Genomic DNA, 111,794 nt, shown 5'->3' with positions numbered 1-111,794 from the left:
GCGTTTGGCGCTGAGGGTGCGCGAATTCACGCCCATCCAGGAGATCTCCGATGACAGCCGGCCGTATTCGATCTTCGGGCAGCGATCCATCACCACTTGGATGCCGGCGGCTCCGGCCTTTGCGGCGGCTTCGTCGTTGCGCACTCCGATCTGCATCCAGATCACTTTCGGCCGCGGGGACAACGACAGCACCTCGTCGACCACCGGCATCACATGCGCGGAGCCGCGGAACACGTCGACCATGTCGATCGGCCGGTCGATGTCCTTCAGCGACGCCACGAACGGCTTGCCGAGCAGGCTCTTGCCGACCTGTCCGGGATTGATCGGAATGACGTCGTAGCCGCGCTCGGTGAGATATTTGAACACGAAGTAGCTCGGCCGCACGTTGAGCGGCGACGCCCCGACCATCGCAATGGTCTTCACACCATTCAGGATCGCGCGGATGTAGCTGTCGGAGTAGCGGTCGTGGTTCATCTGCTCATTGCTTCCGAGATCCTCATGGTGAGGAGGCGCCGATAGGCGCCGTCTCGAACCATGAGTGCGTGAGACTCATCCTTCGAGACGCGGCCTGCGGCCGCTCCTCAGGATGAGGAGGCGGTGCATGTGGCTTACTTATCTTTCCATTCCGGCTGACGCTTTTCCAGGAATGCGCCGATGCCTTCCTCGGCATCGGCGGCCATCATGTTCTCGGCCATTACCTGCGAGGCGTAGTGATAGGCGTCGGCGAGGTTGAGCTCGGCTTGGCGGTAGAACGCTTCCTTGCCGATCTTGACGGTGTGGGCCGACTTGCCGGCAATCTGCTCGGCAAGCGTCACCGCCGCGGCGCGCTCGGTGCCGTGCGGCACCACGCGGTTGATCAGGCCGATCCGGCGAGCTTCCTCGGCGTCGACCGGCTCGCCGGTCAGCAGCATCTGCATCGCGTGCTTGCGCGGCACGTTGCGGCTCAGCGCCACCATCGGGGTCGAGCAGAACAGTCCGATATCGACGCCCGGCGTCGCGAAGGTCGCCTGCTCGGACGCGATCGCGAGATCGCAACTCGCGACCAGCTGACAGCCCGCCGCGGTGGCGACGCCTTGCACCGCCGCGATCACCGGCTTCGGGAGCTTGACGATCGCCTGCATCATCGCGCTGCAGGACGTCATGATCCGGCTGAAGCTGGCGCGACCGCGATCGGCGTCGTTGCGATGCGCGGTCAGCTCCTTGAGGTCGTGGCCGGCGCAGAAAGCCGGACCGTTGGCGGCGATCACCACCACGCGAACCCCATCATCGCGCCCGATCAGATCGAGCGCCGCGTGCAGATCGTCGATCATTTCCAGCGACAGGCTGTTTCGTGCGGCGGGGCGGTTCAGCGTCAGCACCGCAACACCGCCGTCGACGGTCTCCCGCAGCAGAATCGGCGAAGGCTGGGTCGCAGCGAAGGCGGGCAACACGGTCATGGCGACGTCCGGGAACAAAATGAAGCGCTGGGAACGAGCGTCACCTTATTGTAACAAGCCCGGCGAAGCGAGAGCAGGGGCGGAAACGACATGACACATGCGAGGATGAGCGTCAGCGAACTCGAGGATTTTCTGCAGCGCGAGTTCCCGCAGGCGTTCAGCCATGGTGACATTTCGATCGAGACCGCCGATGGTCGCACGTCTCTGTTACGGCAGCGCTACAGCGACCGGATGCTACGGCCGGGCGGAACCGTGTCGGGGCCGACCCTGATGGCTTTGGCGGATTTCGCCATGTACGTCGTGCTGCTGTCGGCGATCGGTCCCGTTGCGCTCGCGGTCACCACCAATCTCAACATCAACTTCCTGCGGAAGGGCCAGCCCGGCCAGGACGTGGTCGCGGTCGCCAAGCTGCTCAAGCTGGGCCGCCGGCTGGCGGTCGGGGAGGTGACGCTGCTGTCGGGCACGTCCCCGGACCCGATCGCCCATGTAACCTCGACCTATTCCATTCCAACCGCTTAGGGTTTTGAGTGGTATTATTGCACCGTAATTGTAAACCGCTGTAATCGCGGGAGAAAATTCGACGCAGAGGGATTGACGCGAAAGCGGTGCTTCTCTACAAGCGCCCGCAGTCCGGTGCTTCGCGCACCGAATTCCCCCTGTCATGGATCATTCTCATGAAGACGTTTTCGGCCAAGCCCGCCGAAGTCACGAAGAAGTGGGTCATTATCGACGCCACTGGTCTCGTGGTCGGCCGGCTCGCCACGCTGGTCGCGATGCGCCTGCGCGGCAAGCACCTCCCGACCTACACTCCGCACGTCGACTGCGGCGACAATGTCATCATCATCAACGCCGCGAAGGTGGTGCTGACCGGTCGCAAGCGCGACAACAAGGTTTACTACCATCACACCGGCTTCATCGGCGGCATCAAGGAGCGCTCTGCCAAGGCGATCCTCGAAGGTCGTTTCCCGGAGCGCGTGGTCGAGAAGGCGATCGAGCGCATGATTCCGCGCGGTCCGCTCGGACGTGTGCAGATGGGCAATTTGCGCGTCTATCCCGGCGCCGAACACCCGCACGAAGCTCAGCAGCCCGAAACGCTCGATATCGGTGCGATGAACCGCAAGAACATGAGGGCCGCATAAGATGTCCGAGACGATGCAGTCTCTCGATCAGCTCGCCGCACTTAAGGGCACCGTCACTGCCGCGGACGCCCCGACCTACACCAAGAAGGTCGACAAGTTCGGTCGCGCCTACGCCACCGGCAAGCGCAAGGACGCGGTCGCCCGCGTCTGGATCAAGCCGGGCGCCGGCAAGATCACCGTCAACGCCCGCGAGGTCGAAACCTATTTCGCCCGTCCGGTGCTGCGCATGATGATCCAGCAGCCGCTGGTCGCCGCGGCCCGTGCCGGCCAGTACGACGTGATCTGCACCGTCGCCGGCGGCGGCCTGTCCGGCCAGGCCGGTGCGGTTCGTCACGGCATCTCCAAGGCGCTCACCAATTTCGAGCCGGAGCTGCGCGGCGTGCTGAAGAAGGGCGGCTTCCTGACCCGCGACAGCCGCGTCGTCGAGCGTAAGAAGTACGGCAAGGCGAAGGCCCGCCGCTCCTTCCAGTTCTCCAAGCGCTGATCTTTTCCCGGTCTTCCGGGTACTCTCAAAGGGCGTCCTGCTGCTGCGGGGCGCCCTTTTTCGTTGCGTGCGGAGAGGGGCCGCCAGCGGCCCGGTCGGAGGTTACCGGCAGCGCGCGCATTGCATGCAAATTGTCTGAAATTTCCATCGACTTATTGGACAAATCGGAGCCGTTGCACAAACGCGATCTCAATTCACCAGGAGTCAAATCGGCAACATGAGGGGATCAGCGCCGCGCCCGCGGAGTTGAAGTGCCATCACCGGAAAGCCACCACCGAGTACCCCACCATGTCGCTCGACATTTCGACGCTGTTCCTGGTCGCGACGCTGATCTGCGCGCTGCTCGGGGTCATGCTGCACTACTTCGGCCGCCAGGAGAAAATCCCGGCCTTGAACTGGTGGGGCAACGCCTATCTGCTCGGGGCCATCACCGTGGCGTTGTGGAAAGTTCTCGGCCCCGCATTCGGCGAAACGGCCACCCTCGCGCTGGCCAGCATCGGATTCGTCGCCTGCGGCATGATGTGGAATGCGGCGCGGGTATTTCACGGGCTGAAGCCGAACTGGCCCGGCCTGTTCATCGGCGCATTGGTCTGGCTTGCCACCGTGGCTACTCTTCCGCCGGATCAGGAGGCGCTGCGGATGACGATCGGCGCCGCGATCGTGTCCGGCTACGCCGGCCTGACCGCTGCCCAGCTCTCGTCGGAGCGGCGCAAGGCGATGCAGCGGCGGTGGCCGACGATGCTGGTGCCGCTGCTGCACGGGGCGGTGCTGATGCTGCCGATCGTACTCGCCGATCTGTGGCCGTCACCGCAAGCCGGGATCGCCGGCAACGTCTGGGTGATGTTGTTCGCGGTGGAACTGGTGCTGTACGCGATCGGCACGGTTTTCGTGATCTTCATGTTGGTGTCCGAGCGCACTGTGACGATGCACAAGACCGCAGCATCGCTCGATCCGCTGACCGGGCTGCTCAACCGCCGCGGCTTCTCCGAAGCGTGCGCGCGGATGATCGAGCGTGAAGCCGATGCCGGCCGCCCGGTGTCGGCGCTGATCTTCGACATCGACCATTTCAAGTCGATCAACGACCGGTTCGGCCATCCTGCAGGCGACGAGGTGCTGAAGCTGTTCGCCATCATCGTGAGCAGTTCGCTGCGAATCTCCGATCTATGCGGCCGGATCGGCGGTGAGGAGTTCGCGGCGCTGCTGCCGTGCCCGATCGACGAGGCGGTGACCGCGGCGGATCGGGTCCGCGAGGCGTTCCAGAACTGCGGCATCGAGGTCGACGACGCTCCGGTGGCGACCACGGTGTCGATCGGCGTCTCGGGTGGACCGGCCGGTGTCGAGCTCGACGTGCTGCTCGCCGCTGCCGACACCGCGCTGTATCAAGCCAAACGCGGTGGCCGCAATCGAGTGGTGGCCACGGTCGAAGAGCCGGTGTCGCTGGAACAGAGCAGGCGCAAGGCGGCTCAGAGCCGCGACCATCGGCAGGTCGCGGTGCGAGGCGGTGCGGTCGGGCAGGCGGTGGCATAACCCACCGCCGCGACCGGCTTCATTTGCGCCAACCGGTGCGATAAGACGCTCGTCCCATCACCGACGAGGCGCACGCGCATGATCACCGAAATCGCACAGATCGACGTCAAACCCGGCAGCGAGGCGGAGTTCGAAGCCGCCGTCGCCAAGGCGCGCGAGGCGTTCGGCCGCTCCAAAGGATTCTGCGGCTTCGAGCTGCATCGCTCGATCGAGAAACCTCAGCGCTATCGTCTGATGGTGAAGTGGCAGACGCTGGAGAACCACACCGTCGACTTCCGCGGCTCGGAGAACTTCACCGAATGGCGCGGTCTGGTCGGCGGCTTCTTCGCGGCACCGCCCGAGGTCGAGCACACCGAGACGGTGCTCACGTCTCAGGCGTGACCGCGAGCGTCATCGGCAGATCGCCGGCGGGTGCGGGGCGGTCACCTGGTTCCTCGCCACGCAGATGGTCGATCACCACCCGGCCGATCGCCATCAGCGGCAGCGCCAGCGCCAGGCCCCACAGGCCGAACACGATGCCGAGCAGGATCTGGGTGGCGAACAGCGTCGCCGGCGGGATGTCGATCGCTTGGCGCTGGATCAGCGGCGTCAGGATGTAGCTCTCCAGCGCGTGCACGCCGAGGAACAGCACGAAAGCGCTGAGCACCGCGATCCAGCCCGAGCCGATCGCGGCGAGCACGATGATCAGGCCCCCGAGAATCGCCCCGACGGTCGGGATGAAGGCGAGCAGGCCGGCCTGGATGCCGAGGATGAAGGCGCCGGGAATCCCGATCAGCGACAGCCCGATCGCGGTCACCGCGAACACCGCGATCATGGTGATGAGCTGCGCCAGCAGCCAGCGCTTCAACATGTCACCGGTATCGCCGACGATCACCTCGGCCTGGGCTTGGTAGCGCCGCGGCACCATCCGGACCAGCCCGTTGCGATACACGCCGGGCTGCGCCGCGAAGGCGAGGCCGAGAAACAGCACGATGAAGAAGTTGCCGACCGCGCCGATGGTGCCAAGGATCAGCTTCAGCGTCTGGCTGACGATCGCGCCGCCGCCGGAGGCGAGTTCGCCGGCGCTCGGCAGGTTGCGCGGCTGCATCGGCGCCGTGTCGGGGTGCGCCAGGCCGGCGTTGCCCAGTTCAAGGAAGCTGGTGTCGACGCCGTTGCGCTCGAGGAAGCCCTTCACGTTGACGATCTGGGTCTTGATCGTGCCGGACAGCGCCTTGGCCTGCTGGCTGATGGTGTTGCCACCGAGAAACGCAATGCCGACGAACAGCCCGCCGAGCACCAGGCACACCAGCGCCAGACGGAGGCCATGCGGACCGCCGACCAGCCTGCCGGTGAGCTCGGTCAGGGCGTTGAGGAAGACGCCGAACAGAACTCCGGCGAAGATCAGGAACAGCGTGCCGGCAAAATGCCACGAGGCGTACAGCAGCGCCGCGAAGGTGACGGTCGCGATGCCGCCGACGCCGATCGCCCAGGCGAGGTCGGTGCGAGACGGGACGCGATCGGGAAGGGAAGCGGTCACGGGCGGTCCTTTCGATGACGGGCGTAATGTTCCGTGAATCGCCCGGGCGGAGCAAGCGCGGCAACGCACGGCCTGCGAACGCCTGTCGATCGCGTCGATCGGTAACCATACATTCACCACGCTGTCCCTGTCCCATTTTCGCCTTGTTCGCTCTGCGATATGGTCATGTTTCGATGCCGAAGTGGGGCGCATCGAAGCCGCGGCCGGGGAAGGTCCATCTTGGGTCGGAGTCGCGGGAATGGTATTCGGGGACACATGGGGATTCGCGAGCGAGATTCGTTGGGCCGCGCCGCGCGAGTGGCTGTCGCCGCAGGCGCTTGCCTCGCCCTCGCCAATTGTGCCCAGAACGGCAAGTTCAGCCGGATCGATCCGAAATACGGCGTATCGTCGAGCCCGAGGGTGGTCGCTCTCGGCGAGCCCGTGCCGAAGGGTGGCGGCACCTACCGGGTCGGCAAGCCTTACGTCGTCGCCGGCCGGACCTACGTTCCGGAAGACAATCCGAATTACCGGGCCGAGGGTCTGGCGTCGTGGTACGGCACAGACTTCCACGGCCGTCTCACTGCTAACGGCGAAGTGTTCGACATGGCGTCGCTGTCGGCGGCGCATCCGACCTTGCCGATCCCGAGCTACGCCCGCGTCACCAACTTGGCCAACGGCCGGTCGCTGATCGTGCGCATCAATGACCGCGGCCCGTATCACGGCAATCGGCTCATCGACGTTTCGAACAAAGCCGCCGAACTACTTGAATTCAAACACAGAGGGACCGCGCGGGTGCGGGTCGAGTATGTTGGCCGGGCACCACTCGAAGGCTCCGACGACCGTCAGTTGATTGCGACCCTGCGGCAGGGCGAACCGGCGCCGGCCCCGACCGGGGTACGGATCGCGTCGGCCAGGCCGTTCGTGCCGGACATGCAGGGGGGCGGAATGGCCACCCGAGCCGTTCGCGGTGACGTTCCGCTGCCGGAAGGGCGGCCATATTCACTCGGCAACACCGCGATGGACGTCGCCTCGGTCGGTGCGACCTCGGAGATTTCCGCCTCGCGCAGCAGTCGGTCCAGCCGTCAGGCGCTGGCGCCGAATCCGCGCGCGGTGTCGTACAACGCCGGCGCCGAAGAGGCGCGGGCTGAATACGAGCCTGCGAGCACCGCGCCGTCGCGAGGACGCGACGAGATCGGCAACCTGCTTTCGGCGCGCGGCCTGTACTGAGCCGCTGCACCGGGACGCGGCGAGGTCAGTAGTTCTCCTTTAGAAATCCGATCAGCGCCGCGTTGACCTCGGCCGGCTTCTCCTGCTGGATCCAGTGGCCGGCGCCGTCGATGATCAGCTTCTGCTTCAGGTTCGGCAGCACCCGCTCGATCGCGGCGAGGTGCTTGCCGCTCATCTTGTCGGAAATCACCGGATCGCTGCTGCCGGCGATGAACGCCGCCGGCTGGCGAATTTGGGCGCTTTGCCACGGCGCGGTCAGATCCCAATTGCGATTGATGTTGCGGTACCAGTTCAGCCCGCCGCGAAAGCCGCTCTTCTTGTACTGCTCGATGAAATAAGCGAGCTCATCCTCGCTCAGCCAGCCCGGCAGCGGCAGCGATCCTGCCGTTCGACCGATGAACCCGCGTCCCTCCGGAACGAACAGCGAGCGCGCCGGATCGGAAAATCCGCCGCACAGGATGCCGCGCATCGTCGCCGCGACGTCGCGCTCGAATTCGGCTTCGGCGACGCCGGGTTGCTGGAAATACTGCCAATAGAAATTGGTGACGCCGGCGGCGCGTAGCTGGTCGAGCGGCCGGCCCTTGCCGCGCCACGGCGGCGGCACGCTCAGGCCCGCCACGGCGGCGAACAGGTCGGGCCGGAACTGCGCGGCGTGCCAAGCGACGGGGGCGCCCCAATCGTGGCCGATGATCGCGGCGCGGGTCTCGCCCAACTCGGCCACCAGCGCCACCATGTCGCCGACCAGATCGAAGATGCTATAGGCCTCGACCGGCTGCGGCGCCGAGGAACGGCCGAAACCGCGCATGTCCGGTGCCACCACGCGATAACCGGCATCCGCCAGGGCGGCGATCTGGTGCCGCCACGAATAAGACAGTTCCGGCCAGCCATGACACAGGATCACCAGCGCGCCGTTGCCCTGTTCACGCAGAAACAGGTCGATGCCGTTCACCGCAACCGTGCGTGTCGACGCCATGGTGTGTCCCGCCCTGATTGTTTGGAGTTTATGTGGAAGCCGAGCTGCGCTCACGGTAGGATTGATCGTTCGTTACCACAATCGAAAACGGCCGCGCGGGTTGCTCGGCTGCAGCGATTGCAACGTTGCTTCGGAAACTCCATCGATGGCCGCCCTGACTTCGTCGCTTCACGCCCGCCGTCCGCTGTGGCGCGGCCTGCTGGCTGGCCTGATCGCGATTGCGGTCGGCGCCGGTCCGGTCACGGCCGCGAACCAGAGCGTGCAGGGCGCCAAAAAGGACGAGAGCGGCGGCTATGAATCGCAGGCGCCCAGTGCGATCCTGATCGACGCCGAGAGCGGCAGCGTGCTGTTTGAGAAGAATGCCGACGAGCTGCGCGCGCCGTCCAGCATGATGAAGCTGATGACCGTTGAGCTGGTCTTCCATCTTGTGAAGACCGGCGAGTTGCAGCTCACCCAGGAGTACCGCGTCAGCGAGAACTCCTGGCGCTACGGCGGCGCGCCAGCCGGCGGATCGACGATGTTCGCCGAGATCCACAGCAGCATCTCGGTCGAGAACCTGCTGCGCGGCGCCATCGTCCAGAGTGGCAACGATTCCTGCATGGTGCTGGCCGAAGGCATCGCCGGCAGTGAGGCCGCGTTCGTCGAGCGGATGACCAAGCGCGCCAGACAGATCGGCCTGACGCAATCGACCTTCGGTAATTCCACCGGACTGCCCAATCCCGACAACAAGATGAGCGTGCGTGAACTGGCCAAGCTCGCCCGGCACATCATCCTGACCTATCCGGAATTCTATCCGCTGTTCGGCGAGAAGGAGTTCACCTGGAACAAGATCCGCCAGACCAACCGCAACCCTCTGCTGAACACGCTGCCCGGTGCCGACGGCTTCAAGACCGGCTACACGAAGGAGGGCGGTTACGGCATGGTCGGCTCGGCCTTGCAGAATGGGATGCGACTGGTCGTGGTGGTGAACGGGGTCGAGGACGCCGACGACCGCGCCAGCGAGACCAAGAAGCTGCTGGAATGGGGTTTTCGCAACTTCGAATCGCGCGCACTGTTCGCAGCCGACGCCACGGTCGGCTACGCCCGGGTGTTCGGCGGCGAGAACCGTTACGTCCCGCTGACGCCCGCCGAGCCGGTGCGGGTCATGGTGCGCCGGAACGGTAGCGACAAGCTCCTGGCCCGCATTGTGTACCAAGGACCGGTCCCGGCGCCGATCGAGTCCGGTCAGCGGATCGGCGCGGTGCGGGTGTGGCGCGGCCCCAATGTCGCCGTCGAGGTGCCGCTGAAAGCCGCCGAGGCCAACCCGGTCGGCTCGACGATGCGGCGCGCGATAGACGGCGCCAGCGAGCTCGTGATCGGAGTGCTGCGGGCCGGCATGGCAAAGCTCTGATCATGGTTCAAAAGAAGCCGCTAACATCTTCAGTCCGCGGCCGGTTCATCACCTTTGAAGGTGGTGAGGGCGCCGGCAAGTCGACCCAGATCCGACTGCTGGCGAAGCGGCTGGAGAAGACGCGGCTGCGGACGCTGGTGACGCGGGAGCCGGGCGGCTCGCCAGGAGCCGAGGCGATCCGCAGCGCGCTGCTGGCCGGCATCGGAAAGCTAATCGGCGGCGCAGACGCCGAGGCGCTGCTGTTCGCCGCCGCTCGTGACGACCACGTCCGCACCTTGATAGAGCCGGCGCTGGCGCGCGGCGAGTGGGTGCTGTGCGACCGGTTCTACGATTCAACCCGGGCTTATCAGGGCAAGCTCGGCGCCGTCAGCCTGGATCTGCTCGACGCGCTGCAGCAGGTGACGATCGGGGACATGAAGCCGGACCTGACCGTGATCCTCGACATTCCGGTCGAGATCGGGCTGGCGCGCGCTGCGGTTCGCCGCGGCAACGATACGCCGGATCGGTTCGAATCCGAAGCGATCGACTTCCACCGCAACCTGCGCGAGGTGTTCCGCCAGATCGCCGTGCAGGAGCCGGAGCGCTGCGTGCTGATCGACGCCAATGCCGAGCCGGACGAGGTCGCCGACCGGGTCTGGCAGGCGGTGCGCCTGCGTCTGCTGGAACCGGCGCGCAAGGGAGCAAGATCGGCATGAGCGCCCGCAAGGCCGCGTCGAAAGCGTCGGCGCCGGAAAGCACCGTGCGGCACCCGCGCAAGACCACGGAGCTGTATGGCCACTCGGCTGCCGAGCAGGCCCTGCTCGACGCCTATCGCGGCGGCCGGATCGCCCATGCCTGGCTGATCGGCGGCGCCCAGGGAATCGGCAAGGCGACGCTGGCGTACCGGATGGCGCGGTTCGTGCTGGCGCATCGTGAGCCGCAATCGGACGCGGTGCAGGGCGCCGCCTCTCTGGCGATCGACCCCGATCATCCGGTGGCGCGCCACATCGCCGCCGAAGCGCATGGCGGCCTGCTGACGCTGGAGCGCCAGGTCAACGACAAGGGAGTGCTGCGCAACGTCATCACCGTCGATGAATCCCGCGAGACGATTTCGTTCTTCGGCGCCACCGCGGCGATCGAAGGCTGGCGGGTGTGCATCGTCGACACCGTCGACGACCTCAACGCCAATTCGGCCAACGCGCTGCTCAAGGTGATCGAGGAGCCGCCGCAGCGCTCGCTGTTTCTGCTGCTGTCGAACGCGCCGGCGCGCACGCTGCCGACCATCCAGTCGCGCTGCCGCAAGCTGATGCTGCGGCCGCTTGCCACCGCCGACGTGATCGCGGCCGCAGCGGATGCGGCCGGTCTCGACCGCGATGATCCGCAGCTCGGCGAGGCCGCCGCAGCGTCGGAAGGAAGCGTCGCCCGTGCGCTGATGTTGATGGGCGGCGGCGCATTGACGCTGCAGCAGACCACGACCGCGCTGCTCGACAGCCTGCCCAACGTCGACCCGCGCGCGCTGCATGCGCTCGGCGATGCGATCGGCGGCACCGACCGCGCCACGCTGCAGGCGTTCGTCGACGGCGTCGACCGCTGGGTCGCCGGCAAGCTGCGCACGCCCGATCCCAACGCGGAACTGCCGCGCCTTGCACGGCTGGCGGAGGTATGGGAAAAGATCGGCCGCGCCGCACGCGACACCGAAGCCTACAATCTCGAGCGGAAACCGCTGGTATTTTCGGTGTTCGGGCTTCTCGCGGAGGCGGTGCGCTGACGCCGATCCGGCGATCGATCGCCCGGCATGGTCAGCGCCGCCGCGCTCAACCGATCCAGATTTGAAAGGCGTCCGCGCAGATGGCGCAGCGAAATTCATTCTACATCACCACCGCGATCTCGTATCCGAACGGCGCGCCGCATATCGGCCACGCCTACGAGGCGATCGCGACCGACGCGCTGGCGCGTTTTCAACGGCTCGACGGCCGTGACGTGTTCTTCCTGACCGGCACCGACGAGCACGGCCTGAAGATGATCCAGACCGCGCAGCGGGAGGGCATGACGCCCGCCGAGCTCGCCGCCCGCAATGCCGGGCGCTTCCGCGACATGGACGACCGCTTCGGCATCTCCTACAACCGCTTCATCCGCACCTCCGAGGAGCAGCATCATGCGTCCGTCCAGGAGGTCTGGAAGCGGATGCAGGCCAACGGCGACATCTATCTCGACAGTTATTCCGGCTGGTACTCGGTCCGCGACGAAGCCTATTACGCCGAGGACGAGACCGTCGTCGGCGAGGATCAGGTGCGCCGCGGCCCGCAGGGCACGCCGGTCGAATGGGTCGAGGAGAAGAGCTATTTCTTCAAGCTGTCGGCCTATCAGGACAAGCTCCTCAAGCTCTACGAGGAGCAGCCGGACTTCATCGGCCCCGACGCGCGCCGCAACGAGGTGATCAGCTTCGTCAAGGGCGGGCTGAAGGATCTGTCGGTGTCGCGCACCACCTTCGACTGGGGCGTCAAGGTGCCGGGCGATCCCGAGCACGTGATGTATGTCTGGGTCGACGCGCTGACCAACTACATCACCGGCGTCGGCTTCCCCGACGAAAGCGACAAGAACTGGCACTATTGGCCGGCCGACGTCCACGTCATCGGCAAGGACATCATCCGCTTCCACGCGGTGTACTGGCCAGCGTTCCTGATGTCGGCGGGCATCCCGGTGCAGAAGCGCGTCTACGCCCACGGCTTCCTGTTCAACAAGGGCGAGAAGATGTCGAAGTCGGTCGGCAACATCGTCGACCCGTTCAATCTCGCCGACCAATACGGCGTCGACCAGGTACGCTACTTCTTCCTGCGCGAGGTGCCGTTCGGCTCCGACGGCAGCTACAATCACGAGGCGATCGTCAACCGCATCAATGCCGACCTCGCCAACGACCTCGGCAATCTGGCGCAGCGCTCGCTGACCATGGTGGCCAAGCAGTGCGACGGCAAGGTGCCGGGGCATGGCGCGTTCAGCGAGACCGACAGCACCATCCTGGCGATGGCCGACGGCATGATTGGGCAGGCGCGGACCGCGATGGCGAGCCAGCAGATCCATCAGGCGCTCAACGCGGTGTGGGCGGTGGTGGCGGAGGCCAATCGCTACTTCGCCGGCGAGGCGCCGTGGGCGCTGGCCAAGACCGATCCGGCACGGCAGAAGACGGTGCTGTACGTCACCGCCGAGGTGCTGCGGCAGATCGCGATTCTGGCGCAGCCGGCGATCCCGACCGCGGCCGCCAAGCTGCTCGACATCCTCGGCATCGCCGAGGATCAGCGCAACTTCGCGGCGCTACCGACGCGGATCGTGCCAGGCACGCCGCTGCCGGCTCCGGCGCCGATCTTCCCGCGCTATGTCGAACCGGCGACCGCGTAAGCCATGCTGGTCGACAGTCACTGCCATCTCGACTTCCCCGACTTTGCCGACGATCTCGCCGGCATCGTCGCCCGCGCCGAGGCGAGCGGGGTGGGGCGAATCGTCACGATCTCGACCCGGGTGCGGAAGCTGCCGGACCTGCTGGCGATCGCCGAGCGGTTCCCGAACGTGTACTGCTCGGTCGGCACCCATCCGCATCACGCCGACGAGGAAGACGGCATCACCACCGATGAGCTGGTGAAGCTGGCGCAGCACCCGAAGGTGGTGGCGTTCGGCGAGGCCGGGCTGGATTACTTCTATGAGATGGGTTCGCGCCCCGCGCAGGAGCGCGGCTTCCGCGCCCATATCGCAGCGGCGCGCCAAACCGGTCTGCCGCTGGTGATCCACACCCGCGAGGCGGACGCGGATTGCGGCAAGATCCTCGAAGACGAGATGGGGAAGGGAGCTTTTCGCGCGGTGCTGCATTGCTACACCGGCGGGCGCGACCTCGCGATGCAGGCGATCGATCTCGGCCTGATGATTTCCTTCACCGGCATTCTCACCTTCAAGAAGTCGCAGGCCTTGCGCGATCTCGCCGCCGAACTGCCGGCCGATCGCATCATGGTCGAAACCGACTCGCCGTATCTGGCGCCCGGCAAATATCGCGGCAAGCGCAACGAGCCGTCCTACGTGGTCGAGACCGCCAAGGTGATGGCCGAGGTCCGCGGCGTGTCGCTCGACGAGATCGCCCGCCAGACGACGGAAAACTTCTTCCGGCTGTTCGGCAAGGTGCCGGCGCCCGCCGCCGCATGACGCCTTTGACAATCGGGGTCGCCGCATGACGCTGACGCTCACCATCCTCGGCTCGGGCTCCTCCGCCGGCGTGCCGCGCCCGGCGCTCGGCTGGGGCGCCGCCGATCCGTCGAATCCGAAGAACCGGCGGCTGCGCTGCTCGCTGCTGGCCGAGCGCATCACGCCGGAGGGCGGCATCACCCGCGTGCTGATCGACACTTCGCCGGACCTGCGCGAGCAACTGATCAGCGCCGACGTCGATCATCTCGACGCTGTGTTCCTGACCCACGAGCACGCCGACCAGACCCACGGCATCGACGACCTGCGCTCGGTGGCGATGCACATGCGGAAGCGCATTCCGGTGTATCTTAACCAGTCGACCGCCGATCATGTCGTGTTTCGCTTCCACTACTGCTTCGCGACCCCTCCCGGCAGTTCCTATCCGCCGATCCTCGACGAACACCGCATCGAGGCTGGCGAAACCCGCAATATCGCCGGGGCGGGTGGCGACATCACGCTGGCGCCGTTCCTGGTGCAACACGGCGACATCCCGGCGCTCGGCTATCGCATTGGAGGCGCTGCCTATTCGCCGGACGTTCACGACATCCCCGAACAGAGCTTCGGCGCACTCGAAGGCCTCGACCTCTGGATCATCGACGGCCTGCGCTACAAGCACCACGCCAGCCACTTCAACATCGAGACCGCGCTGAAATGGATCGCCCGCTTCCAGCCGAAGCGCGCGGTGATCACCAACATGCACGCCGATCTCGACTACGAGACGCTGCGGAAAGAGCTGCCGGAGAGCGTGGTGCCGGGGTTCGACGGGATGCGACTGGAGATTGACGGCTGACGGCTGCGGCGCGAATAGCCGACAGCCTCTCGTTCGTCATACACTGTCCCTCGTCCGTCATTCCGGGGCGCGCCGCTAGGCGCGAACCCGGAATCTGAAACGCGCACGGCTTCGACGGCCCTTACTAATAACGTCACTAATAACCTCGAGATTCCGGGTTCGCGCTTCGCGCGCCCCGGAATGACGAAAACCAACTACTCCAGTATCGCCTTCGCCGACTTCACCTGATCGCGCAGCATGAATTTCTGGATCTTGCCGGTCGAGGTTTTCGGGATCGCCGAGAACACGATGCTCTTCGGAGTCTTAAAGCCGGGCAGGTGTTCGCGGCAGTAGGCGATGATCTCGGCTTCGGTGGCGGTGGCGCCGTCCTTCAGTTCGACGAAGGCGCAGGGGACTTCGCCCCATTTCGGATCCGGCTTGGCGACCACGGCGGCGAACAGGATCGCCGGGTGCTTGTACAGCACATCCTCGACCTCGACCGACGAGACGTTCTCGCCTCCCGAGATGATGATGTCCTTGGAACGGTCCTTGATGATGACGTAGCCGTCGGCGTCGAGCACGCCGAGATCGCCGGTGTGGAACCAGCCGCCGGCAAGCGCTTCCTTGGTGGCCTTCTCGTTCTTCAGGTAGCCCTTCATCACGATGTTGCCCCGGAACATGACCTCGCCGATGGTCTCGCCGTCGCGCGGCACCTCCTGCATCGTCTCCGGATCGAGCACGGTGACGGCTTCCTGCATCGGGTAGGGCACGCCCTGGCGCCGCTTCAGCTTGGCGCGCTCGGCGACCGGCAGATCGTCCCAACCGGGCTGCTCGGCGCAGACCGAGGCGGGGCCGTAGACTTCAGTGAGGCCGTAGACGTGCGTCAGCTTGATGCCGATGGTTTCGGCGCCGGACAGCACCGCCATCGGCGGCGCGGCGCCGGCGATCAGGCCGACCACGGGCTTCGCCGCCGCGCCCTTCGGCGCTTCCGGCGCGTTGATCAGCGCGTTGTAGACGATCGGTGCGCCGCACATGTGGGTGACGCCGTGCTTGGGGATCAGCTCGAAGATCTTGGCCGGATCGACCTTGCGCAGGCAGACGTTGATGCCGGCCGCGGCCGCGATCGTCCACGGGAAGCACCAGCCGTTGCAGTGGAACATCGGCAGCGTCCACAGATACACCGGATGCTGGCCGAGATTGCCGGCCAGGATGTTGCTGACGGCGTTGAGATAGGCGCCGCGGTGATGCGTCACCACGCCCTTCGGATTGCCGGTAGTGCCGGAGGTATAGCCGAGCGAGATCGCGTCCCACTCGTCCTCGGGACGATGGCCCGGATAGGTCGGATCGCCGGAGGCGACGGCGTATTCGTATTCCAGCTCGCCGATGCGGTGGCTTCCTGGATACATCTTGTCGTCGACGTCGATCACCAGCGGCTTCGGCTTGGTCATCAGCTTCAGCGCCTCGGCGACGACGCTGGAGAACTCCGGATCGACCAGGATGATCTTGGCGCCGCCGTGATCGAGCTGGAACGCGATCGCCGCGGCGTCGAGCCGGATGTTGAGCGCGTTCAGCACTGCGCCGGCCATCGGCACCGCGAAGTGCACTTCGACCATCGCCGGCACGTTCGGCAGCATCACCGCGACGGTATCGCCGCGGCCGATGCCGCTGCGCGCCAGCCAGGAGGCGAAGCGGCGGCAGCGCGCGCGGGTCTCTTTCCAGGTGTAGTGCCGGCCCTCGTACACCACGGAGGTCAGCTCCGGATAGACGTTGGCGGTGCGCTCCAGGAAGCTCAGCGGCGACAGCGGCACGAAGTTGGCCGGGGTCTTGTCCAGACCGACGCTGTATTGGCCTTGCGGGGTGCTCATGACGACCTGCCTCTCACTTCACCACGGCGCCGGCATGATCTGCCCGCAGCGCCTCTACAGGAAACCGATCGAGATCCACGGGATCGCCGCGACCACGATCAGGCCGATCAGCAACGCCAGCATATATCCCCAGATCGGGCGCATGCCTTCGGCGGGATCGACCCGGCCGATCGCGCAGGCCGCATAATAGCCGACGCCGAACGGCGGCGCGAACAATCCGATGCCCATCGCCAGGATCACCACCATGGCGTAGTGCACCTCGTGGATGCCGACGGCGCGGGCGATCGGAAACAGCAGCGGGCCGAACAGCACGATCGCCGGAATGCCCTCCAGCACGCTGCCGAGGATGATGAAGGCGACGATCGACACCGCGAGGAATGTGGCCGACCCGCCGGGCAGGCCGGTCATCGCCGCGGCCAGCGCCCGCGAGAAGCCGGACTGCGTCAGGCCCCAGGCCATGCCGGTCGCGGTGCCGATGATCAGCAGGATCGCGCCGGACAGCGCCGCGGTCTCGACCAGCATCGGCCGCAGCCGGCGCCAGTCGAACTTGCGGTACGCTAGGATGCCGACCACCACGGCATAGACGATGCCGATGGTCGAGACCTCGGTAGCGGTGGCGACACCTTCGACCACGGCGGCACGGATCACGAACGGCAGCGCCAGCGCGGGCAGGGCGACGATGAACGCCTTGCCGATCTCGCTGCCTTTGGCGCGGGTGACGTGGCTGAGATCCTCGCCGCGATAGCGCCACCACACCAGGCCGCACAGCATGATCGCCAGCACCACGCCCGGAAGCAGGCCGCCGGTGAACAGCGCCGAGATCGACACGCCGGTGACCGAGCCGATGGTGATCAGCACCAGGCTCGGCGGAATGGTTTCGGTCTGGGCGCCGGTGGCGGAGAGCAGGGCGACCAGATCGCCCGGCTTCGCCCCGCGTTCCTTCATCTCCGGAAACAGCACCGGTGCGACGGCGGCCATGTCGGCAGCCTTCGAGCCGGAGATGCCGGACACCAGATACATCGCGCCGACCAGCACGTAATGCAGGCCGCCGCGGACATGGCCGAGCAGGCTGGCGAGAAACGCCACCATCGCCCGCGCCATGCCGGTCATCTCGATTAACAGGCCGAGGAACACGAACAGCGGCACCGACAACAGGATCAGGTGGCTCATGCCCTCGTCCATCCGGCCGACCAGGATCAAGAGCGGGGTCGAGGTGGTCAGCGCCAGATAGCCGTAGATGGCGAGGCCAAATCCGAACGCAATCGGCACGCCGGCGAACACGCAACACGCGACCACGCCGACAAAGAAGATCACCAGATTGAGGTTGCCGAGCGGCTTGAACAGCGGCTGCGCCAGCCAGAACGCGCCGATCAGCAGCGCGACAGTCAGCGCAGCGCCAACGACCAGCTTGAGATCGCCGAACCGGATCAGCCGCAGCAATGCGAACAGCGCCATCAGTGCGATGCCGACCGGCAGCGCCGCGGCGCGCCAGCTGTTGGCGAGCGACAGCGCCGGGGTGGTGATGTAGCTCTCTTCGTAGGCGTATTCGAACGCGGGCGCGGCGATCAGCAACAGGAACGCCAGCGCCGCGCAGATCCCGACCAGATCGAGCCAGGCGCGCAGGCGCGGGGAGGCCCCCGCCACCATCGCGGTCATCCGCATGTGCTCGCCGCGGCGGAACGCCACTGCGGCACCGAACATCGCCAGCCACAGGAACAGGATCGATGCCAGTTCGTCGGACCAGATCAGCGGGCTGTGGAATACGTAGCGAGATACCACACCGGCGAACAGCACGACGATCTCGACCACCACCAGAATGGCGGCCGGAATCTCGACCAAGAGGCCGAGCCCGGCCTCCAGCGCACCGACCAGCGTCTTGCGCTGCGGCGCGTGGAGCCGTTCACCGGCGGTGAGCTGCGAAGCGTCGGCGCTCGCCATCGCGGCAGGCCGTTACGCCAGCTTACCGACGGACTTTTCGAGCAGCGACCACGCCTGATCGCCGTATTTGCCTTTCCACTCGGCGTAGAAGCCGGCGCTGCGCAGCTTGTCGCGGAACGGCATCACCGTCGGCTGATTGAAGATCAGGCCCTTGGCGGTCAGTTCTTCCTTGACGGTGGCGTTGAGCTTGGCAGTGTCTTCGCGTTCCTTCACCGCGGCGGCGTTGATGTTCTTGGCGACGATCGCGCGGACGTCCGGCGGCAGCTTCTCCCAGGCTCGGCGGTTCGCCAGGAACCAGAAGCCGTCCCACATGTGGTTGGTCAGCGAGCAGTACTTCTGCACTTCGTACAGCTTGGCGGTCGAGATCAGCGCCAGCGGGTTTTCCTGGCCTTCGACCACCTTGGTCTGCAGCGCCGAGTAGACTTCGCTGAAATTGATCGAGGCGGGCGCCGCATCGAACGCCTTGAACATCGAGGTCCACAGCGGCGACACCGGCACGCGGATCTTGAAGCCCTTGAAGTCGTCCGGGCCGTTGATCGGCTTGGTCGAGGAGGTGGTCTGGCGGAAGCCGTTGTCCCAGATCTTGTCCATCACCATCAGGCCGGCCTTCTGGATCTCGCCGCGGACATGGGCGCCGAGTTCGCCGTCCATCGCTTTCCACACCGTCTCATAGTCCGGGAACGCGAAGCCGATGCCGTTGATCGAGGCCGCCGGCACCAGGGTCGACAGGATCAGGCCAGACAGCGTGAAGAACTCGACGCCGCCGGCCCGAATCTGGCTCAGCATGTCGGTGTCGGAGCCGAGCTGGTTGTTCGGGAAAACGTCGATCTGGACCTTGCCGTCGGTCTCGGCCTTGATCGCCGCCGCCATCTCGCGGGCGCGAACGTTGAGCGGATGGGTGTCGGGCAGGTTGTTGGCGTATTTGTACTTGAACTCGGCCTCGGCGGCGCGCGCCACCCAAGGCGCACCGATGCCACCGATCGCGGCGGCCGCCGCTGATGCCTTCAACAAGCTCCTGCGTGAAAAACTCATCTCGCTTCCTCCTGCCCGCGTGGTCTTTTTGTGAGAACGCACCCGAAATGTCGACGCGCCCTTGGTCATCATTTCGGCTGGTCCGGTCAAGCGATTTTGAGCCACTGCTGGACGGCGGACAGGCCGTACGTGCCGTCCTGCGCTGGCACCGGCCGGTCTGCCGCGGGTCGTCGGCCCGGCGGCCGGGTCTGCTGAGACCTGGGCGACCGCCGACGCCTCGGCCACGGGCGATCTGGCGACGGCCAGCGGTCGAGGATGCCAGCGGCCGGGCCGTTGCCCGGAATGCTGGGCCGACGATGACGGCTCGCGCGCAAGCGACGCCCGGCGGTCTTCAGCCGCGGCGCGCGCTGCCGATGATGCGGCGGCAAGCCGCCAACGACCGCGATCGATACGGCCACATGACCGCGCGCGCGACTGCAGGCAGAGCCTGCAGTATGCCAGACAACCATCTGACAAAAATTGTCTATATAGATATTCCATAATATACCTTATGCGAATTACGGGTCAGGTGAAGCAGTCTGGCGGGCCAGCGTTGGTGTCGATGCTGCCGGCCCTTGGATCGCGTTTCATCCCCGATGATCGTCACGACGAAGCCCGTCGACTCGCGCTAAGGTCAGCGCCACATGACACCCACAAGATGCCTCGTCGTCGTCGCGCATCCGCTCGCAGACAGCCTGTGCGGGCAGCTCGGCCGCGATGCCCAGGCAGCGCTCGCGCGCGCCGGCCACGAGGTCCGGCTGCTCGATCTTCACGCTGCCGGCTTTGCGCCGGCGCTGACCGCGGCCGAGCGGTCGAGCTATTACGCGGCCTTTGACCGTTCGGAGCTGGCGGCCGAGATCGACGATTTGAGGTGGGCCGAAGCGCTGGTGCTGGTGTTTCCGACCTGGTGGTTCGGCATGCCGGCGCTCCTGAAAGGCTGGTTCGACAGGGTATGGGCGCCCGGCGTCGCCTATGACCATGCGTCCGACCTGGGGCGCATCCGTCCCCGCCTCGGCTCGCTCCGGCATGTCGTGGCGATCACCACGCTGGGGTCCCCGTGGTGGATTGACCGGCTGGTGCTGCGCCAGCCGGTCAAGCGCATCCTCAAGACCGCGATCCTCGGCACTTGCGCGCCGCAGGCCAAGCTGACGTTTCTGTCGTTCTATGGCTGCGAGCAGCTCGATGCGGCTACCGTGACGCGGATCCAGGCGCGAGTCGCCAATGCGCTGGCGGCGATCTGAAGCTCAACCCGGCCCGAGGCCAATGCGATCCCGGCCGTCCGATCCCAACTGTCCTGGCTTGCCAGGACCATTTCCACGACATCGTAATTCAGCGCGCCGAACGACGCGACCAGGTCCGGAAGCAGCAGGAAGTCCGAGATCGCATGGGCGCGACATCCCTGGGCGACCTCCTCGCTCGGCGGCAATTGCAGCCAGTAGGGCTCGCCGATCAGGATGATACCTCCGTGTTGGAGGCTCCTCGCCAGCAGCTCGATCGTGCCGCGGACGCCGCCGCCGATCCAGGTCGCGCCCACGCAGGCCGCCACGCCGACCTTCTCGTCGGCAACATAGCCGGCTGCGTCGCCGTGAACGAACGTGACCCGATCCGCGACGCCGAGCTCGCGCGCGCGAAGCTGTGCTTGCGCGGTGAACAACGGACTCATGTCGATTCCGGTTCCGCTGATCCCGTGGTCGCGCGCCCAAGTGCACAGCATCTCGCCCGACCCGCTGCCGAGATCGAGCACGCGCGTGCCCGGCGCCATCCGCAGCGCTGCGCCGAGTGTCGCGAGCTTTTGCGCCGAGAATGGATTGTGGATGCGATGGGCACTTTCGCTGACGGTGAAGATCCGCGGAATGTCCACTCGAAAAGCTCCTTCATTGATCCGGTCGTCGGTGCTGGCGCCCTCGCCGCGATCGACGTCACCGCACTGAACGCCAAGGTGCAACGATCGCGCGTGGGCGTCATTGCGCAGCGTCACCGACCAATTCTTCTATGGATCGCAACAAGCGAACCTTGGCTCGGCGCCTTCAGCAATGCATGGTTGCGACGCCGCCAGCGAGGCGCGATGGCGCACTTGATCGCAAGTGCAGATTGCATCTAAGACTTGATTGTCCCGCGCGGCCCGCCCTCACGTTCGGACTCCCGTCTCATCATGCGCTTCACCTTCATTCACGCCGCCGACCTTCACATCGACAGCCCGCTGGCCGGGCTGCGGACCAAGAACGAGGACGTCGCGCAGCGGTTCGCCGCGGCCGGACGCAAGGCTGTTCAGGCGCTGGTCGACGAGACCATCACCAGTGGCGCCGCGTTCCTGATCATCGCCGGCGACATTTTCGACGGCGACTGGAAGGACGTCACCACCGGGCTGTTCTTCGTCGGCGCGATCGGCGCGCTGCACCGCGCCGGAATTCCGGTGTTGATCGTGAAGGGCAATCACGACGCCGAAAGCCTGATGTCGCGCGGCCTGCCCTACCCTGATAGCGTCACGGTGTTTCCGACCAAGGCCGCGACCGTACAACTCGAACGCTATCGCGTGGTGCTGCACGGCCGCAGTTTCGCCGACCGGGTCAACGCCGATTTCGTCGCCGGCTATCCGGCGCGCCGCGAAGGCTGGCTCAATATCGGCGTGCTGCACACCTCGCTTGACGGTACCCGCGGCCACGAAGGCTACGCGCCGTGCAGCCTCGATGACCTCAAGCGGTTCGGCTACGACTACTGGGCACTCGGCCACGTCCATGCGGCCGAAATCGTCAGCCGCGATCCGTGGGTGGTATTTCCGGGCAATCTGCAGGGCCGCAGTGTCCGCGAAACCGGACCCAAGGGTGCGATGCGCGTCACCGTCGAGGACGGCCGCATCATCGAGGTGACGCCGCTGGCGCTCGACGGCGCGCGCTGGGCGCATCTGACGATCGACCTATCCGGCTGCGCCGACGAAGCGCAGGTTCCCGTGCTGGTCGGTGAACGGCTCGCCGAGCTGCATGCGGAGAGCGAAGGCCGAGCGCTGGCGGTCCGGGTCACGCTGACCGGGGCGACATCGCTGCACGACAAACTGCTGGTGCACCGTGAGACGCTGCAAGACGATCTGCGCGCCGAGGCGCTGCAGCTCGCCGCCGATTGCTGGATCGAGCAGCTCAAGATCAAGACCTCGCCGGTGCGCGCCGTGGCCACTGAAGCGAACGGCGACGACATCGATGTCGCCGCCCTGCTCGCCGAAGGCGCACAGGACCCCGGCTTCGCTGCGGCGCTGGCCGAACTGACCGAAACCATCAAGGCGAAGCTGCCGCGCGATCTGCACGAGGAGTTCGATGCGTCGGACGTCGTCCGTAGCCTGACCGACGACGCGCGCGCGCTGCTGAGCGGAGAGCTGTCGTGAGGATCGAGCAGCTGGCGCTGGAGCGCTACGGCATCTTCACCGACCGCGTGCTGTCGTTCGCGCCGCAGGCCTCGCTGCACGTCGTCCTCGGCGCCAACGAGGCCGGCAAGACCTCGGCGCTGACCGCAATCGGCGATCTGTTGTTCGGCTTCGGCGCCCGCACCGACTACGATTTCAAGCACGACAGCAAGCTGCTGCGGATCGGGGGCAGCTTTCGCCATTCCGATGGTCGGCTGATCGCGGCGCGCCGCCGCAAGGGCAACAAGAACACGCTGCTCGACGGCGACGATCGCGCCCTGCCCGACGATCACTTCGCCGCCCTGCTCGGCGACGTCTCGCGCGCTACCTTCGACCGTGAATTCGGCATGACCGCGCAGGCTCTGCGCGAAGGCGGCAGCAAGCTGCTCAGCGTCGGCGGCGATCTCGCCGAGACGCTGGCGGCGAGCTCGGCCGGCATGGCCGAGCTGTCGCGGATCAAGGATCGCCTGCAGCAGCAGGCCGACGAGCTGTTCACGCCGCGCAAATCCGCCAGCAAGCCGTTCTATCTCGCATCCGACCGCCGCGACGCCGCCGACAAGGAGCTGCGCGACGCCATCGTCACCCGCGAGGCGCTGCGGCAGCTCCAGGCCTCGGTGCAGGACGCCGAAGCAGAGCTGGAGCGGCTGAAGACCGAGCACGCCACCTGCGGCGGCAAGCTGGCGCGCTGGCAGCGGACCCAGCGGGTGCGCTCGCAGCTCGTCCGGCTCGACCGCATCGACACCGAGCTGTCCGCACTGGCGGATCTGCCGGCCGTGACCGAGCAGGCGCTTGCGGAATGGCGCGCCGCACTCGACAGCAAGGCTTCGCTCGAGGCGGAGCTTGCAGCGCTCGACGCTGCGGCCGCGGCCGATGCCGCCGAGCTCTCCACAATCGATGTCGACGAGGCGGTGCTGGCGGAAGCCGGCACCATCGATGCGCTGCGCGAGCGGCTCGGCGCAGTGCGCAAGGCCGCGGCGGATCTGCCGCGCCGTCGCCACGACCGCGAAGTCGCGGAAGCCGGGTTGGACGATTGCGCACGCCGGCTCGGGCTCGCCTCGCATGTCGAACTATTGACCGCGCTGCCGACCGAGCCGGCGCTCGCAGAGGCGCGCGATCGCCTCGAAAAAATGCGACGCACCACGCAGGAGCTGGCTGAACTCCAGGCCAGGAGTCAGCGAGCGAAACGCGAGCTCGACAGCGCTGCCGCAACGGGCGACGATCCTCACCTCGTCGATCTCGAACCGCTGCGCCAGCGCTTCGAGGCGCTCGGCGACGTTCCGGCGCAGGAGGAGCGTCTGCGTCGGGATCGTGCCGCCCATGCGGTCGAATGCGAGGCGATTGGCAATGCCCTCGCCGCGCTCGATCCGGCGCCGGGTCCGATCGACCGGGTGCGCGCGCTTCCGGTGCCCGACCGCGCCACCATCTCCAAATTCGCCAGCGCGTTCGAACTCAGCGAAACCGAGTTGAAGCGGCTCGATGCCGAGATCGCCAAGCTCGACGAGGCGATCGCCGCCTCCGAGGCGGAGCTGGCGAAGCTGTCGAGCGCCGGCGCGGTGCCGACCAAGGCCGATCTGATCGCGGCCCGGCTGTCTCGCGACGACCGCCTCGGCGCGCTCTACGATAGCCTCGATGGCGACCGTGACGAACGCCGGCTCCGGTTCGACCGCGTCGCCGAGGCATCGCGCACCATCGACGGCATCACCGACTCGCTGCTGACCGACACCGAACGCGCTGCTCTGCACGAAGACGCACAGCGGCGGCTCGAGGACACGCGCAGTAAGCGCGAGCGCGAAGCCGAAAAGCGCGCCGGCCTGCAGCAGGGACTGGCCGATATCACCGAGGGGTGGAGACGAGCCTGGGCAGCGTCCGGGCTGCAGCCGGCGGAAGCGGCCGAGATGCTGCGCTGGCGCGACCGGCTCGACGAACTCATCGTCAGGCTGGCGAAATGCGACCTGCAGCGCGCCGAGATCGATGCGCAAGAGATGGCGCTCAGTGACGGCAAGATCGCGATCATCGGCTTTCTCGCTCACGTCGGCCGCCAGCCCGATCGCAATGCGCCGGCGGGCGTGCTGTATCGCGAAGCCAAGGGGCGGTACGATCAATTGGTTGCGGCCTGGAGCGACGCCAAGGCGCGCGCCGCGACCCGCGACCGGATCGCCCGCGAACTCGCCGAAGCCGAAGCAGCGCGCGCAGCCTGCGAGAGCCACCTTACCGAGCTGCGGCAGCACTGGCCGCAGACCATGCGTGCGATCGGGCTGCCCGCCGATGCCTCGCCGGCTCAGGCCGATGCAGCGCTAGCGGTGTGGAGTTCGGTCGGCGTGCCGCGCGCCAGCTTCGAACGTGAAGGCCGCAGCGTCGATACCATCACGTCGGACCTGCAGGAGTTTGAACGCGACGTCGCCGACCTCGTCGGTCGCGTTGCGCCGGATCTCAGCAGCCTTGCGGCCCAGGACGCCGTTCCGCGCGCCGCCGAACGGCTTGTCGAGGCCCGCCGCGCCAACGAAGCCTGCCGTCGCCTGCACGACAACGCGGCCAAGCGGGCGATCAGCCGGGGCGCGCTGCTGGCCAAGCTCGCGGCCGGCGGAGAGACGCTGCAGCGCGCCGGCGAGACCTTGGGCGCCGAGATCGCCGCGGTGCCGGAACTGCTGTCGCGGCTCACCTTCCGGCTGCAGTTGCAGACCGAACAGGCCGAGCTGCGGAGGCACCTGCTCGAGATCGCCGACGGTCACGACGAGACCGCGCTTCGTCGAGAGCGCGAGGGAATCGACTTCGATCGGCTGCAGGCCGACATCGCCAGCGCGACCGAGCAACAGGAGCAGTTGCTCAAGGACATCTCGGACGCGTCCACGACGCTGTATCAGCTACAGCGTGAACTGGATGCGCTCACCAAAGGCCGCGACGCCGCGGGTGCCGCCAGTCGGCGCCGCGAGGCCGCCGCCGAGCTGCTGGCAATTTCCGAAGACTGGCTGCTGCGCTCCGCCGCGGCGCTGCTCGCCCGCCGCGTCGTCGAGCTGCATCGCGCCAAGGTGCAGGACCCGATGGTGGCGCGCGCCGGCGAGCTGTTTGCACTGGCGACGGCGGATGCCTTCGCCGGGCTCGGCATCGATTACGGCGATCAGGATGAACCGACCCTGGTGGCGCGCCGCGCTTCCGGCGAACGGGTACCGCTGTCCGGACTGAGCGAGGGCACCCGCGATCAGTTGTTCCTGGCGCTGCGGCTGGCGCTGCTCGAACGCCGCGCCTCCGAGCCGCTGCCGTTCATCGGCGACGATCTTTTGGCGAGCTTCGACGAGCGGCGGACTCTGGCGACGCTCCGCCTGCTCGCCGCCGCCGGCCGGCAGCGTCAGATGATCCTGTTCACCCATCACCGCCACGTCGCCGAGCTCGCGCAGTCCATGCCCGATCATCAGGTCGATCTCGTCGAACTGTAGACGGCACGGACCAACTGGTCACCGGGGCCGCGCCGACCTGCTACAGGCCCGGCGTGACCCACGCAGTCGCGATCGCGCCGGCGGCGTCCAGGCCGATCCGCCAATACAGCGGCCGCTGTTCGTGGTGGACGAGATAGACGTCGACACCGCCATTGCCGACGCCGACGAAGTCGATCGAGTGCACCGGTCCGGCGTCGCCGATCTCGGCGTGCAGCGTGGCGAGTTGCTGTCTGGTCGCCTCGGCGAGGGCTGGCGTCATTTCGTCGTAGCGCGGCTCGCCGGTGCGTAGCCCCTCGATCAGGCGGCGCAGCGCCGCCTCGGTCCCGGGGCTCGGCCGGCCGCTCTTCAGTCTCGCGGTGATCCGATCTTCGATCCGGCGCGCTTCGGCGGCGTCGATCCGCCGCATCGCGACGTCGAGGCCGTTCTGGTGCAGCACCAGCGATTGCGCCACGCCCGAGGCGTCGGTCACAAAATTGATCTGCGCATTCACGATCCTGGCGAAGAATTTAGTGCGGCTCTCGGCGAACAGCGGGACCGCGGGCTGACCGCTAAGGCGTGAAGTCAGGCGGCCGTCCTCGCGGCTGATCGTCATGACACCCTGCTCCGCGAGCTCGTAGAAGCCGACGTAGCGGTCGAGGATCGCGGCATCCAGCCGAACCTCCTCGGGCTCCGATGGTGCGCGACCGTGAGGCGCGCCGCCCTGCACCGGATCGCCGGCGGATTGCAGCGCCGCGGCCAGCACGTTCCAGTTCTGGCAGCCCAGAACCTTGGCGATCAGCTCCAGGCTTTCACTGTGGGTGAGCTCGGCTTTCGGCTTGATGACGTCGCGCAACGTCTGCGCCATAGCCTTTGCGTCGCGGAAATCGCGCATCATGACCCCTCTGCAGGGCGAACTGATCAGGTCAGATGCTTGCGTTACTGACTCCGTTCGCCTCGGCAAGAGGGAGACACGGATCGCTCTGATACGTTCACCATTCCCCGGAGGGGGCGCAAGCGGCGGGTCGTATCCACCCGATACGAATTCTGGCGTGCGCTGAACTCGATGTCAAACCTCAGCGCGGCCGCGAGCAATCGCGGCCACGCGGCGCGATGCCGCGGGCCGGATCGTGCACAAGACGATTAGTTCTTTGGAGCCGCTTCGCCGGCCTCGCCCTTCGGTCCGGCCGGACCGGTGGCACCTGCAGGACCGGCCGGGCCGGCGGGACCGGCTGGACCTGCCGGGCCAGCGTCACCCTTCGGACCGGCGGGGCCGGCAGGGCCCGCGGGACCGGCGGGGCCCTGCGGACCGGCGGGACCGGCGGGGCCCGCAGCGCCAGCGGGGCCGGCCTCACCCTTCGGGCCGCGCTGACCGCAATTGGCGACGATCAGATCTTTGGTGGTTTGGTCGCCGGCCTTCAGATCGAGCTTGCAGGTCTCGGGCAGGTAGCTGAGCGAGAACTTGAAGCGGCGCGACGATGAGCTCTTGACCTTGTCGCCGGTGGCGACGACTTCGACCTCCTGCCCGGCCTTGGCGGTCTTGCCGGTGATCACCAGCTTGCCACCTTCGATCGCCACGGTATTGAGATCGAGAGCCAGCGCGCTGGCTGAACTCATCACCACAATCGCCCCGACAAGAATGGATCCTCGCAGCATCCAGCTTCCCCCTCTGTCCTCACGACGCCGTCAAAGCGCCTCAGCACGGTGGCCGCGGACCATCCGCGACAGTGTGAATCATAACCCAACATCGGCGCGAGCATAGCGGGCGGCTCGTGACATTTTTTTCGCGAGGTCGAGCGCTGTGAATGGCGAGGTGGGACCGGCGAAACGTCGTTGCGAACAAAGCAGGAATCTGGGAGCGTCCGCCTTCACCGACAGGCGCCGATTCGTGTCCTTGCCCGCTCCGATCCTCGACGGACTCAATTCCGAGCAGCGCTGCGCCGTCGAGCACGGCGCGGGGGCTGCTCCCTGCCCGCCGCTGCTGGTGATCGCCGGCGCCGGCAGCGGCAAGACCAACACGCTGGCGCACCGGGTCGCGCATCTGGTGGTGGGCGGCGCCGATCCGCATCGCATTCTGCTGATGACGTTCTCGCGCCGCGCCGCCGCCGAGATGACCCGCCGGGTCGAGCGGATCGCCCGCAAAGTGCTCGGCGACCGCGCCTCGGCGCTGACCGGCGGGCTGCACTGGGCCGGCACGTTCCACGGCATCGGCGCCCGGCTGCTGCGCGACTATGCCGAGCGGATCGGGCTCGATCCCGGCTTTACCATCCACGACCGCGAAGATTCCGCCGACCTGATGAATCTGGTCCGCCACGATCTCGGCTTCTCCAAGACCGAAGCCCGGTTCCCGGCCAAGGCGACCTGCCTGTCGATCTACTCGCGCTGCGTCAATGCCGGCCAGCCGCTCGATGTCGTGCTCGGCGCCAACTACCCGTGGTGCGCCGGCTGGGCCGCCGAACTGAAGCAATTGTTCGCCGCTTATGTCGAGGCCAAGCAGCGCCACAACGTGCTCGATTACGACGACCTGTTGCTGTACTGGGCGCAGGTGATGGAGGAGCCTGCGTTCGCGCAGGAGATCGGCAGCCGGTTCGATCACGTGCTGGTCGACGAATATCAGGACACCAATGCGCTGCAGGCGCGGGTGCTGCTCGCGCTCAAGCCCGACGGCGCCGGCCTCACCGTGGTCGGCGACGACGCTCAGGCGATCTACTCGTTTCGCGCCGCCACGGTGCGCAACATTCTCGACTTCCCCAAGGCGTTCACTCCGCCCGCTCGAGTCATCACGCTGGATCGCAATTATCGCTCGACCCAGGCGATCCTGTCGGCCGCCAATGGCGTGATCGATCTGGCGCGGGAGCGCTTCACCAAGAATCTGTGGACCGACCGCGCCGAGGGGGCACGGCCGCTGCTGGCCTCCGTCCGCGACGAGGCCGACCAAGCGCGCTACATCGTCGAGCGCGTGCTCGACGCCCGCGAGGGCGGTGCAATGCTGAAACAGCAGGCGGTGCTGTTCCGCACCTCGTCGCATTCGGCGCCGCTCGAACTCGAACTGACCCGGCGCAACATCCCGTTCGTCAAATTCGGCGGGCTGAAGTTTCTCGATGCCGCGCACGTCAAGGACATGCTGGCGCTGCTGCGCTTCGTGCAGAACCCGCGCGACCGCGTCGCCGGCTTCCGGGTGATGCTGCTGATGCAGGGCGTCGGCCCGGCCTCGGCGCAGAAGGCACTGGATGCGATTACCGCCGCGGCCGATCCGCTCGGCACGCTCGTCGCCCTGCCCGCCCCGCCGCGCGCGGGTGGAGACTGGCGCGGCTTCGTCGCGGCGGTCCAGGAGCTGCGCAGCGGCGATGCCGGCTGGCCGGCCGAGATCGAACGCGCGCTGATCTGGTACGCGCCGCATCTCGATCGCATTCACGAGGATGCCGAAACCCGCCGCGCCGACCTGGTGCAGCTGGCGCAGATCGCCTCGGGCTATCCGTCGCGCGAACGCTTCCTCACCGAGCTGACGCTCGATCCGCCTGACGCGACATCGGACCAGGCCGGCGTGCCGACGCTCGACGACGACTATCTGATCCTGTCGACGATCCATTCCGCCAAGGGGCAGGAATGGAAGCAGGTGTTCGTGCTCAACGTCGTCGATGGCTGCATGCCGTCCGACCTCGGCACCGGTACCTCGGCCGAGATCGAGGAAGAGCGTCGCCTGCTCTACGTCGCGATGACACGGGCGAAGGACGATCTGCATTTGGTCGTGCCGCAGCGGTTCTTCACCCACAGCCAGAACGCCCAAGGCGACCGCCACGTCTATGCGGCGCGCACCCGCTTCATTCCCGACCGGCTGTTGCCGCTGTTCGAACGCACCAGCTGGCCCCGGGTCACCCCAGAGGCCGCCGCCGCAGCCCAGCGCGGCCCGCGCATCGACATCAACTCGCGGATGCGGCGGATGTGGACCTGATCGCGATCAGGCTGCCGCGCTGGTGGTAATCGTACCGCCGTCGGCGTTGTCGACGATCACCGGGCTGTCGAACCAGCTCATCACCGGCTCTGCGCCATACAATGCTGCGACGCGGGCGCGCCATTCGCCGGCATAGACGGCCTCGGCCGCTTCGCGGCTCTCCCAGAGGTAGATGCCGCCGGCGGTGGTACCGTCTTCGGAGCGGATGTAGTACTTGCGGATCAGGCCCGGCAGCTTCTGATATTTCGGCGCGCTGCTCTCGAACCGCTTCTTCGCCTCTTCCAGGCTAATCGGCGTCGCCATGTGAAACTGCACGACGGTGGTAATCATCGAAAGCCTCCTCGGTGTTTTGGCAAATGTAGCGCATCCGCGGCCCGGCGTCGCCTCACCGGCCGTGGAACCGCGGTTTGCGGCGTTGCAGGAAGGCGTCGACGCCTTCGCGGTGATCGTCGCTGAAGCCGGCGAGCGCGAACTGGTCGAGGTCCATGTGGCTGGCGAGGTCGTCGAGCGCATGGGTCAGCCGGTTGACCGTCAGCTTGGTCATCGCCACCGACATCGGCGGTTGCGCCGCGATCTTCTCGGCGAGCCGCATGGCACGGGCCAGCGCCTGACCCGGCTCGGCGATCTCCTCGACCAGCCCCCAGTCGTGCGCCTCGGTGGCGCTGATGCGGTCGTCGGCCAGGATCACCGCCTGCTTGGTGCGCGCCGGACCGATCAGATGCAGCATCCGCGGGACGCTCTGCCAGCTCATATTCATCCCGAGGCCGATTTCCGGCACCCGCAGATGGCTGTCGCTCGCCATCACCCGGAAATCCAGCGCAACAGCCAGCGCCACGCCGCCGCCGACGCAGAACCCTTCGATCGCCGCGATCGTGACCTGCTCCACCTCGTGCCAGGCCCGCGTCAGCCGCGGCCCGATCTTGAGATGCCGGCGCAGCGCGCCGAGATCCATTTCGGCCCGGCTGCGGCCCTCCGGGTCCTTCAGGTCGAAGCCGGCGCTGAACGCGGTTGCGCTGCCGCTCAGCACCACCACCGAAGTGTCCGCGTCATCCTCGAAACTGCGCGCAACGTCGGTCAGTTGCCGCATCGCATCCGGCGACAGCGCGTTGAGGCCGTCGCCGCGGTCGAACCTGACAATCGCCACCCGTCCTTCCGGCCCCCGCCCCCGTTCGATGGTCACGCACCCGCTCATCCTGTTCCTCCCCGGTCGTTGCTTTTGGTTGCGACAAGCCTAGCAGCCTCGCGGCTCGACAGCGCGGCAAAATCCAATCTATCCTGCGACGCATGAGCAGCGAGCATCATCATCACCATGATCACGACCATTCCGAATTGTCGGAGACCGAGCTGCGGGTCCGCGCGCTCGAAACCATCCTCACTGAAAAGGGCTATGTCGATCCCGCCGCGCTGGATGCGCTGATCGAGACCTACGAAACCAAGGTCGGCCCGCGCAACGGCGCTCGCGTGGTCGCCAAAGCGTGGAGCGATCCGGCGTATCGGAAGCGGCTGCTGCACGACGCCACGGCGGCGATCGCCGAACTCGGCTACACCGGCCGCCAGGGCGAGCACATCGTCGCGGTCGAGAATACCCCGACCACGCACAACATGGTCGTCTGCACGCTGTGCTCCTGCTACCCGTGGCCGGTGCTCGGCCTGCCGCCGGTGTGGTACAAATCGGCGCCGTACCGCTCGCGCGTGGTCAAGGAGCCGCGCACGGTGCTGGCCGAATTCGGCGTGACGCTGCCGCAGGACACCGCGATCCGGGTGTGGGATTCTACCGCCGAGATCCGCTATCTGGTGATCCCGATGCGGCCCGATGGCAGCGACGGCCTCAGCGAAGATCAACTCGCCGACCTCGTCACCCGCGACAGCATGATCGGCACCGGCCTCGCCCGCTCGCCTGCGGAGATCACGGCATGAATGGCGCGCACGACATGGGCGGCATGGACGGCTTCGGGCCCGTGGTGCCTGAACCGAATGAGCCGCTTTTTCATGCCGCCTGGGAGCGTCGTGCCTTCGCGCTGACGCTGGCGATGGCGCGGCCCGGCGGCTGGAACATCGACATGTCACGGTTCGCCCGCGAGAACCGCACACCGGTCGATTATCTGTCGAAGAGCTACTATCAACTGTGGCTCGCAGGCCTTGAAGTCCTGATGGCCGAACGTGGCCTTGTCACCGCCGATGAAATCGCGGCGGGCCGTCCGCTGCATCCGGCGAAGGATGTGCCGGTGCTTACCGCGCCTGACGTTGCACCGATGCTGGCGCGCGGCGCACCGACCGAACGTGATGCGGCGGTCCCTGGCCGGTTCGGGATCGGTGACCGCGTCCGCGCCAAGGAACTGCATCCGCGAACCCACATCCGCCTGCCGCGCTACGTCCGCGGCCGGATTGGCACGATCGAACTGGTGCACGGCGCGCACGTGTTTCCCGACAGTCATGCACACGGTGCCGGCGAGCAGCCGCAATGGCTTTACACCGTGACGTTCGAGGCGCGCGAATTGTGGGGGGACGGCGCCGATCCGGCCTCCCGGGTTTCTGTCGATGCCTGGGATTCCTATCTGGAGCCAGCGGCGTGAGCAGCCAATCCGAAGCCGCGACGATCGCCGCGCGCAGCGTGCCGGGCCTGCCCCGCGACGAGGACGGCCCGGTGTTCCGCGAGCCGTGGGAAGCCCACGCCTTCGCGATGGCGGTTACGCTGCATGGCTGCGGGCTGTTCACCTGGCCGGAATGGGCCACGGCGCTCGCGGCCCAGATCCGCCGTGCCCAGGCCGCCGGAGATCCGGACTGCGGCGACACCTACTATCGCCACTGGCTGGCGACGCTGGAACAGATGATCGCCGCCAAGGGCGTCGCCAGCCTCGACACCCAGCATCGCTACCGCGACGCCTGGGACCATGCCGCCGATCGCACCCCGCACGGCCGGCCCATCGAATTGGAGCCGGGCGATTTTGCGGATGCGAAGGCCGGTTCCGAGACGGAGTCATCGCGGCGTTAACGCTGATGCGACAAGTTTGGCCTGTACGCTGCCGAGGTCAACGAGAACCGGCCCGATCGGCGCTATTGTGCCTCCTGTCGACAGCCCGCGGATGGCGAGGCTGCGGCGGCAGCGAGTGGGTAATGGCGCAGATCGATTTTGATCGACCGATGCGGTGGACGGCAAACGCGGCCGGCCGCTACACCGCCGAGGCCACCCGCGACTCCGACCTGTTTCTGCAGCGCGCCGCCGCGCTCGGCCCCGCGGCTGCGATCACCCCGTTCCAATCCGCCGACTGGCTGAGCGCCTGGCTCAAGCTGCTCGGTCCGTCCGCAGCTGCCGAGCCGCTGCTGATCACCGTGCGCGACGGCCTCTGCGGCGAGATCGCGATGCTGCTGCCACTGGTGGTCCGCCGGGTGTGCGGCGTAGCGCTGGTCGAATTCGCCGACCTGTCGGTATCCGACTACAACGTGCCGTTGCTCGGGCCCGCCGCGCCATCGACGTCTGCTGCTGCGGCTGCCGCGTTCGAGGCCGTGCTAGCGGCACTTCCCGACGTCGACGTGATGAGGCTCTGCAACCTGCCGCTGACCGCGGGCGGCAAGGTCAATCCGCTGGCGCTGCTGGCGTCCTCGCCCTCCGCCTCGGTGCGCAACGTCACGACGCTGCCGCGCTCGTGGGACGACTATCTCGAGACCCGTCCGCGCAAGTTCCGCAAGGCGCTGCGCCAACATCACCGCGCGCTCGATGCGCTCGGTGGGGTGCGGGTGCGGATGGTCACTGCGCCGGTCGACGATGCCGCGCGCCTGCTCGGCAAACTCGATCAGTTTCAGCGGGCTCGGATCACCGCGCTCGGCAAGCGCTACGTGCTCGACCGGCCGCCTTATGCGCATTTCTACCGCGAGGTATTTTCGCGCGGCCAGGCGATGCTGTCGGTGATGGAGTCCGGCAACTCAGTCGTCGCGGTTGCCTATAGCCTGTTGCACCGGCAGAGCTGCACCACGGTACGGCTCGCACATGCCGGCGCGGAATGGAGCCGCGGTTCGCCCGGCATCGTGCTGGCGAGCGAGATCATCCGCTGGCTGATCGATAACGGCATCGAGCAGTTCGATCTCGGCGCCGGCGGCTACGACTACAAGAAACAGCTCGGTTGCGAAGCGCAGCCCCTGCTGGTGCTGGAGAAGGCGCTGACGCTGAAAGGGCGGATGGCGCTGTCGGCGTGGTCGACCTATTCGGGCGGCCGCTCGCTGGTTCAGTCGCTCACCGCAAAGGCGTCGTAGACCAGCTTCTTGAACATCGGCACCACGCGGCCGCGTTCAGTCTCGGTCTGCTGCATCAGGATGTAGATCATATCCAGCTTTGGATCGACGCCGAAATAGGTGCCGCTGCCGCTGTCCCATTTCAATTCGCCGATCGATCCCGGCGCCGGCGGCCTCGCCTCGCCCGGCTCGACCCGCACCGCCAGCCCGTAGCCATAGCCGAAGCCATCGCCCGGGAAATAGAAGTAATCGCGCTCGACGCCGGAGCCCGGGCCGATCTGGTCGGTGGTCATCGCCTTGAACGCGGCCGGGCTGAGATAGCGCCGGCCGTCGAGCTGGCCGCCTTCGAGCAGAATCTGCGCGAACCGCGCGTAGTCGGTAGCGGTCGAGAGCAGGCCGCCGCCACCGGACTGCCATTCCGGATGGGCGCGACGCCGTCGCTCGGCATCGGCCAGCACGGTATCGTTCGGGTACACGGCCGCCATCCGCGCCCGCTCCGCCTCGGCCCGCAGCACGAAGCTCGTGCTGGTCATGCCGAGCGGAGCGAACAGGCGTTGCTCGAGGAAGCTGAAGAGCGGCTCGCCCGCCACGACCTCGATGACGCGGCCGAGCACGTCGGTGGAATGGCCGTAGCGCCACAGCGTGCCGGGCTGTCGCGCCAGCGGCAAGCCGGCGATCCGCTCGGCAAACTCGGCATTGTCGAACCGGCCGGCGAACAGATCGGCCTGCCGATACGCCGCCTTGATCAGCTCGCCGCCGATGTACTCGTAAGTAATTCCGGACGTGTGACGCAGCAGGTCCTCGATCGTCACCGGCCGGTCGGGCGCGACCAGCGCCAGTGCCGGTTTGCGGCCTTCCACCGTTTCGATACCGACCTTCACGCGCGCGAACGCCGGAATGTACTTCGCCAGCGGGTCGTGCAGCGCCAGACGTCCGTCGTCGATCAGCATCATCGCCGCGACGCTGGTAATCGGCTTGGTCATCGAATGCAGCGCGAAGATGGTGTCCGGCGTCATCGGGTGCCGCCGCGCTGCCGTACGCCAGCCGAAGCAACGCAGATAAACCGGCTTGCCATGCTGCTGGATCAGCGCCACTGCGCCCGGCAGCTTGCCGGACGTCACCTCGCGATCGAAGAAGGCGGTGAGCCGCGCCAGCTTGTCGGCATCCGGCCCGGGCACTGCAGGCACTGCGCCCAACTTCAACGGCGCCATCGCCAATGCTGCGCCGATCCCTTGCAGCACAGTGCGGCGGCTGAGCGGCGCGAAGGATGACGGCATGGCGAAACGCTCCGTTGCAGCCGGACTGGAGGCCAGCCTTACCACGCGCAATCCGGCGACTCGATCATACCAAGGGGTGCGGTCGGTCAGACGCCTGCGGCGTATTCGCTCCAGCCCCTGGCGCGCAGCCGGCACGCCGGACACTCGCCGCAGCCATAGCCCCAATCGTGCCGCGCTCCGCGCTCGCCGAGATAACAGGTGTGCGAGTCCTCGCGGATCAGATCGACCAACGCGTCGCCGCCGAGATCCTTCGCCAGTTTCCAGGTCGCGGCCTTGTCGCGCCACATCAGCGGCGTGTGTAGCGTGATGTCGCGCGCCATGCCGAGCGTCAGCGCGGTCTGCAGCGCCTGGATGGTGTCGTTGCGACAGTCCGGATAGCCGGAGTAATCGGTCTCGCACATCCCACCGACGATGTCGGCGATGCCGCGCCGATACGCCAGCGCCGCCGCGAAGGTGAGGAAAATCAGATTGCGTCCGGGCACGAAGGTGTTCGGCAGGCCGTCGGCGCCCATCGCGATCGCGACGTCGCGGGTCAGCGCAGTGTCGGAGATTTCCGCCAGCGTCGGAATCGTCAGCGTGTGGCCGTCGCCCAGCTTCGCCGCCCAATCCGCGTTGATCGCACCGATGCCGTCGAGCAGCCGCGCCCGGCATTCCAGCTCGATCAGATGCCGCTGGCCGTAGTCGAACCCGATGGTCTCGACGCGGGAGAAGCGCGAGAGCGCCCAGGCCAGACAGGTCGCGGAGTCCTGCCCGCCGGAGAACAGCACCAGCGCGGTTTTGTCGGAAGCATGCTCGGTCATAGGGCATGGCTGTAGCACCACGCGCCGTGCAGGCCAATCCGGCGCGGTTTTCGCTGGGATGGCGGCGCCGGTTGCGGCATAGGAAACGGGACTTCCTCCTGCGCTGGATCCCGCTATGACCCCCTCCCGCGATATCGCCCGGCTGATCGAGATCATGGCCGCGCTCCGCACCCCGGTGACCGGCTGCCCGTGGGACCTCGAACAGGATTTCGCGACGATCGCGCCTTACACCATTGAGGAAGCATTCGAGGTCGCCGAGGCGATCGCCCGGCACGATCTCGACGACCTGCGCGAGGAGCTCGGCGACCTGTTGCTGCAGGTGGTGTTTCACGCCCGGATCGCCGAGGAGCGCGGCGCGTTCGCGTTCGGCGACGTGGTCGAGGGGATCACCCGCAAGATGATCCGCCGCCATCCCCATGTGTTTGCCGACGCCAATGGCAATCTGACGCCATCGCACGTCGAGGGTGTCTGGGACCGGATCAAGGCCGAGGAGAAGGCCGAGCGCGCCGCCCGCCGCGGCCTCACCGAACCGCCGTCGAGCTCGGTGCTGGCCGGTGTGAAGTCCGGTCAGCCGGCGCTGTCCCGAGCGATGGATCTGCAACGCAAGGCCGCCAAGGTCGGGTTCGACTGGAACGACCCGCGCGCCGTGCTGGCCAAGATTCGCGAGGAGACCGACGAGATCGAGGCCGCGCTCGACCGCGGCGATCAGGCGCACATCACCGAGGAGACCGGCGACCTACTGTTCGCGCTGGTCAACCTCGCCCGCCACGCCAATACCGACCCCGAGATCGCGCTGCGCGGCGCCAACACCAAATTCGAGCGCCGTTTCAGCTATATCGAGCGGGCGCTGGCCGCCCAGGGCCGTACGCCGGAGGACGCCACGCTCGCCGAGATGGACGCGCTGTGGAACGAAGCCAAGCGGACGGAAGCGACGAAATAGCGCCGCTCGGTTCCGACTCCGCGCCCGGCTTCCTATCTATACTGCACTTCAACAGATGCAGGGGGTCGCAGGAGCATCATGCTCTCGGTGGAATTGGCAATCGTTGTCGTCCTGATCGTCGCCAACGGTCTGCTGGCAATGTCCGAACTGGCGATCGTGTCGTCGCGGCCGGCGCGGCTGTCGATCCTGGCGCAGCGCGGCGTCCGGGGCGCCCGTCAGGCGCTGAAGCTGAGCGAAGACCCCGGCCGGTTCCTCTCCACCGTGCAGATCGGCATCACGCTGGTGGGCGTGCTGTCCGGTGCGTTTTCGGGCACCACCCTCGGCCAGCGTCTCAGCGACTGGCTGGCTGCGAACAGCGTGCCGTTTGCCGACATCCTCGGCGTCGGCGTGGTGGTGACGTTGATCACCTACGCGACGCTGATCGTCGGTGAATTGGTCCCTAAGCAATTGGCGTTGCGCGATCCGGAGGCGGTGGCCGCCAAGGTGGCTCCCGCGATGGCGCTGCTCGCCAGGATTTCTCTGCCGGTGGTGGTGGTCCTCGACCTGTCCGGCAAAGCGATCCTGACGCTGCTCGGCAAAAGCAGCGAACCGGAGGACAAGGTCTCCGAGGAGGAGATCCATAGCCTGGTGCTGGAGGCCGAAACCGCCGGCGTGCTCGAACCCGGCGAGCGGCAGATGATCGCCGGCGTGATGCGGCTCGGCGACCGGCCGGTGGGCGCGGTGATGACGCCGCGCCCGGAGGTCGACATGATCGACCTCACCGATCCGCCCGAGGACATCCGCGACGCCTTCCTGCAAAGCCGGCATTCACGGCTGCCGGCCTCCGACGGCAATCGCGACGATCCGATCGGCATCATCCAGGCCAAGGACGTGCTGGAGATCTACCTGCGCGGCGAGACGCCGGATTTCCGAGCGCTGGTGCGGGACGCACCGGTGATCCCGGCCTCGGCCGATGCTCGTGACGCGCTGCTGATGCTGCGCAGCTCTGCGGTGCACATGGGGCTGGTGTACGACGAGTTCGGCGGCTTCGAGGGCGTGGTGACCACCGCGGATATTCTGGAATCGATCGTCGGCGCGTTCGGCTCCGAACAGGGGCCGCCGGAACCCGCGGTGGTTCGCCGCGACGACGGCTCGTACCTGATTGCGGGGTGGATGCCGGTCGACGAGTTCGGCGATCTGCTCGGCATTCCGGTGCCGGCGCCGCGCGACTATCACACTGTCGCTGGCCTGGTCCTGTCGCATCTCGGCGCGCTGCCGAGCGTTGGCGACAAGTTCGACTTCGAAGGGTGGCGGTTCGAAATCCTCGACCTCGATCACCGCCGGATCGACAAGATCCTGGCCAGCCGGCTGCCCGACGACGAAGCCTCGCCATGACGCCGCTGGCCGCCCGCACTGCACGGCCCGCCCAGGCGCTGGTCGCGGTGCGGCTGCTGCACACCGCGATCTGGGCGTTCTTCGCCTCGTCGATCATCGCGATCCCGGTGACGATCGGGTTCGGGCAGCTCGTCGCCGCGCTCTGGCTCAGCGTGTTCGTCTGGGGCGAGGTCGTGGTGCTGCTGCTGAACCGGATGCGCTGCCCGCTGACCACGCTGGCGGCACGCTACACCGACGACCGCGCCGACAATTTCGACATCTACCTGCCGCGCTGGCTCGCCCGTCATAACCAGCGCCTGTTCGGCACGCTGTTCGCCCTGACCCAGCTCCAGCTCGGCTGGGCGCTGCTGGCGCGCTGAAGCATCCGCCCCGTTGCCGGACCGAGAGCGGCGCTGCCGGCCATCCCGGCCGGGTGCGGCCGGAATGGCTCAGATCCGTCGGCTCAGAACGGGATGTCGTCGTCCATGTCGCTGCCGCGACCGCCGCCGCTGCTGGCCGGCAGCGGCCGCCGCGCGCCGCCGCCCGACGGGCCGCTGGAGCCGAAATCGCCGCCGGAATTGTCGTCGCCGTAACCGCCGCCACCACCCCCACCGCCGCCACCGCTGCGGCCGTCGAGCATGGTCAGATTCGAGTTGAAGTTCTGCAGCACAACCTCGGTGCTGTAGCGCTCAGCGCCGCTCTGATCGGTCCATTTGCGCGTCTGCAACTGACCTTCGATGTAAACCTTCGCGCCTTTTCTCAGGTACTGCTCGGCGACCTTGCACAACCCTTCGTTGAAGATCACCACGCGGTGCCATTCGGTCTTTTCCTTGCGCTCGCCGGTGGCGCGGTCGCGCCAGGTCTCCGAGGTGGCAATCCGCAGGTTGGCGATCGGGCGACCGTCCTGGGTCCGCTTGATCTCCGGATCGGCGCCGAGGTTTCCGACCAGGATCACCTTGTTCACGCTGCCCGCCATCGACGTCTCCTCTCAAAGCTCACCATACTGTTCGGCCGCCGCGGCACGCCATCCGGCGCTGCGGTCCTCTGCCCAAGCGCTTACGCTGTCGGCGCCCCGCCGCCCATACGGCTGTGCCAGAAAACGCTCCCCTCGCCCCCGTTATCCACGACCGCGAGCGGCACGATTATGTTCTATTTTTGTTCCAAAGAGAAGGGTGAAGTCCACGGTCGCTCGCTGCCTCGTCGGGCCTGGGGCGGAAGTACCGTCCGATGACAACGGCGCGCCGCGCCGGTATCTCGCTGCAATTGCAGGCCGATTTCCTTCCTCAATGTCGGTTTTATGAAGGCGTCTTTGCTCGCGACTGTTGCATTTCGGAGACGGCGCATCGGCGAGCGCAGGCGTATAGTCGCAACCGGAATTTGAGATGGGCGCTCGCGCTTTCCTTGATCCGCAAGCGGGACAACTGGCGGACCAGGAACCGGTGCAGCAGACAACCGGAGAATTGCGATGAAGAAGTTTCTATTGGGGACTGTCGGTCTGATTGCGTTGGGTGGCCTGATTGCGACGAATGCGGCCCCCGCGATGGCCGCCGATCTCGCCGCCCGCCCCTACACCAAGGCGCCGCCGGTGATCCCGGTGATGTACAACTGGTCGGGCTTCTACGTCGGTGCCAACGGCGGCTGGGGCACCAGCCGCAACTGCTGGGACTTCGCCGGCACTGCCGCTGCGCCGCTCGCGGCCAACGTCTCGGAAGGCTGCCACGACGCCTCCGGCGGCACGGTTGGCGGTCAGGTCGGCTACAACTGGCAGATGGGCACCTGGGTGTTCGGCCTCGAAGCGCAGGGCAACTGGGCCGACTTCAAGGGCTCGAACATCAGCACCTCGTTCCCGGCCTTCACCAACGAGAGCAAGGTCGACGCCTTCGGCCTGTTCACCGCCCGCGTCGGCTATGCCTGGGACAACGCTCTGCTGTACGTCAAGGGCGGCGCCGCAGTGGTGAATTCCAAGTACAGCCGCTACATCACCGCCACCGGCGTGCTCAACGACGACTCGAATGAAGCCCGCTGGGGCGGCACCGTCGGCGCCGGCATGGAATACGGCTTCACCCCGAACTGGTCGTTCGGCGTCGAATACGATCACATCTTCCTCGACAGCCGCGACATGAACTTCTCGCCGACCACCAATGTCGACCGCATCAAGCAGGACGTCGACGTCGTCACCGCCCGCATCAACTATCGCTGGGGCGGCCCGGTGGTGGCGCGCTACTGAGAATCGCGTCGCTGCTTCAGCGTCGCAGCATTCAGTTTTGCTTCGGAAGGCCGGCCTCGCGCCGGCCTTCTGCATGTCCAGGCCCGGTTCCGGATCGCACCCGCGGGGGAGCGCATCGGCACGACGTCGCGCCTGTGAAGGGTTCAGCCCGAGAACCTCGCCAGTCGCATGCAACAATCCGGTTGATGGCGCACCGAGCCTCTGGCAATCGCCTCGCGTTCTTCCTATGTTCCAGGCTCAGCCCCATCCGGCGTCTGCCCCGGTCTCTCCGGCGCGCGCCCCAACCGGCGCGTTGTCGCGCGTCTGGACACCCGTATGGACGAAGTGATCAAGGCCAAGCGTCAGACCCCCGCGGCCTCGAGCCGGACCGCCATCACCATTCGCGGCGCCCGCGAACACAATCTCAAGAACGTCGACGTCACTATCCCGCGCGACAAGCTGGTGGTGTTCACCGGCCTGTCCGGCTCCGGCAAGTCGTCGCTGGCGTTCGACACCATCTACGCCGAGGGCCAGCGCCGCTACGTCGAGTCGCTGTCGGCCTATGCCCGGCAATTCCTCGAGATGATGCAGAAGCCGGACGTCGACCAGATCGACGGCCTATCGCCGGCGATCTCGATCGAGCAGAAGACCACCTCGAAGAACCCGCGTTCGACGGTCGGCACCGTCACCGAGATTTACGACTACATGCGCCTCTTGTGGGCGCGGGTCGGCGTGCCCTATTCGCCGGCGACCGGGCTGCCGATCGAGAGCCAGACCGTGTCGCAGATGGTCGACCGGGTGTTGGCGCTGCCGGAAGGCACCCGGCTGTATCTGCTGGCGCCGGCGGTCCGCGGCCGCAAGGGCGAGTACCGCAAGGAGCTCGCCGACTGGCTGAAGAAGGGCTTCCAGCGCGTCAAGATCGACGGCGCGTTCCACGAGCTCGCCGAAGCACCGACGCTCGACAAGAAATTCCCGCACGACATCGACGTCGTGGTCGACCGCATCGTGGTCCGCCCCGACATCGGCCAGCGCCTCGCCGAGAGTTTCGAGACCGCGCTGAAGCTCGCCGAAGGGCTGGCGGTGATCGAGTTCGCGGATGCGCCGACACCGCCGCCATCCTTCGAGACGCGCCCTGCGGGCGCTCCTCAGGATGAGGACGGCAAACGCGGCAAGGCCAAGAAGGGAGCCCCTCACCCTGAGGAGGCGCAAAGCGCCGTCTCGAAGGGTGAGGCTGCGACGAAGAAAGTCGCCAAGATCCACGACAAATCCGGGCCGGAGCGCATCCTGTTTTCGGAAAAGTTCGCCTGCCCGGTGTCCGGCTTCACCATTCCGGAGATCGAGCCCCGGCTGTTCTCGTTCAACAACCCCTACGGCGCCTGCCCGGAATGCGGCGGCCTCGGCATCGAGCAGCACATCGACGCCGACCTGGTCGTACCCGACAAGGAACTGACTCTGCGCAAGGGCGCGATCGCGCCGTGGGCGAAGTCGTCCTCGCCTTACTACCTGCAGACCCTGACCGCGCTCGGCAAGCACTACAAGTTCACGCTCGACACCAAGTGGAAGGACCTGCCCAAGAAGGTGCAGAACGTCCTGCTGCACGGCTCCGGCGACGACGAGATCAAGTTCTCCTACGAGGACGGCGTCCGCTCCTACGACACCAGGAAGCCGTTCGAAGGCGTGGTGACGAATATCGAGCGCCGCTTCCGCGAGACCGAGAGCGAATGGGCGCGCGAGGAACTCGGCAAGTACTTCTCCGACGTGCCGTGCGACGCCTGCCACGGCCATCGCCTCAAACCCGAGGCGCTGTGCGTCAAGATCGGCGGCAAGCACATCGGCGAAATCTCCGAACTGTCGGTCAAAGCCGCCGGCGACTGGTTCGCCGCGGTACCGAAGCTGCTCAACACCCAGCAGAACGAGATCGCCGTCCGCATCCTGAAGGAGATCCGCGACCGGCTCAGCTTCCTGCTCGACGTCGGCCTGAACTATCTGACGCTGGCGCGCTCGTCCGGCACCCTGTCGGGCGGCGAAAGCCAGCGCATTCGCCTCGCCTCGCAGATCGGCTCGGGCCTCACCGGCGTGCTCTACGTGCTCGACGAGCCGTCGATCGGCCTGCACCAGCGCGACAACGCCCGGCTGCTCGACACCCTGAAGCGGCTGCGCGACCTCGGCAACACCGTGATTGTTGTCGAGCACGACGAGGATGCCATCCAGCTCGCCGACTACGTGCTCGACATCGGCCCCGGCGCCGGCGTCCATGGCGGCCATATCGTGGCGCAAGGCACCCCCGCCGAGATCATGCGCAATCCGAAGTCGCTGACCGGCAAGTATCTGACCGGCGAATTGTCGGTGCCGGTGCCGGAGCGCCGGCCGCCGAACCATCGCCGCACCCTCAAGCTGGTGGGCGCCCGCGGCAACAATCTGAAGAACGTTTCGGCCGAGATTCCGCTCGGCCTGTTCACCTGCGTCACCGGCGTCTCCGGCGGCGGCAAGTCGACGCTGTTGATCGACACCTTCTACAAGGCGATCGCCCGCAAGCTGAACAACGCCAGCGAGCCGCCGGCGCCGCACGACAGGATCGAGGGCCTCGAGCACATCGACAAGATCATCGACATCGACCAGTCGCCGATCGGCCGCACCCCGCGCTCCAACCCCGCGACCTACACAGGCGCGTTCACGCCGATCCGCGAGTGGTTCGCCGGCCTGCCGGAATCCAAGGCGCGCGGCTACGAGCCGGGCCGGTTCTCGTTCAACGTCAAGGGCGGCCGCTGCGAGGCCTGCCAGGGCGACGGCGTCATCAAGATCGAGATGCACTTTTTGCCCGACGTCTACGTCACCTGCGACGTCTGCAAGGGCAAGCGCTACAACCGCGAAACGCTCGACGTGCTGTTCAAGGGCAAGTCGATCGCCGACGTGCTCGACATGACGGTCGAGGAAGCCGCCGAGTTCTTCAAGGCGGTGCCGCGCGTCCGCGAGACCTTCAAGACGCTGCACCGCGTCGGCCTCGACTACATCCATGTCGGCCAGCAGGCGACGACGCTGTCCGGCGGCGAAGCCCAGCGCGTCAAGCTCGCCAAGGAGCTCAGCAAGCGCGCCACCGGCCGCACGCTTTACATCCTCGACGAACCCACCACGGGCCTGCACTTCCACGACGTCGCCAAGCTGCTCGAAGTGCTGCACGAGTTGGTGGCGCAGGGCAACACCGTGGTGGTGATCGAGCACAATCTCGAAGTCATCAAGACCGCCGACTGGGTCATCGACCTCGGCCCCGAAGGCGGAGACGGCGGCGGCGAAATCGTCGCCTGGGGCCCGCCCGAAGACATCGTCAAGGCGCCGCGGAGCTACACAGGGAAGTTCTTGAAGCCGGTGCTGGAGAAGAAGGGGCCGGCGAAGGCGGCAAAGCGGAAGGCGGACGAGGCGGCGGAGTGAGTAAATGGGAACAGAAGCGCTTCCCAGGCACGAGCCAGTTGGTTTCGATTTTTCCGCCCTGTTCGCCTTGTATCCGTTCATTGATGACTGCGGATCATCTGTTCCCGACTTTGAGAAGCTTAAGGCGTTCTTCGAAGAACCGCGATTTATCACAACTTACTGCGGACCGGGAATTGTCAATCAACGCCTGACTGTAGATCTAATTTCGTTGACAAGTTCCCATAAGGGGTTGCTCGGGAAGAAATTCATCGTCCAATACTGTAATTGGGCGCTCAAAATATCAGGATACTGCTCCTATTGCGCGGCCGACATCGGCCTAAAAGATAGCGACGATGGAGCCTACAGCCATCGAGAATTTGAACGATGGCGCAAACACGAACTGCCGATCGCGCTTTACGCGGACATTCAAACATTCCTATGCGGCATCTCTATCGCATGTCCGACCGCCACTCATGTCGTCAAGTCGCTTTGGTCCATCAACGATGAACCCACAGATCGAAACCTGCATCTGTACTCTTTGGTAAGTGAGGCCGCTGATTTTCTTGAATCCAATGGCGTTCCACTAATTGACGTTGAGACTTCAGAAGCAGTTCGTTGGACACAACAACAGAACGGAATGCTTAAAGGCTACAGCGACACGCCGGCGTCCAAATCTTTAAGTTTCTTCACGCGACTTTTTGTCGAGAGCTGGCGAAATGATGAACTCTCTGACTTGGTGTGGGCCGTAGCTGGCATAGAGGCCCTACTTGTAGATGGAGGAAGATCTTCCATCGGACAGCTTAAGGTGAAGCTGGAAGTGCTGTTTCAAGGCTATGACAAGTCGAAATGGATTCTTGAGATGATGGAAAAGACATATAGCTACAGGTCCAAAATGCTTCACGGAAATCGAAATCTCAGGTCCGCTTTTCGGCACGAAGAAGATCAGCCCTCCAGATTCAAAGAAGAAAGTGAAAGCCAGCTTTTTGCAATTGGTCTTCTTTTGTGGTTGATCCGCTACGTTATCAAGAACGATCTGTCGTCCATCAAATTTCGTACCATCCTTGAGTAATTCGTTCGGACACTCTTATGAAGGCGTATCAGCCGCTCCGCGACGATGGTAGGGAGATTTCATGCAGCGAGCGTAGCCCGCATGAGCGTAGCGAATGCGGGATTTATCTTCGCGACGAGTCCCGCATATAGCTGGGCTCATGCGGGCTACCTGCTTGACCGCGGGTCGCACTCATATCGCCCTCAATTTGAATCGCCCTCCCGCCTCCTCCCGTCTACACTCCCCTCATGTCCCGCCTCACCGCCCTCACCCTCGCCGCCGCCCTCGCTTTGCTCCCCGCCGCCGCCTCGGCCGCTTCGACCAAGAAGCATGCCAAGCGCTCCCACGGCTACGGCTTCCTGCCCGGCTATGTGCAGCCGCCGAACAACGCCGTACCATTGTTCAAGCAGAAACTCACGCGCGAGCAGCTCGCGATGCTGCGGCCGAAGCGGCCGTGGTACATCGATCCGACGCCGGATTATTATCGCTGGAACGGCCCATGGAGCGGCGAGTGGCGCTATCTCGGGCGGCCCGGCTTCTATCGCGGCCGCTACAATGGCGGCAGCTTCGGGCCGTGCTGGACACAGACGCCGATCGGTCCGATCTGGAACTGCGGAAAGTAGGGTCGGCTCACCGCGAAGGGCGGATGGCGCGCGTCGGGCTGATCCGCTCTACAAATGTCCCAACAGCCGTCTGCCCCCTCACTCGTTCAGCACCGTATCGACGAACTGCGCCGGGTCGGCGCAGAATTCCCGAAGCACCCGGAAGTGGTCGGTCAGTTCGAGCGTCACCGGCTCAAGGCCGTATTTCGACAGACGCAGCAGCCGCGCATGTGGATAGGCCATCAGCATCGGCGAATGCGTCGCCATGATCACCTGGCAATTGCCCGCCTGATCCATCCGCCGTAGCAGCTTGAGGAACTCGATCTGCCGCGACGGCGACAGCGCGGATTCCGGCTCGTCGAAGATGAAGATGCCCTGGCGCTGACAGCGTTCCTCGAAGAACCTCAGGAAGCCCTCGCCGTGCGAATGCGACAGGAAGTCCGGCGGAATCCCATCGCTTTCGTAGGCGGCGAGATCGAGATAGCGCGCGACCGAAAAGAAGCTCTCGGCGCGGAAGAACCAGCCGGTGGTGATTTTCGGCAGCCAGCTCGCACGCAGCGCTTTCGCGAGCTGTCCACCCATCTTCTCCAGCGCCTGCGAGTGGTCGACTGGCCTGTAGCCCTTGCCGCCGCCGGCTTCGTCGTAGCCGGCCAGCGCCGCGATTCCTTCGAGCAAAGTCGATTTGCCGGTGCCGTTCTCGCCGACGATGATGGTAATCGCGGCGTCGAAGCCGAGCTCGAAGCCGTCCCGCAGGAAGGGCAAGCAGAACGGATAGGCCTCGGGATCGGCGACGCGGGCGTCGTCGAGCCAGACTCGCCGGAGATAAGGCGCGGGCAGGTTGATCGGGCGAAACCGTTTCGCCATGGCGGGCTCCTCAATTGCGGCCATGCAGCTCGGCGCGTCGATGTCGGAGACTAGGTGAATCCGTGGAAGGAGTCCTGTCTCCGAAGTAGTGAACGCCACGCTCGCAAGACCGACGACGGCGTCTTCATCCCTTGCCCATTGCGTCCGCCGCCCGTCCCGGGCCAATAATCGAACCATGACGCTGCACGACTTCCGACTCGCCGTTCGGCGACTTTACGACGGCGCGACGCCGCGCGGGGTGGCGTTCCGCTACGGCCTGTTGGCGTTCGATATCGCCACGCTGCTGTTCATCGTCGGCACTTCGTTCCTGCCGCCGACTCCGGTCGTCGAGGTGCTGGACGTCGGGTTCGGCGTGCTGATCCTGATCGACTTCGCCGCGCGGCTGTATGCCAGCCGCGGGCCGATGCGGGAGTTCGGCCGGCTGGCGACCTGGACCGACCTGGTCGCGATCGTCTCGTTCCTGGCGCCGCTGCCCGGCGAGGGCGCCGGCTTCCTGCGCATCCTGCGCACGCTGCGCGCGTTCCAGGATTACCAGATGCTGACCCGGCTGCGCAGCGACAGCAGCTTCTTCCGCCGCCACGAGGAGGTGGTGATCGCGGTCGCGCGGCTGGCCGTCTTCATCTTCGTGATGACGGCGATCGTCTACGAGACCCAGCACTTCCGCAATCCGCAGATCGCCAACTATGCCGACGCCCTGTACTTTACCGTCACCGCGCTGACCACCACCGGATTCGGCGACATCACCCTGCCCGGCACGCTGGGCCGGATGATCAGCGTGGTGATCATGATCTTCGGCGTGACGCTGTTCTTCAATCTGGCGCGGGCACTGATCAGCCCGAATAAAGTGCGCTTCCCCTGCCCGACCTGCGGGCTGCAGCGCCACGATGCCGACGCGGTGCATTGCAAGGCGTGCGGCACCGTGCTGAATATTCCGGACGAGGGCCGCGACTGAGCCTCTTGCCGGGCCTCGTTGCCGCGCCTCGACGTCGACAGGATCCGCCATGCTCACCCGCCGCCTCGCGCTCGCTTCGCTCGCCTGCCTCGCCGCTGGTGCCTTTCCCGCTGCCGCGTCGGCGCAGACGCCCGCCAAGCCGCAGGCCGGCGATCCGGCCGCGCTGCTGACCAGGCTCTACAAAGCGGCCGCCAAGGACAATGCCGGCGGCGCCTTCGTCAACAACGCCAAGGAGCGCGCGAAATATCTGTCGAAATCCCTCGCCGCGCTGTGGACCAGGGCCGAGGCCAAGGTTCCGGACGGCGAGATCGGGCCGATCGATTTCGATCCGGTGAGCAATTCGCAGGACCCGGACATCAAGTCCTTCGTCATCAAGGCCGAGCGCCAGGACGACAGCGGCGCCACGTTGGCGGTGGCGCTGATCGGCAGCCAACGCCGCAAGGTCGGGGCCGACGGCGTGATCCGCTACGATCTGGTGCGCGACGGCGAGTCGTGGCGGATCGACGACATCCGCGGCAGTGCTGAAGGCCAGCCGTGGTCGGTGCGGCAGACGCTCGAGGCATCGCTGAAAAACTAACCGAAGCGGTCAGCACTCGCGATCGCTGCGGCGCGATGGGATGTGTACCGTGGCGCACGACATCTTCGCAGTGGCTCCGGGATTCTCCGGGTTGCGCGGCGCAGTCCGGTGTGGCCATACCCTCGGCACGATCGATTGCCGCCGGCGGCGTCGCGACAAAGCCGCGCCAACTCGCCACGCACCCTTGACAACACCGGGGGCGGCATCACTTGACAGCCAACGGCACGTCCGGCTTCGGCCGGCGCGCCGACACCGAGAATGAGGAGCCGCCATGAGCGAGACCATCACCGAAGCCATTGTGCGCGATAACAAGGCGCTGAACCGCTTCGAACTCGATGCCCATGGCGAGATCGCGTTCGCCAACTATCGCCGCGCCGGCGGCCGCGTCGTCATCACCCACACCGAAACCCCGCCGCCGCTGCGCGGCCGCGGCATCGCCTCGCGTCTGGTCCGCGGCGCGCTCGATCTGATCCGCGCCGAGGGGGCCAAGGTCAGTGCCGGCTGCGGCTTCGTCGCCGACTACCTCGACGCCCATCCGGAATACGCCGACCTCACCGCGTAAGTCTTGGCGGACCGCTTGCCCGCGGTCCGCCGATTGCCCGCCGCCGTCCGCTGTGGCATCGGTTCCGTCGCGTGCGGCACGCCGGCAGGTCCTGGGATCTCCTGCGGCCGCGCTCCGCAGGAGCCGTACCAATGACCGTTTCGTCGCCGCCGGGCTTTCAAGCGTTCGCCGTCCAGGACGGCTATATCGGCACCAACGGGCCGTATTACTGGCGGCAGAGCCCAGACGGTCAGCCGGAGTTCGGCTTCCTCAGCGACGAACGTCACGGCAATCCCAACGGCGTGCTGCACGGCGGCGCGCTGCTCGGCTTCCTCGATACCATCCTGGGATTCTCGGTGGTGCTCGCCGGGCAGCGGCGCTGCGCCACGGTGTCACTCGACAGCCGCTTCATCGCCACCATCGAACCCGGCGGCTGGATCACCGGCCGCACCACGATGAAGAAGCTGTCGCGCAGCCTCGCCTTCATCGACGCCGAAGCGCTCGCCGGCGACAAGCTGTTGGTGACCACCAGCGCGGTGTTCAGGATCTTCGACTCCTAACCACGTCGCGAGCGCCGCCGCGCATCTCCGCTGTCGAGCGAAGCGATGCGCGGCGGCGAGCGAGTCGTCAGCTCAGTGCTTGATATCGTCCGGCAGCTTGCCGCCGTTGGCGGCGAGCTTCGCCATCACCTGCTTGTGCAGCCAGATGTTCATCGACGCCGAGTCGCTCATGTCGCCGCTGTAGCCGAGCTCCTTGGCGAGCTCCTTGCGGGCCGCCAGGCTGGAATCGATGTCCAGCGCCTTCATCAGATCGACGATCGACGTGCGCCATTCCAGTTTCTCACCTTTGGCCTTCACCGCCTGATCGAGGATCGGCGCGACGTCGACGGTCTGTGCGGGCGCGGTCTGCGCCGGCGCGGTGCCGGCGCCCGCGGTGGTCGGCGCGGCGGAGGATTCAGCGGATGCCGGTGCTGCCGCTTCGGCGCTGCTGCCGAAAATCGCATTCATGATCTTGCCGAAGATGCTCATGGTGACCTCCCCCTGTTGCGATGCCGAGTAACCGTCGGCTCAACAGCGTGCATCCAGATTGGGTTCCGCGCCAGGATCAATTCACCCACGAGGCCGCACCGCAATCGCGTCGTGCCAGTCGACTGCGCTGCACCATGGCGCTCACCAAAGCTTGAGCAACGCGCCGCCGTCGGCAGCGTTAGGATACCGTTACAGGTCGCGGCAAGTTCGGGTCACTGGACCAGTTCGTTCGTTGCTCTCGCGTCTGGCTCCTTCTGATCGTTCGTGTCCGCGCAAGAAGCGCCCGGCCCGCCGTGTTCGGCGCAACGGCCGGTAATCATCGACGTCGAATACGGGAGGACGACACGCATGGCCACGACCTATTCATCTGCTCCGTCGGCGATCGCTGCCGACGCCGCCCCGCCCGCCATCCATCACATCGGCCTCGCCGATCTCGGCATCGCGCTTCGGCGAGGCTGGGACGACTTCAAGGCAGTGCCGAGTCATGCGGTGATGCTGGTGCTGATCTATCCGGTGCTGGGCCTGGTGCTGGCGCGGCTGGTGCAAGGCTACGCGGTGCTGCCGCTGCTGTTTCCGCTCGCCGCCGGCTTCGCTTTGCTCGGCCCGTTCGCCGCGCTCGGGCTGTACGAACTGAGCCGCCGCCGCGAACGCGGCGAACCGGCCTCGGCTTCGGACGCACTCGCGGTGCTGCGGTCGCCGTCGCTCGGCGCGATGCTCGGCTTCGGCGCCATCCTGCTTGCGCTGTTTCTGGTCTGGCTCGCGGCCGCGCAGGCAATTTACGTCGCGCTGTTCGGCTATGCCCCGGCCGCCGCGATCCCAGATTTCGCCCGCCGGGTCCTGACCACGCCGGAAGGTTGGAGCCTGATCCTGGTCGGCTGCGGCGTCGGCTTTCTGTTCGCCCTGACGGCGCTGTGTCTCAGCGTGGTGGCGTTTCCGATGCTGCTGGACCGCCATGCCGGCATCGGTGACGCCATGACCACCTCGCTGCGTGTGGTGGCTGCCAATCCGCTGCCGATCGCCGCCTGGGGCGTGATCGTGGCGGCGCTGCTCGTCGCCGGCTCGATCCCGGCGTTTCTCGGGCTTGCGGTGGTGATTCCGCTGCTCGGCCATGCGACATGGCATCTGTATCGCAGAGTGGTCGAGCCCAATCCGAATCCCCCGTCCCCTCCGGCGCGCCGGCCGGGTCGGCGTTCGGCGGCCGACTTTCCAGCTAACCTTTTGAGCTGGAAGCGCAGCGGAAGCTGAGGTGAGTTTGGGGCTGTCCCGGCCGCCGGCCTCTCCGAGGCCTGCGCGCCGTTGTGCATTGCGGTAGATCAAACCGCCGGACCGATACTGAACTTCCATTCATCGCCTCCGTATTTATGCGTATAACGCATGCGGTGGGACGGAATTGTTCCAACGTCTTAACCCAGACGTCGGAGCCGTTACGAACTCCACTTTCCTAGCTAGGGCGGAATTTGCGCCCGGATTGATCTGGATCAGGCCGATAATGCACTATATTTCAACTCGGAAGCTTCCGAGGGCTGCTAACCTGTAGTGGAACACCATGGCCTACCGTGGCCGGAGCCATACGACCGGTGGCCGGAAGGGTTAATCATTCCTTCCTAGAGTCATGCGCTCTTCGCTTAGCTGCGGTGCAGCATTTACGTTGCTGATTTGGCGAATCCTCGCCTATATTTTCTGTCGACGCTTCGGTTCTCGCGAAGAACTGAATCGTGGACAAGGAGAACTCCCATGCTGCTTTCGCTCATCCGCGCGCTTCGCGCGTTCCGGGACTATCAGCGCAACGTCGCTGAGCTGTCCCAGCTCAGCGATCGCGAACTGGCCGACATCGGACTTGACCGTTCGGACATCCCGCGCGTCGCTTCGGGTCACTATAACGGCTGACCCGCACCGTCTGTTTCTGCCCTCTACGGCCAACGCCCGCCTCCTGGCGGGCGTTGTCGTTTGTGGTGGCCCTACGCTGCCGCGGGCTCCCGAAACGGAATTGACCCGCGGCTGAAACACGCTAGCTGTAGCCGATGACCAGCAGCCTTTCTTCGTCGTCCTCACTTGTCGTTCATGTCATCGGTGCCGGCCTCGCCGGCTCGGAAGCCGCCTGGCAGGTGGCGCGCGCCGGCGTGCGCGTGGTGCTGCACGAGATGCGGCCGACCCGGATGACCGAGGCGCACAAGACCGACGGCCTCGCCGAGCTGGTGTGCTCCAATTCGTTTCGCTCCGACGATGCCGCGAACAATGCGGTCGGGCTGCTGCACGCCGAAATGCGCAAACTCGGTTCACTGATCATGCAGGCGGCCGACGCCAACCAGGTGCCGGCCGGCGGTGCCTTGGCGGTCGATCGCGACGGCTTTTCGGCTGCAGTCAGCAAGGCGCTGGCCGAGCATCCGTTGATCGAGATCCGGCGGGAGGAAATCGCCGGCCTGCCGCCGCAGGATTGGGCCAACGTCATCGTCGCCACCGGTCCGCTGACCTCGGCGCCGCTCGCCGAGGCGATCCGGGGCCTCACCGACGAGAGCGCGCTGGCATTCTTCGACGCCATCGCCCCGATCGTGCATCGCGACTCGATCGACATGTCAGTCGCTTGGTTCCAGTCGCGCTACGACAAAGTCGGCCCCGGCGGCACCGGCGCCGACTATCTCAACTGCCCGATGACCCGCGAGCAGTACGACGCCTTCGTCGATGCGCTGATCGAGGGCGAAAAGGTCGACTTCAAAGATTGGGAAAAGGACACCCCGTATTTCGACGGCTGCCTGCCGATCGAAGTGATGGCCGAGCGCGGCCGCGAGACGCTGCGGCATGGTCCGATGAAACCGGTCGGTCTCACCAATCCGCACAACTCGACCGTCAAGCCCTACGCCATCGTGCAGCTTCGCCAAGATAACAAGCTGGGCACGCTGTACAACATGGTCGGCTTCCAAACCAAGTTGAAGCACGGCGCACAACTGGGTGTTTTCCGCACCATTCCTGGACTGGAAAACGCTGAATTCGCAAGGCTTGGCGGGTTACATCGCAACACGTTTCTGAACTCGCCTAAACTGCTCGACCAAAGCCTCCGGCTGCACGCGGCTCCGCGGCTGCGGTTCGCCGGGCAGATGACCGGCTGCGAGGGCTACGTCGAATCCGCCAGCGTAGGGTTGTTTGCCGGACTGGCCGCCGCGGCCGATGTGCTCGGCACGCCCCTGGCTCCGCCGCCTCCGACTACGGCGCTCGGCTCCCTGCTCGGCCACATCACCGGCGGCCATATCGAGACCATCGACGCCGGCCCGCGCTCGTTTCAGCCGATGAACATCAATTTCGGCCTGTTCCCGCCGCTCGCCAACCCGCCGACCAAGGGGCCCGACGGCAAGCGGCTGCGCGGCCCGGAAAAGTCCGTCGCGCGCAAGCAGGCGCTGTCGGCCCGCGCGCTCGCCGACATCGACGGCTGGATCGCCGCGCATCTGAAGCTTCCGAAGGCGGCGTAGTCGTCAGTCGCGCGTCGCGCTGCCTGAAGGCGCAGAGCCTCTGTCCCGTCATTGCGAGCGAAGCGGGGAGATCTGTTACTTGCGGAACGTCCGGCTCCGGCTCGCTCGCCACAGCGCCCACAGCGTCGCCAGCCGCGAGCGGTCGAACGGCGTGAACGGATCGCGATCCGGGGACGCCAGCTGATCGAGATCGCGGCGAGCCAGAGCGAGCGACAGGAAGGCTGGGCGCACCGCCGTCGGCAACTCAGTCATCTCCTTCAGTGCCTGATCGAGATGCTTGCGCGCGTCGGCGATGACATCGGCAAGCGCGGCTTTCAGCGCGGGGGCCGATTGGCCGCCGAACACCTGCTCCAAGTCACAGCCGTGCCGCTGCAGCACGTCGTTCGGCAGATACAGTTGGCGACGTGCGAAATCATAAGGCAGCCGCGCCACAATGCGCGCAACTCCGACCACGACGCCGGCGTGCCGCGCCACATGATCGATTGCATCCGAAGCCTGATCGGCGCCCGGCCCGACCGCCTGCGCGCTGAGCGACATCAGCGCGCCCTCGGTTTCAGCCAGATGCGGCTCGAGCACGCTCCAATCCGGCATCGGGTCGTTGTAGAGGTCGAAGATGCGCGCCTCGATCAGCCGGGTCAGTGGCGCGACCGGCAGCGCGTGCCGTTCGATCACGCGCAACAGTTCGGCGGCCACAGGATTGCCCCCGGCATCGCCGTGCGAACTTCCTGCAAGCAGATCGCTCCACCATTGCAGCCGGATCTCGCCGGGTAGCGGCTGGCTGACCTGACCGCGCACCCGGACGATTTCGGCATTGAACGCAGCGAGCGCCAGCAACGACCGTCGCTTCTCCGGCGGGACGAATAGCGTCGCCGCGTAGCGATCGAAGTCAGCTTCGCGCACCAATGCCGCGCAGAACGCCGCATCGCTGTCGCCGGCGGCGCTCATGGCACCGCGATCAGCGCCGCCGCCACCCGCCGGCGCTCGCCGATCATGATGTTGTAGGTGCGGATCGCTGGCCCCGTCTGCATGGTGTCGAGCACGACGCTGACGTTGCGCAGCGCCTCGCGCAACTGCCGCGGTGCGATCCAAACATCGGCGCCGGTACCGACGATCAGGGTGTCGATCGCGTTGGCGTTGTCGAACACGCGCTGCAGACTGTAGCGGTCGATCTGCTCCGGCTTGGTGACGTCCCAGCCCCACACCGCGTCGGGCAGGAACAGCAGCGATCCCTGGTGCGACATGTCGGCGAAATAGAACCCGCCCTTGCCGTAGGCATCGATCGCGGCGGTGCGCGGAAAGTGCGGAATGTCGGAGCGTTGCGCCAAGCTAGCGTCCCGGGTCGAGAGTTCGAGTCATGCAGCGCCACCTCGCATCGACGCCGTCCGGCGCGGGTGTGCCAGCGCGTCAATGCGCCGGCGCGACGTCGGTTCATCGGCGGCACCGAGCGGCTGCCGCTCGGCGGCAGCCGCTCGATTCGCGCCCTTATCGCTTCTTCGGCTTGCCGGCCTTGGCCGGCTTGGCTGCCGGCGCGGTCGGCTCGGCGTCGACGAACTGCGCCGGAATCGTCTCCGGCGGTGGCGGCGCCACCGGCTCCGGCTTGGCCGGCTTCTCCTCCAGCTCGTCGAGCCGGTGGGTGCCGACGCCGAGATAGATCAGGATCGGCGCCGCGATGAAGATCGAGGTGTAGGTGCCGACCAGCACCACGCCGAACATCATCACCGCGGTGAACGAGTGGATCGCATGGCCGCCGAACAGCAGCAGCGCGAGCAGCGCCAGCGTCACGGTGACGTGGGTGATGATCGAACGCGACAGCGTCGAGTTGATCGACTCGTTGAGCAACTGCGGCATCGGCATCTTCTTGTAGCGCCGCAGCATCTCGCGGATACGGTCGTAGATCACGACGGTGTCGTTCAGCGAGTAGCCGAGAATCGTAAGCAGCGCCGCAATCGAGGTCAGGTCGAAATCGACCTGGCTGATCGACATGAACCCGATCGTCAGCACGATGTCGTGGACGTTGGCGATCATCGCGCCGAGCGCGAACTGCCATTCGAACCGGAACCAGAGATAGATCAGGATGCCGAGGATCGCCAGCATCAGGCCAAGCATGCCGTAGGCGAGCAGCTCGCTGGAAACGCGCGGACCGACCACTTCGACGCGGCGATAATCCACCGAGTCGCCGAGCGCGGCGCGCACCTTCTGCACCGCCGCCTGCTGGGCCTGATCGCCGCCGGGCTGTTCGGCGACACGGATCAGCACCTCGGCCGGACCGCCGAACTGCTGGAGCTGGACGTCGCCGAGATCGAGCTTGTTCAGCGTGGCCCGCATCCCCGCGATATCGGCGGTGCCGGAATGGGCCCGGACTTCGAGCAAAGTGCCGCCCTTGAAGTCGATACCGAAGTTAAGTCCGTGGGTGAAGAACAGCGTGATCGCGGCGATCGACAGCACCGCCGAGATCGGGAAGCTGATCCGGCGGAACCGGGTGAAGTCGAAATGGGTGTTATCGGGAACGACGCGCAGCGACGGCAGCCAGCCGAAGATGCTGACCACGGTCAGCACCACGATCAGAACGCCCAGCCCGATCAAGATCCAGTTTGTCACGTGAGGCTCTCTCGGATTCGATGCGTCAGATCGGCACGTGGTGCGGCCGCTTCCAGCGCACCCAGGTCGCGACGATCAGTCGGGTCAAAGTAAAGGCGGTGAAAACCGTGGTGAGGATGCCGATGCCGAGCGTCACCGCAAAGCCGCGCACCGGGCCGGTGCCGATATAGAACAGCACCGCGGCGGCGATGAAAGTGGTGATGTTGCTGTCGAGAATCGTCGACAGCGCACGCTTGAATCCGGCATCAATCGCCGAAATCGCATTGCGGCCGGAGCGCAGCTCCTCGCGGATTCGTTCGTAGATCAGCACGTTGCTGTCGACCGCGATACCGACGGTGAGCACGATGCCGGCGATGCCGGGCAGCGTCAGCGTCGCGTTGAGCAGCGACAGGATCCCGAAGATCATCGCGACGTTGACCGCGACCGCGATGTTGGCGAACACGCCGAACAGCCGGTAGGTCAGCAGCATGAACACGATCACCAGGATCGAGCCGACATAGGCGGCGCGCTCGCCCTTCTCGATCGAATCCTGGCCGAGGCCGGGACCGACAGTGCGTTCTTCGATGATGGTCAGCGGCGCCGGCAGTGCGCCGGCGCGCAGCAGGATCGCCAGATCGTTGGCGCCCTGCACCGTGAAGCTGCCGGAGATCTGGCCGGAGCCGCCGGTGATCGGTTCGCGGATCACCGGCGCCGAGATCACCTCGTTATCGAGCACGATGGCGAACGGCAGACCGACGTTCTCAGTGGTGGCACGGGCGAATTTGCGGGCGCCGTTGGTGTTGAAGCGGAACGAGACGATCGGCTCGCCGCTGCGCTGGTCGAAGCCAGGCTGCGCGTCGGTGAGGTCAGCACCGGACACCAGCACTTGCTTCTTGATGACGTAAGGCTGCTTCGGCGAAGACGCGCTCATCAGCAGCTCGGAGTCCGGCGGCACGTTGCCGGACATCGCCTGATCGCCCGAAACCGAGGAATCGACCATGCGGAAGTCGAGCTTGGCGGTCTTGCCGAGCAGCTCCTTCAGTCGGGTCGGATCCTGCAGTCCCGGCACCTGCACCAGAATGCGGTCGGCACCCTGACGTTGGATCAACGGTTCGACAGTGCCGAGCTCGTTGACGCGGCGCTCGACGATCTGGATCGACTGGTCGACCGACTGCCGGACGCGGTCGGCGATCGCCGCTTGCGGCACGGTCAGCCGGATCAGCCCGCCGCCGGCGTCGGAGACTTCCAGATTGCGCTGGCCGTTGGAGCCGAGCAGCCCCCCCAGCGGCTGCGACAGCTCGCGCAGCTTGGTGAGCGCGCTTGGCACGTCGCTCTCTTTGCTGATCCGGACCTCGACCGCGTCACCCTTGGCCGAAAGGCCGGTATAGGCGATCCGCGCTTCGCGCAGCACCCGGCGGGCGTCGTCGCGCACCGAATCGAGCTTGTCCTTCTTCACCGAATTGGCATCGACCTCGAGCAGAATGTGCGAGCCACCCTGCAGGTCGAGGCCCAGCACGAGATGACGCTGCGCCCATTTCGGCCAGGTCTTGACGGTGTGTTCGGGGAAGAAGTTGGGGACGGCGCAAAGGCACACCGCCAGCGCCGTCAGGATGATCGCCAGCGCCTTCCACCGTGAAATATAAAGCATCGAGTTGTCCCGTCAGAAACCGAAACAGGCGGCGCGCCGGAGCATCAGCTCGACGCGCTGTCGTCCTTGGTCGGTTCGGTCTTGTCGCCCTCGGTCTTGGCGGCGGCGTCCTTGTCCTTCTTGCCCTTGGCCTTGCCATTGGCTTCGGGAGCATCCTTGACCGGTTCGCCCTTGGCGCGGACGCCGGTGATCATCTGGCGCATCTGGCGCGCGCGGATGCCGTCGGCGACTTCGAATTCGACGGTATCGTCATCGATCACCTTGGTGACCTTGCCGACCAGGCCGCCGGAGGTGATGATGGTGTCGCCGCGGCGAATGTTCTTCACCATCTCGGCGTGCTCTTTCACCTTCTTCTGCTGCGGCCGCAGGATCAGGAAATACATGATGACGAAGATCAGCGCGAACGGCAGCAGCGACATGATCATGCTGTTGGCGTCGCCGCCGGCGGCAGCGGCCTGGGCGTAAGCGGGCGTAACGAACATTCGGATTCCCCGTAAAAACAAGCGAGCCGGCGCGACGCGGAACGCATCGGCCGGGGGGCGCAAATTCGCGCGGACTATAGCGGCCGCGGTCCCAATTGCAACGCTGCCAACCCTCTCATTTTCCCGTGTTTCCGCCGCTTGCGAGGCTTCGCCGGGACGGCTAAGCCTGCGGCGTCAGGAAGGCCGAGAATGACCAAAAAAGCCCGCAGCCAAGCGTCCCGCACATCCCGCCCCCCTTCCCCCAACAAGCCCGCCCGCAAGGCATCCGCCGGCCGCGCGGCAAAACGCCCCGGCCCGGCACCGGCCGCAGCCTCCGATTCGGCGCTGCTCGGGCGGATCGCCGTGGCGCTGGAGACGATCGCCGGCCGGATGGCCGCTCCTGTGCCAGAGCCCGCCGCCGACATCCTCGACCGCGCCGAGGCGTTCGTCTGGCAGCCCGAAGGCCGGCTGGCGCCGGTCTCCAAGGTCAGCCGGGTCGAAATGGAGCTGCTGCAAGGCGTCGACCGGATGCGCGACACCCTGATGCAGAACACCGAACGCTTCGCCACCGGCCTGCCCGCCAACAACGCCCTGCTGTGGGGCGCGCGCGGCATGGGCAAGTCGTCGCTGGTCAAGGCCGCGCATGCCGCCGTCAACGCCCGGCCCGATGTCGGCGGCCGGCTGAAGCTGATCGAGATCCACCGCGAGGACATCGAGAGCCTGCCGGCGCTGATGACGCTGCTGCGCGCCTCGGACTACCGCTTCATCGTGTTCTGCGACGACCTGTCGTTCGACGGCAACGACGCCTCCTACAAATCGCTCAAGGCGGTACTCGAAGGCGGTATCGAAGGCCGGCCGGACAACGTGATTCTCTACGCCACCTCGAACCGGCGGCATCTACTGGCACGCGAGATGGTCGAGAACGAGCGCTCGACCGCGATCAATCCCGGCGAGGCCGTCGAAGAAAAGGTATCGCTGTCGGACCGGTTCGGGCTGTGGCTCGGGTTCCACAAATGCAGCCAGGACGAATTCCTGGCGATGGTCCGCGGCTACTGCGCGCACTACGGAATCGCGATCGAAGACGAGCAGCTCGAACGCGAAGCGCTGGAATGGTCGACGACGCGCGGCTCGCGCTCTGGCCGTGTCGCCTGGCAGTTCGTCCAGGACCTGGCAGGCCGGCTCGCCGTGCGCCTCGGCACCCGATGATACGCGCGGTCAATTCTGTTTCGTAAAGATAGCGGGCGGCAACTGGTTTGCCGCATCGATTCGAGATACGGCAAGATGAACGACCGCCGGGATCGGGGTCGCAAGTCATCGGGGGCCGAAGCCGTGCGCAGATACGTCATCTCCTTGTCCACCGTTGTCGCCGTCGCGTGCGGCCCGGCACAGGCGTCGGACTCCGTCCGGGCGCCGGCCATTCCGGTCTGGAACTGGAGCGGCTTCTATGTCGGGGCGCATCTCGGCGCCGGCTTCGGAACCGCCAAGGTGGACAACCCGTTTGGCCCCTCGATCTATGGCGATACCATCCGCATGCCGAAAGCGTTCGCGGGTGTGCAGGGCGGCTACAACTGGCAGGCGCCGGGCTCGGCCTGGGTGCTCGGCGTCGAGGCCGATGCCTCGGCGGTCGATTCCGACGGCACTAATACGTGCCTCGCGTATTCGGGGCAGTTCGTCTCGGCGAACTGCCGCGTCCGCGAGCACGCGATGGGCAACCTGACCGCGCGGCTCGGCCACGCCTTCGGCGCGCAGGGCCGCTCGCTGATGTACGTCAAGGGCGGCGGCGCGTTCCTGATCGGCAATCTGACGATGACCACCAATGCGTCCGACTATCTGACTCAGCCAGGCGCCGAACTGAACGCGACGCGCTGGGGCTGGACCGTCGGAGCCGGCATCGAACACGCGCTGACGCCGCGCTGGTCGGTGCGAGCCGAATACGACTACGCGAATTTCGGCGGCCGCGGAATGGACACGCCCGGCGGCGGATTCCTGCAGACCCCATTCGACCCGACAACTCTGGTCAACACGCTTGGCGCGCCGACCCAGGTGCGTCAGGACATGCACCTGATCAAGCTCGGGCTGAACTATCAGTTCAGCCGCGGTGACGGCGCGTTCGATCAGGCCTCGCTGCTACCAATGAAAGCGCCGGCGACCAATCCGTGGTCGGCGTGGCAGTTCGATGTCGGCGCGCGCTACTGGTACAGTCACGGCCGCTATCAGAATGATCTGACGCTCAGCACGGTCAACGCCCTCCAGGAGCATCTGGTCTCGCGCCTCACTTACGAGAGCGAAGGACACTCCGGCGAGGTGTTCTGGCGGATCGACAGCCCGCAGAAGCTGTTTGTGAAGGGTTTTGCCGGCGGCGGTGCGCTGGTGGCGGGCAAGATGAACGACGAGGATTGGTTCCCCACCGATCCGACCAGCGCCACCGCGTATTCGAACACGGACCACGGCAAGGTCACCGGCACGATCGCCTATGCGACGCTGGACGCCGGCATCGATTTGTTCGGCGACGCATCCGGCAAGCTCGGCGTGTTCGCCGGCTACAATTTCTATCGCGACCGCAAGGACGCATTCAATTGCCGCCAGATCGCGCTGGCTGATCCGACGTCATTCTGCGGATCGGGGCAAGGCATCTCGATCAGCCAGTATGAAGACTGGCACTCGCTGCGGATCGGCGCGAACGGCACCCTGATGGTCGCACCGAACACCCGACTGCTGGTCGACGCCGCTTACCTGCCCTACACGCATATTTCGGCGCTCGACATTCACCACAACAGGACCGACGTCGCCGACAAGAACTCGCCGGCCTGGGGCACCGGCCGCGGCGTTCAGTTGGAGGCGATCCTGAGCTACGACGTTACGCCGACGTTCAACATCGGTGTCGGCGGCCGCTATTGGGCGATGTGGGCGACCGATGTCGAGACCGCAGGCTTCGGCAGCCCGGTGCCGACCCAGTTGCTGCCGATCCGCGTCGAGCGCTACGGCAGCTTCGTGCAGGCGTCGTACAAGTTCGGCGTGCACTGAGGGGACTGGGGTTTTTAGTTGCTGATTGGATCAGCACTGCACTTCGGAACGTCCGCGCCAATCGATGAAACGTTCTAGAGCAGTTCTGCTTTTTATAGAATCAGAGCTGATCTGCACCGCGTGCCACACGCACAACCTCATGGTGAGGAGGCGCGTAGCGCCGTCTCGAACCATGTGACGCAGGGAATGCGTTGCCCCATCCTTCGAGACGCCCGGCTTCGCCGGGCTCCTCTGGATGAGGACTCAGTGCCTTCGGCAAGGTCGGATCGTTTCAATCAAACGATGAACCGCTCTAGGCTCGATCACATCGGTGTGCACACCGTCGTCGTACTAGAAATGCCCGGCCTTTCGGGCCGGGCATTTCGTCTTCCCCAGTATCGCTCAACCGCGTTGCTCAGGCGCCGTTGAGGAACTTCAGCGGATCGACCGGGGTCGATCCCTTGCGGATCTCGAAGTGCAGCTGCGGCGACGATACCTCGCCGCTCTGGCCGGACTTGGCGATGACCTGCCCGCGCTTGATGGTCTCGCCGCGCTTCACCATCAGTTCGCTGGCGTGGGCGTAGGCCGAGACGTAGCCGTTGGAGTGGCGGATCAGCACCAGATTGCCGTAGCCCTTCAGCTCGTTGCCGGCATAGGCGACGACGCCGTCTTCGGCGGCCTTCACCGGGGTGCCTTCCGGCACCGCCAGGTTGATGCCGTCGTTCGACTTGCCGTTGGTCTTGGCGCCGTAGGCGGTGATCACGCGGCCGCGGGCCGGCCAGCGGAAGCTCGGCAGCGCACCGGTCGCCTCGGCGGCTTTCACCGGCGCAGCTTCGGCCGGCGCGGCGGCCTGCGGAGTTTCGGTCGGCGCCACCATCCGGGCTTTCTGCGGAGGCTCGGCCGGAGTGGTCGGCGCGACGTTGGCCATCCGCACCGGCGCCGCAGCAGCGGGAGCCGGCGCCTGCATCTGGGGCTGCGCCGGAGCAGCGGCGGCCACCTGGGCGCCCGGCACGTTGATCTTCATACCCGGCTTCAGCTTGGTCGTGGTGGTGAGATTGTTGTAGCGCGCCAGCTCGCCGAGCGAGATGTTGTTGCGGCGCGCGATGTTCATCAGCGTGTCGCCGTTGTTGACGTAGTGCACCCGCGCGGGCCCCGGCGCCGCGGTGGCGACGGGACGCGGTGCCGGCGGAGCCGATGCCGGCGCGGCGATCGGCGCGGCCTGGGCGACGGCGGCATTGCGGCTCGGGATCACGAGTTGCTGGCCGGGCTGCAGCCGGCGCGGCCCCTTGTAGCCGTTGGCACGGAGGATCTCGGCGGTCGACACGCGATAGCGCTGCGCCAGGATCTCCAGGGTGTCACTGGTGCCGACGATGATCGTGGTTCCGGCGCTGGGAGCCGGCGCCGCGGCGGCCGGCATCGGCCGCGCAGCAGCCACTGAGCGCGGCGCCTGGACGCTGCCGGTCGGCTCGATCGGCGCCCGCGGCGGCGGCGGTTCGTAGGACGCCACCCCGCGTCCGCCGCCGGAAAAGCCCGCACCGCCGTTCGCGACCGGATAGGACGACGGCGTCGAGATCGGCGGCAGCGCCTGCGACTGATATTGTGGCTGCGGTTGATATTGCGGCTGGTATTGCGGCCGCGCGTATTGAGGCAATTCCTGGCGCTGCGGCCGCGGCGCCACCGACCCGGTGGTCTCGACCGGACCGAACGGAGCCTGCTGGAAGCGTGTCTGCATGTCGGCGCTGCACGCACTGAAACCGACGGACATCAACGCCAGCACCGCCACTTGCGGGGCGCGGCGCGAGCAAAGCAACGCGGCAACGCGGGACATGGTTACTCACTCTTACGCAATACGATTGGTAATTTGAGTAAACACCGCGGCAGTAAACAACCGTTTAACCCTGCGAAGAAACGGCTTGTTGACGCTGCGAAATTGAAAAACCCAGTGCGGTCAAAGCTCGCGCGCGGTACCGCGCAGCGCCGGTACGAACCGGACGTCGCCCAGCACCTTGCGCTCGTCGCCCTGTGCCGTGCGCCTCAGCCGCACCAGGGTCTGGCGTCCATGGGCCGGCCCGACTGGCGCGATCAGCACGCCGCCGGGATCGAGCTGATCGAGCAGCCGCTGCGGCAGCTCCGGCACCGCCGCGGTGACCAGGATGCGGTCGAACGTGCCGGAGGTCTCGGGCAGATCGAAGCCGTCGCCGAACATCACCTCGACGTTGCGGCAGCCGAGGTCGGCGAGCCGCCTGCGGGCGCGGTCGGCCAGCGTCTTGAAGCGCTCGACGCTGAGCACATCGGCGGCCAGCCGCGACAGGATCGCGGTGTGATAGCCCGACCCCGTGCCGATCTCGAGCACGCGATCGCGCGGGCGCAGTTCGAGCTGCTCGGTCATGTAGGCGACCACGAACGGCTGGCTGATGGTCTGGCCGCAGGCGATCGGCAGTGCGGTGTCGCGCCAGGCACCGTCGCGATACTCGGGCTCGACGAACTGGTCGCGCGGCACCGCCTCCAGGGTTCGCAGCACGGCCTGATCGCTGATGCCGCGCCGCCGCAGGCTGAGCTGGAACAGCATCTTTTCGGGCGGCGGCGCCGCGGGGCTCGGCATCTCGGGTCTCGCGATCGATCGGTGCGCCGTGCCCGGGCGGGTTCCGGATGACGCGATTCTCGGCAGAGTGTTGGCGTGGTCGTCGAAGTCTGGCAAGTGCGGAGCGCAACGCAATGCCGGCCGCTGTGCTTGCATTTGCCAACCCGCCGCTTATTTGCGACGGTGTCCGGCGAAGCGCCGCGATGTTGATCGGCGCCCGCAACAGCACATTCTCGAGGACATCACCCGATGACGACACCGAGTCCGACCGGCGGCTCCGTTTTTCTGGTCGAGGACGAAGCGATGATCCGCATGATGGTGGTCGACATGCTGGAGGAGCTGGGATTCTCCGTCGCCGCCGAGACCGGCGAAATCAACGAAGCGCTGCAGCTCGCCGAAGCCACTGAATTCGACATCGCGATCCTCGACGTCAACGTCAACGGCAAGGTGATCTCGCCGGTCGCCGACCTGCTCAAGGCGCGCAACCGCCCCTTCATCTTCGCCACCGGCTACGGCACCCAGGGTGTCCCGGAAGATTATCGCGACCGCCCGGCGCTGCAGAAGCCGTTCCAGATCGAATCGCTGAAGCAGGCGCTCGACGCCACGCTGCGCGGCGCCGCGTAGTTCCGTCGGACCATTTCCGGACGCGCTCGTTTCGAGCTTATCCCAGCGTCCTGGTCAACTCTTCCGAAAACGCCTCGTCGGTGCGGTCGAGGCGGAGCGGCGTCACCGACACGAAGTTGGCGGCGAGCGCGGCCAGATCGGTGCCTTCGGCCGGCATGTCGGCGACCGTGATCTTCTCGAAGCCGATCCAGTAATACGGATTGCCGCGGCCGTCGTGGCGCTCGTCGATCCGCAGAAAGCCAGGATTGCGCTTGCCCTGCCGCGTCACCACCACACCCTTGACCTTGTCGGGCGTGCAGGCCGGGAAGTTGATGTTGACCACTGTGTTCTTCGGCACGCCGGCCTTCACCACCTTGCGGATGATGTCGGGCGCGTGCGTCCGCGCTGTCTCCCACAGCGGCGCGTTGCGGGTCTCCAGCGTGAATTCCTGCGACAACGCGAACGACGGCAAACCCAGAATGGTGCCTTCCAGCGCACCGGCGATGGTGCCGGAATAGACCACGTCCTCGGCGACGTTGCGGCCGCGGTTGACGCCGGACAGCACCAGATCCGGCGCCTTGTCCTTGAGGATGAAGCGCGAGCCCATGATCACGCAGTCGGTCGGCGTGCCGCGCACCGCGAAGTGCCGCGGGCCGACTTCGCGCAGGCGCAACGGATCGTTCAGCGACAGCGAATGCGACACCCCGGACTGGTCGAGCTCGGGCGCCACCACCCAGACGTCGTCGGAGATCGCACGCGCGATCTGTTCGACCGTCTTGAGGCCGGGCGCATGAATGCCGTCGTCGTTGGTGCACAGAATCCGCATGGTTGCCGAAGCGCCTTTCGTCGTCGGGAGGGCTCAGGCCGCCGTCTTATCCGCCTCCGCCGCCAGAGGCAAATAGCCGGCCCCGCCGGTCAGATGCACAGGCCGAGCATCCGCACGGTGCAATCCCGTGCGGCGGAAGGTTTCGGCAGCAGCTTGCCCCATGTGGCCGGCGGCTGCGCCGCGGCTTTGGACTTGGCGGCCAGTTTCGCGGACGGCTTGGCCGGCTGCTTGGCTTTGGGTTTCGGCTTCGGCTTGTCCTCGCCGCCGGCGATCACCATCGCCCAGTAGGTCCGGCCGCTGGCACTCGATCTGACGCTGGCGACGCCGATCTTCGAGGCGCCCTTCAGCAGCAGATTGGCGCGGTGGCCCGGCGAGTTGATCCACTGCTTCAGCGTGTTGGGGAAATCCGGATAGCCGTAGGCGATGTTCTCGGCGGCGCGCGACGCCTTGGCCGGCGCAACCCGCGCGGTGAACGAGCCGCCCGCCTCGTGGCTGAGGATGTCCTTCGACGCCATCGCAGCCGCCTGCCGCTGCGCGATCGCATTCAGCGCCGCGTCCATCACCACCTTGCCTTGGCCGTTCTTGGCACGAAACTGCGAGATCAGGTCGGCGGGACCGGCGGCGTGGGCTGGCGTACTCATCGCTGCGAGGATCACCGTCATTGCGAGGAGCGCAGCGACGAAGCAATCCAGCGTCGAGCGCGGCGCCTCTGGATTGCTTCGCCTTCGGCTCGCAATGACGGAGAGAGTCATCAGCCTTACGCCTTCGCGATCACCTTCAGCCCGCCCATGTAGGGCTGCAGCACCTCGGGGACAGCGATCGAGCCGTCTTCCTGCTGATAATTTTCGATCACCGCGATCAGCGCACGGCCGACGGCAGTGCCGGAACCGTTCAGCGTGTGGACGAAACGCGGCTTGCCGTCCGGACCGCGCGAGCGCGCATCCATGCGGCGGGCCTGGAAGTCGCCGCACACCGAGCACGACGAGATTTCGCGGTACGCACCGCCCTCGCCCTGCCCCGGCATCCAGACTTCGATGTCGTAGGTCTTCTGCGACGCAAAGCCCATGTCGCCGGTGCACAGCGTCATCACGCGGTAATGCAGCCCGAGCCGGCGCAGCACTTCCTCGGCGCAAGCCAGCATCCGCTCGTGCTCGTCCTTCGACTGCTCCGGGGTGGTGATCGATACCAGCTCGACCTTGGTGAACTGATGCTGCCGGATCATCCCGCGGGTATCACGCCCCGCCGCGCCCGCCTCGGCGCGGAAGCACGGCGTCAACGCCGTCAGCCGCATCGGCAGCTCTTTCTCGTCGAGGATGGACTCGCGGACGAGGTTGGTGAGCGAGACTTCGGCGGTGGGGATGAGCCATCGACGGTTATCTCCTGCCAATCTCTTCAGCTCTTCAATCATCTTGGGCCGAACTCGTGCCCTCGCCTCTGATTTCGCGTCGGCGACAAATGCACTAACAACGGCCTCTATGGTGGGGTAGTCGTTCTTGCGAGAGAAATCTGTAATTCCAGCGGCATTTTCTTTCACAAAACGCTCGATCTCTCCCCGCACATACCGCTGCGCAAAATCATCGACATACGTAGCTATCTGATCAGGAGAATACATTTCGATCTGAAATTGATCATCCTCAAACTTCGGCAACTGCGCCGTGCCGAACATCGCCTCATCGCGCACCAGCAGCGGCGGATTGACTTCGGTGTAGCCATGGTCGCCGGTGTGGACGTCGAGGAAGAACTGCCCGATCGCGCGCTCCAGGCGCGCGAGGCCCTTCTTCAGCACGGTGAAGCGTGCGCCGCTCATTTTGGCGGCGGCTTCGAAATCCATCATGCCAAGCGCTTCGCCGAGGTCGTAATGCGGCTTCGGCGCGAACGTGTAGCTCGGCTTCTCACCGAAGCGATGATGTTCGACGTTGCCGTGCTCGTCGGCGCCTTCCGGCACCTCGGGCTGCGGCAGGTTCGGGATTTCCGACAGCGCTTTCTTCAGCGCCTCGTCGGCGGCCTTCACGGCGGCGTCGAGCGCCGGCATCGTGGTCTTCAGTTCCGCGACTTCGGCCATCAGCGCCTCGGCGCGGGCGTTGTCCTTGGCCTTCTTGGCGTCGCCGATCTCCTTCGACGCCGCATTGCGCCGCGCCTGCGCCTGCTCGGCGGCCTGCACCGCGGCGCGGCGGGCTTCGTCGAGCTTGATCAGGCTGCCTGCGATCGGCGCCAGACCGCGCCTCGTGAACGCTGCGTCGAAGGCCTGCGGATTGTCGCGGATCGCTTTGATGTCGTGCATGGAATCGCCTCGTCAGGCCGGGCCCGTCCCGGCCGTCCGCGTGTTGCGGAGCACCGTCTGTAAAAGACGGCAATGCCCGGCACAAGGCCGGGCAGGACAACCGAGACCGGTCAGAACTGCCAGCTCAGCAGGCCGCGGACCTGGTCGCGCCGGACACGCTCGCCGCGCTGGGCGGCGTACGCCAGTCCGGCCCGCGCCTGCGGCCCGAGTTGTAGATCGAAGCCGCATTCGACCAGCGCGGTGTCGCGGTCGAGCGGCACGCCGGCGACCGCGAACGGCTCGCCGGTGCTGCGGAACGCCAGATCCGACATCGGTGCCGTCGTTCCGAACGCATGCTGCCACGACGCCGCCAACCGCGGCATCGCCATCAGACCGGGCGACAGCGTGAAGCTGGTGGTCAGCCGGCCGCCCAGCGTCGAATAGCCGATCTCGTCGTTGTGGCCCGTCCCGGCCAAGGCGGTGATGCCGCCGCCTTCGGTGAACGCATCGCGATGCAGATGCACCAGCGCCAGCCCGCCGAACGGCTCGGCGACGGCCTGCCCGACCGCCACGCGGTAGCCGATTTCACCGAACGCCTGCGCGGTGGTCGCATCGTAGCGGGCGCCGGCGATGTCGGTGACGCCGGGGAAGCTCACCGAGCGGCTGGTCGAAAGCGTGCTGAAGCTGGCCGAGGCCGCCGCGCGCAGCCGCCACGGGCCGGCCTCGCCGGACGCGTAGCCGGCGAGATGCGCGGTATCGATGCCGGCAGAGCTGGCGCGGTCGCGCACCGTCACGGTGGAGTTGGTGGTGCCGCCGGCGAGGCCGACCTGCCAGCCGGAGCCAAACCGGTAATCGACACCGCTGACGAAGCCGGCGACCGAGCTCGTCGCCTCCGCGGCGTTGCCGTCGCTGCCGCTGCGGCCCCAGCTGCCGATGCCCTGCGCCCAGACGCTGGGGCCGGTGGCGAGCGCCGTGTCGGTGACCCCGCGCTGTCGCATCCGCCCGAGCACCGCCTCGCGCAGCATCAGGCTGTCGTCGAGCAGCGCCGACTGGGCGCTGGCATGAACCTCGCCGGATAGCGCATCGAACGCGCGCGGCGCCCCGGCAGCCGACTGCGTGGCGATCAGCAGGCCGAGCCCGCTCGCCGCTGGACCTGCATCGAGCGCGTTGGCGACCGCAGCCTGATTAGAGCTGGTCGTCAGGCTGGCGAACCGAACGGCGTTGCGGTTCAGCGTCAGCGTCACCGTATTCGCCGTGGTGTTCAGCGACGCGGCGAGGAACGGCAGATCGTCGGTTACCGCGCTGGCGAAGCTTCCGGTGATGCCGCCGGCCGCGGTGAGGATCGGATAGGCTTGGCCGAGGATCGGGCTGTGGCCGATCAGGCCGGCGATGACGGCGCCGCCCGACAAGTTCGCGGTGCCGCCGACCTGGACCAGGTCGGCTGTGCTCCCCTCCACTTGCGCGAAGTAAGCGGCGCCAGCCGCCACGTTGAGACTGCCGACGACCTGGATGGTGCCGACCGAATGGCCCGGCGACACCACCGAGCCGCCGCGGAGATCCAGCGAGCCGAACGTCCCGGTGCCGCCGAGCCAGCCGGCGTTGGTGAATGCGCCGCTGCCGCTGAAGCTGCCATCGACCACGCCGGCGTTGTAGACGGTGCCGTCGTTACTCAGCGCGCCGGTGAATGTGCCGCTGCGGCCGACTACGAAGCTCGCCCCGGACGCGACCCACAGCGGCCCGAGCAGACTGCCGCTGAGGCCGAGCGTGCTGCCACTCTGAAGTCGGGTGCCGCCGGTGTAGGTGTTGGCGCCGGCCAGCACCAGCGTGCCGGTGCCCGCCAGCGTCAGTCCGCCCGGCCCGGAGATATCGTTGCTCCAGATGTCGAACGCGTTGAGGCCGCCTTGCGACGCGTCCATCGTCACGGTGACGTTGCTGCGGAACGCGCCGTAGCCGCCGCCCGCCGCATAGAGATTGATCCGCGCCCAGCCGCTGCCGTTGTCGAGCGGCCCGCCCGACGGCATCTCCGTGGTGGCGAGGATCTCGTCGAGCTGCGCGGTCGTCAGATACGGATAGCGCGTCGCGATCAGATAATGCGCCTCCGCCGGTACCACGGGCGCGAGATCGGTCGGACCGACCGACGGCAGATCGTAGGTCAGGAAATGCCGATAGGCCTCCGCCTGCTGCTGATAGCTCGCGGCGGTCGGGATTACCCCGCTGCTCAGACAGGCGATCAGATTGGCGCACGCCGACGCATAGGGCGAACTGGCGCCGCCGCCGAGATAGCTCTGCATCTCGGTGCTGAGCGACGGCAGAAGCGTGGTGTTGAAATCAGCCGACGCATACAGCGGATTGCCGGCCAGCATGTTGGCGGCGACGTAAGTCGCCATGATGCGGCCGCCGATCACGTCGAGCGGATAATGCGCCGCATAGACGTTGAGGTCGTAGGAGAACTGCGCCGCCGCCATGACGAATTGCTGATAATAACCCGGCGCCAGGATCGCGAACGGCACCGCGTTGGACGTCGCCAGCATGGTGTGGGCGCTGGGGAAGTCGCCGACGTTGGAGTCGCCGAGTGCCCAATTGATCTTATACGCGCCCGGCGTCTGCTGGTTCTGCCACGCCAGATACGACGAATTCTGCGGTGTGAACGGGTTGTTCAAGATCGCCGCGGAGACCTGATACGGCGGCGGGTTGCCGTAGCTGTCGGTCTGGCCGGGCAGATAGCCGTACGCATTGCCGTAGACGTCGGTGGTGCCGAAATACGGCTTCATCGCGACGATCTGGTTGCTGCCGATGATCGCGGCTTCCATCCGCAGGATCGAGGCCGGCAGCGTTGGTGCGGTCGGGATGCCTTCGGCGTTGTAGCCATAGGCCGGATTGCCAGGAAACGCACGCAGCAGCACGTTGGCCGGTACCGCCGGCAGGATCAGCACCGTGCCGGCGGCGATCTTCTCGGCCTGGGTCGAGTTCAGATAGATCTCGACCTGCTTATTGAGATTGGCTTCGAGCACCGCCCGCCCCTGCGCGGTTGCCGGCAGGCTGTTGAAAGGGGCCAGCAGCGCTTCCTGATCGGCGGCCTGCAGGGCACAGATTCCTGTGCAACTCGGCTGCTGCTGGGCGAGCGCCGTGGGCGGCGCTGCGATCGACCCGATCAATGGCAGCGCTGAGAGGATCGTAGCTCGGAATTCGCGCATGGGATAACCGATCGTCGGGCCAACGGGCCGACCGACGAAAGGCCTCGCTGCACGCGCGAGCATGCGGTCGATTCGGAAAGCCGCGCAATGCTGACTCGGTTACCAGCGCCGCAAGGTAAAAGCCGCGCAAGATCGCGGCCCCGCGAGGCCGGCTGGGCCTACGCGGCCGGCGTCGACGAGTCCGTGGGCGTTGCAGCGCTCTCGGCGGCTCGCTTCTTTTCGACGATCGACACCGCGATGATCGAGCCCTCGTACAGCAGCAGCAGCGGCAGCGCGAGCGAGGCCTGGCTGATCACGTCGGGCGGCGTCAGCACCGCGGCGATGACGAAGGCGCCGACGATGAAGTAGCGGCGCTTCTCCTTGAGCTGCTTGGCGGTGAGCACGCCGATCCGGCCCAGCAGCGTGAGGATCACCGGCAGTTGGAACGCCAGGCCGAACGCGAAGATCAGCGACATCATCAGCGACAGGTACTCACCGACCTTGGGCAGTAACTGAATCTGCGCGGTCTCGTCGCCGCCGACCTGCTGCATGCCGAGCGAGAACCGCACCAGCATCGGCAGCACCAGGAAGTACACCACCAGCGAGCCGAGTACGAAGAAGCCCGGCGTGGCGATCAGATACGGCACGAAGGCGTTCTTCTCGTGCTTGTACAGGCCGGGCGCGACGAATTTGTAGATCTGGGTGGCGATGATCGGGAACGAGATGAAGCCGGCGCCGAACATCGCCAGTTTGAGCTGGGTGAGGAAGTATTCGAGCAGCGCGGTGTAGATGAACTTCGAGTTCTCCGGCCCCGCCACCCAGACGAACGGCCACACCAGCACGTTGTAGATCTGCTTGGCGAAGAAAAAGCAGAAGATGAACGCGATGCCGAAGCCGAGCAGCGCCTTGATCAGCCGCGAGCGCAGCTCGATCAGGTGGTCCATCAGCGGCGCCTTCGAGGCCTCGATGTCTTCGGCACTCATGACGCTTTTGCGTCCTTGGGCAGTTCAGAGCTGGTGAGCTCGGGATGCGCGAGGTCCGGCGGCGCCGCATCCGGCGTGGCGAGCGCATGGCTCTCGGCCGCGACCGGCAGATTCGCCGGCTCGGACGACTGCACCTCGCGAACGATCGCCAGCGGCTCGGACACCGCGGCATCGTGCTGGGTCGCCTCGACGAAGGTCTCGGGGGTCGGCTGCGCCGGGGTGGTCGGCTCGACCGGCGGGGTGTCGATATGGGTCGCCTTGTCGAGCGCCATGGCGTCGGTGACCTCGCTCGACAGCTTGGTGAGCATGTTGTTGGTCGACAGCCCGCTGGTGGCTTCCCTGACCTCGTCGAACGATTTCTTCAGGTCGGCCATTTCGGCCTCGCGCATCGCTTCCTGGAACTGGCCCTGGAATTCGCTGGCGAGCCTTCGGGCCTTGCCCATCCACTGCCCCACCGTGCGCAGCACGCCCGGCAGTTCCTTGGGGCCGATCGCGATCAGCGCGACCACCCCGACCACCATCAGTTCACTCCACCCGATGTCGAACATGAAACGGCCGACTATGCCTTAATCCGCCCGCGAGCTGACGATCCGCGTGCGGGCTCGCTCGCCGCCCGCGCGTTGCGCCGTGCTTCCGGGACGGCCGGCGGCGCGAGCCGCCGGATTACCACCGAGCGACGCGGCACCGCCGCTTCCCAAAAGACAGCGCGCTTGCCGCGCTGCGCTTAGACCGCCTTGCTGCCGACGTCGGTGCGGTTGGTCGCACCGGGCGTGGAGGTGTGGTCGATCGACTTCACCGGCTCGGACTTTTCGGCTGTCTTGTCATCGTCCTGCAAGCCCTTCTTGAAGGACTTGATGCCCTGGGCGACGTCGCCCATCAGGTCGGAAATCTTGCCACGACCGAACAGCAGCAGGACGACCGCGATGACGACGATCCAGTGCCAGATACTGAGTGAACCCATCCTGCATTCTCCCGAAACTCGAGCGGCGCGCCAGCCCTATTCACCGCGAAGCTAGGTGAAAGAGCCGTCCGAAACAAGGATTTATGCCGACGCAACGGTGAGTTGATCGCCGCAGGCGCCGTTCCAAAGCACGGCGCCGGTCGCAATCACACCGGCTCGTCGCCGCGATCGTCCGGATCGACGCCGAGGTGGGCGGCGGCGTCCGCCTCGTCGGTATCGAGGTCCGAAGGATTGTCGGCAACCTCCTCGGCCGCCGCTTCGTCCTGATCGGCGATTTCGTCCACGGCTTCGGCCATCTCGTCCTCGGCGACCTCGTCCATGGCCACCTCGTCCACAGCTTCCGCCTCAGCGGTCACGTCAAAGTCCGCGGTTGCGCCGGACTCGTCGAGCGCGACTTCGTCGCCGGCTTCCACAACGCCGGTCTCCTCAATGCCAACGTCGGCCACGCCGAGCTGTTCGGTCTCGCCGGTCTCGATCTCGACGGTTTGATCGGTCTCGACGAATCCGGCCTCGGCAGGCGCAGCCGCATCGGCGGTGCCGGTGTCGGCAGCGGTCGCCGCTGCGGCATCTTCCGGATGCTCCGGGTCGGCCTGCGGTGCCAGCGCCAGGTCCAGATCGCCGGGTTCCAGCGGGTCTTCGTCTTCGCGCAACGCCGGATCGTCGGACGGCGTCGGCACGCTGAAGCCGGTCGGCAGCCGGGTGTCGAGCAGGCCGGTGCCCTTGAGCTCTTCGAGGCCTGGCAGGTCGGTCAGCGATTCCAGGCTGAACTGCGACAGGAACGCTTCGGTGGTGCCGAAGGTCAGCGGCCTTCCCGGCGTCTTGCGACGACCGCGCGGCTTGATCCAGCCGGTCTCCAGCAGCACGTCGAGCGTGCCCTTCGACGTCACCACGCCGCGGATCTCTTCGATCTCGGCGCGGGTGATCGGCTGGTGATAGGCGATGATCGCCAGCATCTCGATCGCCGCGCGCGACAGCTTGCGGGTCTCGGTCGACTCGCGGGTCATCAGCCAGGCGAGATCGCCGGCGGTGCGGAACGTCCATTTGTTGGCGATGCGGACCAGATTGACGCCGCGATGGGCGTAGTCCTCCTGCAACTGCTTCAACGCCACCTTGACGTCGACGCCTTCCGGCATCCGCTTGGCGAGCGCGGCCTGATCGAGCGGCTCGGGCGACGCGAACAGCAGGGCTTCGAGCAGGCGCAGCTCCTCGGGCCGCGACTGCGGCTGCTGTTCGGCGCTGTCATCGGCGAGATGTTCGACCGGCTGTTCGAACTCCACGAAGCGCTTCTCCGCCAGACTTGCCATGGCTCGGTCTCCTTCTTCCACTACCCGACCGGAGTATCCGGCAAGGTTGCCGCTTCCATCGCTGGAGACGGCGGACGCTTACGAAAATACAAGGGTGCCAGCGGCGCGGCCTGATGCAGCTCGACCTCGCCCTCGCGCACCAGTTCCAGCGCGGCGGCGAAGCTCGACGCCAGCACGGTGGCGCGCTGCGTCGGATCGGGCATGTAGCGCAGCAGATATTCGTCGAGCCGGCTCCAGTCCTCGGCGAGCCCGACCAGCCGCTCCAGCGACGCACGCGCCTCGCTCAGCGACCACACCGTGCGCTTGGCCAGATGCACGGTGGTCAGCACCCGCGACTGCCGCTGCGACGCGTAGGCGCTGAGCAGGTCGTACAGCGTCGCGGTGAACTTCGGATGCCTGATTTCGGCGATGTCTTCGGCCGCGCCGCGCGGGAAGATGTCGCGGTTGAGCTGGGCGCGCGTCATCAGCGAGTTCGCCGCCTCGCGGATCGCCTCCAGCCGGCGCAGCCGGTTGGCCAGCGCGTTCGCCATATCCTCGGCGCTCGGGCCTTCCTGGGCCGGCGGCTCCGGCAACAGCAGGCGCGACTTCAGGAAGGCGAGCCATGCCGCCATCACCAGGTAGTCGGCGGCGAGTTCGAGCCGGATCTTCCGCGCTTCTTCGATGAACAGCAGATACTGGTCGGCGAGCGCCAGGATCGAGATCTTGTGCAGGTCGACTTTCTGCTGTCGCGCCAGCGCCAGCAACAGGTCGAGCGGACCCTCGTAGCCCTCGACGTCGACGACGAGCGCCTCGTCCTGGTCGACCTGTTCGACCGGTCGGCCAGTCTCGAACTGCAGAATCTCAGCGGTCATACGCCCACCCTCGAGCGGCCGATCAAGGTTTCGAGTTCGGCCCGCGCCGCGGCGCGGTCGAACGGTTGCGCGGCATGGCGGGCCGCCAAGGCAGCCTCGGCGCGCGCCAGCGCCCTGCCCTGAAGCTGCGGTGTCTCAGCCGCCACCTGCCGCATCTCGTCGAGCTTGCCGTTGCAATGCAGGACGACGTCGCAGCCGGCCGCGACGATCGCCCGAGTGCGTTCGGCGATGCTCCCGGCCAGCGCGTTCATCGAAACGTCGTCGCTCATCAGCAATCCTTGGAACCCGATCGATTCGCGAATCACCCGGTCGATGATTGTCGCAGAAGTGGTCGCGGGTTGGGCGGGGTCCAGGGCGCTAAACACAACATGTGCAGTCATCGCCATCGGCAGATCGGCGAGCGGCCGGAACGCGGCGAAATCGGTGCGGTCGAGTTCCTCGGGCGAAGTGTCGACGGTCGGCAGCCGATGATGGCTGTCGGCGGTGGCGCGGCCGTGGCCGGGGATGTGCTTGAGCACCGGCAGCACGCCCCCTTGCGCCAAGCCGTCGCTGACCGCGCGAGCGATCGCCGCGACCTTGTCGGGCGTGGTGCCGTAGGCGCGATCGCCGATCACCGCATCGGCGCCCGCCACCGGCAGGTCGGCGAGCGGCAGGCAGTCGACGGTAATGCCGAGCCGGGCGAGATCGTCCGCGATCAGCCGCGCGCTGAGCCGAGCCGCGGTCAGCCCAGCCTCCGGGTCGATATCGTACAGCGCCGAGAACACCGCGCCGGGCGGGTAGACCGGCCAATGCGGCGGACCGAGCCGCTGCACCCGACCGCCTTCCTGGTCGATCAGGACGGGGGCATTCGGAGAATCGATCGTTCTGCGCAATTCATCAACTAACCCTTCGACTTGCGCGGGATTGTCGACATTGCGCTTGAACAGGATGAAGCCGAAGGGGCGCGATTCGCGGAGAAATCCGCGCTCGTCCTCGCTGAGACCGGGGCCGGCGATGCCGGTGATGAAAGCGCGCGGTGACATACAGGGCCGCTTAGCCCGCGCACGCCTCCAGGGTCAAGGAAACCGCCGTTAATTCCTCTGGACGACGCACTGTCCGCCGGCACTTTTTAGGCTGCTGCAGACTTGCTGCGCCTGTTCCGATGACGCGAACGGCCCGACCATCGCCCGGTAGTAGACACCTTTGCTGCCGAGATCGACACGCTTGACCATGTGGGACTGCGAGCCGAGCACCGACGGGAACTTGCCCTGCAGCATCCGGTACGAGGCCTTGGCGTCCGCTTCGCTGCGCTGCGACGAAACCTGCACGACGTAACCGCCTGACGTTGCCGCCGGTTCGGCGGGCAGCGAGGCGACCCGCTGCGGCCGCGGTGCCGGAGCTTCGCCGGCATTCGGCGACAACGACAAAGGCGCAGTGCCGGCGGATGCATTGGCGTCCTCGACGCTGCGGCCGGGGCTGCGCGCCGGGGCGGCCGCTGGCGGCGCGGTGCGGCTGGCCTGCCGGCCAGAAGGCGCCGCGGCAGCGCCGGCGGGCTGCCCGGACGGATCGACCTGATCCGGGCGGATGCTGTAGGTCCTGATCTTGCGCGGCTCGTCGCCGGCCAGCGTGCCGTTGTTCGGCGGCGGCGTCAGATTCGGCCTGACACCCGGTGCGACGCTGGCCACCGCCGGCGGATTCGGATTCTGATTGAGCTGCGGCAGCACCACGCGCGGGCCCGAACCGGGCATCCGCGACGGGTCGGCCGCCGGCTGCTCTTCGCGCGACACCAGTGCCTCGACGCCGCTCCCGGAGGCGAGCCGGTCCTGGATCGGCTTTCCGGCGCTGTCGTTCGACGGGCCGGGAATCTTGGTCGGGCCGGTGTCGGCCTTGATCACCGGAGGCTCGCCGCTGCGCGGGGCGCCGGCAAAGGTGCGATACGCCAGCGCACCGCCGGTGCCGACCACCGCCAGCGCGAGAATCGCCACCACCATGAACATGGTATTGCGGCGCGGCTTCAGCGCGCGGGGGTCGGAGGTCTCGTCGTAGCCGTCTTCGTAGCCATAAGGCGGCTCCTGATAACCGCCTATCGGGGCGGGATCGGCCGGAAGCTGGCCGTACAGCGCCTCGTCGTAGCGGCTCGGCTCCAGCGACGCCGGGCTCGCCGGCAGCGGGTCGAATGGCGGCTCATAGACCACACGGTCGGGCTGCATCAGATCGAGCTGGCGCTGCTCGATCGGGTTCAATCGCGGCTCAGGCTTGCGCGGTTCGATCGGGCCGGGATCGAACGAGTGCATCTCCAGCGGACGTGACTCGATCGACGGCTGCATCGACGGCGCATGATCGAAGCTGGCCGACTCGGTACGACGCGGCGGCGCGGCACTGAGGAATGACGGCGGCCGGCTGAAATCCGGCTCCGGCGCAGGCGCAAAGGCCGGCTCCTGCGCCCGCGGCGGCTCGGCCGGTCGCTGGGTCTGGCGGTGCTGCATCCACGACGGCATCGGAGGCGGCGACAATTCATCCGCGGCGGGCGGCGCAGCCGGACGACTGGCGCGAAAACCGGTCGAGCGGGTTTGCGGCGCAACCGGCGGAGCCGGCTCTGCACGGGCGGCGGACTGGCCGAAAGGGTCGGCCTGACCGATCAGACGGGCCAGCTCCGCGAGTGGATCGTTTTCCGGCTTCTGCGGATAGCGGGAGGCCGGACGGCTGTCCTCGTCATCCAGCGGAAAAGGTCGGTTCTGATATCGATCCGTCATCGTGATGTCGCGTCCCATTCGGGAAAGCTGCCCAAGGCGCCTTCGCAGACGTCACGGCCGCTTTCACAAGCCGCTCCAGATCCCCATCTGACGGCCGATCCCCTATCGCATCTCGTCCGGCGCAGTGACGCCGAGAATGGCGAGCCCCGAGGCCAAAACCGAGACGACGCCCTGGACCATCGCCAAGCGCGCCCTGGTAATCTCTGCATCATTATTGATAATGAAGCGTAAATGAGGCAAATCGCGGCCATGCGTCCAAAGCGCATGAAATTCGCTCGCGAGCTCATTGAGATAGAACGCAATTCGGTGCGGCTCGTGGGCCTGGGCAGCGGCCTCGACGATGCGCGGATAGAGCGCCAGTCGCTTCAATAGTTCGAGTTCGGCCGGATCGTTCAGCCGCTCCAGCGGCGCCTGCCGCAGCATCGCCGCCCGCCCCTTCGAATCCTCCGGCAGATCGGGAACCACCTCGCGCGCATTGCGGAAGATCGAGTGGCCGCGGGCGTGGCCGTACTGGACGTAGAACACCGGATTGTCTTTCGACTGCTCGATCACCTTGGCCAAGTCGAAATCGAGCACCGCGTCGTTCTTGCGGAACAGCATCATGAAGCGGACGGCGTCGGAACCGACCTCGTCGACCACCTCGCGAAGGGTGACGAAGTCGCCAGCGCGCTTCGACATCTTCACCGGCTCGCCATTGCGCAACAGCCGCACCAGCTGCACGATCTTGACGTCGAGCGCGCCCTTGCCGGCGGTCACCGCCTTGATTGCCGCCTGCATCCGCTTGATGTAGCCGCCGTGATCGGCGCCCCAGACGTCGACCATGTTGGCGAAGCCGGCGTCGAACTTCACCTTGTGATAGGCGATGTCGGAAGCGAAGTAGGTGTAGCTGCCGTCGGACTTCAGCAGCGGCCGGTCGACGTCGTCCCCATAGGCGGTCGCCCGGAACAGGGTCTGTTCGCGGTCCTCGTAGTCCTCGACCGGCGCGCCCTTCGGCGGCGGCAGACGCCCCTGATACACGTCGCCCTTGGAACGCAGGAATTCGATGGTCTCGGCCACCCGGTTGCGGCCGCCCTCGATCAGCGAGCGCTCCGAGAAGAACACCTCGTGGGTGATGTTCAGCGCGGCGAGATCGCCCTTGATCGCCTCCATCATCATCGCGACCGCCTTGGCCCGCACGACCGGCAGCCACTGCGCCTCGGGCATGTCCTTCAGCGCGGCGCCGTGCTCGGCCTTCAGCGCCTCGCCGACCGGCTTGAGATAATCGCCCGGATACAGTCCTTCGGGGATTGCACCGATGTCCTCACCGAGCGCTTCGCGGTAACGCAGGAAGGCAGAACGCGCCAGCACGTCGACCTGGGCGCCGGCGTCGTTGATGTAGTACTCGCGGGTGACGTCGTAACCGGCGACGTCGAGCAGATTGGCGAGCGCGTCGCCGAACACCGCACCGCGGCAGTGGCCGACATGCATCGGCCCGGTCGGATTGGCCGAGACGTATTCGACGTTGACCTTCTCGCCGCCGCCGATGCTGCTGCGGCCGTAGCCGGCGCCGGCATCGAGCACGGCGCGTAGCGCCTCCGCCCATACTGCCGGCTTCAGCGTGAGGTTGATGAAGCCGGGACCGGCGATCACGACCTGATCGATCAGGTCCTCGGCGCGCAGCTTCTCGGCGATCTTGTCGGCGAGATCGCGCGGCTTGGCCTTGGCGTCCTTGGCCAGCACCATCGCGGCGTTGGTCGCCATGTCGCCGTGCGAGGCGTCCTTCGGCGGCTCGACCACGACGCGCGAAAGGTCGATCCCGGCGGGCAGCGCGCCCTCTTCGATCAGCGCCGCGCACACCGCGTGCACGCGCGACAGGAGACGGGCGAAAAGATGCGTGGACATCGGGAGCTCGGCCATGGCTGCAAAGGGGAAATGGGCGCGGCCGTTTCGGGCCGGACGGGCGCCGCCTAACGCAAATCCGGGGTCGTGTCAAAAAGCCGCTGGTGCTCGGCGAGCGCGTAGCGGTCGGTCATCCCGGCGATGAAATTGCGAATCCGCAGCAGCCGGTCGGCTTCGCACTCGGCCACCGGGCCATGGGCCGGCAGCCAGTCCGGCGGCAGATCCTCCGGATGATCGCAGTACCGCTGAAACAGCTCGGCGACGATGGTTTCGGCGTCGCGCATCACCTTCATCACCCGCTCGGCGCGGTACATCCAGGTCCAGAGAAAGGCCTTGATCTCGGCTTCGGCTTTCGCGGTGTCGGCCGGGAACGCCACCAGTGCCCGGTCGGCACGGCGGACGTCATCGGCCGATTCCGGCTTAGCCTCCCCGATCCGCCGCTGCGCCTCGGCGGCAACCGCGCCGATCAGCGTCGAGATCAGTTCGCGCACCAGCTCGGCGCCGCGCCGGCCGTCGTCGAGCCCCGGATAGCGCCGGTCGACCGCGGCCACGATCCGCGCCACCAGCGGTACCTCGACCAGATCGTCGATCCGGAACAGCCCGGCGCGCAGGCCGTCGTCGATGTCGTGGGCGTCGTAAGCGATGTCGTCGGCGATCGCGGCCACCTGGGCTTCGAGCGACGCAAAGCTCCAGAGCTGCAGGTCGAAACGCTGGTTGAACTCGGTGATGCCACGCGGCACGCCGTGCTCGGCATAACGCGGCAGCGGCGCGCCGGCGCGGTCGGTCAGCGGCCCGTTGTGCTTGACCACGCCTTCCAGCGTTTCCCAGGTCAGGTTGAGGCCGTCGAACTCCGGATAGCGGTGCTCCAGCGCCGTCAACACCCGCAGCGTCTGGGCATTATGATCGAAGCCGCCGGCGTCCTTCAGGCAGGCATCGAGCGCCCGCTCGCCGGCGTGGCCGAACGGCGGATGGCCGAGGTCGTGGGCCAGCGCCAGGGTTTCGGTGAGGTCTTCGTCGAGCCCGAGCTGACGGGCGAGCGCCCGGGCGATCTGCGCCACTTCCAGGCTGTGGGTCAGCCGGGTGCGATAGTGATCGCCTTCATGAAACACGAAGACCTGGGTCTTGTGTTTGAGCCGGCGAAACGCGTTGGAATGGATGACGCGGTCGCAATCGCGGCGAAAGGCGCTGCGGGTCCGGCTCGGCGGCTCGTGAAATTGCCGGCCGCGGCTGTGGTCCGGATCGCAGCCAAAGGCTGCACGGGGGGCTGCCATACCGACCGACACGCGCGCGACTCGTCCTGACCGTTTGATTCTGCGGTGCGGCGCACTTAACTACTGTTGGCAAAGAAATCCAATGACGGGCCCTGCCCGTCAACACGGAGCGGCGAGATGACGGAATCGAGCGTCACCATCAGCGAACGCGCGGCGCGCCGGATCGGCGAAATCCTCAAGGGCGAAGGCCAAGGCGCGATGCTGCGGATCAGCGTCGAAGGCGGCGGCTGCTCGGGCTTCCAGTACAAATTCGACGTCGACCGCACCAAGACCGACGACGATCTAGTGATCGCCAGAGAGGGCGCGGTGGTACTGGTCGATTCTGCCTCTGTGCCGTTCCTCGAAGGCTCCGAAGTCGATTTCGTCGACGACCTGATCGGCGCCTCGTTCCGGGTCAACAACCCGAACGCCACCGCCTCCTGCGGCTGCGGCACCAGTTTCTCGATCTGACGTTCTGATCGACGGCACGGTTGCGGCGGCCGGGCGGCACCCGCAGCCGTTGGCTTTGAGACGCCAGGTCAAGACAAACGTCTCCTGCCGTACCATCTGCTCTTGGTTCCGGTTCCCAGGTCCGCTAAGGCGCGGCCAAAGAACCCTCCGAACGGCTTTTTGGCAGCGCGCGATGCTCCGCGCGTTGCGCGGCCATGTCGAGGATGGGTCAACAGCCCCCGGAAACCTCGATGTCGGTGCCTCCCAGCGTTCCCCGTCCGCCTCTGCGCGTCTCCAGCGTCCATGCCGGCCTGATAACCGCACTGGTGCTGGCGCTGAGCTTCGGCGCAATGCTCGCCCTCACCTTCTCGATGCAGAACGACGTGATCGCGCGCGACCGCGATCACCAGATGGCGGCCGTCAGCCAGGCGATCACCGCCGCGCTCGACGGAGCCGGACGGTTCGCGCTGACCCAGGCGGAGACCTCGGCGCGGCAGCGGGCTGTGGCGCGCGCACTTGCCGCCGGTGACCGCGCCGCGCTGACGGAACTCACGGCCGCCCCTTATGCGTATCTGAAAAGCCAGGGCGTTCCGGTGTTCGGCTTTCACGCCGCCGACATGACCTATCTGCTGCGGCTGCATCTGCCGGATAAGTTCGGCGACGACCTGACCAAGTTTCGGCAGATGGTGCTCGCCGCCAACAAGACGCGGCGCTCCCAGGTCGGCCTTGAGATCGGCGTCGCCGGCACCTTCGTGCGCGGCATCGCGGTGATCAACGACGGCGACCGCTTCGTCGGCACCGTCGAGGCCGGTCTCAATCTCGAGCCGATCCTCGAACAGGTAAAGACGCTGACCAATGCCGACATCGCGGTGGTGCTGAGCCAATCACTCGCCGAGTTGCCGCCGCGCAGGCCCGGCGACAAGGGCGAGCAGTTCGGCGACCTGATCGCGCTCGCTTCGACCGACACGCCGCTGTTCACCGGCTTGTTGCGCGACGGCGCCATCCGCCTCGCCCGCACCCGCGAGATCACCCCGCATCGGATCGGCGGCGAGACCGGCGCGATCCTGGTGCAGCCGCTGATCGACTTCTCCGGCCGGATGATCGGCAACATCGCGGCAGTGAAGAGCTTCCCGTCGCACGGCGCAGCGTTGCAGCGGACCCGGATCGAGCTGATCGCGGCGGCGCTGATCGGCACTGTGCTCGCCTTCGTGGCCTTCTTGGTGTCGGCCCGGATGCTGAAGCCGCGCGACGAGGCGCAGGCATGAAGTCACTGCTGGCGGCTCTGCTGATCGTTTTCGCTGCGCTGTGCGGTGCGCCCGCATCCGCCGCAAGCTCGCCCTCGGAAGTGCTGCCCGAAGGCGTCGAACTGCCAGTCCAAGTCCGCATCGGCTTGCGCGTGCTCGACATCACCGAAATTCGCGAGGTGATCGGCCGCGCGAGGCTGTACATCGAAGTCACCCAGCGCTGGACCGATCCGCGCCGGCGGTTCGATCCGCTCGACGCCGGCACCTCGCGGATCGACCGCGTCGGCGTCGAAGCACGGCAGTACATCGCCGGAATCTGGACGCCAGGCCTGGCGATCGACAATCAGCTCGGCGAGCCCCGCGCCAAAGTCGATGCGGTCTCGGTCTATGCCGACGGCAGTGTCGTGCTGGTCGAGCGCTACGAGGCCGATTTCCGCGTCGGCGTCGATATGGCGGCGTTTCCGTTCGACCGCCAGCGGCTGTCGCTGTCGTTCTCGCTGCCGCGCTACGCCAAACAGGACGCGATGCTGGTGACCACCGAAACCGACCGGTTGTTCTCGCGGATCGAACCGAAATTGTCAGTGATCGATTGGCGGCCGCTCGACCTGACCTTCTTCTACGACGAAGCCGCCGGCTGGAACGCACGCGCCTACTCGCGGCTCAACGCCACCGTCGGGATCGAGCGGCTGTCGGAGCGCTATCTGCTGCGGCTGTTCATCCCGATTGTCTCGACGCTGGCGGTGTCGCTGTTCGTGCTGTGGATCCCCGGCACCGCGCCGAAGGATCACGGCAGCCTGGTGTTCTCCGCCCTCCTCGCGCTGGCGGCGATCAGCTTCACCTACGAGGCGAGCTTCCCCGGTTCGATCTCGTTGAACACCCCGATCGCGAAGATTATCTCGCTCGGCTATTTCTATCTTGTGGTCGTGGTGCTGATCGATGCGCTGCTCTGGAAGCCGCGCAGCGATCCGGACTCGCGCTATCACGTGCTCGCTACGGGGCTGCGTTCACATTGCCGCTGGGCCCTGCCGTCGATCATGGTGATCGTCTGTCTCGCGCTGGTGCTGCGGGGATAGCGACAGACGTTGATCCGGCAATCCCGCCGCGTCCTCACGTGGTGAATTCGGACTTCACGATCAGCCCGGGCTTGCCGTTCGCGAGCCGTCCAGCCACCATGTTCTTGACCGTCCAGGTGCCGTCGATGTTGTAGCTGACGTTGAAGGCCGTGAACCCTGGAGTGGCGTCACAAACCGCGGCCGTCGCCGACATTGCGCCGAAATCCAATGCGGTCCCCGCGGGGTAGGTCCCGGTCTGCACGTAAAACTTGAGCGACGGCGTGCAGTCGAGGGCGACGCTGGGCGGCGCCGTCACGAAATTCGACAGCAGGATTCCACCGGCAAGCGTCTGCATCGCCACTCCCGTATTGTAGGCGACCAGCACCGGATTGAACGTTGCCGTCGCGATCCGGAATACGCCGGTGTTCAGCCCGGCAGTGACCGTGGTCGGCGACAGGCCGAGCGCCGGCGTGACCGTCATCGTCGTGGTGTTGCCGGTGGGCGTGCCCTGCGCCGGAGTCGGCTCAATCGCACGGATCGCCCCGGCCTGTCCGACCGGCTGTCCCGGCTGCAGCGGCGCAATCTGCTGCTGCACCCCAGCGTAGGTCTGCAGCGTGATCATGAAGCTCAGGATCGCGCCGGAGGCTTGGTAGGGTAGCAGCGGCTGGCCCAACAGGCTGCTGGTAAATACCTGACCGCCGCTCGAATACTGTGCCGGTTGCTGGAAGAAGCAGAAGTTCTGCAGCGTATTGCCGCCGTTTTGCAGATTGATGGTGATGGTGGTGGCCATGATGTGCGCGCCGTTGCTTCGCCAGCCACGTCGATGAAACGCCAACGGCCGGAGGCCGTCGAGGCCCCCGGCCGCGGTCGCTCCCACGCCGCCCGATCAAACCTTCATTGTCGGCGGCGCGGCGGCTCCTAATCGAACACGGCGGTATTGCCGGCGACCTGGGTGCACATCGTGCCCTGGTAGGGTCCGCCGGTCGGGCCGACCTGATACTCGCGGGTCACCACGATATTGCCGGGCTGGCTGAGGTTCGCGACGTTGATCGGCTTCAGGAAGTTCGCCGCGGTACCGGTGGAAACCACGGCGGTGCCGGCCTCGTTGAGAATCTCGGCATTCGGCGCCACCGGAGCGATCAGCCCCGTGGTGTAGACCGACTTTTCGACGAGACCACGGGTGCCGTCGGCCAACAGCGTGGAGGCCATGTTCTTCACGGTCCAGGTGCCGTTGAGGTTATAGGTGACGTTGAACGTGGTGTAGCCGGGGGTGGCGTCGCAGATCGCGGCCCCCTGCGACGACGAGGTGAAGTTCATCACCGTGCCGGCCGTATAGGTGCCGGTCTGGACGTAGAACTTGATGATCGGCTGACAGTCGAGATTGGAGTTCGGCTGGGCCGTCACGAAGTTCGACAGCGTGATGCCGCCGGACAGCGACTGCACCGCGGAACCCGCGTTGTAGGCGGTCAGCACCGGGTTGAACACCGGCGTGATAATCCGGAACGAGCCGGCCTGCGGCCCCTGCGTCGAGGTCGGCACCGACAGGCCCAGCGATGGCGAGACCGTCATGTTGGTGGTGTTGTTGGTCGGCGTGCCGCCCGCCGCGGGGGTCAGGTCGATCGGCTGAATCGCGGCGAGCTGTCCGGACGGCTGACCGACTTGCGGCGGCGCCACCTGCTGCTGGACGCCTGCATAGTACTGGAGCACCATCGAGAAGCTCAGCACCGCACCCGACTGGTCGTAGGGCAGCAGCGCCTGGCTGTAGAGGCTGTTGCTGTAGACCTGGGCGCCGCCGGAATACTGCGCCGGCTGCTGGAAGAAGAAGAAGTTCTGGAGCGTGGTGCTCTTGTTGGTGACGTTGATCGTGATCGTGGTGGCCATGATGATCTCCTGCGGGACGACGGATCTGCGATTGCACCCACGGTGCTTATGCAACCTTGGGTTGCGCAACTGTAACCCCACATGCTGAGACCAAATCAACTTATAGTTGCATTACACGCAAATCTCGCGTCGGCCGCTTGCGCCGGCCGCAATTCTGCAGCTTCAGAGGTCGGAAGCCTCGGGAGACAACGAGGTGATGAAGGCGATCAGCAGGGTCTTGGATCGCTCCGGCAGCCTTGCCTCGACGCGACGGACGCAGCTCAGCAGCTGGGAGTCGGCCGAATCAGACGGAGCCGGTGCCTTGTGGCCGTCGATCCGCCCGCGGCCCGCCAGAAACCAGTCGAGCGAGACGTCGAGCGTGTCGCACAACAGCACGGCATGATCCACCGAGATCGGGCCGTCGTTCTTCCAGCGCGTGATCGTGCTCTCGTTGACGCCCATCGCGAATGCCAGGGCATGCTGCTTGGTCATGCCCCTGAGCTGCATGGCTTCGACCATTCGTGCTCCGCGACCCGACATGCCCGGCGCCCCGTCTTCAGACCGATCATCATGCCGCCGCGACCGCGGTGCGATCGCCGCAACTCATCGCCGCGGCGGATTTGCCTCCGACGCCGATTGCTCTATCACAGCGCTGCACGGCACGATCTGCCGCGGCGCAAATCAATCCCGGGCAACGGACGGCGCAATGCGGATTGCCACCTGGAACGTCAATTCGGTCCGGCAGCGGCTGGACCATCTCCTGACCTGGCTGCAGGACTGCCGGCCCGACGTGGTCTGCCTGCAGGAGATCAAATGCGTCGACGAGGCGTTTCCGCGCGAGCCGATCGAGGCGCTCGGCTACAACGTCGTCACCCACGGCCAGAAGACCTTCAACGGCGTGGCGCTGCTGTCAAAATATCCGCTCGAAGAAGCCAATCCGGGCCTTGCCGGCGACGACGCCGATGTCCATGCCCGATTTCTCGAAGGCGTGGTGTCTTTGAAGCGCGGCGTGGTGCGCGTCGCCTGCCTGTATCTGCCCAACGGCAATCCGGTCGGCAGCGAGAAGTATCCGTACAAGCTGAGCTGGATGGCGCGGCTGCGCGACTACGCCCAGCAGCGGCTGAAGACCGAGGAGCCGCTGATCCTGGCTGGCGATTTCAACGTCATCCCCCACGCTGAGGACGTCCACAATCCGGCCGCCTGGACGGAGGACGCCCTGTTCCGCCCCGAGACCCGGGAGAGCTTCCAGACCCTGCTCGGCCTCGGCCTCACCGACGCGCTGCGCGCCACCACCGACGCGCCCGGCCAGTACACTTTCTGGGACTACCAGGCCGGCGCCTGGCAGAAGAACTGGGGGCTGCGGATCGACCATCTGCTGCTGTCGCCCCAGGCCGCCGACCGGCTGCGCCACGTCGGCATCGACAGCTATGTGCGCAACTGGGAAAAGCCGTCCGACCACGTCCCGGTGTGGGCGGATTTCGATCTGGAGACGGCGTAAGCGCTATTGAAGCACTGCGTGCCGTCATCCTGAGGTGGCGCGCAAACGGCCTTGAAGGCGACGGCGGCCTCACGGACGGCGCCGACCATCCTTACGGCCATCTTCAAGGCCCGCCGCGATGCGCCGAGCACCTCAGGATGACGTCATGCTTACCAATAAGGATGGATCGCCGGTGCTGGCGACGCCCCCCGCGCGACCGCCTCAGTCCCGCCGGCCCTGGACCCAGTGCTCGAGCATCTGCAGCGCCATCACCCGGTCGTCGTCGGAGGCCTTGGCGACCGCCCGGTTGTAGCTGTCCTTGATCCAGGCCTCTTCCGGCGTCGCGGCATCGCGGGCCAGGGTCAGCCACATCAGGCCGCGGGCGGCCTGGCGGGGTAGCTTGTCGCCGTTGAAGAGCAATTGGCCGAGCATCGCCTGGGCCTGGTGCTGGCCCTTCTGAGCGGCGAGACCGAGCCAGCGCGCGCCATAGCGGAAGTCGCGCGGCACGCCGACGCCCTCGATGTACAGCCGCGCCAGATCGTACTGCGCGTCGGCATTGCCGAAATACGAGGCGGCGTAGGAGAACATCTCGCGCGCCCGCTCCGGATCGCGCTTGACCTTCGAATTCGGGATGCCGTCGAGATAGTAGCGGCCGAGCGCCACGAAGGCGTTGGCGACGATCGCGGCCTGCGGTGCCGACGGGCTGTCCTCGGCATGGGCGTTGGCGATCTTGCTGAAATAGTCGAAGGCGCGCAGGTCGTCCTGATCGACGCCGTTGCCGTCGGCATACATCTTCCCGAGCCGCCACTGCGCGATCGGGTGACCGCCTTCGGCGGCATATTGCAGGGCGGTCAGCGAGGTGGTCGACGGCGCCGCCGGCAGCGCCTTCTTCAGCGCCGGCACGGTGGCCGGCTGGCTGGTGGCGACCGGGATCGCGGTGTCCTCCGGGCGAACCGGGGTGCCTTCGAACGCAGCCGCCGGGACGGCGCTCGCTCCGGCGCCGATCAGCAACGCGGCAAAAACGCTACGCTTAAAATTCCGCATCGCACATCTCGCGGGTCACCCCCGGTGCGGTCGCATCGACCCGCCGGCTTTCCATCCAACACGCTCCCGCCCTCTCCTCTGTCGCGGCAACACCCGTTTCGGACGGGTCAGTTGCCGGCGCCACGGCGGTCAATTTTCTGTCACGGCCGCGACCGGCCGTCGGCTGTTCGACGGTCAGGTGATCGCACCTTATGTGGCCATGATTGCGCAAGATCGTCGCCGGGAGCTGGGCAACCTCACCATCGCCCTGCTGTTTGGCGAGATGACGGCCGAGCCGCTGCAAATCCGCGGCAGACAGTGACTTTTTGAAGACGTGAGCTGGGGCGCCGAAGCCACTCGATCGGCCGTTGGTAACCGCCCCCGACAGGTTCGCGAAACCGCCAGCGTTCTGGCGGCTCGTCGGCATCGACTTGATAGGCGTCGTGGCGAACATCGCGAACTCGTCTTTCCGGCCGCCTCGCTGTCGGGCTTTCCGGACCTTCCGGTGAGACCATCGACCTGCGCTCGGCTTAGGTCTGATGATCTCATTGACCGGTGTGGCCAAAAAGCGGCGTGTGCAAGAGCGACCGTCAAAGACGGTTAAATGATGCGGAACTGTTGCGGCATAGCAACAAGAGTGTCCTGGCGGACACCCTTGTCAGGTGCATTTAGTCGCCGCTGGGGTCAGGCGTTGAGCACCTTGCCGTAGGCGTCGAGCACGGCTTCCTTCATCATTTCCGACAGCGTCGGATGCGGGAAGACGGTGTGCATCAGCTCTTCCTCGGTGGTCTCGAGGTTCATCGCCACGACGTAGCCCTGGATCAGCTCGGTGACCTCGGCGCCGATCATATGCGCGCCCAGGAGCTGACCCGTCTTCTTGTCGAAGATCACCTTGACCAGGCCCTGGTCCTCGCCGAGCGCAATCGCTTTGCCGTTGGCGGTAAACGGGAAGCGGCCGACCCGGATCTCCCGGCCCTGCTCCTTCGCCTTGGCCTCTGTAAGCCCCACGGAAGCGATCTGCGGCTGGCAATAGGTGCAGCCGGGAATCAGGCTCTTGTCGAGCGGGTGCGGATGCAGGCCTTTGATGGCTTCGACACAGATCACCCCCTCGTGCTCGGCCTTATGGGCCAGCATCGGCGGTCCGGCGACATCGCCGATCGCGTACAGGCCGGGGACGTTGGTCCGGCCGAGCCCGTCGGTGACGATGGTGCCGCGATCGAGCTTCACGCCGAGCTTCTCCAGCCCGAGATTCTCGACATTGCCGACCACGCCGACCGCCGAGATCACCCGGTCGAATTCGGCAGTCTCCGGCTTGCCGTTACCCGGATCGATGGTGGCAACGACGCTATCTGCCTTCTTGTCGAGCTTGGTGACCTTGGCGCCGGCCAGGATCTTGATGCCCTGCTTCTCGAACCGCTTGCGGGCGAGCGCGGCGATCTCGGCGTCCTCGACCGGGAGGATCTGCGGCAGCACCTCGACCACGGTGACCTTGGCGCCCATGGTGTGGAAGAACGAGGCGAACTCGATGCCGATCGCCCCTGACCCGACCACCAACAGCGACTTCGGCATCACCTCCGGCACCATCGCCTCGAAATAGGTCCAGACCAGCTTCTTGTCCGGCTCGAGCCCGGGCAGCACCCGCGGCCGCGCCCCGGTGGCGACGATGATGTGCTTGGCCTGATAGCTGCCCGGCGGCAGCGCGCCCTTCGGCGCCTCGGTCTTGGAGACGCTGACCGTCAGCTTGCCCGGCGCGTCGATGGTCGCCGCGCCCCAGATGATCGAGATCTTGTTCTTCTTCATCAGGAAGCCGACGCCGTCGTTCAGCCGCTTCGATACCCCGCGCGAGCGCTGCACGATCGCCTTCGGATCGAACGAGATGTTGTCCGCCGACAGCCCGTAATCCTTGGCGTGCTGCATGTAGTGATAGATCTCCGCCGAGCGCAGCAGCGCCTTGGTCGGAATGCAGCCCCAGTTCAGGCAGATGCCGCCGAGATACGACTTCTCGACGATCGCGGTCTTGAACCCAAGCTGCGCCGCACGGATCGCCGCGACATAGCCGCCGGGCCCGGAGCCGATGATGATGACGTCGAAGGAGGTGTCAGACATCTAGCACCAATTCATATTCGCAGCCAAAGAAATGAGATTGAGGAACCATGTGCTTGAACATCGACGAGAACTCCTCGCTCCGACGGCTCAGCGGCAGGAAATACTCATTTCCCCAAGGATGCAAATGCTGCCGAAGTCGCTCAAAGAGAGCGTCGGGCAGGATGTAAAGAATGGATTGAAATCGGACGGGTATGTTTTGTAACCCGCAATCGTTATTTCCGATTTCAACTTTCTTCCGCTTCAGCCATTTCTCTTGGCAAAACACCCCAAGGCGGTTCTGATCAACATAGCGAGATCGCTTGTCGAACAGATTTTGGTCTGTGTTGCAGGCCTCGATCGCAATTAGATCGGCGAACTCTATCTCGTTACATTCGGGATCAAGCCCAAAGTGCCCGTAGAGAGCATCCGGTTGAGTACCGAACTGCCTAGACCCAGGCACATACAAATAGGGCATAGAGTCTTCGCGCTTCTTTCGCATGCATAGCCACTTCTTCCCGTCGACAGAGAACTGGTCCGGCCAAGAAGCAAGAAACTCCTTCACGACAGAGTCGCTAACTTGATCCTCCGTCATGAATTTATCACACCATCATCATCACGGGATTTTCGATCAGCGTTTTGAAGGCGCCGATCAGTTCGGCGCCGAGCGCACCGTCGACGGCGCGGTGATCGCAAGACAGCGTCACGCTCATCATGGTGGCGATCTCGATCTTGCCGTCCTTGACGATGGCACGCTGCTCGCCGGTGCCGACCGCCAGGATGGTGGCGTGCGGCGGGTTGATCACCGCGGTGAAGTCCTTGATGCCGTACATGCCGAGGTTGGACACTGCGGTGGTGCCGCCCTGATACTCTTCGGGCTTCAGCTTGCGGGCCCGCGCGCGGGCGGCAAAATCCTTCATCTGCGCCGAGATCGACGACAGCGACGCCGTCTCCGCGCTGCGGATGATCGGGGTGATCAGCCCGCCCGGCATCGCCACCGCAACGCCGATGTCGGAGTGCTTGTGCTTCAGCATGCCGGCTTCGGTCCACGACACGTTGGCGTCGGGAATCCGCTGCAGGGCGATCGCCATCGCCTTGATGATGAAATCGTTGACCGACAGCTTGTAGGCCGGCTTGCCGTCCTTGTCCTTCGGGGCGGCGGCGTTGATGTCCTCGCGCGCAGCCATCAGCCGGTCGAGGTTGCAGTCGATCGTCAGATAGAAATGCGGAATGGTCTGGGTCGACTGGGTCAGCCGCTGCGCAATGGTCCGGCGCATGCCATCGTGCGGCACGACTTCGTAGGAACCTTCCGGATACAGCGCGCGGATCTGCTGATCGGACATCGCCGGCGCGATCGCCGGACCGGCCGCAGGCGCCGCAGCCGGCGCCTTCAGGCCGCCGCCGCGCTTGGCCTGCTCGATGTCGCGGGCGATGACGCGGCCGTGCGGGCCGCTGCCGCTGACGCTGGAAATGTCGATGCCGGCGTCCTTGGCGAGCCGTCGCGCCAGCGGCGAGGCGAACACGCGGCCATTCGCTGGCGCCGCGGCCCCCTCACCCGCCGCCTGCGGCGGCGACCTCTCCCCGCTGGGGAGAGGTGACAACGGCTGGGGCGTCGGCTTTTGGTCAGCCTTGTCCTGTGCGTGCGAGTTGGCCTCGGCCTTGCCAGCTGCTGGGCCGGCTCCCTCTCCCCTCTGGGGAGAGGGCTGGGGTGAGGGGGCGCTGGCGGTAGTCGTCTTCGCCCCTGCCCCCGCCGCCTTGGCGTCCTCGCCGTCCTCGGCCAGCACCGCGATCACGTCGTTGACCGGCACGTCCTGGGTGCCTTCGGGCACGACGATCTTGGCCAGCGTGCCTTCGTCGGCGGCTTCGACTTCCATCGTCGCCTTGTCGGTCTCGATCTCGGCGATGACGTCGCCGCTCTTGACCTTGTCGCCCTCCTTCTTCAGCCACTTCGCAAGGTTGCCCTTCTCCATGGTCGGCGACAGCGCGGGCATCAGAATGTTGATCGGCATGAGGACAGAACCTTACTGCGGCCGTTCGGTGGTGGCGCCGGTGTCGGTCGGGCGCGACAGCTCGGCCTCGAACATCTCGACGATGCGCTCCAGCGCCTCGTCTTCGGTGTATTCGCTCTCGCGCGCATAGGCACGCGCGGCGTGGCGGGCGATGTCGACCAGCAGCAGCCCCCACATCTCCGGATCTTCGAACGCGCGCATGAAAGCGATCGACAGACCGCCGTCGAGCACGAAGGCGCGCAGCACTTCGATCGCGTCCTCGCGGCCTTCGACGTCGGGCGGCAGCGGCTGTTGCTTGGGTCCGGTCATAGGCTCACCGATAGCAAACGGCTTTGGCGGCCTCGACCACCTCGGCGACGCTGGGCAGCGCCAGCTTTTCGAGATTGGCGGCATACGGCATCGGCACATCCTTGCCGGATACCCGCGTCACCGGCGCGTCCAGATAATCGAACGCGTGCTCCATGATCCGGGCGGAGAGTTCGGCGCCGATGCCGTTCTGCTGCCAGCCCTCTTCGACCGTCACGGCGCGACCGGTCTTCTTCACCGAAGCGATGATCGTCTCGGTGTCGAGCGGACGCAGCGTGCGCAGATCGATCACTTCGGCCGAGATGCCGTCCTTGGCCAGTTCGTCGGCGGCCTTCAGCGTGTAGGTCATGCCGTGCGACCACGAGATCAGCGTGACGTCGCTGCCCTCACGAACGATCCGCGCCTTGCCTATCGGGATCACGTAGTCGTCGAGCTTCGGCACCTCGAACGATTGGCCATACAGCATCTCATGTTCGAGGAAGATCACCGGATTGGGATCGCGGATCGCCGCCTTGAGCAGGCCCTTGGCGTCGGCGGCCGAATACGGCGCCACCACCTTCAGGCCGGGGATTTGCGAGTACCAGGCCGAGTAGTCCTGGCTGTGCTGCGCGGCGACGCGCGAGGCGGCGCCGTTGGGGCCGCGGAACACGATCGAGCAGCCGAGCTGGCCGCCCGACATGTACAGCGTCTTCGCCGCCGAGTTGATGATCTGGTCGATCGCCTGCATGGCGAAGTTGAAGGTCATGAACTCGACAATCGGCTTCAGACCGGCCATCGCCGCACCAACGCCGACGCCGGCGAAACCGTGCTCGGTGATCGGGGTGTCGATCACGCGGCGGTCGCCGAATTCCTGCAGCAGCCCCTGCGTGACCTTGTAGGCGCCCTGATACTCGCCGACCTCTTCGCCCATCACGAACACGTCGGGATCGCGGCGCATTTCCTCGGCCATCGCATCGCGCAGCGCTTCGCGGATCGTCACCGTCACCATTTCGGTGCCGGCAGGAATATCCGGATCGGCGGCCGCCGATACGGTCGGCGCTTCGGGCGCATGCTGTGCGGGCGCGGCTGCGGACTTCGCCTGCGCGGCTTCTGGCTCCGCTGATGGCGGTGCCGATTGCGAAACCTTGTTCTGCACGGCCGGATCGGACGCCTTGTCGGCATCCGCGGCGCTCTCGCCGTCGCCCAGGATGGTGGCGATCGGCGTGTTCACCGCGACATCGTTGGTGCCTTCGGGGATCAGGATCTTGCCGAGCGTGCCCTCGTCGGCGGCTTCGACTTCCATCGTCGCCTTGTCGGTCTCGATCTCGGCGATGACGTCACCGCTTTTGACCTTGTCGCCTTCCTTCTTCAGCCATTTCGACAGGTTGCCCTTCTCCATGGTCGGCGACAGCGCGGGCATCAGAACTTGGATTGGCATTGGGGCTCCGCAGTCATTCAGTCAGGCGGGAAGCAGCCGCGACACGGCAAGGCGGGAATCAGCGATACACATCGGTGTACAGCTCGGACGGATCCGGCTCGGGATCGTGCTGTGCGAAGTCAGCCGACTCGTTGACGATCTTGCGAACTTCGCCGTCGATCGCCTTGAGATCGTCCTCGGTCATGTCGAGCGCCAGCAGACGCTTGCGGACTTGCTCGATCGGATCCTGATCGTTGCGGATCTTGTCGACTTCTTCGCGCGACCGGTACTTCGCCGGGTCAGACATCGAGTGACCGCGGTAGCGGTAGGTCTGCATTTCGAGAATGAACGGACCGTTGCCGGCGCGGCAATGTGCAACCGCCTTGTCGCCGGCGGCCTTCACCGCGCGCACGTCCATGCCGTCGACCTGCTCGCCCGGAATGTTGAACGACACGCCGCGCTTGGAGAAATCGGTCTGCGCCGAGGAGCGCGTCACCGAGGTTCCCATCGCGTAGCGGTTGTTCTCGATCACGTACACCACGGGGAGCTTCCACAGCTCCGCCATGTTGAAGCTCTCGTACACCTGGCCCTGATTGGCGGCGCCGTCGCCGAAATAAGCCAGGCAGACGCGACCGTCGCCCCGATAGCGGTTGGCGAAGGCGATGCCGGTGCCGAGCGAAACCTGCGCGCCGACGATGCCGTGTCCGCCGAAGAAGCTCTTCTCCCGGCTGAACATGTGCATCGAGCCGCCCTTGCCCTTGGAGTAGCCGCCGCGGCGTCCGGTGAGCTCGGCCATCACGCCGTTGGCCTCCATGCCGCAGGCGAGCATGTGGCCGTGATCGCGATACCCGGTGATCACTTGATCACCTTCGCGCAGCGCCATCTGCATGCCGACGACGACGGCTTCCTGGCCGATGTAGAGGTGGCAGAAGCCGCCGATCGCACCCATGCCGTAGAGCTGACCCGCCTTCTCTTCGAAGCGGCGGATCAGCAGCATCTCTCGAAAAGCGCCGAGCTCCTGTTCCTTGGTGAAAGGCGGCACGTTCGACGGTGACGCTCCTCCGGCCTTGTCCTGTGCTGTTTCCTTCGCGGCGCTCTTCTTGGGTGCAGCCATGGCGATTCCGATGAGAGATGAGATGAGCCTCTCTATCGTAACTTATAGCGGCTTGAAAGGATCGCTATGTCGCTGCGCGCAAATCAATATGCCGCAGTGCAGCGACACGAAACTTTCGAAATCGTTCGTCCAGATTTTTGGAATTTGCGCACTCAGCGCGCGGGCAGCATCCGCACCAGGTCCGCCGGATTGGCGAAGTCGAGCTGATAGCGCACGCGCTCGTCGAGCATATCGGGATCGATCCGGTCGGAGCGCAGCAGCGACACCCGCTGCTCGGCCTCGGCGCGCTGCTGGCGCAGTTGCACCAGCTCGGCAGTGAGCGCGGTGATCTCCTGGTCGAGCTCCTGCTGCGCCGTCAGGCCGTAGCGGCCGGTGTAGGCGTTGACGCCGAAATAGCCGATCACGGCGGCGGCGATCGCGTACAGCGCGATGCCGGCGAGGATCGATTTGAGACGACTGCGGGTGACCATGGCCGCACCATCGGATAGCGCGGTTAACGTGCGGCTAACGCCGCACTGGTCCCGCCAGCTCGCAACCGACGGGACGCAGGCGGGACTTCACTTGTACTGCTGGGCGACAAAGCCTGCGAAGGCGTCGATGTACTTCTGCAGGAACTCGCGCAAGGAGTCCTTGACCAGCGTGCCGTCCTCGGCGAACGCATCCGCAATGCCGCCGACATAGGCCTCCGGCTGCTGCAGCGTCGGCATGTTCAAGAACACCAGGCACTGACGGAGGTGGTGGTTGGCGCCGAAGCCGCCGATCGCGCCCGGCGAATTCGACAACACCCCGGCCGGCTTCTTGTCGAAGCAGCTCTTGCCGTACGGGCGCGAGCCGACGTCGATCGCGTTCTTCAGCACACCGGGAATCGAGCGATTGTATTCAGGCGTCACGAACAGCACGGCGTCGGAAGCGTTGATGTCGTCGCGGAACTTGGTCCAGTCGGACGGCGGCGCGTCGGTCTCTAAATCCTGGTTGTACATCGACAGGCCGTGCAGCGTGACGATGTCGAGCTTCAGCGAGTCCGGGGCCAGCTTGGCGAGCGCCTGCGCGGTGCGCAGCGAATACGCTTGCTTGCGCAGGCTGCCGACGACGACGGCGACGCGATGGGGTGGAGCCATAGGGAATTCCTCCGGAGCAGCAATGGAAATACTCTCGCGGCGAGCCTAGCCCGCCGCGACGACGGAGAAAGCTCAACTCACGACATCGTCGCTGTGATGACGCGGTTTTGATGGGGGAAACCGTCCGCGTCCACCTCTGCGCCGGCCACAGCGCCGGCCTCACCCGCCCTATTGAGCCGCCGCGCGGTTGCCCAGCACCTCATGGTTGTGCGCGCCGAGCTTCGGCGTGGCGAGCTCCGGATGCGGCCGTTCGCCGTCGAACACGATCGGCAGACCGGCGACCTTGAGGCCGGTATCCGGCATCGTGCGCAGCAGATCCACCGCGGCGAGCTGTTCGGTGGCGGCAAGCTCCGGGATGTCGTTGACCGGGCTCACCGGCACGCCGGCGCCCTTGAGCGCAGCGAGCCAGTCGGCGGCGCTGCGGCTCTTCAGCACCTCCTGCATCAGCGGGATCAGGACGGGCCGATGCGCCTGCCGGTCGCGCACCCGCGCAAAGCGCTGGTCGGCGCTCCACTCCGGATGGCCGAGCACCTCGGCGCATCTGGCGAACAGCCGGTCGTTGCCGGCCGCGATCACGATCGGACGGTCGGCGGTCTCGAACACCTGATACGGCGCCAGCGTGCCGCTGGCGGTGCCGTGGCGCACCGGCGGCTCGCCGTCGAGCAGATAGCCGCTGAGCGACATGTCGACCCAGCCGACCGCCGTGTCAAACAGCGAGGTGTCGATCACGCATCCCTTGCCGGTGACATGGCGCTGCTGCAACGCCGCCAGCGCGCCGATCACGCACCACTGTGCAGTGGCGCGGTCGTTGATCGGCGGCGCGCAGAAGGTCGGCGGATGCTCCGGACCGCCGGTCAGCGACATTACCGCGCCATAGGCCTGCAGCAGCGGATCGAAGCCCGGCTCCTTGCTCAGCGGACCGGACTTGCCGAACGCCCACACCGAACAATAGATCAGCCGCGGATTGACCGCGCACATCACGTCAGGCCCGATGCCGCACGAAGCGACCACGCCGGAGCGCAGATTCTGGATCAGGATGTCCGCATCCTGGACAAGCTCCTTGAGCCGCGCGACGTCGTCCGGGTTCTTGATGTCGAGCGTCACCGAACGCTTGTTGCGGTTGTAGGTATGAAACAGCAAGGAATCGCCGTCGACGAAGGGCGGGCCCCAGTGCCGGGCATCGTCGCCGCCGTCGTGCTTCTCGATCTTGATCACCTCGGCGCCCATGTCGCCGAGGATCATCCCGGCCATCGGCCCGGCGATCGCCTGCGCGATCTCGATCACTTTGATTCCGGCGAGCGGTCCACCCATTGCGGTCTCCGTTTTCGTGTTATGAGTTTCGGCGCGCACTGTTTCAGTGGCGCGAGGCAAATTGCAAGTGTCTGGCAGGAGCGGAGCGCGCAATGGTGACTGCCGAATTTCTCATCACCTCGCTGATCGTCGTCGCCTCGCCCGGAACCGGCGTGCTCTATACGGTGGCCACCGGCCTGTCGCGCGGCTCACGCGCCAGCGCGATCGCGGCGTTCGGCTCGACCATCGGCATCGTGCCACACATGGCGGCGGCGATCCTCGGCCTTGCCGCCCTGCTCCACACCAGCGCGGTGGCGTTCCAGACCTTCAAATATCTCGGCGTCGCCTATCTGCTCTACATGGCGTGGAAGACGCTCGGCGAGCGCGGCCCGCTCAGCGTCGAGAGCGATGTCGGCGCACGCTCAGCACTGCAGATGACGGTGACCGGCGTGCTGATCAACATCCTCAATCCAAAACTGTCGATCTTCTTCCTCGCCTTCCTGCCGCAGTTCGTCTCGGCCGACGACGCGCATCCGCTCGGCCGGATGGTCGAGCTGAGCGGCATTTTCATGCTGATGACCTTCGTGGTGTTCGTGATCTACGGTCTGTTCGCCGCCTGGCTGCGCGACCACGTCATCACCCGGCCGCAAGTGATGACCTGGCTCCGCCGCAGCTTCGCCGCCGCCTTCGTGGCGCTCGGCGCCAAGCTGGCGACCGCGGAGCGGTGACGCCTGTTAATACGCTGATCGTCTCACGGCCGTCATGCCCGGGCTTTTCCCGAGCATCCACGCCTTACGGCGGCTCAACAAAGAACGCGCGGATGGCCGGGACGAGCCCGGCCATGACGAAGCATAGCACCTTCGCTACTAAGGGCGTCAATCAGGTCCGCGCGCGGATCTCGTTGAGCACGAAGTTGCCGATCCGCTTGCCGCGATTGCGCAGCACTTTGAGGACGCCCTGGTCGACGAAATAGGTCAGCAGAATGCTGTCCCGCGTCTCGACGTCCGCGGGGACGGTATCAGCCGAGTGCCAGGTGTGCTTGTCGACCGCGAAGGCATAGCCCGAATTCGGCGCGAACTTCATCTGCCGTGTCTTCGGCATCGAGCCGTCCGGCAAGACATCATGGAAGATCGTGCCGATATCGGTGTGGGCTTCGTCACGCGGCAGATAGAGCTGCACGGTGATGCCCTTCCAGTGTGTGTCGGTGTGCGGCGTGATCTTGTAGCCAGGGATGTCGCGGGTCAGGATCGGGATCGGAAACATCCCGACCGACTGGGCGCCGGGGCCGAACCGCCGCTCCAGCGCCGGCGCCAGCTTGCGCCGAAACGCGTCCTTCACCGGCTCCGAGCACAGCGCATCGCCGACCATGCGCCAGACCGAGCGCTGCTCGGGCGGCAGGTGCCGGATGTATTCCGGAAACAGGTCGATCTTCACCCGGGTGTGAGTGCCGTCAGCGAGATCATTGCCCTTGCTGCGGCCATGCATCGGCCGATAGTCGTTGCTCTGCGGCATCGCCTTGAGGATCGCCGCGTAAACCAGCGCCGGAAAGATTCCGACGAATTCGAGATGGTAGAACGGCTCCATCACCACGGCGGCGGATTCGATCGCCCCGACGATGTGATTGATCAATGCGGCAGTCGCCTCCGCCAATTCCGACGGACGCCGTTCAGCCATTTGGTCCATGATTGTGCCCTGCTCTGCTGCGCCGCATGAGAATAACTCTCAATTGCGGCGACAGCCAGCAGGTTTCTCAGGCAATCGCGGCGTTTATTTGGTCGGATCGATCAGATACTTTTCGCCGGTCGCGCGCTTGTTGTAGACGGCGATGGCGTCGAGCGTCAGAGCCTCCTTCAGCGACACCACCTTGGTGTAGCGGCTGGCGAAGGTGGTCTTGATCTCGGCGGCAACGCGGGCGCGCAGGCGCGCAGCATCGGCGGCGCCGATCTTCTGCAGGAACGGGAACAGCAGCCAGCCGCCGACCGCCCAGGCGAAGCCGAAATTGCGGACGATCTCGGTCGGCTTGGTGTCGAGGCTGCCGTAGATATAGACCTGCTTCGGAATGTTCGAGCCGTAGCGGCTGTAGGGGCCGGTGGCGGTCTTGCCGATCGCCGCTTCCATGCAGCTCAGGATTTGGCCTGCAAGCCGGCCGCCGCCGATCGCGTCGAACGCGATGGTGGCACCGGTCTTGACCAGCGCCTCGGTGAGATCGTCGAGGAAGGTCGGTGCGGTGGAATCCACCACGTATTTGGCGCCGATGTCGCGCAGCAGCTTGGCCTGCGCCTCGCTGCGCACGATGTTGACCAGATCTATGCCGTCCTTGAGGCAGATCCGGTTGAGCATCTGGCCGAGGTTGGAGGCCGCGGCCGTGTGCACCAGCGCCTTGTGGCCCTCGCGCTTCATCGTCTCGGTCATGCCGAGCGCGGTCAGCGGATTGACAAAGCACGAGGCGCCATCGGCCGCGGTGGTGCCGTCCTGAAGCTTCAGGCAGTCGGCCGCCTTGATCAGGCGGTATTGCGCGTACATCGCACCGCCGATCATCGCTACGGTCTTGCCGAGCAGCGCCTGCGCTGCATCCGAGCTGCCGACCTTGATCACCGTGCCGGCGCCCTCGTTGCCGACCGGCATGGACTCGTCGAGCCGGCCCGCCATCGCCTTCATGGCGGCTTCCGGCACCTTGGCGGTGATCACCGGCGCATCCGCGCTGCCGGACGCTTTCGCGGTCGACATGTCGGCGGCGCCGAACAACAGGCCGAGATCGGACGGATTGATCGGGGTGGCTTCGACCCGCACCACCACCTCGTCGGGGCCGGGCTCGGGAATGCTCACCGGCACCAGCGAGACTTCGAGGTCGCCGCTCGCCTTGATCAGCGAGCGCAGTTGCAGTCCGGTGATGGCCTCGGTCACGTCTCTCTCCCTGCTGTCTGTTGCGGCCGCACCATGATGCAGCCGCGCGCGGGGTTCAAGACGAGGCGATGGCCACGACGATCACATCATCGCGGCCATTTTTCGTTCAGCGGAACGCCTTCAGCGCCGCCTTGCCGGGGAAGTACGCGCTGGTGCCGAGCTCCTGTTCGATGCGCAGCAACTGGTTGTACTTCGAGGTGCGGTCGGCGCGGGCCAGCGAGCCGGTCTTGATCTGCCCGCAATTGGTGGCGACCGCGAGGTCGGCGATCGTCGAGTCCTCGGTCTCGCCGGAGCGATGCGACATCACCGCGGTGTAGCCGGCCTTGTGCGCCATCTCGACGGCGGCCAGCGTCTCGGTCAGCGTGCCGATCTGATTGACCTTGATCAGGATCGAGTTGGCGCGACCGGCCTTGATGCCGTCGGCGAGGCGCGAGACGTTGGTGACGAACAAATCGTCGCCGACGAGTTGGCACTTGTCGCCGATCAGGTCGGTGATCGCCTTCCAGCCTTCCATATCGTCTTCGGCCATGCCGTCTTCGATCGACACGATCGGATAACGCGACACCAGATCGGCGAGATACTTGGCCTGTTCCTGCGGACCCAGGCTGCGGCCTTCCGCTTCATAGACATACTTGCCGTCCTTGAAGAACTCGGTCGACGCCGGATCGAGCGCGATCATGACGTCTTCGCCAGCCTTGAAGCCGGCCTTGCCGATCGCCGACAGCACGAAGTCGAGCGCGGCGTCGGCCGACGGCAGGTTCGGCGCGAAGCCACCCTCGTCGCCGACATTGGTGTTGTGGCCGGCCTTCTTCAATTCGCCCTTGAGGGTGTGAAAGATCTCCGAACCATAGCGCAGCGCTTCCGCGAAGCTCGGCGCGCCGACCGGCATGATCATGAATTCCTGGAAGTCGATCGGATTGTCGGCGTGCGCGCCGCCATTGATGATGTTCATCATCGGCACCGGCAGGGTGCGGGCCGAGGTGCCCCCGACATAGCGATACAGCGGCAGATCGTAAGACGACGCCGCAGCCTTGGCGACCGCGAGCGACACGCCCAGGATCGCATTGGCGCCGATCCGGCCCTTGTTCGGGGTGCCGTCGAGCTCGATCATGGTCTGGTCGATCTGCACCTGCTGCTCGGCGTCCATACCGCCGAGTGCATCGAACAGCTCGCCATTGACGGCTTCGACCGCCTTCAGCACGCCCTTGCCGAGATAGCGGGCCTTGTCGCCGTCGCGCAACTCGACCGCCTCGTGGGCGCCGGTCGAGGCGCCCGACGGCACCGCCGCGCGGCCGACCGAGCCGTCCTCGAGCACCACGTCGACTTCGACGGTCGGATTGCCGCGGCTGTCGAGAATTTCGCGGCCGATGATGTCGACGATGGCGGTCATGAATGCCTCTTGATCGGATGGAGGGAATGGAGTTGCGCCGCTTCTACAGCATGGCTCGGGGCACGAAAAGACCGCCGGACCGCTCCAAGAGGCCCGACAAACGGCGAACGCACCGGTTTTGCAACGGATTCCCCTGCTCCGGAAAATGCTCTAGGACGGCGGTAACGGAGACCACAGTTTCAAGCCATGTCGAAAACGCCCCGCAAATCCGCCGCCTCCTCGCCCCTGCAGCTCGGCCAAGCCGTCGAATGGCCGGATCGGCCGGAAGCCGCCAAGCTCGACCGGGTGCCGAACCCGCAGAAGGACACCAATTTCCTGGCTCGCTTCACCGCGCCGGAATTCACCTCGCTGTGCCCGGTGACCGGCCAGCCGGATTTCGCGCATCTGGTGATCGACTACGTTCCCGGCCCTTGGCTGCTGGAGTCGAAATCGCTGAAGCTGTACCTCGCCTCGTTTCGCAATCACGGCGCCTTCCACGAGGACTGCACGGTGGCGATCGGCAAGCGGATCGCGGCCGAGATCAAGCCGAAATGGCTGCGCATCGGCGGCTACTGGTATCCGCGCGGCGGCATCCCGATCGACGTATTCTGGCAGACCGGCAAACTGCCGAAGGACGTCTGGGTGCCGGACCAGGGCGTGCAGCCGTATCGCGGGCGGGGTTAGCGCCGCACCGCCTCGTCGACCAGCAGCGGCGGCTCGTGCAGATAGCGGGTGGCGCGGCGCTTGGCTTCGATGTCTTTCCAGACGCGCTGGATCTGGTCCGGCGTCAGCCCGGCCGCGGGCGCCGCGACCTCCGCCGGGATGCCGGCGTTCAGCGCATACAGGCACAAGTCCATGCGCTGATACGGCAGCGAGAAGTAGAACTCCTCCTGGGTCTGCGGCAGCGACCAGGTGTCGGTGGTCGGCGGCCGCTGCCGGATTTCCTGCGGCACGCCGAGATGATCGGCGAGCTGATAGACCTGCGACTTGTAGAGGTGCGCGATCGGCTTGAAGTCTGCTGCCCCGTCGCCGTTCTTGACGAAGAAGCCCTGGTCGTACTCCAGCCGGTTTGGCGTGCCGGCGACCGCGTAGTTCAGCCGGTCGGCATGGTAGTACTCGATCTGCTTACGGGTGCGCTGCTTCATATTGGTCGCGGCGATGATGCCGAGATAGGTGTCGAGCGGCAGCCGCAGCTTGCGCTGCTCGCCGCTCGGAGACTGCACCACCAGCGAAGTGATGCTGTAGGCAGAGCCGAGCGCATTGGCGATCACCACCTTGCAGCCCCAGCCGTCACCGAACTCCGGAACCAGCGTGCGGATGAAGGCGTCGCGCCGCGCATAGCAGCCGGCGCCGGCGAGCATCGGCGCGATGTCCTCGGTGACGCTGGTGATGCCGAGAGTCTCGGCCATCAGCCGGCCGAGCCGCAGGCTGTCGGGGTCGGAATCCTGTTCCGGCATCAGCAGCGCCAACACCTTGTCTGGCCCAAAGGCTCGCATGCACAGCGCAGCGGTGACCGACGAGTCGATGCCGCCGGACAGCCCGATCATCGCGCCGCGGCGGCGCAGCCGGCGCAGCACCTGGGCGCGGATCGCCTCGACGATCCGGTCGGTTTCCGCCGCGGCGTCGATCCGCAGCACATCGCTGCTGAAGCCGAGCGGCTGGGCGGCGGCGGTGGCCGCGCCCGGGACAATGCTGTTCATTCGGCGGCCTCCAGCACCGCCGCGGCCAGCGCGCGGCGATCGATCTTGCCATTGTCGGATTTCGGCAGCGCGTCGCGGAATTCGACGTGCTTCGGCACCATGAAGTCTTCCAGATGCCGTGCGCAGTGGCGGATCACGTCCTGCGCGGTGAGACTGCCGTCGTCGGCGACCACCAGGGCTTTGATGGCGGCGCCGAGCACCGGATCCTCGACGCCGATCACCGCCGCCTCCTTCACACCCGGAAGCGCGTGCAGCACGTTCTCGACTTCCTTCGGGCTGACCTTCTCACCGCGGGTCTTGATGATGTCATCCTTGCGGCCGACGAAGTACAGGAAGCCTGCGTCGTCGCAGCGGAACAGGTCGCCGGTATAGAGCACGTTCTCCCACGAGAACGGCCCAGGCCGCAGCGCCCGCGCGGTGGCTTCCGGATTTTCCCAATAGCCCTTCATCACATGCGGACCGCGGATCACCAATTCGCCGACCTCTCCCGGCGGCAGACGCGTGCCGGCATCGTCGGCCACATAGGCCTCGGTGCCGGGAATGGCGATGCCGACCGAGCCCGGCCGCTGCAAGAGCTGCTGCGGGGGCAGATAGGTGCAACGCTTGCATTCGGTGAGGCCGTACATCGAATATAGCAGCGCCTGCGGGAACAGCTCGGTAAGCCGCAGCACATGCGCGACAGGCAGCGCCGCGGCGGTGTTGGTGATGTAGCGCAGGCTCGGCAGGCTGCCCGGCGCCAGGTTCTTCATCTGCAGCAGCAGCGCCGCCATGGTCGGCACGATCGGAAAGCCGGTGACGCGTTCGGCGTCGATCTTCTGCAGGATGGTCTGCGGGAACGCGAACGACTTCTCCAGCACCAGCGTCGCGCCGACCTCGGCGGCCATCAGCGCCTGATACAGGCCGTAGTCGAACGACAGCGGCAGCACGCTGAGCACGACGTCGTCGGCACGGCTTTCCAGATAGGTGGTGATCGATGTCGCCGCGGCGACGACGTTCTGATGCGTCATCATCACGCCCTTGGGATGGCCGGTCGAGCCCGAGGTGTAGATCAGCATCGCTAGGTCGAGCTCGATGCCTGCGAACGGCAGACCATCGCAGGGCCGCGCAACCGCGTCTGCAAAGCTGATCCAGCCGGGCGTGAGCGCTGCGCCGTCGGCAACCACGACCGTGTGCACCGATGGCGCCTCGGCAATCGCCTTCTGCGCCACGGTGCCGAGACGGCCGCTGGTCACCAGCGCAGCCGCGCGGCAGTTGTTGAGGATGTAGGCGAGCTTGTCGGATTTGGTCGACGGATTGATCGGCGACAGCACCGCACCAGCCTTCAGTGTCGCAAAGATCGCGATCACCGCCTCGGCGCAGTTGTCGAGAAACACCACCACGCGATCCCCGCGGACAACGCCGGCGCCGAGCAGCGCCGCCGCAAGACGAGTCGAGGCTTCGTCCAGCTCGCGAAACGACAGCCGCCGGTCGCCCGCGACCAGCGCCGTCTTGTCGGGCCAGGCCGCCGCGCTCTCCGTCAGAAACTGCTCGACGCGCATCATCCGATCTCCGATTTCACCCGGCTGCCGACCTAAGCGCTTTCAGGCCGCGAGCGAACTGCCCTGACGACGGGCGACGTAAGCGTCGATCGCGGCGATCGAGTCGAGATTGTCCGGGACGATGTCCTCATCCGCGATGCTGATCGCAAATTCGGATTCCAGGAACGCCACCAGTTCGAGAATGCCGGTGGAGTCGATCAGGCCGGCTTCGAGCAGCGACTCGCCGTCGGCGATGGCGTCGGTGTCCTCGCGAAACAGGAAATTCTCTTCGATGAAGGCGCGGATCTTTGCGCGGCGGTCGGTCGACATAACCAGTCCTTTCTAAGCGGCTTGAATCGATGAAGCGATGGCGGTGCCGGCAGTCTGCCGGACCAGCAATTGGGTGGAGAGAATGCCGACGAAGGCGGCGTTGTCGCGCGCGCCGACCGCGCGGCCAGCGGCACACTTGCGCAGCAGCTTCTGCACTGCGCCGGCCTCGAACAGTCCGGAGGCAGCCAACGCGTCGGGGGCCAGGGCCGCCTCGACATAGCCGCGAGCCCCTGCGCCGAAGAACGAGCGGCTGTCGGGCGCGCGATATGGCTGCTTCGGCCGGTCGGCGATGTTCGCCGGCAGCAGATCGCGCGTCGCCTCGCGCAGGATGTGCTTCTCGCGCAGCACCCGCAGCTTCTGCCGCGGCGACAGTTTCGCAGCGAAGTCGATCACGCGGGGATCAAGGAACGGAAACCGGCCCTCGACCGCATGCGCCATCGCGACGCGATCGCCCTGCGACGAGAGGATGTAACCGGGCAGCAGAAACGCGGTCTCGAGGTACTGCGCCTGTGACAGCGGGTGCCAACGCGCAAACCGCTCCGGCAGCCGCTCGCGCAGATCGGCCAGGGCATCGTAGCCACTGAGCGCACCGCGCAGCTCGCGCGAGTAGAACGCCTTGGCGCCCTGCGTGGTCCGCACCCGCGGCAGATGCGAAAACAACGGATCGCCGAGATCGTCGCCGCTGCCGAGGAAGAAGGCCTCACGATAGCTCTGCGATTGGGTCTTGAGCTGAGACAAGTAAGGATACAGCCGCTGCAGCAGCAATGTGCGCCGCTTCGACGCCGGCTGCGCCGCGCAGAACCGGCGCAGCTTGGCCTCCTTGAAGATGTCGTAGCCGGCGAACACTTCGTCGGCGCCCTCGCCGGTCAGCACCACCTTCAGGCCCTGCCCGTGCACCAGCTCCGAGAGCATGTGCAGCGGCGTGGGACCGGTCCGCACCAGCGGCCGCTCGGCATGAGAGACCACCTCCGGGAAACGGCGGCCGATCTCGTCTTCGGTGCACAGCACCACGTGATGGTCGGTGTCGAGCGATCGCGCCATCACGTCCTGGAAGCCGCGCTCGTCGAATTCGGCATCCTCGAACGCGACCGAATAGGTGCGGAGCTGATCCGGCACCAACCGCTTCATGATCGCGGTGACGATCGAGGAATCCAGCCCGCCGCTGAGATAGGCGCCCACCGGAACGTCGGCGCGCAGCCGGATCCGCGTCGCATCGATCAGCAGCGCCTGCAGCTCGTCGGCAAGCTCGCGCGGATCACGCTGATCGTGCGCGACGATGTCATCGGCATCCGGGAACGCAAGCTGCCAGTACGGCTCGATGCGGACGCGGTCGCCTTCCGCCAGCAGCAGATGCCCCGGCGGCAGCTCGGCGATGTCCTTGAAGATCGTGCGCGGCGCCAAGGGGAACCAGAACGTGAAGGTCTGATCGAGCGCAATCGGATCGATCTCGGGAGCTACGCCCGGCACCTGAAGCAGCGAGCGGATCGCCGAGGCGAAATACAGACAGCCCTGCCGCCGGGTGTAGAACAACGGCCGCACGCCCATGCGGTCGCGCGCCAGCATCAGCCGCCGGTTGCGCGAATCCCACAATGCGAAAGCGAAGTCGCCGTTGAAATGCTTGACGCAGTCCGGCCCATACGCGCGATACGCCTTGAGGATCACCTCGGTGTCGGAGGCGGTGCGAAACCGATGCCCGCGCGCGATCAGGTCCTGGCGCAGCTCGACGTAATTGAAGATCTCGCCGTTGAACGAAAGCCACAACTCGCCATCGATGTCCGTCATCGGCTGCGCACCGCCGGCGAGATCGATGATGCTGAGCCGGGTATGTGCGAGCCCGAAGCCGTCGCCGACATGAACGCCGCTCGCGTCCGGACCGCGATGTGCCACGGCGGCGGCCATCTCGGTGAGCAATCGATCGTGCGCAATGCCCCCAGGCGATCCGTGGTAGCCGGCGATGCCGCACATGGGCTTTCTCTTGTTGCAGGCGGGCAACCTAGCCGGAACCGCTAAAACTTGCAGCGACAGCCTCGGGTTAACGTAAATGAAGCAGGTGCGGGTTGCTGGAGTTGGAAGGCACCACCGACGACGTGTAGCGAACGGGTACCGCACGACCGCCAATCAAGGCGAAGATGTGTCAACCGCCATCGATTGTTTCCAGCCAGAAACAAATCCGTCTCTCTCCGACAGCATCGAGCCGGCGGCCCGTCGCTAGAGCACGACTTCGCCATAGCTATTACGCGATCCCGCGTCGTCTGATCTCGCTATCCGCCGTGATGCTGGTGATCGGCTTAACTGATGCGAAAACAAATCATGTGATCGAAGGGGCCTTCAGGACGTTATCAATGGCCCTCATCCGCCGTTTTGCTTCCCATGACGCGATCGCCGTCGCCGACCTGTTTCAGGCGGTATTCCGGAAGTCGAGGGCGCCGGCGCCAGCCTCGCTCGCCGATTACTTCGTCGACATCTACCTGAATCATCCATGGTCCGACGCCGAGATCGGCGCGCTGGTGTATGTCGACACTGATGGACGGGTCCGCGGCTTCATCGGCGTCAACGTCGTCCCGATGATCTGGCAGGATCGCCCGATCCGCGCCGCCTATGCCGGCTCGCTGATGGTCGACGCGCCGGAGACCGATCCGCTGGCCGGAGCCCGGCTGCTGCGGGCTTATCTGAACGGCGCTCAGGACATCTCAATCAGCGAGACCGCCAACACCGCCTCGTTCGGGATGTGGCGCAAGCTCGGCGGCGAGATGGTGCTCGGCCGGAGCTACGAATGGGTCCGAGTTCTGCGGCCGCTGAGCCTCGCCGTCACGGTCGCAGCGCGCCGCCTGCCGCTTCTGAATCAGGTCCGGCTCGCAACCTCGCTGCTGGACGTGGCAGCAGCGAAGGTCCTGCCCGCGCTGCCAGCGCTGTCAATTGACGGGGGCCGTGACGTCGCTCCCGGTGAATTGGCGGACGTCATCCTGCACACCACCGCAGGCTCCGCATTGCGGCCGGCATTCCAGCCACCGGTGCTCGCTTCTCTGCTGGCGCACGCAGCGCGGAAGGAAGATCGCGGCACGCCCGTCGCACGCATCGTGCACGATCGCCGCGGCACTCCGATCGGCGGCTATCTGGCGCATGGCGACCGACACGGCGTCCTGCGCGTGCTGCAGACATTTTCGCTGCCGGCGAAGGCCGACCTGGTGGTCGACGATGTGCTGGCGACCGCGCAGCGGATCGGCGCCTCGGGCGTCGCCGGCAACACCCAGCCGGAGATGATGCCGCGTCTGCAGGCACTCGGCTGCCTCTACGTGCTGCGCTACGTCACCGTGGTTCACGCCCGCGATCCGGCGCTGCGCGCCGCCGCGCAAAGCGCCGACGCCGTCCTCAACGGCCTCGGCGGCGAATCCTGGATGCGGATGCTGGGCGGCAGGTTCAACTAACCCGATCGGATCCCGTCGACATCGCGCATCTCGCAACAGCGAGGAACTCTTCTCCTTCCCCGACGTTTGAGCGGAACTGCATCGTCCAACCGGAGGAGCGAGATTGAACCGGCGGCAAGTTCTGACCGGGCTGGCGGCGTTGCCGCTGTTGGGGGCGAAGGCCGATCCGGCCGCGGCGAGCAGCTCCCCGCCGTCGATCGATTTCGATCCCTGGATGGTGCGCAAGCTGGCGCGCGAGCTGGCGAGCAAGCCTTATCGTGCGCCGGAGGGTTCGTTGCCGAACACGCTGAGCGATCTGAGCTACGACGCCTACCGATCGCTGCGCTTCCGGCCCGACCGAGCCCTCTGGCGCGCCGAGAACCTGCCGTTTCAGGTCCAGTTCTTCCACCGCGGCTTCCTCTACAAGAACCGGGTGACGATCTTCGAAGTCGTCGACGGCCAAGCCCGCCCGATCCCTTATCGACCCGATGATTTCTCGTTCGGCACTATCGCTCCGCCGCCGCCGGATGCCGATCTCGGCTTTGCCGGCTTTCGGATTCACGCGCCGATCCAGCGTGCGGACTACTACGACGAGGTCAGCGCCTTCCTCGGCGCCGCGTACTTCCGCGCCGTCGCCAAGGGCGAGCGTTACGGCCTGTCGGCGCGCGGCCTGTCGATCGACACCGGCCAGTCCGGCGGCGAGGAATTCCCGCTGTTCAAAACGTTCTGGCTCGAACGCCCAGCTCCGGGCGCATCGTCGCTGGTGGTGCATGCGTTGCTCGACAGCAAGAGCGTCGCCGGTGCCTATCGCTTCACCATCCGGCCCGGCGACACCACCGTGTTCGATGTCGAGATGGCGCTGTATCCGCGCGTCGATCTGCAGCATGCCGGGCTGGCGCCGATGACCAGCATGTTTCTGTTCGGCCCGAACGATCCGGCCGACACACCGGACTTCCGCGCCGCGGTGCACGATTCCGACGGGCTGGCGATCTTCAACGGCAGCGGCGAGGAGTTGTGGCGGCCGCTGTGCAATCCGAAGGATCTGCAGATCAGTTCGTTCGGCGACCGCAACCCGCGCGGCTTCGGCCTGATGCAGCGCGAACGCAGCTTCGCCAACTATCAGGATCTGGAATCCCGGTTCGAACTGCGGCCGAGCCTGTGGGCCGAACCGATCGGCGACTGGACCGACGGCGCCGTCAAGCTGATCGAGATTCCGACTCGTGAAGAGGTGCACGACAATATCGCGGCGTTCTGGGAGCCGAAGCAGCCGCTGCGCGCCAAGGGCGAACACATCTACACCTATCGGCTGCACTGGGGCCCGGACACCCGAAAGCCACAGGGGCTCGCACGGTTTGTGCGGACCGGCATCAGCGCGCGCGGCGACAACGAGCGGTTGTTCGTGCTCGACCTCGCCGGCGACCGCCTGAAGACCGCGGATGCCGCCGCGATCCGCGGCGTCGTCGCCGCCGACAAGGGCGAGATCCGCAATATCGTGACCCAACCCAATCCAGCGATGGGCGGCTGGCGGCTCAGCTTCGACCTGGTCCAGGCGCAGGCTCCGGTCGAGCTGCGTGCGGCCGTGTTCGAGGGCGACACAGCAGTTTCCGAAGTCTGGCTGTACCGATGGACGCCGTAAACGGACCGCGCATCCAGCGGCACCATGACCTCGAACGTCGCGCCGAACCGCTGCCTGCAGACGCGCCGCTGCCGATGCCGGTGCAATCGTTCCGGCACAGGCCTCGGCCTGCCGCCTTTCGGTCGCCCGCCGTATGGCGCCGTGTCCTGATCATGGTCGCGACCGCGGTGCTGGCGGCGGCGGGCATTTACGAAATGTATCAGGTGCTGCAGGTCGGCGGCATCACGATTCTCGAGGCCGTGGTGCTGGCGCTGTTCGCCGCGCTGTTCGCCTGGGTCGCTCTTTCCTTCGTGTCGGCGCTCGCCGGCTTCGCCGTACTGTGCGGCGGCTGGCGCAACGATGTCGGCATCTCGACGGATGGCTCGTTGCCGGAGGTCACCTCCAGGATCGCGATGCTGCTGCCGACCTACAACGAAGACGCCCCCGTGGTGTTCGCGAGGCTGCAGGCGACACGGCAATCGGTCGACGAAACCGGCCGCGGCGCGCAATTCGACTGGTTCGTGCTCAGCGATTCCACCGACCCATCCGTCTGGATCGACGAAGAGCGCTGCTACGCCGAACTCGCCGCCACACAGGACCGTCTGTACTATCGGCACCGGCCCCACAATACGGCGCGCAAATCCGGCAACATCGCCGATTGGGTCGAGCGCTTCGGCGGCGTCTACGACTTCATGGTCATTCTCGACGCCGACAGCGTCATGACCGGCGACGTGCTGGTACGGATCGCCGCCGCGATGGAGGCAGACAGCGACATCGGCCTGATCCAGTCTCTCCCCGTCGTGGTTCAGGCGCGCACCCTGTTCGCACGGGTTCAGCAATTTGCCGGCAGCCTCTATGGGCCGATGATCGCCGCCGGCACCGCATGGTGGCACGGCTCCGAGAGCAATTATTGGGGCCACAATGCGATCATCCGGGTCGCGGCCTTTGCCGGCAGCGCCGGGCTGCCGACGCTGCCGGGCCGCAAGCCGTTCGGCGGTGAAATCCTCAGCCACGACTTCGTCGAGGCGGCGCTGATGCGCCGCGCCGGCTGGCGCATCCATCTCGCCCCGACACTGCGCGGCAGCTACGAGGAGTGCCCGCCGTCGCTGCTCGATTTCGCCGCACGTGACCGGCGCTGGTGCCAGGGCAATCTGCAGCACGGCAAGATCCTCACCGCCCGCGGACTGCATTGGGTGTCGCGGCTGCATTTCCTCACCGGCATCGGCGCCTATCTCACCGCGCCGATGTGGCTGGCGTTCCTGGTGGCCGGCATCCTGATTTCGCTGCAGGCGCAGTTCGTCCGCCCCGAGTATTTCCCGAAGGACTTCTCGCTGTTTCCAATCTGGCCGGCGCAGGACCCGGTGCGCGCCGCCTGGGTGTTCGCCGGCACGATGGGACTGTTGATCCTGCCGAAGCTGCTGGCCTTGTTGCTGGTGCTGATGCGCAGCCACACCCGCAGGCAGTTCGGCGGCGGCCTGCGCGCCTTCGGCGGCGTGCTGCTAGAAACGCTGATCTCGGCTTTGACCGCACCGGTGATGATGGTGTTTCAATCGACGGCGGTGATCGAGATCCTGCTCGGCCGCGACGCCGGCTGGCAGGTGCAGCATCGCGGCGACGGCGCGATCCCCTTCCGTGAAGTCGTCCAACGTTACGCGCTGCCGACTGCGCTCGGCGCGACCATGGCGATCGGGGCGTGGCTGGTATCGTGGCCGCTGCTGCTGTGGATGACGCCGGTGATCGTCGGCCTGTTGCTCGCGATCCCGGTGGCGCTGCTGACGACGCGTGCCGCCCGCTCGCGTCCGTTGCTGATGATGACCCCGGAGCAGATCGATCCGCCCGCGATTCTCGCGCAGGTGCATGCGCTCGCCGATCGTCTTCGCGGAGCGAGCCAAGCGACCGATCCGCTGAGCGCGCTTCGCCGCGACCGCCGGCTTCGGGAACTCCATCTCGCCGCC

At 66.2% G+C, this 111,794-nt stretch carries 104 protein-coding genes (2 of these 104 running past the window's edge); 46 read left to right on the top strand and 58 right to left on the bottom strand.

All coding sequences use genetic code 11. The features are described 5' to 3' along the window. Together DWA33_RS01045 and DWA33_RS01040 are read right to left on the bottom strand one after the other, a co-directional pair. Positions 1-474 carry the 5' portion of a CoA-binding protein gene (locus DWA33_RS01045; RefSeq protein ID WP_114356264.1) on the bottom strand. It extends 111 nt beyond the left edge of the window, so 474 of the gene's 585 nt are visible here — the first part of the coding sequence; its start codon is at positions 472-474; its stop codon lies off the left edge, out of view. A 134-nt stretch (positions 475-608) separates the two neighbouring features. Continuing rightward, positions 609-1,436: an enoyl-CoA hydratase gene (locus tag DWA33_RS01040; RefSeq protein ID WP_114356263.1), complete on the bottom strand. Its 828-nt coding sequence runs from the start codon at positions 1,434-1,436 to the stop codon at positions 609-611. A gap of 90 nt (positions 1,437-1,526) precedes the next feature. Here DWA33_RS01040 and DWA33_RS01035 point away from each other — a divergent pair, with 90 nt between their 5' ends. The 5 genes from DWA33_RS01035 to DWA33_RS01015 all read left to right on the top strand — a co-directional run bounded on the left by DWA33_RS01035 (position 1,527) and on the right by DWA33_RS01015 (position 4,967). Then, positions 1,527-1,955, top strand: a complete 429-nt coding sequence (locus DWA33_RS01035; RefSeq protein ID WP_114356262.1) for a PaaI family thioesterase — start codon at positions 1,527-1,529, stop codon at positions 1,953-1,955. A 155-nt stretch (positions 1,956-2,110) separates the two neighbouring features. Then, on the top strand, positions 2,111-2,575 hold the full coding sequence (rplM, locus tag DWA33_RS01030; RefSeq protein WP_114356361.1) for a 50S ribosomal protein L13: 465 nt from the start codon (positions 2,111-2,113) through the stop codon (positions 2,573-2,575). A gap of 1 nt (position 2,576) precedes the next feature. Next, a complete protein-coding gene (rpsI, locus tag DWA33_RS01025) occupies positions 2,577-3,059 on the top strand; it encodes a 30S ribosomal protein S9 (protein WP_114356261.1) in 483 nt (160 codons plus the stop codon). Between the two features lie 288 nt (positions 3,060-3,347). Beyond that, positions 3,348-4,586 carry a GGDEF domain-containing protein gene (locus DWA33_RS01020; protein ID WP_114356260.1) on the top strand — a complete coding sequence of 413 codons (1,239 nt, stop codon included), beginning with the start codon at positions 3,348-3,350 and terminating at the stop codon, positions 4,584-4,586. A gap of 78 nt (positions 4,587-4,664) precedes the next feature. Next, the gene (locus DWA33_RS01015) at positions 4,665-4,967 is read left to right on the top strand and encodes an antibiotic biosynthesis monooxygenase family protein (RefSeq protein WP_114356259.1); all 303 of its coding nucleotides are present in this window, start codon (positions 4,665-4,667) and stop codon (positions 4,965-4,967) included. Here DWA33_RS01015 and DWA33_RS01010 read toward each other — a convergent pair. Next, a complete protein-coding gene (locus DWA33_RS01010; protein WP_114356258.1) occupies positions 4,951-6,102 on the bottom strand; it encodes an AI-2E family transporter in 1,152 nt (383 codons plus the stop codon). The two genes, DWA33_RS01015 and DWA33_RS01010, sit on opposite strands and share 17 nt — an antisense overlap. Before the next feature lie 255 nt (positions 6,103-6,357). Here DWA33_RS01010 and DWA33_RS01005 point away from each other — a divergent pair, with 255 nt between their 5' ends. Further along, positions 6,358-7,308: a septal ring lytic transglycosylase RlpA family protein gene (locus DWA33_RS01005; RefSeq protein WP_114356257.1), complete on the top strand. Its 951-nt coding sequence runs from the start codon at positions 6,358-6,360 to the stop codon at positions 7,306-7,308. A 25-nt stretch (positions 7,309-7,333) separates the two neighbouring features. Here the strand turns inward: DWA33_RS01005 and DWA33_RS01000 are convergent, their stop codons facing one another. Continuing rightward, the gene (locus DWA33_RS01000) at positions 7,334-8,281 is read right to left on the bottom strand and encodes an alpha/beta fold hydrolase (RefSeq protein ID WP_114356256.1); all 948 of its coding nucleotides are present in this window, start codon (positions 8,279-8,281) and stop codon (positions 7,334-7,336) included. Positions 8,282-8,426: 145 nt separating this feature from the next. Here DWA33_RS01000 and DWA33_RS00995 point away from each other — a divergent pair, with 145 nt between their 5' ends. From DWA33_RS00995 to DWA33_RS00970, 6 genes are all read left to right on the top strand, one after another. Then, entirely contained in the window at positions 8,427-9,671 is a 1,245-nt protein-coding gene (locus tag DWA33_RS00995) for a D-alanyl-D-alanine carboxypeptidase family protein (protein ID WP_114356255.1), read from the top strand. Between the two features lie 2 nt (positions 9,672-9,673). Continuing rightward, the gene (gene tmk / locus DWA33_RS00990; protein WP_114356254.1) at positions 9,674-10,366 is read left to right on the top strand and encodes a dTMP kinase; all 693 of its coding nucleotides are present in this window, start codon (positions 9,674-9,676) and stop codon (positions 10,364-10,366) included. Beyond that, positions 10,363-11,418 carry a DNA polymerase III subunit delta' gene (locus DWA33_RS00985; protein WP_114356253.1) on the top strand — a complete coding sequence of 352 codons (1,056 nt, stop codon included), beginning with the start codon at positions 10,363-10,365 and terminating at the stop codon, positions 11,416-11,418. The genes tmk and DWA33_RS00985 overlap by 4 nt, the downstream gene beginning before the upstream one ends. 80 nt (positions 11,419-11,498) lie before the next feature. After that, entirely contained in the window at positions 11,499-13,043 is a 1,545-nt protein-coding gene (gene metG, locus DWA33_RS00980; RefSeq protein WP_114356252.1) for a methionine--tRNA ligase, read from the top strand. A 3-nt stretch (positions 13,044-13,046) separates the two neighbouring features. Then, positions 13,047-13,835: a TatD family hydrolase gene (locus DWA33_RS00975; protein ID WP_114356251.1), complete on the top strand. Its 789-nt coding sequence runs from the start codon at positions 13,047-13,049 to the stop codon at positions 13,833-13,835. A 25-nt stretch (positions 13,836-13,860) separates the two neighbouring features. Further along, positions 13,861-14,664, top strand: a complete 804-nt coding sequence (locus DWA33_RS00970) for an MBL fold metallo-hydrolase (RefSeq protein WP_114356250.1) — start codon at positions 13,861-13,863, stop codon at positions 14,662-14,664. Positions 14,665-14,858: 194 nt separating this feature from the next. Here DWA33_RS00970 and DWA33_RS00965 read toward each other — a convergent pair whose 3' ends face one another. From DWA33_RS00965 to DWA33_RS00955, 3 genes are read right to left on the bottom strand one after another with little or no spacing between them, the layout of a single operon-like run. Next, positions 14,859-16,508 (bottom strand): acyl-CoA synthetase, encoded by a 1,650-nt coding sequence (locus DWA33_RS00965; RefSeq protein ID WP_114356249.1) that lies wholly within the window; start codon positions 16,506-16,508, stop codon positions 14,859-14,861. 54 nt (positions 16,509-16,562) lie between these two features. Next, complete coding sequence (locus tag DWA33_RS00960; RefSeq protein WP_114356248.1) at positions 16,563-18,446, bottom strand: TRAP transporter large permease; 1,884 nt, start codon at positions 18,444-18,446, stop codon at positions 16,563-16,565. 12 nt (positions 18,447-18,458) lie between these two features. Then, the gene (locus tag DWA33_RS00955; RefSeq protein ID WP_114356247.1) at positions 18,459-19,478 is read right to left on the bottom strand and encodes a TRAP transporter substrate-binding protein; all 1,020 of its coding nucleotides are present in this window, start codon (positions 19,476-19,478) and stop codon (positions 18,459-18,461) included. A gap of 623 nt (positions 19,479-20,101) precedes the next feature. Here DWA33_RS00955 and DWA33_RS00950 point away from each other — a divergent pair. Beyond that, positions 20,102-20,698: an NAD(P)H-dependent oxidoreductase gene (locus DWA33_RS00950; protein ID WP_114356246.1), complete on the top strand. Its 597-nt coding sequence runs from the start codon at positions 20,102-20,104 to the stop codon at positions 20,696-20,698. Here DWA33_RS00950 and DWA33_RS00945 read toward each other — a convergent pair. Then, positions 20,620-21,435, bottom strand: a complete 816-nt coding sequence (locus tag DWA33_RS00945; protein WP_244601168.1) for an SAM-dependent methyltransferase — start codon at positions 21,433-21,435, stop codon at positions 20,620-20,622. The genes DWA33_RS00950 and DWA33_RS00945 overlap by 79 nt on opposite strands. 174 nt (positions 21,436-21,609) lie before the next feature. Here DWA33_RS00945 and DWA33_RS00940 point away from each other — a divergent pair, with 174 nt between their 5' ends. Then, a complete protein-coding gene (locus tag DWA33_RS00940) occupies positions 21,610-22,830 on the top strand; it encodes a metallophosphoesterase family protein (RefSeq protein WP_114356245.1) in 1,221 nt (406 codons plus the stop codon). Continuing rightward, a complete protein-coding gene (locus DWA33_RS00935) occupies positions 22,827-26,279 on the top strand; it encodes a YhaN family protein (protein ID WP_114356244.1) in 3,453 nt (1,150 codons plus the stop codon). The genes DWA33_RS00940 and DWA33_RS00935 overlap by 4 nt, the downstream gene beginning before the upstream one ends. 40 nt (positions 26,280-26,319) lie before the next feature. On the opposite strand, the gene DWA33_RS00930 is transcribed toward DWA33_RS00935, so the two are convergent. Both DWA33_RS00930 and DWA33_RS00925 read right to left on the bottom strand, forming a co-directional pair. Continuing rightward, positions 26,320-27,153 carry a DUF3471 domain-containing protein gene (locus DWA33_RS00930; protein ID WP_114356243.1) on the bottom strand — a complete coding sequence of 278 codons (834 nt, stop codon included), beginning with the start codon at positions 27,151-27,153 and terminating at the stop codon, positions 26,320-26,322. 245 nt (positions 27,154-27,398) lie between these two features. Beyond that, positions 27,399-27,911 carry a collagen-like protein gene (locus DWA33_RS00925; RefSeq protein WP_114356242.1) on the bottom strand — a complete coding sequence of 171 codons (513 nt, stop codon included), beginning with the start codon at positions 27,909-27,911 and terminating at the stop codon, positions 27,399-27,401. Positions 27,912-28,143: 232 nt separating this feature from the next. On the opposite strand from DWA33_RS00925, the gene DWA33_RS00920 reads away from it, so the two are divergent. Beyond that, positions 28,144-30,207 (top strand): ATP-dependent helicase, encoded by a 2,064-nt coding sequence (locus DWA33_RS00920; protein WP_114356241.1) that lies wholly within the window; start codon positions 28,144-28,146, stop codon positions 30,205-30,207. 6 nt (positions 30,208-30,213) lie between these two features. Here the strand turns inward: DWA33_RS00920 and DWA33_RS00915 are convergent, their stop codons facing one another. Both DWA33_RS00915 and DWA33_RS00910 read right to left on the bottom strand, forming a co-directional pair. Beyond that, on the bottom strand, positions 30,214-30,537 hold the full coding sequence (locus tag DWA33_RS00915) for a YdhR family protein (protein WP_013502408.1): 324 nt from the start codon (positions 30,535-30,537) through the stop codon (positions 30,214-30,216). Between the two features lie 55 nt (positions 30,538-30,592). Beyond that, a complete protein-coding gene (locus DWA33_RS00910; RefSeq protein WP_114356240.1) occupies positions 30,593-31,399 on the bottom strand; it encodes an enoyl-CoA hydratase/isomerase family protein in 807 nt (268 codons plus the stop codon). A 92-nt stretch (positions 31,400-31,491) separates the two neighbouring features. On the opposite strand from DWA33_RS00910, the gene nthA reads away from it, so the two are divergent. The 4 genes from nthA (at position 31,492) to DWA33_RS00890 (ending at position 34,455) form a co-directional block, all read left to right on the top strand. Continuing rightward, on the top strand, positions 31,492-32,124 hold the full coding sequence (nthA, locus tag DWA33_RS00905; RefSeq protein WP_114356239.1) for a nitrile hydratase subunit alpha: 633 nt from the start codon (positions 31,492-31,494) through the stop codon (positions 32,122-32,124). Further along, on the top strand, positions 32,121-32,780 hold the full coding sequence (nthB, locus tag DWA33_RS00900; protein WP_114356238.1) for a nitrile hydratase subunit beta: 660 nt from the start codon (positions 32,121-32,123) through the stop codon (positions 32,778-32,780). The genes nthA and nthB overlap by 4 nt, the downstream gene beginning before the upstream one ends. Further along, positions 32,777-33,199, top strand: coding sequence for a nitrile hydratase accessory protein (locus DWA33_RS00895; protein ID WP_167443096.1), 423 nt, complete (start codon positions 32,777-32,779; stop codon positions 33,197-33,199). The genes nthB and DWA33_RS00895 overlap by 4 nt, the downstream gene beginning before the upstream one ends. A 149-nt stretch (positions 33,200-33,348) precedes the next feature. Further along, the gene (locus tag DWA33_RS00890; RefSeq protein WP_244601166.1) at positions 33,349-34,455 is read left to right on the top strand and encodes a GNAT family N-acetyltransferase; all 1,107 of its coding nucleotides are present in this window, start codon (positions 33,349-33,351) and stop codon (positions 34,453-34,455) included. Here DWA33_RS00890 and DWA33_RS00885 read toward each other — a convergent pair. Further along, on the bottom strand, positions 34,428-35,711 hold the full coding sequence (locus tag DWA33_RS00885) for a serine hydrolase domain-containing protein (protein ID WP_114356235.1): 1,284 nt from the start codon (positions 35,709-35,711) through the stop codon (positions 34,428-34,430). The two genes, DWA33_RS00890 and DWA33_RS00885, sit on opposite strands and share 28 nt — an antisense overlap. Positions 35,712-35,797: 86 nt before the next feature. Next, the gene (gene queC / locus DWA33_RS00880) at positions 35,798-36,511 is read right to left on the bottom strand and encodes a 7-cyano-7-deazaguanine synthase QueC (protein WP_114356234.1); all 714 of its coding nucleotides are present in this window, start codon (positions 36,509-36,511) and stop codon (positions 35,798-35,800) included. Between the two features lie 115 nt (positions 36,512-36,626). Between queC and mazG the strand changes: the two genes are divergently transcribed. From mazG to DWA33_RS00865, 3 genes are all read left to right on the top strand, one after another. Then, positions 36,627-37,451, top strand: coding sequence for a nucleoside triphosphate pyrophosphohydrolase (gene mazG, locus DWA33_RS00875; protein WP_114356233.1), 825 nt, complete (start codon positions 36,627-36,629; stop codon positions 37,449-37,451). A gap of 78 nt (positions 37,452-37,529) precedes the next feature. Further along, complete coding sequence (locus DWA33_RS00870; RefSeq protein ID WP_114356232.1) at positions 37,530-38,825, top strand: hemolysin family protein; 1,296 nt, start codon at positions 37,530-37,532, stop codon at positions 38,823-38,825. Further along, positions 38,822-39,184, top strand: a complete 363-nt coding sequence (locus DWA33_RS00865; protein WP_114356231.1) for a hypothetical protein — start codon at positions 38,822-38,824, stop codon at positions 39,182-39,184. Before DWA33_RS00870 ends, DWA33_RS00865 begins: the two co-directional genes overlap by 4 nt. Before the next feature lie 83 nt (positions 39,185-39,267). On the opposite strand, the gene DWA33_RS00860 is transcribed toward DWA33_RS00865, so the two are convergent. Next, on the bottom strand, positions 39,268-39,780 hold the full coding sequence (locus DWA33_RS00860) for a single-stranded DNA-binding protein (RefSeq protein WP_114356230.1): 513 nt from the start codon (positions 39,778-39,780) through the stop codon (positions 39,268-39,270). Positions 39,781-40,269: 489 nt separating this feature from the next. On the opposite strand from DWA33_RS00860, the gene DWA33_RS00855 reads away from it, so the two are divergent. From DWA33_RS00855 to DWA33_RS00840, 4 genes are all read left to right on the top strand, one after another. Further along, complete coding sequence (locus tag DWA33_RS00855) at positions 40,270-41,031, top strand: outer membrane protein (protein ID WP_114356229.1); 762 nt, start codon at positions 40,270-40,272, stop codon at positions 41,029-41,031. A 315-nt stretch (positions 41,032-41,346) separates the two neighbouring features. Beyond that, on the top strand, positions 41,347-44,436 hold the full coding sequence (gene uvrA / locus DWA33_RS00850; RefSeq protein WP_114356228.1) for an excinuclease ABC subunit UvrA: 3,090 nt from the start codon (positions 41,347-41,349) through the stop codon (positions 44,434-44,436). Between the two features lie 4 nt (positions 44,437-44,440). Continuing rightward, positions 44,441-45,484: a hypothetical protein gene (locus tag DWA33_RS24845; RefSeq protein WP_147270211.1), complete on the top strand. Its 1,044-nt coding sequence runs from the start codon at positions 44,441-44,443 to the stop codon at positions 45,482-45,484. Positions 45,485-45,711: 227 nt separating this feature from the next. Next, entirely contained in the window at positions 45,712-46,086 is a 375-nt protein-coding gene (locus tag DWA33_RS00840) for a hypothetical protein (protein WP_114356226.1), read from the top strand. 78 nt (positions 46,087-46,164) lie between these two features. On the opposite strand, the gene DWA33_RS00835 is transcribed toward DWA33_RS00840, so the two are convergent. Beyond that, positions 46,165-46,929: an AAA family ATPase gene (locus DWA33_RS00835; RefSeq protein ID WP_114356225.1), complete on the bottom strand. Its 765-nt coding sequence runs from the start codon at positions 46,927-46,929 to the stop codon at positions 46,165-46,167. 175 nt (positions 46,930-47,104) lie between these two features. Between DWA33_RS00835 and DWA33_RS00830 the strand changes: the two genes are divergently transcribed. The 4 genes from DWA33_RS00830 (at position 47,105) to DWA33_RS00815 (ending at position 49,559) form a co-directional block, all read left to right on the top strand. Further along, positions 47,105-47,881, top strand: a complete 777-nt coding sequence (locus DWA33_RS00830; RefSeq protein ID WP_114356224.1) for a potassium channel family protein — start codon at positions 47,105-47,107, stop codon at positions 47,879-47,881. 49 nt (positions 47,882-47,930) lie between these two features. Next, complete coding sequence (locus DWA33_RS00825; RefSeq protein ID WP_114356223.1) at positions 47,931-48,458, top strand: DUF3828 domain-containing protein; 528 nt, start codon at positions 47,931-47,933, stop codon at positions 48,456-48,458. Between the two features lie 271 nt (positions 48,459-48,729). Beyond that, complete coding sequence (locus DWA33_RS00820; RefSeq protein WP_114356222.1) at positions 48,730-49,020, top strand: GNAT family N-acetyltransferase; 291 nt, start codon at positions 48,730-48,732, stop codon at positions 49,018-49,020. Between the two features lie 131 nt (positions 49,021-49,151). After that, the gene (locus tag DWA33_RS00815; RefSeq protein ID WP_114356221.1) at positions 49,152-49,559 is read left to right on the top strand and encodes a PaaI family thioesterase; all 408 of its coding nucleotides are present in this window, start codon (positions 49,152-49,154) and stop codon (positions 49,557-49,559) included. A 72-nt stretch (positions 49,560-49,631) separates the two neighbouring features. On the opposite strand, the gene DWA33_RS00810 is transcribed toward DWA33_RS00815, so the two are convergent. After that, on the bottom strand, positions 49,632-50,027 hold the full coding sequence (locus DWA33_RS00810) for a DUF3597 domain-containing protein (RefSeq protein WP_114356220.1): 396 nt from the start codon (positions 50,025-50,027) through the stop codon (positions 49,632-49,634). A gap of 348 nt (positions 50,028-50,375) precedes the next feature. Here DWA33_RS00810 and DWA33_RS00805 point away from each other — a divergent pair, with 348 nt between their 5' ends. From DWA33_RS00805 to trmFO, 3 genes are all read left to right on the top strand, one after another. After that, positions 50,376-51,272 carry a DUF2189 domain-containing protein gene (locus DWA33_RS00805; protein ID WP_114356219.1) on the top strand — a complete coding sequence of 299 codons (897 nt, stop codon included), beginning with the start codon at positions 50,376-50,378 and terminating at the stop codon, positions 51,270-51,272. Positions 51,273-51,761: 489 nt separating this feature from the next. Further along, positions 51,762-51,914 carry a DUF1127 domain-containing protein gene (locus tag DWA33_RS00800; RefSeq protein ID WP_114356218.1) on the top strand — a complete coding sequence of 51 codons (153 nt, stop codon included), beginning with the start codon at positions 51,762-51,764 and terminating at the stop codon, positions 51,912-51,914. Positions 51,915-52,048: 134 nt separating this feature from the next. Beyond that, a complete protein-coding gene (gene trmFO / locus DWA33_RS00795) occupies positions 52,049-53,488 on the top strand; it encodes a methylenetetrahydrofolate--tRNA-(uracil(54)-C(5))-methyltransferase (FADH(2)-oxidizing) TrmFO (RefSeq protein WP_114356217.1) in 1,440 nt (479 codons plus the stop codon). A gap of 75 nt (positions 53,489-53,563) precedes the next feature. Here trmFO and DWA33_RS00790 read toward each other — a convergent pair whose 3' ends face one another. The 5 genes from DWA33_RS00790 to yajC all read right to left on the bottom strand — a co-directional run bounded on the left by DWA33_RS00790 (position 53,564) and on the right by yajC (position 58,195). Continuing rightward, positions 53,564-54,433, bottom strand: a complete 870-nt coding sequence (locus tag DWA33_RS00790) for a phytoene/squalene synthase family protein (protein WP_114356216.1) — start codon at positions 54,431-54,433, stop codon at positions 53,564-53,566. Beyond that, positions 54,430-54,813 (bottom strand): Mth938-like domain-containing protein, encoded by a 384-nt coding sequence (locus tag DWA33_RS00785; protein ID WP_114356215.1) that lies wholly within the window; start codon positions 54,811-54,813, stop codon positions 54,430-54,432. Before DWA33_RS00785 ends, DWA33_RS00790 begins: the two co-directional genes overlap by 4 nt. Before the next feature lie 157 nt (positions 54,814-54,970). Then, positions 54,971-56,086 (bottom strand): protein translocase subunit SecF, encoded by a 1,116-nt coding sequence (gene secF, locus DWA33_RS00780; protein ID WP_114356214.1) that lies wholly within the window; start codon positions 56,084-56,086, stop codon positions 54,971-54,973. 25 nt (positions 56,087-56,111) lie between these two features. Beyond that, complete coding sequence (secD, locus tag DWA33_RS00775) at positions 56,112-57,713, bottom strand: protein translocase subunit SecD (protein WP_114356213.1); 1,602 nt, start codon at positions 57,711-57,713, stop codon at positions 56,112-56,114. Positions 57,714-57,757: 44 nt separating this feature from the next. After that, positions 57,758-58,195: a preprotein translocase subunit YajC gene (yajC, locus tag DWA33_RS00770; RefSeq protein WP_114356212.1), complete on the bottom strand. Its 438-nt coding sequence runs from the start codon at positions 58,193-58,195 to the stop codon at positions 57,758-57,760. A 189-nt stretch (positions 58,196-58,384) separates the two neighbouring features. Between yajC and DWA33_RS00765 the strand changes: the two genes are divergently transcribed. Continuing rightward, positions 58,385-59,380: an ATP-binding protein gene (locus DWA33_RS00765; RefSeq protein WP_114356211.1), complete on the top strand. Its 996-nt coding sequence runs from the start codon at positions 58,385-58,387 to the stop codon at positions 59,378-59,380. A 144-nt stretch (positions 59,381-59,524) separates the two neighbouring features. Then, entirely contained in the window at positions 59,525-61,198 is a 1,674-nt protein-coding gene (locus tag DWA33_RS00760; protein ID WP_430707851.1) for an outer membrane protein, read from the top strand. A gap of 394 nt (positions 61,199-61,592) precedes the next feature. Here DWA33_RS00760 and DWA33_RS00750 read toward each other — a convergent pair whose 3' ends face one another. After that, positions 61,593-63,005 carry a peptidoglycan DD-metalloendopeptidase family protein gene (locus DWA33_RS00750; protein WP_114356210.1) on the bottom strand — a complete coding sequence of 471 codons (1,413 nt, stop codon included), beginning with the start codon at positions 63,003-63,005 and terminating at the stop codon, positions 61,593-61,595. Positions 63,006-63,125: 120 nt separating this feature from the next. Further along, complete coding sequence (locus DWA33_RS00745) at positions 63,126-63,779, bottom strand: protein-L-isoaspartate(D-aspartate) O-methyltransferase (RefSeq protein ID WP_114356209.1); 654 nt, start codon at positions 63,777-63,779, stop codon at positions 63,126-63,128. Positions 63,780-64,007: 228 nt separating this feature from the next. On the opposite strand from DWA33_RS00745, the gene DWA33_RS00740 reads away from it, so the two are divergent. Continuing rightward, positions 64,008-64,382 (top strand): response regulator, encoded by a 375-nt coding sequence (locus DWA33_RS00740; RefSeq protein WP_011158390.1) that lies wholly within the window; start codon positions 64,008-64,010, stop codon positions 64,380-64,382. Positions 64,383-64,419: 37 nt separating this feature from the next. Here DWA33_RS00740 and surE read toward each other — a convergent pair whose 3' ends face one another. The 13 genes from surE to DWA33_RS00675 form a co-directional block, all read right to left on the bottom strand. Beyond that, a complete protein-coding gene (gene surE, locus DWA33_RS00735) occupies positions 64,420-65,187 on the bottom strand; it encodes a 5'/3'-nucleotidase SurE (protein ID WP_114356208.1) in 768 nt (255 codons plus the stop codon). A gap of 89 nt (positions 65,188-65,276) precedes the next feature. Continuing rightward, positions 65,277-65,939: a CAP domain-containing protein gene (locus tag DWA33_RS00730; protein ID WP_114356207.1), complete on the bottom strand. Its 663-nt coding sequence runs from the start codon at positions 65,937-65,939 to the stop codon at positions 65,277-65,279. Between the two features lie 5 nt (positions 65,940-65,944). Continuing rightward, entirely contained in the window at positions 65,945-67,468 is a 1,524-nt protein-coding gene (gene serS, locus DWA33_RS00725) for a serine--tRNA ligase (RefSeq protein ID WP_114356206.1), read from the bottom strand. A gap of 110 nt (positions 67,469-67,578) precedes the next feature. Then, positions 67,579-70,641 carry an autotransporter domain-containing protein gene (locus DWA33_RS00720; RefSeq protein WP_167443095.1) on the bottom strand — a complete coding sequence of 1,021 codons (3,063 nt, stop codon included), beginning with the start codon at positions 70,639-70,641 and terminating at the stop codon, positions 67,579-67,581. Positions 70,642-70,799: 158 nt separating this feature from the next. Beyond that, positions 70,800-71,603, bottom strand: a complete 804-nt coding sequence (gene tatC, locus DWA33_RS00715) for a twin-arginine translocase subunit TatC (RefSeq protein ID WP_114356204.1) — start codon at positions 71,601-71,603, stop codon at positions 70,800-70,802. Beyond that, entirely contained in the window at positions 71,600-72,151 is a 552-nt protein-coding gene (gene tatB, locus DWA33_RS00710; RefSeq protein ID WP_114356203.1) for a Sec-independent protein translocase protein TatB, read from the bottom strand. The genes tatC and tatB overlap by 4 nt, the downstream gene beginning before the upstream one ends. A gap of 176 nt (positions 72,152-72,327) precedes the next feature. Continuing rightward, positions 72,328-72,564 (bottom strand): twin-arginine translocase TatA/TatE family subunit, encoded by a 237-nt coding sequence (locus tag DWA33_RS00705; protein WP_114356202.1) that lies wholly within the window; start codon positions 72,562-72,564, stop codon positions 72,328-72,330. 146 nt (positions 72,565-72,710) lie between these two features. Beyond that, positions 72,711-73,868, bottom strand: coding sequence for an SMC-Scp complex subunit ScpB (scpB, locus tag DWA33_RS00700; RefSeq protein WP_114356201.1), 1,158 nt, complete (start codon positions 73,866-73,868; stop codon positions 72,711-72,713). 20 nt (positions 73,869-73,888) lie between these two features. After that, on the bottom strand, positions 73,889-74,719 hold the full coding sequence (locus DWA33_RS00695; protein ID WP_114356200.1) for a segregation and condensation protein A: 831 nt from the start codon (positions 74,717-74,719) through the stop codon (positions 73,889-73,891). Beyond that, positions 74,716-75,741 (bottom strand): beta-N-acetylhexosaminidase, encoded by a 1,026-nt coding sequence (gene nagZ / locus DWA33_RS00690; RefSeq protein ID WP_114356199.1) that lies wholly within the window; start codon positions 75,739-75,741, stop codon positions 74,716-74,718. Before nagZ ends, DWA33_RS00695 begins: the two co-directional genes overlap by 4 nt. 48 nt (positions 75,742-75,789) lie before the next feature. Continuing rightward, positions 75,790-77,451: an SPOR domain-containing protein gene (locus DWA33_RS00685; RefSeq protein WP_114356359.1), complete on the bottom strand. Its 1,662-nt coding sequence runs from the start codon at positions 77,449-77,451 to the stop codon at positions 75,790-75,792. 102 nt (positions 77,452-77,553) lie between these two features. Continuing rightward, positions 77,554-79,347, bottom strand: coding sequence for an arginine--tRNA ligase (gene argS / locus DWA33_RS00680; protein ID WP_114356198.1), 1,794 nt, complete (start codon positions 79,345-79,347; stop codon positions 77,554-77,556). A gap of 50 nt (positions 79,348-79,397) precedes the next feature. Further along, positions 79,398-80,612: a deoxyguanosinetriphosphate triphosphohydrolase gene (locus DWA33_RS00675; RefSeq protein ID WP_114356197.1), complete on the bottom strand. Its 1,215-nt coding sequence runs from the start codon at positions 80,610-80,612 to the stop codon at positions 79,398-79,400. A 105-nt stretch (positions 80,613-80,717) separates the two neighbouring features. On the opposite strand from DWA33_RS00675, the gene erpA reads away from it, so the two are divergent. From erpA to DWA33_RS00660, 3 genes are all read left to right on the top strand, one after another. Beyond that, positions 80,718-81,050 carry an iron-sulfur cluster insertion protein ErpA gene (gene erpA, locus DWA33_RS00670; RefSeq protein ID WP_114356196.1) on the top strand — a complete coding sequence of 111 codons (333 nt, stop codon included), beginning with the start codon at positions 80,718-80,720 and terminating at the stop codon, positions 81,048-81,050. A gap of 230 nt (positions 81,051-81,280) precedes the next feature. Beyond that, positions 81,281-82,294, top strand: a complete 1,014-nt coding sequence (locus DWA33_RS00665; RefSeq protein WP_114356195.1) for a cache domain-containing protein — start codon at positions 81,281-81,283, stop codon at positions 82,292-82,294. After that, complete coding sequence (locus tag DWA33_RS00660; protein WP_114356194.1) at positions 82,291-83,346, top strand: ligand-gated ion channel; 1,056 nt, start codon at positions 82,291-82,293, stop codon at positions 83,344-83,346. Before DWA33_RS00665 ends, DWA33_RS00660 begins: the two co-directional genes overlap by 4 nt. A 34-nt stretch (positions 83,347-83,380) precedes the next feature. Here DWA33_RS00660 and DWA33_RS00655 read toward each other — a convergent pair whose 3' ends face one another. The 3 genes from DWA33_RS00655 to DWA33_RS00645 form a co-directional block, all read right to left on the bottom strand. Beyond that, positions 83,381-84,115 (bottom strand): hypothetical protein, encoded by a 735-nt coding sequence (locus DWA33_RS00655; protein WP_114356193.1) that lies wholly within the window; start codon positions 84,113-84,115, stop codon positions 83,381-83,383. A gap of 128 nt (positions 84,116-84,243) precedes the next feature. Continuing rightward, positions 84,244-85,206 carry a hypothetical protein gene (locus DWA33_RS00650; protein WP_114356192.1) on the bottom strand — a complete coding sequence of 321 codons (963 nt, stop codon included), beginning with the start codon at positions 85,204-85,206 and terminating at the stop codon, positions 84,244-84,246. A 162-nt stretch (positions 85,207-85,368) separates the two neighbouring features. Further along, entirely contained in the window at positions 85,369-85,704 is a 336-nt protein-coding gene (locus DWA33_RS00645; RefSeq protein WP_244601165.1) for a helix-turn-helix domain-containing protein, read from the bottom strand. A gap of 187 nt (positions 85,705-85,891) precedes the next feature. On the opposite strand from DWA33_RS00645, the gene xth reads away from it, so the two are divergent. Continuing rightward, complete coding sequence (xth, locus tag DWA33_RS00640) at positions 85,892-86,683, top strand: exodeoxyribonuclease III (RefSeq protein ID WP_114356190.1); 792 nt, start codon at positions 85,892-85,894, stop codon at positions 86,681-86,683. 201 nt (positions 86,684-86,884) lie between these two features. On the opposite strand, the gene DWA33_RS00635 is transcribed toward xth, so the two are convergent. From DWA33_RS00635 to DWA33_RS00585, 11 genes are all read right to left on the bottom strand, one after another. Continuing rightward, on the bottom strand, positions 86,885-87,706 hold the full coding sequence (locus DWA33_RS00635) for a tetratricopeptide repeat protein (protein ID WP_114356189.1): 822 nt from the start codon (positions 87,704-87,706) through the stop codon (positions 86,885-86,887). Then, positions 87,693-88,139 carry a hypothetical protein gene (locus DWA33_RS00630; RefSeq protein WP_114356188.1) on the bottom strand — a complete coding sequence of 149 codons (447 nt, stop codon included), beginning with the start codon at positions 88,137-88,139 and terminating at the stop codon, positions 87,693-87,695. The genes DWA33_RS00635 and DWA33_RS00630 overlap by 14 nt, the downstream gene beginning before the upstream one ends. A 230-nt stretch (positions 88,140-88,369) precedes the next feature. After that, positions 88,370-89,791, bottom strand: coding sequence for a dihydrolipoyl dehydrogenase (gene lpdA, locus DWA33_RS00625; protein WP_114356187.1), 1,422 nt, complete (start codon positions 89,789-89,791; stop codon positions 88,370-88,372). After that, positions 89,784-90,362, bottom strand: coding sequence for a hypothetical protein (locus tag DWA33_RS00620; RefSeq protein WP_114356186.1), 579 nt, complete (start codon positions 90,360-90,362; stop codon positions 89,784-89,786). The genes lpdA and DWA33_RS00620 overlap by 8 nt, the downstream gene beginning before the upstream one ends. A gap of 7 nt (positions 90,363-90,369) precedes the next feature. Continuing rightward, positions 90,370-91,776, bottom strand: coding sequence for a pyruvate dehydrogenase complex dihydrolipoamide acetyltransferase (locus tag DWA33_RS00615; protein ID WP_114356185.1), 1,407 nt, complete (start codon positions 91,774-91,776; stop codon positions 90,370-90,372). 12 nt (positions 91,777-91,788) lie between these two features. Further along, entirely contained in the window at positions 91,789-92,085 is a 297-nt protein-coding gene (locus DWA33_RS00610) for a DUF5076 domain-containing protein (protein ID WP_114356184.1), read from the bottom strand. A gap of 4 nt (positions 92,086-92,089) precedes the next feature. Continuing rightward, a complete protein-coding gene (locus tag DWA33_RS00605; RefSeq protein ID WP_114356183.1) occupies positions 92,090-93,499 on the bottom strand; it encodes a pyruvate dehydrogenase complex E1 component subunit beta in 1,410 nt (469 codons plus the stop codon). A gap of 58 nt (positions 93,500-93,557) precedes the next feature. Next, positions 93,558-94,592 carry a pyruvate dehydrogenase (acetyl-transferring) E1 component subunit alpha gene (pdhA, locus tag DWA33_RS00600; protein WP_114356182.1) on the bottom strand — a complete coding sequence of 345 codons (1,035 nt, stop codon included), beginning with the start codon at positions 94,590-94,592 and terminating at the stop codon, positions 93,558-93,560. Positions 94,593-94,744: 152 nt separating this feature from the next. Beyond that, positions 94,745-95,062, bottom strand: coding sequence for an FtsB family cell division protein (locus DWA33_RS00595; RefSeq protein WP_114356181.1), 318 nt, complete (start codon positions 95,060-95,062; stop codon positions 94,745-94,747). 87 nt (positions 95,063-95,149) lie between these two features. After that, positions 95,150-95,710, bottom strand: a complete 561-nt coding sequence (locus DWA33_RS00590) for an NADPH-dependent FMN reductase (RefSeq protein ID WP_114356180.1) — start codon at positions 95,708-95,710, stop codon at positions 95,150-95,152. A gap of 168 nt (positions 95,711-95,878) precedes the next feature. Continuing rightward, complete coding sequence (locus DWA33_RS00585) at positions 95,879-97,021, bottom strand: CaiB/BaiF CoA transferase family protein (protein ID WP_114356179.1); 1,143 nt, start codon at positions 97,019-97,021, stop codon at positions 95,879-95,881. Positions 97,022-97,113: 92 nt separating this feature from the next. Between DWA33_RS00585 and DWA33_RS00580 the strand changes: the two genes are divergently transcribed. After that, complete coding sequence (locus tag DWA33_RS00580) at positions 97,114-97,728, top strand: LysE family translocator (protein ID WP_114356178.1); 615 nt, start codon at positions 97,114-97,116, stop codon at positions 97,726-97,728. A 151-nt stretch (positions 97,729-97,879) separates the two neighbouring features. On the opposite strand, the gene DWA33_RS00575 is transcribed toward DWA33_RS00580, so the two are convergent. The 3 genes from DWA33_RS00575 to eno form a co-directional block, all read right to left on the bottom strand. Then, positions 97,880-98,683, bottom strand: a complete 804-nt coding sequence (locus tag DWA33_RS00575) for a hypothetical protein (RefSeq protein WP_114356177.1) — start codon at positions 98,681-98,683, stop codon at positions 97,880-97,882. Between the two features lie 84 nt (positions 98,684-98,767). Further along, positions 98,768-99,904: a zinc-binding dehydrogenase gene (locus DWA33_RS00570; RefSeq protein WP_114356176.1), complete on the bottom strand. Its 1,137-nt coding sequence runs from the start codon at positions 99,902-99,904 to the stop codon at positions 98,768-98,770. 106 nt (positions 99,905-100,010) lie between these two features. Then, complete coding sequence (eno, locus tag DWA33_RS00565) at positions 100,011-101,294, bottom strand: phosphopyruvate hydratase (protein WP_013502337.1); 1,284 nt, start codon at positions 101,292-101,294, stop codon at positions 100,011-100,013. A gap of 186 nt (positions 101,295-101,480) precedes the next feature. Between eno and queF the strand changes: the two genes are divergently transcribed. Further along, positions 101,481-101,957: a preQ(1) synthase gene (gene queF / locus DWA33_RS00560; RefSeq protein WP_114356175.1), complete on the top strand. Its 477-nt coding sequence runs from the start codon at positions 101,481-101,483 to the stop codon at positions 101,955-101,957. Here the strand turns inward: queF and nadE are convergent. The 4 genes from nadE to asnB are packed head-to-tail and all read right to left on the bottom strand — an operon-like array spanning position 101,954 to position 106,785. Further along, a complete protein-coding gene (nadE, locus tag DWA33_RS00555) occupies positions 101,954-102,973 on the bottom strand; it encodes an NAD(+) synthase (protein ID WP_114356174.1) in 1,020 nt (339 codons plus the stop codon). The genes queF and nadE overlap by 4 nt on opposite strands. Continuing rightward, entirely contained in the window at positions 102,970-104,511 is a 1,542-nt protein-coding gene (locus DWA33_RS00550) for a class I adenylate-forming enzyme family protein (protein WP_114356358.1), read from the bottom strand. The genes nadE and DWA33_RS00550 overlap by 4 nt, the downstream gene beginning before the upstream one ends. A gap of 42 nt (positions 104,512-104,553) precedes the next feature. After that, positions 104,554-104,820 carry an acyl carrier protein gene (locus DWA33_RS00545; RefSeq protein WP_114356173.1) on the bottom strand — a complete coding sequence of 89 codons (267 nt, stop codon included), beginning with the start codon at positions 104,818-104,820 and terminating at the stop codon, positions 104,554-104,556. Between the two features lie 12 nt (positions 104,821-104,832). Further along, positions 104,833-106,785, bottom strand: a complete 1,953-nt coding sequence (asnB, locus tag DWA33_RS00540) for an asparagine synthase (glutamine-hydrolyzing) (RefSeq protein ID WP_114356172.1) — start codon at positions 106,783-106,785, stop codon at positions 104,833-104,835. A 377-nt stretch (positions 106,786-107,162) separates the two neighbouring features. Between asnB and DWA33_RS00535 the strand changes: the two genes are divergently transcribed. The 3 genes from DWA33_RS00535 to mdoH all read left to right on the top strand — a co-directional run. Next, positions 107,163-108,245: a hypothetical protein gene (locus DWA33_RS00535; protein ID WP_114356171.1), complete on the top strand. Its 1,083-nt coding sequence runs from the start codon at positions 107,163-107,165 to the stop codon at positions 108,243-108,245. 103 nt (positions 108,246-108,348) lie between these two features. Then, positions 108,349-109,860, top strand: a complete 1,512-nt coding sequence (locus DWA33_RS00530) for a glucan biosynthesis protein G (protein WP_114356170.1) — start codon at positions 108,349-108,351, stop codon at positions 109,858-109,860. Further along, on the top strand, positions 109,848-111,794 hold the 5' portion of the coding sequence (gene mdoH / locus DWA33_RS00525; protein ID WP_114356169.1) for a glucans biosynthesis glucosyltransferase MdoH. It continues 219 nt past the right edge of the window; 1,947 of the gene's 2,166 nt are visible here — the first part of the coding sequence; the start codon lies at positions 109,848-109,850; its stop codon lies beyond the right edge, outside the window. The genes DWA33_RS00530 and mdoH overlap by 13 nt, the downstream gene beginning before the upstream one ends.

The sequence above is a fragment of the Rhodopseudomonas pentothenatexigens genome (assembly GCF_900218015.1).
In the GTDB taxonomy this organism is placed as follows: domain Bacteria; phylum Pseudomonadota; class Alphaproteobacteria; order Rhizobiales; family Xanthobacteraceae; genus Rhodopseudomonas; species Rhodopseudomonas pentothenatexigens.
The sequence above is the reverse complement of the archived record's forward strand: the minus strand, read 5'-3'. Positions and strand labels throughout refer to the sequence as shown.

What these genes read in the sequence shown, in the direction of transcription:
- DWA33_RS00965 (WP_114356249.1), bottom strand. Translation starts at nt 16,508, where the DNA reads ATGAGCACCCCGCAAGGCCAATACAGCGTCGGTCTGGACAAGACCCCG.
- DWA33_RS00705 (WP_114356202.1), bottom strand. Translation starts at nt 72,564, where the DNA reads ATGGGTTCACTCAGTATCTGGCACTGGATCGTCGTCATCGCGGTCGTC.
- DWA33_RS00890 (WP_244601166.1), top strand. Translation starts at nt 33,349, where the DNA reads ATGCGGTGGACGGCAAACGCGGCCGGCCGCTACACCGCCGAGGCCACC.
- DWA33_RS00645 (WP_244601165.1), bottom strand. Translation starts at nt 85,704, where the DNA reads ATGGTCGAAGCCATGCAGCTCAGGGGCATGACCAAGCAGCATGCCCTG.
- DWA33_RS00985 (WP_114356253.1), top strand. Translation starts at nt 10,363, where the DNA reads ATGAGCGCCCGCAAGGCCGCGTCGAAAGCGTCGGCGCCGGAAAGCACC.
- DWA33_RS00855 (WP_114356229.1), top strand. Translation starts at nt 40,270, where the DNA reads ATGAAGAAGTTTCTATTGGGGACTGTCGGTCTGATTGCGTTGGGTGGC.
- DWA33_RS24845 (WP_147270211.1), top strand. Translation starts at nt 44,441, where the DNA reads ATGGGAACAGAAGCGCTTCCCAGGCACGAGCCAGTTGGTTTCGATTTT.
- nthB (WP_114356238.1), top strand. Translation starts at nt 32,121, where the DNA reads ATGAATGGCGCGCACGACATGGGCGGCATGGACGGCTTCGGGCCCGTG.
- DWA33_RS00660 (WP_114356194.1), top strand. Translation starts at nt 82,291, where the DNA reads ATGAAGTCACTGCTGGCGGCTCTGCTGATCGTTTTCGCTGCGCTGTGC.
- DWA33_RS00585 (WP_114356179.1), bottom strand. Translation starts at nt 97,021, where the DNA reads ATGGGTGGACCGCTCGCCGGAATCAAAGTGATCGAGATCGCGCAGGCG.
- mazG (WP_114356233.1), top strand. Translation starts at nt 36,627, where the DNA reads ATGACCCCCTCCCGCGATATCGCCCGGCTGATCGAGATCATGGCCGCG.
- DWA33_RS00840 (WP_114356226.1), top strand. Translation starts at nt 45,712, where the DNA reads ATGTCCCGCCTCACCGCCCTCACCCTCGCCGCCGCCCTCGCTTTGCTC.
- rplM (WP_114356361.1), top strand. Translation starts at nt 2,111, where the DNA reads ATGAAGACGTTTTCGGCCAAGCCCGCCGAAGTCACGAAGAAGTGGGTC.
- DWA33_RS00860 (WP_114356230.1), bottom strand. Translation starts at nt 39,780, where the DNA reads ATGGCGGGCAGCGTGAACAAGGTGATCCTGGTCGGAAACCTCGGCGCC.
- DWA33_RS00835 (WP_114356225.1), bottom strand. Translation starts at nt 46,929, where the DNA reads ATGGCGAAACGGTTTCGCCCGATCAACCTGCCCGCGCCTTATCTCCGG.
- DWA33_RS00830 (WP_114356224.1), top strand. Translation starts at nt 47,105, where the DNA reads ATGACGCTGCACGACTTCCGACTCGCCGTTCGGCGACTTTACGACGGC.
- eno (WP_013502337.1), bottom strand. Translation starts at nt 101,294, where the DNA reads ATGACCGCCATCGTCGACATCATCGGCCGCGAAATTCTCGACAGCCGC.
- DWA33_RS00865 (WP_114356231.1), top strand. Translation starts at nt 38,822, where the DNA reads ATGACGCCGCTGGCCGCCCGCACTGCACGGCCCGCCCAGGCGCTGGTC.
- DWA33_RS00650 (WP_114356192.1), bottom strand. Translation starts at nt 85,206, where the DNA reads ATGGCCACCACGATCACGATCAACGTCACCAACAAGAGCACCACGCTC.
- queC (WP_114356234.1), bottom strand. Translation starts at nt 36,511, where the DNA reads ATGACCGAGCATGCTTCCGACAAAACCGCGCTGGTGCTGTTCTCCGGC.
- asnB (WP_114356172.1), bottom strand. Translation starts at nt 106,785, where the DNA reads ATGTGCGGCATCGCCGGCTACCACGGATCGCCTGGGGGCATTGCGCAC.
- rpsI (WP_114356261.1), top strand. Translation starts at nt 2,577, where the DNA reads ATGTCCGAGACGATGCAGTCTCTCGATCAGCTCGCCGCACTTAAGGGC.
- DWA33_RS00630 (WP_114356188.1), bottom strand. Translation starts at nt 88,139, where the DNA reads ATGTTCGCCACGACGCCTATCAAGTCGATGCCGACGAGCCGCCAGAAC.
- DWA33_RS00745 (WP_114356209.1), bottom strand. Translation starts at nt 63,779, where the DNA reads ATGCCGAGCCCCGCGGCGCCGCCGCCCGAAAAGATGCTGTTCCAGCTC.
- pdhA (WP_114356182.1), bottom strand. Translation starts at nt 94,592, where the DNA reads ATGGCTGCACCCAAGAAGAGCGCCGCGAAGGAAACAGCACAGGACAAG.
- DWA33_RS00580 (WP_114356178.1), top strand. Translation starts at nt 97,114, where the DNA reads ATGGTGACTGCCGAATTTCTCATCACCTCGCTGATCGTCGTCGCCTCG.
- DWA33_RS00750 (WP_114356210.1), bottom strand. Translation starts at nt 63,005, where the DNA reads ATGTCCCGCGTTGCCGCGTTGCTTTGCTCGCGCCGCGCCCCGCAAGTG.
- DWA33_RS00960 (WP_114356248.1), bottom strand. Translation starts at nt 18,446, where the DNA reads ATGGCGAGCGCCGACGCTTCGCAGCTCACCGCCGGTGAACGGCTCCAC.
- DWA33_RS01040 (WP_114356263.1), bottom strand. Translation starts at nt 1,436, where the DNA reads ATGACCGTGTTGCCCGCCTTCGCTGCGACCCAGCCTTCGCCGATTCTG.
- DWA33_RS00885 (WP_114356235.1), bottom strand. Translation starts at nt 35,711, where the DNA reads ATGCCGTCATCCTTCGCGCCGCTCAGCCGCCGCACTGTGCTGCAAGGG.
- DWA33_RS00765 (WP_114356211.1), top strand. Translation starts at nt 58,385, where the DNA reads ATGACCAAAAAAGCCCGCAGCCAAGCGTCCCGCACATCCCGCCCCCCT.
- DWA33_RS00720 (WP_167443095.1), bottom strand. Translation starts at nt 70,641, where the DNA reads ATGCGCGAATTCCGAGCTACGATCCTCTCAGCGCTGCCATTGATCGGG.
- DWA33_RS00955 (WP_114356247.1), bottom strand. Translation starts at nt 19,478, where the DNA reads ATGAGTTTTTCACGCAGGAGCTTGTTGAAGGCATCAGCGGCGGCCGCC.
- xth (WP_114356190.1), top strand. Translation starts at nt 85,892, where the DNA reads ATGCGGATTGCCACCTGGAACGTCAATTCGGTCCGGCAGCGGCTGGAC.
- nagZ (WP_114356199.1), bottom strand. Translation starts at nt 75,741, where the DNA reads ATGTCACCGCGCGCTTTCATCACCGGCATCGCCGGCCCCGGTCTCAGC.
- DWA33_RS01015 (WP_114356259.1), top strand. Translation starts at nt 4,665, where the DNA reads ATGATCACCGAAATCGCACAGATCGACGTCAAACCCGGCAGCGAGGCG.
- metG (WP_114356252.1), top strand. Translation starts at nt 11,499, where the DNA reads ATGGCGCAGCGAAATTCATTCTACATCACCACCGCGATCTCGTATCCG.
- argS (WP_114356198.1), bottom strand. Translation starts at nt 79,347, where the DNA reads ATGGCCGAGCTCCCGATGTCCACGCATCTTTTCGCCCGTCTCCTGTCG.
- uvrA (WP_114356228.1), top strand. Translation starts at nt 41,347, where the DNA reads ATGGACGAAGTGATCAAGGCCAAGCGTCAGACCCCCGCGGCCTCGAGC.
- DWA33_RS00870 (WP_114356232.1), top strand. Translation starts at nt 37,530, where the DNA reads ATGCTCTCGGTGGAATTGGCAATCGTTGTCGTCCTGATCGTCGCCAAC.
- secD (WP_114356213.1), bottom strand. Translation starts at nt 57,713, where the DNA reads ATGCTTTATATTTCACGGTGGAAGGCGCTGGCGATCATCCTGACGGCG.
- DWA33_RS00545 (WP_114356173.1), bottom strand. Translation starts at nt 104,820, where the DNA reads ATGTCGACCGACCGCCGCGCAAAGATCCGCGCCTTCATCGAAGAGAAT.
- DWA33_RS01020 (WP_114356260.1), top strand. Translation starts at nt 3,348, where the DNA reads ATGTCGCTCGACATTTCGACGCTGTTCCTGGTCGCGACGCTGATCTGC.
- DWA33_RS00950 (WP_114356246.1), top strand. Translation starts at nt 20,102, where the DNA reads ATGACACCCACAAGATGCCTCGTCGTCGTCGCGCATCCGCTCGCAGAC.
- DWA33_RS00815 (WP_114356221.1), top strand. Translation starts at nt 49,152, where the DNA reads ATGACCGTTTCGTCGCCGCCGGGCTTTCAAGCGTTCGCCGTCCAGGAC.
- yajC (WP_114356212.1), bottom strand. Translation starts at nt 58,195, where the DNA reads ATGTTCGTTACGCCCGCTTACGCCCAGGCCGCTGCCGCCGGCGGCGAC.
- DWA33_RS00665 (WP_114356195.1), top strand. Translation starts at nt 81,281, where the DNA reads ATGTCGGTGCCTCCCAGCGTTCCCCGTCCGCCTCTGCGCGTCTCCAGC.
- serS (WP_114356206.1), bottom strand. Translation starts at nt 67,468, where the DNA reads ATGCACGACATCAAAGCGATCCGCGACAATCCGCAGGCCTTCGACGCA.
- DWA33_RS00825 (WP_114356223.1), top strand. Translation starts at nt 47,931, where the DNA reads ATGCTCACCCGCCGCCTCGCGCTCGCTTCGCTCGCCTGCCTCGCCGCT.
- DWA33_RS00685 (WP_114356359.1), bottom strand. Translation starts at nt 77,451, where the DNA reads ATGACGGATCGATATCAGAACCGACCTTTTCCGCTGGATGACGAGGAC.
- DWA33_RS00730 (WP_114356207.1), bottom strand. Translation starts at nt 65,939, where the DNA reads ATGACTCTCTCCGTCATTGCGAGCCGAAGGCGAAGCAATCCAGAGGCG.
- DWA33_RS00550 (WP_114356358.1), bottom strand. Translation starts at nt 104,511, where the DNA reads ATGCGCGTCGAGCAGTTTCTGACGGAGAGCGCGGCGGCCTGGCCCGAC.
- trmFO (WP_114356217.1), top strand. Translation starts at nt 52,049, where the DNA reads ATGACCAGCAGCCTTTCTTCGTCGTCCTCACTTGTCGTTCATGTCATC.
- DWA33_RS00910 (WP_114356240.1), bottom strand. Translation starts at nt 31,399, where the DNA reads ATGAGCGGGTGCGTGACCATCGAACGGGGGCGGGGGCCGGAAGGACGG.
- queF (WP_114356175.1), top strand. Translation starts at nt 101,481, where the DNA reads ATGTCGAAAACGCCCCGCAAATCCGCCGCCTCCTCGCCCCTGCAGCTC.
- DWA33_RS00610 (WP_114356184.1), bottom strand. Translation starts at nt 92,085, where the DNA reads ATGACCGGACCCAAGCAACAGCCGCTGCCGCCCGACGTCGAAGGCCGC.
- DWA33_RS00805 (WP_114356219.1), top strand. Translation starts at nt 50,376, where the DNA reads ATGGCCACGACCTATTCATCTGCTCCGTCGGCGATCGCTGCCGACGCC.
- DWA33_RS00535 (WP_114356171.1), top strand. Translation starts at nt 107,163, where the DNA reads ATGGCCCTCATCCGCCGTTTTGCTTCCCATGACGCGATCGCCGTCGCC.
- tmk (WP_114356254.1), top strand. Translation starts at nt 9,674, where the DNA reads ATGGTTCAAAAGAAGCCGCTAACATCTTCAGTCCGCGGCCGGTTCATC.
- DWA33_RS00975 (WP_114356251.1), top strand. Translation starts at nt 13,047, where the DNA reads ATGCTGGTCGACAGTCACTGCCATCTCGACTTCCCCGACTTTGCCGAC.
- DWA33_RS00970 (WP_114356250.1), top strand. Translation starts at nt 13,861, where the DNA reads ATGACGCTGACGCTCACCATCCTCGGCTCGGGCTCCTCCGCCGGCGTG.
- DWA33_RS00790 (WP_114356216.1), bottom strand. Translation starts at nt 54,433, where the DNA reads ATGAGCGCCGCCGGCGACAGCGATGCGGCGTTCTGCGCGGCATTGGTG.
- DWA33_RS00740 (WP_011158390.1), top strand. Translation starts at nt 64,008, where the DNA reads ATGACGACACCGAGTCCGACCGGCGGCTCCGTTTTTCTGGTCGAGGAC.
- DWA33_RS00930 (WP_114356243.1), bottom strand. Translation starts at nt 27,153, where the DNA reads ATGATGCGCGATTTCCGCGACGCAAAGGCTATGGCGCAGACGTTGCGC.
- DWA33_RS00940 (WP_114356245.1), top strand. Translation starts at nt 21,610, where the DNA reads ATGCGCTTCACCTTCATTCACGCCGCCGACCTTCACATCGACAGCCCG.
- tatB (WP_114356203.1), bottom strand. Translation starts at nt 72,151, where the DNA reads ATGTTCGACATCGGGTGGAGTGAACTGATGGTGGTCGGGGTGGTCGCG.
- DWA33_RS01035 (WP_114356262.1), top strand. Translation starts at nt 1,527, where the DNA reads ATGACACATGCGAGGATGAGCGTCAGCGAACTCGAGGATTTTCTGCAG.
- erpA (WP_114356196.1), top strand. Translation starts at nt 80,718, where the DNA reads ATGACGGAATCGAGCGTCACCATCAGCGAACGCGCGGCGCGCCGGATC.
- DWA33_RS00820 (WP_114356222.1), top strand. Translation starts at nt 48,730, where the DNA reads ATGAGCGAGACCATCACCGAAGCCATTGTGCGCGATAACAAGGCGCTG.
- DWA33_RS00915 (WP_013502408.1), bottom strand. Translation starts at nt 30,537, where the DNA reads ATGATTACCACCGTCGTGCAGTTTCACATGGCGACGCCGATTAGCCTG.
- DWA33_RS00635 (WP_114356189.1), bottom strand. Translation starts at nt 87,706, where the DNA reads ATGCGGAATTTTAAGCGTAGCGTTTTTGCCGCGTTGCTGATCGGCGCC.
- DWA33_RS00605 (WP_114356183.1), bottom strand. Translation starts at nt 93,499, where the DNA reads ATGCCAATCCAAGTTCTGATGCCCGCGCTGTCGCCGACCATGGAGAAG.
- DWA33_RS00995 (WP_114356255.1), top strand. Translation starts at nt 8,427, where the DNA reads ATGGCCGCCCTGACTTCGTCGCTTCACGCCCGCCGTCCGCTGTGGCGC.
- DWA33_RS00655 (WP_114356193.1), bottom strand. Translation starts at nt 84,115, where the DNA reads ATGGCCACCACCATCACCATCAATCTGCAAAACGGCGGCAATACGCTG.
- DWA33_RS01005 (WP_114356257.1), top strand. Translation starts at nt 6,358, where the DNA reads ATGGGGATTCGCGAGCGAGATTCGTTGGGCCGCGCCGCGCGAGTGGCT.
- DWA33_RS00800 (WP_114356218.1), top strand. Translation starts at nt 51,762, where the DNA reads ATGCTGCTTTCGCTCATCCGCGCGCTTCGCGCGTTCCGGGACTATCAG.
- tatC (WP_114356204.1), bottom strand. Translation starts at nt 71,603, where the DNA reads ATGAGTGCCGAAGACATCGAGGCCTCGAAGGCGCCGCTGATGGACCAC.
- nthA (WP_114356239.1), top strand. Translation starts at nt 31,492, where the DNA reads ATGAGCAGCGAGCATCATCATCACCATGATCACGACCATTCCGAATTG.
- surE (WP_114356208.1), bottom strand. Translation starts at nt 65,187, where the DNA reads ATGCGGATTCTGTGCACCAACGACGACGGCATTCATGCGCCCGGCCTC.
- DWA33_RS00925 (WP_114356242.1), bottom strand. Translation starts at nt 27,911, where the DNA reads ATGCTGCGAGGATCCATTCTTGTCGGGGCGATTGTGGTGATGAGTTCA.
- DWA33_RS00575 (WP_114356177.1), bottom strand. Translation starts at nt 98,683, where the DNA reads ATGGACCAAATGGCTGAACGGCGTCCGTCGGAATTGGCGGAGGCGACT.
- DWA33_RS00620 (WP_114356186.1), bottom strand. Translation starts at nt 90,362, where the DNA reads ATGACGGAGGATCAAGTTAGCGACTCTGTCGTGAAGGAGTTTCTTGCT.
- DWA33_RS01000 (WP_114356256.1), bottom strand. Translation starts at nt 8,281, where the DNA reads ATGGCGTCGACACGCACGGTTGCGGTGAACGGCATCGACCTGTTTCTG.
- DWA33_RS00810 (WP_114356220.1), bottom strand. Translation starts at nt 50,027, where the DNA reads ATGAGCATCTTCGGCAAGATCATGAATGCGATTTTCGGCAGCAGCGCC.
- DWA33_RS00695 (WP_114356200.1), bottom strand. Translation starts at nt 74,719, where the DNA reads ATGACCGCTGAGATTCTGCAGTTCGAGACTGGCCGACCGGTCGAACAG.
- scpB (WP_114356201.1), bottom strand. Translation starts at nt 73,868, where the DNA reads ATGGCAAGTCTGGCGGAGAAGCGCTTCGTGGAGTTCGAACAGCCGGTC.
- nadE (WP_114356174.1), bottom strand. Translation starts at nt 102,973, where the DNA reads ATGAACAGCATTGTCCCGGGCGCGGCCACCGCCGCCGCCCAGCCGCTC.
- lpdA (WP_114356187.1), bottom strand. Translation starts at nt 89,791, where the DNA reads ATGTCTGACACCTCCTTCGACGTCATCATCATCGGCTCCGGGCCCGGC.
- DWA33_RS00595 (WP_114356181.1), bottom strand. Translation starts at nt 95,062, where the DNA reads ATGGTCACCCGCAGTCGTCTCAAATCGATCCTCGCCGGCATCGCGCTG.
- DWA33_RS00590 (WP_114356180.1), bottom strand. Translation starts at nt 95,710, where the DNA reads ATGGCTCCACCCCATCGCGTCGCCGTCGTCGTCGGCAGCCTGCGCAAG.
- DWA33_RS00615 (WP_114356185.1), bottom strand. Translation starts at nt 91,776, where the DNA reads ATGCCGATCAACATTCTGATGCCCGCGCTGTCGCCGACCATGGAGAAG.